This window comes from Mucilaginibacter polytrichastri (genome assembly GCF_001911425.1).
GTDB classification, from domain to species: domain Bacteria; phylum Bacteroidota; class Bacteroidia; order Sphingobacteriales; family Sphingobacteriaceae; genus Mucilaginibacter; species Mucilaginibacter polytrichastri.
Genome location: NZ_MPPL01000001.1, coordinates 3,917,716 through 4,033,058, shown reverse-complemented (window position 1 = coordinate 4,033,058; position 115,343 = coordinate 3,917,716). Strand labels below are relative to the sequence as shown.

Here is a 115,343-nt window from a genome sequence, read left to right as displayed (position 1 = left end):
ATTTTCCTCAAGTCATCCATAAAACAGTTCAAGAATTGCCCAGTAAGGGCTACCAAACAGGCGAAAGCGGAAAAATCCAGACTTAATTCTGGTATGCCGCTTTTTTTATTGTCTATAAGTTGCTGAAGATAAGTAAGATAAAAAAATAAAAAATTTATTCGAGGGATTCGAACTTTTTTTTCTTGCTAAAAGTAATACCATCAGGAAATACTAATGTTTGGATCTTTTGCTTACCTACATAGTCGCTTAAAACCCACTTTTTACCTATTTCTGAAGATATTTCCAGTGTATTGTCCAGTTTGATGGTGTTTGTTGCTGTCATCTTGATTTCGTGGGGAAGTGTAGGCCACAAGACAGTGGCAACTATTGCGGAGAATCATCTTAGCCATTCCGCTAAAAATTCAATAAAGGCACTACTTGGCGATCTTATACTAATTACTTTACCTCTCACTTTAACATTATAGACGGCGACGCATTGCTTGAACAATATTTGATAACTTATAATTGCTACATTTAATCTAAGTTAAATCACTTTATTAATAGCCGAAGCTTATTCAAATCCCTCAAAAATTAACTCTCTACACGCATTTACTTTTTCAACTAATTTCTTGGCATCTACAGCAGCCTGTATATCACTATGAAAGTTAGAACGTCGCCGCTGTCCTCTATAAAATTGCACTTACGATAAGCTTACAGAACTACGATAAACGCTTAATTGGGTGAGATCGAATGATTTTATATTTTAATTTTTTTGTGCAAGTTTTGTGCAAATAAAAAAAACAGCTTGACAGGGCTGGGTTAAGTTATTGCTCTTCAGACTACTGGGCTGGGCTCGAATTAGCGACCCTTTGATTACTAAGCCTAATTCGCTGTAATCGAGAGGTTCCATATTTTAGAATTAACTTACCAAGACCTTGAATTGATAACCCTGTCGGCATTAACCAGTCTCGGTGATTACCAATAATGACTGTAAGACTTTCTTAGTTAAGGTTGAACATCGTTTTAATCTCACTATTAAACAATAAAGACTGAACGATCTTATCTGCAACTTCATGCTTTTCATAATTTTGCGCTTTAAAAAAGCCCATGTAGTTGTCGTCCATCAATTGGTCCAGTTCATCATTTATCTGAGGTGAGACCGACCGGATGGTTTCTATAGCTTCGGGTATGAATTTTCTTTGCGTGGGTTCTACCTTGCCTTCCTTAATAAACCCCATTGTTTTTTTATGACAACGGCAAGGATTGGCGGGATTCACCAGGCCGCACTTATTTTCCATAAATTGAAAAAGGTCGGCCCGCGCCCTCGACAATTGTTTCCGGAAATTTTCCGGAGAAATTTGCAACAATGGCGCAGCAACAGTAGATTTCAGGTTAAAGATGGCCCCCAGTATAAAAATAATTCTTTGCTGTTTGTCCATACAAAGCAACATACCACTCATGCATTTATTTCGTGTATCATCAATCAGATCGCTATAAATAAACTGCTCTTCAACACTCATTTCTTCGGATGTATGCGCATTTTCGAGAAAATCACCAAGTTCTTCAAGGGAGGCTGTTTCCAGCCTCCTTTTATTACCTTGATTTTGGATAAAATGGTTGAAAACTATACGGTACAACCATGTTCTGAAACTGCTTTTGCCCTTGAACTGGCTCAACCTGGTCACCATCTTTATCAAGCCTTCCTGGGTTAGATCGGCCGCATCTTCAGCATTTCGGGCTAATCGCAGCGCAACATTATAAATAAATTGCTGATGCAGCTTTATCAATCTTTCCAAAGCAGACTTTGATCCTTCCTGCGCCTCTTTTATAAAACGCATCTCCTCACCGGTATCATAAGCAACTAAAAAAGGATTCATCATATTGCTATTGGATGCAGACATATTCAGATCATTTAAATTTAAGAATTAATTGCGTCCTGCCATAACACCGCCGTCAACATCCCAAATGGCACCGGTAACCCATGATGCTTTTTCCGAAAGCAGGTATACAATGGTATTGGCTACATCTTCCGGTTTTCCGTTCCGGCCGATCGGCTGAAATCCGTTAAAGCTCTTTAAAGCTTCAACAGCAGCTTCCTTCCCTCCAAAAACTCCGTCATACACCGGTGTTTCAACCACTGCCGGGGACACCGCATTAACCCGGATATTGTACTGAGCCAGTTCCATTGCCAAATGCTGGGTTAGAGAGTGCAGCCCCGCTTTCTGCATAGAATAAGCAGATGAAGGTGTGGCCCTTACAGATTGCTTTGCCCACATTGAACCAATATTAACGATGGAACCGGTTTTATTATCAGCCATTAGTTGGGCTACTGCCTGTGTTACAAAGAACAACCCCCTGTTTAGATCAAGATAAGAATCATAGTCGGTAGATGTATGATCCAAAAATGGCTTCGGGCTAAAAATACCCGAAGCATTTACCAGGTAGTCGACCCGGCTAACAACAGTGCCGAACTGATTTATAAAATCAGCAGTTTGCAGACGATCTGTCAAGTCAACTTTGTAACCTTTAATATTTCCACTGCCAGACAATTCGTTGATGGTTTGATCAATATTAACCTGGTTCTTACCAACAATAATTACTGCAGCTTCATTTTGTAGTAACAATGCCGTTGTAGCTTTACCAATTCCGCTTGATCCTCCAAGTACCAAGGCGATTTTACCTTTAAATTCGTTTTCCATGTTTTCGTTTTTATAATTAGACACCTTTTTTAAAAAGTGTGACAATCACTGGCTGTCCGAAGTGTTTTTCCTATAGACAATATGCCGGTAGCTGATAAAGAAACCCATTAGCTGGATGATGCGACACGGCCTGATAGGGCCAATGAAACGAACAATTTGTTCCAGCCTTGTTTAACATACATCTTACTTCATCAGATCGGACATTTGCTGCTGCATATAGGTCTGGCCGATGCGTTAGTAACAACTAAACATGGTTCACAGTCAAACCTTCGAAGATTCTTTAAATTGGCGATATTAAAAGATTCAATATTGGCTAAAAATAAATGCCTACTATTAGGGGCATCGCTACTGAATATTATTTACGCTTTAAAAGGCTATTGTATATTGAAAGTTGATAACACCGCTTCTCGTTAATCCGTCTGGGCGGACCTTTCTCACAATAAATGGCGTTCCCACTACAATCTCGAACCGGTTTGCATTTTTAAAGGTCTTTGTTGCCACTATGCTACCGTTTAAGGTCAAGCCTTGTGAACCGTCAATAAGAACCCGGTTGCCAAACCGGTTTTCATAGCTGTCATTGCCTACGTGGTATATTCCGGAAATGCTTGGCTTAAGCGTAATAGAAGATTGAGGTAGATAAAAATAATAACCAATTCTGGCTAGCAGGTCGCTTTTTCGTCTGAAATTATTTGTCGGTGCAAACTTGAGCGTTCGCGGATCAGTATATTCATCTGGGAAGTAGGTGCTTTTATTGATTTGTACTATAGGAACCTGAACAGCTCCGTCAAATTCCCATTTGCGGTTTACGATATAGTTAACGCCACCTATGGCGTCATAGGAACCAATGCTTGCCTGGTAATCTAATGGCAACGGTTTACCGTTTGCGTTTTTACCATTCCCGGAAGTAAGCGGAATCTTTACGCCACCAATAAAATTAAGGCTATTGTTTGAATTTGTTTTGAGGGCATAATTGATGGTTCCGTAAACATCACCGATATCGAACTGGTCGTTTTAAAGAAAGCAATGCTTTGCGAATTAAATACAGCATTAGGACTTTGAAGTATTGAATTAATAACTTACTATCAAATCCATTTTAGTTTTTATCAAGCTTTTCATCAATGCTACCCTGTAATTTCCTTTTAAAATCATCGTCTAATTTAAGCTCATTCAGTTTTGGCTCATGGAACAGATCGTGAACCATTTTATTAATTACTATACTTTGTTGCTCAAATGTCCGGCATACAGCGCAGCCAGCCAGGTGTATCTTCAACTCCAGTTTCTCGCGTACAGTTATGCTGCCGACCTGCTTTTTTTCAATCAGAAATGTCGCCTTCTTGCAGTTGTAAGCAATTTTTCTTAATGTATTGTCGTTCATTTTATTTATTTTAAATCCAATTCTTTTGCAGGCATGCCCGCAAATTTACTTTCGCCCTGTGAATGATTACCCAATAATTGGCAGGTGTAACTCTAAGTTCCGAACATATCGTTTCAGTCGTTTCCTCATCCATATGCTTCATCGTAAAAACTGACAACCACAGTACAGGCAGCTTTTGCATACATTGTTTCAGTATGTGGTCAAATTCCTTGCCAATAAGTGGATTGTATACCTCTAAACCAAAGGCTTGTGGCTGATGCTGTACCTTCCAATGGCCGTCATCCACCTCAAAAAAATCATCCGATTCTGAAACTTCTACAGGAACCTCCTGTCTTTTTAAAAGACCAGATGATTTTTTACGGTAGATATCTATAATCTTATTTTTCAGGATAGCGGTCAACCAGGTGCTTTCCGAACTTCTCCCCTCAAACTTAGCTGCCTTCTCCAAAGCAGCTAAGAATGTTTCCTGTACCAAGTCACGGGCTAATTCTCCATCGTTAATGCGGGTTACCGCATAACTGTATAAGTAATCGGCATATTTAGCCACCCATTGCTGGGGATCGCAGGTATGAACCTTTGTATCGACTTGTTGATTATTTTCTGTATGCATTCGTGATTCGAGCATAAATGGTTTATTACTAGTAATATTTAACTGGGTGAACTTTTAACTTATTCTTTTATGCTTTAGTCGTGGCACCCACTTATTCCTTACATTTTTTTTTATTTTTTGTAAGGATTTTATACATCTGGCGACAAATCAGGAAAACATTAAATAAATCATCAAATGGTACCTTCCATTAAAATTACCGTAATAGCCTGGGGGGCTGTTATGGCTATGTGTTCGTTTTCTTTTGTTTTAAAAGATAAAACACATGTAGCCCCCATCCATCATTCAAAAGCTGCCAAAGGCTTTGCCGTGGTAGAACTGTTTACATCAGAAGGCTGCTCCAGTTGCCCGCCTGCAGATGAGCTGATCGCGAAAGTACAGCGCGAAAACAACGACCAGCCAATTTACATTCTTGCTTACCATGTAGATTACTGGAACCGTTTGGGCTGGAAAGACCAATTCAGCAGCGCCGCTTACTCGCAAAGACAGAACCGCTATGCCAGTTGGTTAAGCGCTTCGGTTTATACGCCCCAGGCAGTAGTAAACGGAACCAGGGAATTTGTCGGTTCTGATGAAGGCACCTTACGTGATGCTATAGATAAAGGGCTTCAAAAAGCAACTTCGGCAGAATTAACGTTGACTACCGTAAAGCCTGAGCCGGGAGTAGTTAATATCCATTACCATACCACTGCAGTGCCGGCTCATACGGCATTACTAATCGCATTAGTGCAACGCAATGCGGTAAGTAAAGTACTCAGCGGTGAAAATAATGGCCGTACGCTGTCTCATGTACAAATTGTCCGCTCCCTGAAGAACATTAATTTAAACGGTAAAAACGAAGGTTCAGCCACAATTGCTAACACGAGTGGCCTAAACAAACAAGGCCTGGAAATTATCGCGTTTCTGCAAAATACAGATACCGGGGCAATTATTGCTGCCACAAAAGCCAGCCTGTTGAATGAAACTTCAATGGCAAAAGCCGGCATGCCCGGAACCAAATAAAAGGCCTTATCTCTCGAATTTAAATATAACAACATTGATGAAGAAACGTAGAATAATATTGACATTATTGTGCGGGTGGGTGATTTTTTGCCAGTCATGTATGATGATGCGCATAACAGATAAAAAGGCTGAAGCAGAATTTGATCAGCAAGGGCTGCAACCACGTTATGTCTACCTGAAACTAGGAAAACTGCGTTTACATTATGTGAAGATGGGTGGCGATACGTTGCCGACGCTGTTTTTTATTCATGGTTCCCCAGGCAGTTGGGATGGGTATAAACGATATTTAATGGATACAGCCCTGTTAAAACATTTCAGGTTAATTGCCATTGACCGGCCAGGCTTCGGATACAGTAATTTCGGTCATGCTTATCACTTGTCAGAGCAGTCGCAATTGATCTATGCTATTATAAAGAGAGAAGAAAATGGCCGCCCATTTCACTTGATCGGGCATAGCCTCGGCGGCCCGGTTGTGGTTAAACTGGCAGAGGACCACCCGGGTGCATATGCCTCCCTGACCTTACTTGCAGGGTCTATTTCCCCTTTTGATGAACCGACAGAGAAATGGCGATCCATTTTTGTTCATACGCCATTACAATATTTAATACCGGGAGCATTCCGTACCTGCAATACCGAAATTTGGTATTTTAAGAAAGAGCTTTTCGGATTGGATACCTGTTATCAGCGGCTAAACATGCCGGTGACCTTTATTCATGGGGATAAAGATCCGCTGGTTACCGTAAAAAATGTGGCTTACGGCCGGCAAAAATTGGCTTTTAACAAGCATGTTGAAGTGATCATTATACCTGGGGCAAATCACTTTATTCCCTGGGAACATTATGATATTATTAAAAAGCATCTGCTTTCGCTAGCGAAGTAAAATTGATCATCAGGAATATTATTTTGTAAATTAAAATAGCAGCGTGGCACTTGTCCTGAGCCCAAATTTGGTAACGTTAGGATGGTCAAGATAATTAAAGCGACGGACAAGGCTGACACCAATGAATTTAAAAATATTCTCAACGCCCACACTACCCTCCAGATACGGTATTTTACCCAGCGCATAAGTAATCGGTTTACCGTTTCCATCAATTAGGAACTGGTATAAGCCAGGGTGCAGTTTGGTTGCTAACGCCTCCGTACAGGGCTTTAAAGGAAGCCGTTTCTCTCCATTTAAGCCTTTTAAATAACGGGATTTTATTTAAAAAGAAGCCGTTAAAGTGCTGTGTATAATTAAAGCTTTCGTAGTGATCACTCACGAATTCTAGGAAGTTCATTAAATTATAAGCGTCTGGGTCAAAGGAGTAAGTTTGATTGGCGCGGTGTATGGTAAGCAAAGGATAAGGGAGTTTCCCGAATATATGCCCTCCTTCCAGGGACACGTCGGCATATCCCAATTGGGACAGGTACAAATGTTTGTCAAGACGTGCATGTAGAGTTTGGTAATTATATTCCCCGCCAAAGGCATCTTTTATCCCTTCAGTAAAATCAAGCGCGAGTACCGGGTATTTGTTTGGTATCGGGATCCGATAGATCCTATCCTGGTAAAATTCTTCGTGCGGTGCATACCGCAGTCCTACTGTTGCCTCTGTAGAAGTAAGGCTGCTATGGTTTACATTTACCCCACCAACGTGGTTGATAAAGCTCAATGATCCGGCGGGTGACTGCGTCAGGTTCCTGAAACCCAGGGTATATGAAAAATGGCTTTGAAATTCCTTGACGTAGTCCAGCTTATAAAAGTCATTATACAGGTATTTGTCGTTGTTCCCCCTTTTAAAAGAAAGCAGGAAATTATTTTCCACTACGAACTGCAAAGGATCTCCCGGAATCCGGGTATCACGTTCAAAACTGCCCCTGATGTAATTTTGTGGAAATTTGTAGATGGAATTGCTGTTAAAGGAATAAGTGCCACTTAGAAAATACTTCCATCGCTCGTCTTTGAAACCATAGGCTGCATAGGTCTCGAAATAATAGCGCTTACTTAGCTCCGGAGTCGTTCGCCCGCCAACCCGTAGTTTTAGTCCTTCAATCGGGTTGAAGCTGTAAAATGTATTGGCCGGCCCCAGCTCAAAAGGCCCGAATGACTTATATCCCGCTATGACAAAGGTTACTAATGCGATTGTCCGTTTATAAGAAGGAATAGTCTGGAGCGTATCAATATTATGATAAACTTTAGCTTCGGCAGTCGTAAGCGTGTCCAGCCGGTTTTGAGCCCAGTAATCATCGGTCCGCTTGTTCGCGTTGTCAGCTATTACGGCCTCCTGACCAGCATAGGTGGAATCGGGTAATGCTTTATCACCCAAATAATCTTTAATGGTGATCGTCCGGTTTCCAATTGCTCCGCCTTTGCCGTTCTGATTAAGTCCAAAATCAACCAGAATATTACTTTTACTTAAATGGTAACGGCCGTTGGTGTTCTGTTCAAAATCAAGGCTGACGTTCATTGACCGTACAAAGTTGATATTGATATTTTTATTAATGTAAATGATCGCTTTCTGCACGGCATAATTGCCATCCATAGTGATATATATTTTGCCTTCAAAAAGAAGGTCACTGGAATTACGGGGGGTAAAACTCAGCTCGATTACTTTGGAATTATTTACGGTAATGGTATCTGTAATAAAGAATTTGTAAAAAGTCGGAGCTGTTCCCGCGATTGGGCTAAGGAATAGTTTAGAAAGAAGGTAGACATCGTTTGAATAAATGTCAACATCGTATAGGAGGTGCTTGTAATATTTAGCAATACCTTCATTATCTATATAATTGGCGAGGTTAATATTCTTTTGGGCAAGGACAATATTTTTCTTTTTTTTCGGATTTTTCCGGTAATAAACCTGGGTTAATTTTTCATCCAGGTAAATAGGCAGCAGGGATTTGCCCGGCACCATTGTTGTGTCCCGGTTATCCAGGAAAAATTTGTATTTCCTAAAAAACTTCTTATCGGACAAAGCAGGTGAAAGATTGGCCAAAGAAAGCTGTAACTTATCATATTCCTTATATTGAACATAGGCATTGTTTTCCGGTCTGTTCTGCTCTTTATGGGCAATAACCTGCCTGATCAGTTCTACCGCAGGATTATCTTTATTCCGGTACTTTCCTCGTTTGGCAGACCTGATAATAACCTCGTTTAGCTTTCGTGTATTGGATATCAGTTCGACATTGATCGTTTGGGTTTTGCCGGGAATCACAGGGGCATAAAAAGTAGCATATCCGGAATAAGAGATCTTGACCTGTGTAAATGCGTTATCAGCTTTCAATGAAAAATTTCCCCTGCTGTCTGTTGAAGTACCTACTGTCGATTTAAAGAAAGTTACACTTACATAGGCAAGCGGGAGCTTGGTTTCGGCATCGATAACTTTTCCGTTTATTTTCGTTTGCTGTGCAAATAGCGTCACCGGAAAATACAGGGCAACTAATAAGATGTAAGTCCACTGGTAGGAATGCTTAACGCTCATAAGTAAATGGTAAGAAAAATTTATAAGGGAAGTAAGCTGACATGAAAATTGCACCTTGATTTCCTGATTTTCTCTTTGGTCGGAAAGGCGGCAGAATCCTTACAAAAAAATTAAAAAAATTAAAAGGCGTTACTAGCTGACCGGACCAGGCATTTATGTTCCAAAAAAAATAATTCAAATTTTTTTGTAAGGGTTATCTTTTTTCTGCGACAAAGCCAGAAAAAAGAATCAAACCATGAAAAAATTATTCACCATTCTGCTGTTTTCCGTCATTACTGTAGGGATAGCATCTGCACAGGACCAGACAGGGCTGCGTAAAAAACAATACAATATTGATAAATCAGGTTTGGCGATAAAAGGATATGACCCGGTAAGCTATTTCACGACTCAGAAAGCAATCGAAGGAAAATCAGAATTCTCGCTGACCGAACAGGGTGTAACCTATCATTTCGCCTCGGCCCAAAACAGGGATTTGTTTAAAGGAGAGCCAGCCAAATATGAACCCCAGTACGGCGGTTGGTGTGCTTATGCCATGGGTGCTACCGGTGAAAAGGTAGATGTTGACCCCGGAACCTTCAAATTGCTTGATGGTAAATTATACCTTTTTTATAACGCGTTTTTTAACAACACCAAAAAAACCTGGAATAAGGACGAAAAAAACCTCAAAACCAAGGCAGACGCAAACTGGACTAAAATCAACCGGTAAGCTGTCACCCTTCTACCTATTTTCCATTATTAACTTATTTAAATAACTCAAAATGAAACAGTTAATTATCATCGCCCTATTTGCTTTTTTTAGCATTGTAGAGGCTAAAGCACAACAATCAGAAATTTTCGTTACCGGCGGAAAGGCTATTAAAGGCTACGATGCGGTAGCATTCTTCAAACAATCCAAAGCGGTAAAAGGGGCGGATAGCCTTTCTTACCAATGGAAAGGCGCTACCTGGCTTTTCGCCAGTCAGGAAGATTTAAACGCCTTTAAAGCAACACCAGAAAAATATGCTCCTCAGTATGGTGGCTATTGTGCCTACGGAACCTCACAGGGTCATAAAGCGCCAACTCAGACAGAAACCTGGACGGTTGTTGACGACAAGCTATATTTCAATTACAATGCTAAAGTTAAAGAGATATGGACTAAGGATCAGGCAAATTTCATACAGACAGCCGACCAGAAATGGCCCGACCTGAAAAAATAACTAATTATCCATCATAACGGTGTATGGCCTCTAAAATGTGGCCATACACTTTGAGACAATCATTTCCAAAGTATATGAGCGCCATATTTCAAAAGCCAATCGTACTGATTACAGCCGGTCCAACCAGGGAAGCGATAGACCCGGTACGCTACATTACCAACCATTCTTCGGGTAAGATGGGTTATGCCATAGCAGAATCATTTCTTGAAAAGGGTTTTGCAGTAGTATTGGTTTCGGGCCCTGTAACGCTAAAACTCGCCCATCCGAACCTTACCAATATCGCTGTTACATCTGCGGATGAAATGTATAATGCATGTCGCCCTTACTTTCTTACAGCCCAAATCGCAGTTTTTGCCGCTGCCGTTGCCGATTACAAATCAGCAGAGGTATGTACACAGAAAATGAAAAAATCCGGAAACGAACTTAACCTTCGACTTGTCAAAAATGTGGATATCGCTTATGAGTTTGGACAGCTTAAACAAAAAGGTCAGTTGTCAGTCGGTTTTGCCCTGGAAACGAATGATGAGGAGCAGAACGCGCTCAAAAAGCTAAATACTAAGAATCTTGATATGGTGATCTTGAATTCCGTACAGGATGAAGGGGCCACCTTCGGTTATGATACCAACAAGATCACTATTATTAACCAAGATCTGGTGAGCCGCACTTTCCCTTTAAAATCTAAAAAGGAAGTCGGAAAAGATATTGCAGACGCTGCGATCAGCTATGCCAACAACCAAAGTTCATTTCAACAAACACTTAAAACCAATCATCATGAGTTACACACAGTTTAATGTAATGGTTTGGGCACTGCGCCTTGTTGCCGCAGGTATTATGCTGCAAACCTTGTTTTTCAAATTTACCGCTGCTCCGGAATCCGTTTACATTTTCACTAAACTGGGTTTAGAACCATGGGGGAGGATTGGCATAGGTTCACTGGAATTAATAGCGTCTATTCTGGTGCTTATCCCGCGCACCACCAGCTACGGCGCTTTACTGGCAGTCGGTGTTATGGCCGGCGCCCTGTTTTCTCATCTAACCCAATTGGGGATCGTAGTACAGGATGACGGAGGCCAGTTGTTCATTTTAGCGCTTATTGTTTTCGTAGCCTGCTCGCTGCTGCTGATCATCTTCCGGAAACAGAACTTTCTACACTACATTCTCCGCTAAACAAGCTTGTAATTAACCTAATAATCAAATGAAACTCAGAGAACCCATTTCCAATTTATTGGAGCAATTACAGTTTGTACTTGACGGACTGACCAATGAACAATACGCGCAGCCGGTAAGTGTATTGTCTGGATCAACAACCGGGCAGCATACCCGCCATATCCTGGAATTTTTTATAGAACTCAACCAGGGATATGTAAGTGGAATCGTCAACTATGACAAGCGCACACGTAACCGTATGATCGAAACCGATAAAAATTTTGCCATAAAGACACTGCTTGAGATTGTAGCGGGATTGGTTAAACCCGACCGGGAACTGTTGTTGCATGTCGAATATTTAGAAAGCGATCCTGAACCAATTCCGGTTTTTACCAACTACTCGCGGGAATTAGTTTATAACCTGGAACACATGGTTCACCATATGGCACTAATCCGCATTGGGGTAAATGCTGTTGCCGACCTGGAAATCCCGGAAGGTTTTGGTATAGCTGCATCTACGCTCAAATTCAGGAAGGCATGTGCACAGTAACTTATATCCCGTCAAAAGAAGGTTTTTACCTGACTTCTAATCGGGACGAAAGTATTAACCGGGGTCAGGCCATTGCGCCCAGGGAATATGATGGCGGCAAAAGCAAACTCATTTATCCAAAAGATGCGGATAAAAACGGCAGCTGGATCGCAGCAAAAAACAATGGCGATGCGGTCGTCCTGCTGAATGGCGCTTTCATTAAGCACGCTGTTCAACCGCATTATAAAACAAGCAGGGGACTGGTTTTAATGGATATTATCCAAGCCGACTACCCGGACTTATTTTACAAAGCCATGGATCTTGTTGGTGTCGAGCCATTTACTATCGTGCTTTATGTATCAGGAAAATTATATGAGTGCCGCTGGGATGGGGAAAGGAAACAAATCCTATTACTGGATAGATCAAAATCCTATATATGGTCATCTGCTACCCTATACGACAAAATGGCCATTGCTAAAAGAAAAAGTTGGTTTAATGAATTTCGAAAATCAAGACTATCACAGGTAAAGGAGGGGATACTACACTTTCACAGGTATGGCGGAGCGGGTGATGTAAAAGACGGTCTGGTGATTGACAGGGATGGCAAGATGAAGACGATGAGCATTACCAACATAACCATTAGTCCACTGGGAATAACCATGATCTACAATGATCTTAAGGATCAAAAGCAGTATACAAGCAAGCTCGCCTTAGAACCCGGTATTGAATCAACCAAGGGTAAAGCCGCGAAAATCCGGCTACTGATGTTAAGGATTTTTTTCATCAAATTATTCAATTGGGAATACTGGCCATTCCGGGCGGTCTATCTGCTAATCATGCCTTATTGGTTTTGGCTTGGCCTTAAAGCCCGTTCGCTTTTCTTTTTTAACACCTCCAATCCGTTGATCCAGAACGGTGGCTTTGCTATGGAAAGCAAAGACCTGATCTATGCACTAATGCCGGATGAGTATTATCCTCGGACGTTGTGTTTTAAGGCCGGAACTGATATAGCTTACATACAGGCAAAACTTCAATCGAAAAAGCTGACATACCCGGCTATAGCTAAGCCAGACATTGGCGGCAGAGGGGTTCTTGTTAAAAAGGTCCATAACGACGAGGAACTTGCTGGTTACATCAAAAACATGAAGGTTGATTTCCTGTTGCAGGAATTCGTAGAATTCAAGAAGGAAGTAGGCATATTTTATTACCGGATACCGGGAGAAGAGAAAGGCCATATATCAGGTATCGTAGGTAAAGAATTCTTAACGGTTACAGGGGATGGATCGTCAACTATTGAAGAGTTATTAATTAATGAGTCGCGCTTCCTGTTACAACTGAAGGTATTACAGCATTCACATCAGGAGGTTCTCCAACAGATATTAAATCGGGGACAAAATAAAACACTGGTGCCCTATGGCAACCATGCCCGCGGAGCTAAGTTTATTGACCTGAGCCACCTGATCAGTGAGAAGCTTACCAATACCATTGATGCCGTATGCCGCCAGATTCCTGAATTTTATTTTGGCCGGATGGATGTGATGTATAATAACTGGGAAGATCTTTGTGAAGGCCGAAACTTTTCTATTGTTGAATTGAATGGCGCAGGCAGCGAACCTACCCATATTTATGACTCGAGGCATTCTATTTTCTTTGCCTGGAAGGAAATAATCAGACACTGGAAACTGTTATACCGCATCAGCAAGCTGAACCATGAACAACAAGGGCTGCCCTATATGACTTACCGCCAGGGAACCGAGATGTTGAAAAATAATACAGCGTACGAAAAATTAGTTTCATGAGCCTTTCCAGATATACCAAACTTTTCTTTGTTGCCTTTAGCATCAGTTTTATTGGCTCTTTACCAATAGGAACCTTAAACGCAAGCGTTGCCAATTTTGCATTGAACAATAATTTCACGGGCGCATTCCAATTCGGCTCTGCCGCAATCCTGGTAGAAATTATCCTCGTCCGGATTGCCCTGATCGTGATCGATAAGCTTACTTATTTAAAAAGACTCTTTCTTTTACTGAGTATAGCTGTCTGTATCGTTATTTTATTATTGGCTTATCGCACACTGGAAGCTGCATTTCATATGAAAAACTTTGAGGATGTTTTACCGTTTGTGGGCATGAATGCTTTTTATTCCGGGTTGGCCCTTAGTTTGCTTAACCCGCTTCATTTACCTTTCTGGATGGGTTGGACTGCTGTATTGAAAGGACGAAATGTATTGATCAGTACACCCAGGGCCTACAATCTATATATTATAGCCATCGGCCTGGGTACCAGCACTTCCTTTATTATTTACGGCTTTGCGGGTAATTATTTAATGGACGCGCTAAAGGCACAGCATAACCTGATCAACTGGATATTGGGTGCCACCTTACTATTAACCGGCCTGGTGCTGGCTTATAAACTGATCAACAAACAGTTTTTAAAGCCTAAAACTACTTCAGTCGAATAAACTAAATTCCATCAATAAATCTGATCACGCTTTGCCTTTTCCTGTAAACCGAAAGCTGAACAATGTCAGGCCTCGAATAGTGCCCTGAGGGATCAATGTTCTGGCGCTCTTCCATAACGGGCGTATGTTCAATAGCCGTAACAATTAATTTTTCTTCGTTACCCTGCTAAGATAATAAACCGCAATTCGATAGAAGATTCACCTATAAATTATTGTCGATTTTTAGTGTAAGGAAACTTCATTTCTACCGACTAAATAGCAAAACCATTAGGTTTTTATTTATTAATGAACATATGAAAAAGACAGTTTCAATATTATCAATGTTGGTGATCGCTGTGGGCATCTGCCTTTACATGGCCTCCTGTAGGACCAGTTATAAGCCCCTGCTACATTCACAGGAAGGTATTAATTTTAAAGTTACAACACTGGCGGATGCCAGGCAAAGCGCTGAAGCTCAAAACAAGCCGCTATTTGTTTTTGCACACGCGTCTTGGTGCCCAACCTGTAAAAAGATGGAACAGGAAGTGCTTATTCAAAAAGAATTGGGGGCTGCATATAACCAGGATTTCGTAAATGTGGCTATTGATATCGACAGTCCTGATGGAAAAGAACTGCAAAAAATTTATCCCATAAGAGCAACGCCGACACTGTTTTTCTTTAATAAAGGAGGGAACATTGCCAAGAAAATCGAGGGCTACACGACCGCAGAAAAACTATTAGCGGAAGCAAAAACCATCAAATAAGCCGTAATCAGATAACAAAATTTTACTGTCTTCTGGAGTAGTTATTGAGAATTTTGGTGAGGATGTACCTGAAAATAATCTGATTGTGTAAATCAAAAATCCAAGCGCAAACCTGTTTACCGTCTGGTTTAGCCGAATGCTATTAGCTAGGTACACAATATTTCAATTATATGTGCCAGATAAAAACTGCTCATGAAAAATATTTTAATGTTCAACGATTTTTCTTCCGAGGCGGAGCATGCTATAGAATTCGCTCTGCTTTTGGCTGCTAAAACTAATTCCAAACTTTACATTTGGAACACCTTAGTGAAACGTAAAAATCTCATTGCAAAGGAACTTACTGTGGGACATTGCAGCGAAGAAATAGAAGTATCTGTTGATGGTAGCGGAGCGGTATCAAAGTTTGATTCCGGACTAACTTGGAATGGTGGGTTACCGTCCCAAGTTAGATTTATTGCAGGCATTGATTTTGCTGTTGGCAATGTGCTTTCCATTGTAGAAGAATTTGAAATAGGAATGCTGGTTATGGGATTAACGCCTAACAGTGAGGGTGTAAAGCTTATTGAAGCCGAAACAATTAAATGTGCTACAAAGTCAGGCTGTCCAATATTACTCATTCCGGAAAAGTTTGAATTTAAGTACTTTAAAAAAATTGTTTATCCCACTGATCTGCGTTATTCCCCGCATGAAATTTTATCATTTTTAAACCAACTTGCCGAGTCAGTCAATGCCAGCATCCTGATTGCCAATATAGCTTTGAGGGGATTACCTTTTATGGAAGATAGCTATGCTGTTACTATTTTTAAAGAGGCCATATCGAAGAGTGGCAAACGAGCGCAATTTTATTTTAATAATGTGAGAGAAAGGGATGTGCCCAGGGCTATAGATGTGCTGATAAACGGAATGAATAATGATCTGCTGGTGCTGATGAACAACAGGTTTCACTTTAATGAATTGTTAGGTTATAGCAAACCGTACGCCGTACCGTCTAATATCCGCGTGCCGTTATTAATTTTCCCCACATAAATAGTAATATTATCTATGAATTAAACGAACACAACTCTGTAAATCCGGCCTTAAGCTAATTAAAGGCTTTTGATTATTTAGTAAACTAATCTAAAGTTTGGGAACAGATAGTCTAAGAAATTCTTACTCCAATTAGTCTCCGCCGCCCGATTGGACTGTTCTTCTTTGAAGCAGGTCGCTAAACATGTGTTACGTGACAATTTTTGATTTTAATATGCTTATAGATCATTGAAACAAAGAATATACTTCCTTAGCCGGATCTGTATAAAAGACATACCAATTGTCATAGCGAAAAAGTGTTCCTGTTATTTTCACAGGCTCAGCAACAAACTTAATAACCTGTGCATTAATTTTCTCGCCATGCCTCCCAAGGAGAACGGCATACTGACTTTGACCGTGTATATCTTTAAATGCAAGCATGGGCATTATTCCACCGCTGATACATAAAATGGCACAGCTGCGATGAGGTTTTCCCTCGCCAGGATTCATTGCCCCCAAATAACATTTGGGATCTATGATTTCGCCAAATATAGCGGTGTCACACAATTTTCTTAATTGACCTGTCGGTAATCCATTATTTTTATTTAATATTTTAATTGATAAAGCTCCATAGGTAAGTTCCATAGCTGTCACTTTATTGCGTATGATAAATGCACCATTAATTTCGGCGGTGTAATTGTTAGTATTATACCTTTTCCTTATAGAATCTACCAATCCGTCCGCACCAAATTTAGCGTTATTAATAAGCGGATATGTTTTGATGGTCAAACGCCCAGATGCATCTTTTCCTGTAAGGGTTCTAATTGCTGGAAAAGGATATTCTATTAGCTGCCCGCGGACTATCTTCAAATTTTTGTAGTCAAAAGATGATAAAGCAATATGCTTTTGTTTAACAGTAAAACCCACTGCAATAATTAAACTTAGCGCAATAATTCCAATAATTGATCTGCTGACAAACTTTATAATTGACGCAGGGTTGTTGTCATTCCATCCAATAAAAAATCCTGATAATGGGCTTCTGATTTGCTCGGAGAGTATGATCGGTTCTACAGCGGTTCCTTCGGGCATCGCCTTCGTATTTATATAAATTGCATGCCCCTCTACTTTCAGATTATAGGTGGCCAGCTTTTCTGTAAACGGCGCGGGGGCGCAGCCGTCAACAGGCTGGTACTGGTAACCGTGCCAAGGGCAGATTATACACCCGTCAACAATTTTACCTTCGCCCAGCGGCCCGTTTTGATGCTTGCATACATTATAAACGGCACTTAATCTATTACCGTACTTGAAAATAGCAACTCTTTCATTATTTACAACAGCCATTTTCGCGTGGCTTTCCTGTATCTCACTGACAAGACATACATAAACCCAATTATTTTTATCTGGTAGATGCTTTCGGCTATCAAATTTCCATTCCTTATATCCTGAAATGATATGCACTGCTGCCACTGCTGCCAACCCGGTTATGAGCATACAAAATATTACCGGGCTATCTTCCAGTTGAATAACACCTAACAAAACATGCATAATAATGAGCCCATAAGCTAAATAGACCATCATGTGCAGGGCTTTCCAAATTCTGGGTGAAAGAAAATTGAGCCAGAAATCATGGCTGGTAAAAGCCATTACCATAAGGATAAGATAAGCTGCAAAGCCCAGTGTTTGAAACGGAAAAAATCTAAGTGAATCATAATGAGTATTCCCGGCAAATAAGGACACCAGCGGATGGACATTACCGCCTGAATGAAACCATATCAGGCTTAATATAGCATGTACGGATGTTATGAAAAACATAGTAACACCTAAATGCCTTCGGTTATACAGCATCGGTAAAAATTTTGGTTGCAGCCTGCAGAGGGGGCCAATCATCAGGATGATATGTAATAATATGATTGCCAGTAGGCCAAAACCACGTATTAAGACCGTGACAAGGATCAGTTGTGGAAATAATACACTGTTTAACAAAATGAAAACCGTGAAATATACCGCAATTGAAACCCACAAAAATAAGTCATACTTTTTTTTGAATTTATTCCATAAAACAGGGCTGTAGACTACACTCATAAGACGTAAAGATTTATTGTGGCAGGTAAGGAATTTTGATGTACGCGACTATACATAAGGTAAGGACAACTGCTGCAAGTATCAGCCAGATCAGGAAGTGAATCTTTCGGGACGCTATTATCATGATATGTAAATTTTAATAAGCATTACGGGCCACAAAACAATACTGCCGGGAATTATGATCAACCTGAACCACAATGATGTATGCCTGATACCAAATTCTCCTTTACCAGGATTAATAAAGGCAAACCAAATTGCGAATAGAAACCCCAGAAACAGGTAGGCATATAGAAAACAAATTATCAGCATATACTTTTTAAATCCAACATTTTATTACCGCGATGCTTAAGAAAATTACTTGCACAGTGTTGTACAAGTGATCTCCGTTTTTTTATAATTTGACGGCTAAGGTGTTGCATTTGCAATCGATTTTAGTTTTGAATTAGTTTAGCAATAAGACCTGTCCAACCGGTTTGATGTGAGGCACCTGCTCCGCGACCGGTATCTCCATGAAAGTATTCGTAAAACTGGATGTAATTATTAAAATAGGGATCGTTTTGCAACAAATCATTAGTTCCAAGAAACGGCCGCTTATTATACTCATCCTTTAAGAATAATTTCGTTAAACGCATCGAAAGTTCTTTTGAAACCTCGTCAAGATCCATGTAATTACCGCTGCCAACAGGATGCTCTACCTTAAATTCGGGCCCGTAATACTGATGAAATTTAGAAAGGCTCGTGATGATCATGTAGTTCACTGGCATCCATATCGGGCCGCGCCAGTTGCTGTTTCCACCAAATAAATCTGTAGTCGATTCACCGGGGGTATAATCCACCGTCAGGGTTTGACCATCTACGTAAAAATGATAGGGGTTCTTTTCGTGGAATTTGCTAAGCGCCCTGATGCCGTATTTACTCAAAAACTCGGTTTCATCCAGCATACGTAGCAGGATTTTTTTCATGCGATGCCCGCGCAGTAATGAAAGCAGGTGTTTATCTCCCATACCCTTCTCACCCCAATGGCTGACCAAGCCGGCCAAGTGCGGATTGTGATTAAGAAACCAGTTTAGCCGTTCAGAAAACTCAGGCAGTTCTTTTAGGATTTCATCGTCCAGTATCTCAACTGCGAAAAGAGGGATCAGGCCAACCATCGATCTCACTTTCAGCTTTATGCCTTCGTGGTGTGGTAATTTTAAATTATCATAAAAGAATTGATCCGCTTCGTCCCAAAGGCCCTTACCTCCCATGCCAGCCATTGCTGAAGCGATATAGAGGAAATGTTCGAAAAACTTAGTGCTCATATCAGCGTAGATCTTTCGGTGCCTTGCCAATTCCAATGAAATACGCATTAAGTTTAAAGCATACATGGCCATCCAGCTGGTACCATCCGATTGTTCAAGATGGCCGCCTGTGGGCAATGGGCTACTACGGTCAAAAACGCAAATATTATCTAAGCCTAAAAAGCCGCCTTCAAAGATGTTGTTACCCCTCGGAGTCTTTCCGGTTTACCCACCAGGTGAAGTTGATTATGAGTTTATGAAAGATCGATTCCAAAAAATCCAGATCAGGTTTGCCACCGTTATTGGACTTGTCGGTTTGATAAACCTCCCAGGCAGACCACGCATGTACGGGTGGATTTACATCGCCAAATGCCCATTCATAGGCTGGTAGCTGGCCATTAGGGTGCATATACCATTCCTTGGTGACCAATTGAAGTTGGCTTTTTGCAAATTCACTGTCCACCAATGCCAAAGGAATACAGTGAAAAGCCAGATCCCATGCCGCATACCAAGGGTATTCCCACTTATCGGGCATGGAGATAATGTCGGCATTATTAAGATGCTTCCATTCATTGTTGCGGCCATTGTTCCTGCTTGTCGAAGGTTGTGGCTGTGCGGGGTCGCCTTTTAACCATTGCGCTATATCAAAATAAAAAAATTGCTTGCTCCAAAGCATCCCGGCAAACGCTTGTCGCTGAACCAGCTTTTCGTCATCGGTCTTTATTCCCTGCTGCAGTTCTGTATAAAATTCTTTGCTATCAGCCAAGCATTCTTCAAACAGTTCATCGAAATCCTTAAAAGGAGATTTGTTTTTTTTGTTCTCCAACCTCAAATTAATTATATGTGATGAGTTTGCAGCAACAGTAACATCGTAATCTATGGTTACCTTAGTCCCGAAGTTTTCCTTATTAACCGCGTTGATTTTGTTATGAACCAGAAATTCGTTAATCCCATCCTTGCTAAAAGGCTTGTCATTGGCGTAGCTAAATAGTTTTTCGGTATTGGTTTCGTTATCGCAAAAAAGTAATGGTGCATTGTCCTTGACATGAAGCGTAAAACCGGGAAGTTGATCATGGTCAACAATAATGCTTCCATTGCCGTCAGCCTTTAACGATGGTTTATAATCGTCGTAACCCCAGGCCCAAGTATTCCTGAACCATAACGTCGGTAAAATATGCAGAGAGGCATTTTCATCACTACGGTTACAAACGTTTATTTTTATTAATATGTCTTCCGTGTCTGCCTTGGCATATTCAACAAACACATCAAAATATTTGCCCTTATTGAAAACCCCAGTATCGATCAACTCAAACTCGGGTTCCAGTTTCGAGCGTCCGCCATTAACATCGACCAACTCGGCATACGGGAATGCCGCCTGTGGATATTGTATAGCATTTTCATGTAGGAATGGCTGGGGGTTGAATCCAGATAATAGTATAATTCCTTTACGTCCTCTCCATGATTGCCTTCATGGTTGTTTAGGCCAAAGTAGCGTTCCTTGATAATAGGGTCTTTTTTGTTCCATAAGCTAATAGCAAAACACAGCAACTGGTCATTATCACATATACCGGCTATCCCATCTTCACCCCAGCGCCAGGCCTTGCTCCTTGCCATGTCATGCGTAGTATGATCCCATGGGGTGCCATCCTCACTATAATCCTCTCTTACCGTACCCCATTGCCGATCTGACAAGTACGGGCCCCATTTTTTGCTTTTAGGGTCGGCTAATCTTCTTTTCTCGCTCATTTATTTTTTTTTTTACCCTTTTGGACTACAGTCCGATAAAGCCTTACGCCGCCATCAAAAATGAAATTAGCTTATAAGACTCCGGCATTTGTTGACAGCCATTCGTTGTTCTTGCAATACCAACAGTATTTAAAGGCACTGATACTGGATTAATATCAGGGATTTCGATAAAACATTTGGCGTTTTGGGTTATCTGTTAATAGGATTGGGAATAGCGCCAAAATTGATGCTGTTGATCCTGCTATATTGTTTAATAAAAGTGTGTTGCATTTCATTTTGCTATTTGTCGGCGAAGTAGCAAATTCCTTACAGTCAAATGGAAAAAAATATGAAAATCTGGCGTAGCCTTTTTGAGCAGAAAAAAGAACCAAACATTTTTTTCGTTAAGTCTTTGGGAAATACCACTGCACAACAATCAACAAATTGATGACATCATTTAAAGGTTGTTTTTCATTTGTTACCTTCGAAAATATTTTATAGCATGAAAGATATCCTATTAGTTGAAGATGACCCGGAGATCGCCAAATTACTGCAACTACATTATAAAGAACCGAATTACAAACTGATTCACACCTACAGCGGTAAAGACGGGCTGGAGAAAGCATTAACGGGTAATTTCGATCTGATCATTCTTGACCTGACCTTGCCGGATATGGACGGCATGGAAGTTTGCAAGGGTATCAGGGATCATAAGGTGCCCAGCGCTATCCTTATGCTCACCTCCAAATCTGAGGAAATTGACAAAGTGCTTGCCCTTGAACTGGGCGCTGACGATTATGTAACCAAACCTTTTGGGATCAGGGAACTGATGGCGAGGTCAAAGGCGCTTATCAGGAGAGCAGAGCAGGTACCGCAACCATCTCCTGCGCTAGCTAAAGAAATAATCGTTAAAGAATTGGCCATTGACCTCAACCTCAGGAAGGTTACATTGAAAGGAATCCGGCTCGAACTTACTCACAAAGAATTCGACCTATTGGTGCTCCTTGCCTCCAACCCTGGAAAAGCATTTACCCGGCAGGAGTTGCTGGAGCAAGTCTGGGGTTATACCTTTTCGGGTTACGAGCATACGGTTACCGCGCATATAAACCGGCTAAGAATAAAAATCGAGTCAGACCTGGATCAACCAGAATATATATTAACCAGCTGGGGTATCGGCTACAGATTTATCGGATGAAAACAAAGCCGACAGGTATCTTTTCGCGCATCGGGATCTTTGTATTCCTGGTGATCGCTGCATTAGGTGTATTGTTTGTATATGTAACTTATACAGCAACCAGTGATTACTACCAGGGGAGCACGCAATTACTCAATAAAGATATCGCCGGGCATATTGCGAAACTTTCCGCCCCCTTTTCCAAAGAAGGCATTGATCACAAAAAGGCCGATTCTGTCTTTAACAGTACGATGATCATAAGCCCGAATACAGAAGTCTACTTTTTGGACACCATGGGGAACGTGAAATATTATTATGCTCCGGACTCTCTCGTCAAACAACGGAAAGTACCTATTGATAAGATTGAGACTTACTTAAGTGACCATTTACACCTGATCAAAAATACTGATCCTCGTGATCCCGGCACACCAAAAATATTTTCTGCGGCGCCAGTCATCTTCGCTGACCAAAAGATCGGCTATATTTATGTGATCCTGGCCGGCAAGGAATACCGGAACGTTGCTGAATTTGTATTTAAGTCGGAGGTAGGTGGCTGGGCCACTAAGGTCTTTTTCATTATTATACTGGCAACAGTCGTTTTTAGTTTACTGTATACTTCACGCCTGCAAAAAAGATTTAACCATGTTATTCATATTTTAGATCAGTTCAAAGAAGGTAACCTAAACGTCCGTTTTAATATCGGAGCGCAGGACGAGTTTTTCCCAATTGCCGATGCGTTTAATAAAATGGTGGCGATGCTCGACGATAATTTTACGCGATTAAAATTATTGGAAAACGAGCGTAAGAACTTCCTTGCGAATATCTCGCACGACCTGCGTACACCGCTGGCAGTGGCCAGAGGTTATACAGAAACGTTGTTAATAGAAACCACGGCTAGCCGGGATGAACAGGAAAATCACCTCGAAATAATTCTGAACAAGATCATGCAGGTTGAAAAATTAGTACTGCAGCTTTTTGAGCTTTCCAAAATGGAATCGGTCAATTTCACACCGCAAAAAGAGCCTTTTGTATTTTCAGAAATTCTACAGGAGGTCATTAAAGGGGCAGAATTCCAGGCCAGGAAAAAAGACATTGTCATTACCTGCGAAAACTGCGAGGATAGCAGCATGATTGAAGCCGACATCAGCATGATGGAACGGGTTGTACAAAACCTGTTGGAAAACGCTGTGAAATATACTGCCGAAAATGGATTTATCAGGATTGCCTTATCACGAGAGTCCGGTAAATTAATTGTCCTGCTGGAAAACAGCGGGATGCTGATAGCCGATGAATTGTTGGACTGGATTAATAACAGCAACGTAGAAGAGGTTATTAACAGGCCTAAAAAAGCAGGCTTGGGACTGGCGCTTGTTAAGCGCATCCTGCATTTACATCAGTTTGACTTTATTGCCGATATCTCTGACGGAAAACATAATCGATTTATTATCAGTATGGATAGTTATAAAAAGCCTACACAAAAAGTACTATAAACGGAGGATATGTTATACTTCTGTGATAACTTATAGGGGGTGAATGAGCGAGTTTTGGGGACATAAAGTTCTCGGAAAAACTCATGAAAAATCACATAAAGAATCACCTAAAAAAACTGCCCTATTTATTATTGGTATTGTTTTGCTTGCTGACTGTAAGGGTACAGGCTGCAAGCCCTGATCAAAAGGCTGACAGCGTTAGTACCGCTGATGTCCAGTTTAAACCACTGACAGCGGACACGGCAACAGTAGCTGCAACTCCTATAGTAAAGGCAACCTCACTAAGTCAACCGGCAGGAAAAACCGTCGGCGTGACTAACCCTGCAAAAGCACCGTTAAGCTTATGGACAATATTCATCGCCGGTTTTATCGGCGGTTTAGCAGCTTTATTGCTGCCCTGTATATTCCCGATGCTACCGCTTACCGTTGGTTTTTTTACCAAACGGCACAGCAACCCTAAAAAGGGTATATTGGATGCAGCCATTTATGGCCTGTCTATCATCCTGATCTATGTAGGATTGGGTATGCTGATTACAGTGATCTTCGGTGCCGATGCATTAAACGCCCTTTCTACAAATGGCATCTTTAATTTTGTTTTCTTCTTGTTGCTGGTAGTGTTCGCTGCTTCCTTCTTTGGCGCATTCGAAATTACCCTACCCAACAAATGGGCTAATAAAGCCGAAGAAAACACGGAAAGAAAGGGATTTGCCGGCATATTTTTCATGGCAGCCGCGCTTGCTTTGGTTTCTTTCAGCTGTACCGGGCCGATCATCGGCACACTATTGGTACAGGCAGCAACCTCAGGGGCTCGGTTGGGCCCGGCAGTCGGCATGCTGGGATTTTCGATTGCTTTGTCATTCCCCTTCGTACTATTTGCACTCTTCCCATCCTGGTTAAATAATCTCCCAAAATCGGGCGGCTGGTTAAACAGCGTCAAAGTGTTCCTTGGTTTCCTGGAACTGGCGCTATCCTTAAAGTTTCTAAGCAATGTGGATCTTACTTATCACTGGCATTTATTTGACAGGGAAGTGTTCCTGGTGCTGTGGATAATAATCGCAGCTTTAACAGGGTTCTACCTATTAGGTAAATTAAAACTCGGTCATGACTCGGACGTGGCTTACATCTCTGTGCCACGATTGTTCCTGGCGATCATCGTGCTTTCGTTTTCGGTTTATATGGTGCCGGGTTTATGGGGTGCACCTTTAAAATCTATCGCGGCATTTCTGCCACCGCAGGCCAGCCAGGATTTTGATCTATATACGCCTACATTATCAGGCGGGAACAGCAATACCGGTATTACGACATTGGCTAACGAAGCTCCGCACAAGTACGCCAACCTTTTTGATAAACCATTAAATCTGAATCCATTCTTTGATTACAGGGAAGGCGTTGCTTATGCGCAAAAAGTGCACAAACCGGTCATCATTGATTTTACAGGACATGCCTGTGTTAACTGCCGTAAAATGGAAGCAACCGTATGGCCTAATAAAAAGGTGCTGCCATTATTGAAAGACAGCTACGTGCTGATCCAGCTTTATGTCGATGATAAAACGGAACTGCCGGCAAACGAACAGTATGTCAGCAGCTTCAGCCGCAGGAAGATCACCAATATAGGTGCATTGAACAGCGACATCCAGGCAACACGTTTCAATACCAATTCCCAGCCCTATTATGTATTACTGAACCCGGTAACAGAAACAACACTGTTAACACCTGAAGGCGCAGATTATGACCCGGCAGCCTATTATACCTACCTGCAATCAGGCCTTAAGTTATTCAAATAATAAAACTAAAATGATGAAAAACATAATCATGCTATCCGGTATGTTGGCCTTAAGTGTGTCGCTGTTTTCCTGCAAGGATAACGCCGCATTTACCATCTCCGGGACCATTAAAAATCCGGCAAAACTCAAAACAGTTTACTTACTGGGCGCAGACAGTTCGGCGCAGTTTAAAGCAATTGACTCATCTGCTATAAATGCTGATGGCAGCTATAAGTTCAGGCATTCTTCACCTTACGTCAATTTATATAAACTAAAAGCTGATACCACCCAGTTTGACCTGGTGGCGCAAAACGGTGATGCGATTGAACTGAATACCGACCTGGCTGACAGCCAGCATCAATATATGATCGCCGGTTCTGAAACCTCTGAAAAAATAAAAGCATTCGATGATTTCAGCAAGACTTTTACGGACAAGAACAACAAGATAGTAGCCGAGTTTAATGCCAAATCTCAGCAGTTGGGGCAGCAACCGGATGCCTTATTGAAAATTTATATGCCCTTATTCCAAAAGAACCTCGCTGTTTACAGCGACGCGGTTTTAAAATTTATCGATGACAATAAGTATTCGCTGGCAGCATTCTATGCGTATACAGCACTGGATGCCGTGAAGTATGAGTCCAAACTGATTGCTTATGCGGATAATATCAGGAGCAACGGAAATTTAAATAAAAATCCTGCCGTCCGGAATTTTATATCGGCCATGGACAAAATCAAACCATTATCAATTGGCCATAAAGCGCCGGACTTTACGATCAGCAGCATTGATGGCAAGACAGTGAAACTATCTGATTATAGAGGCAAATACGTTATGGTCGATTTCTGGGCGTCCTGGTGCGTGCCCTGCCGGCAGGAAAATCCTAATGTATTAAAGCAGTACAATACCTTTCATTCAAAGGGCTTCAATGTACTTGGCGTATCACTGGATAAAGACAAGGCAGCGTGGCTAATAGCGGTGAATGACGATAAGCTCACCTGGACACAAACCTCTGATCTGGAAAGCTTCCAGGGTAGGGCTGAACAGCTTTATCATATCGAGGCCATTCCCTCCAACTTTATTATTGACCCGCAGGGGAACATCGCCGCCAAAAATATTCGTGGAGCCGACCTCGAAGTATTCCTGAATAAAACCATCCATTAAATCAACATCAAACCAAATTCAAAAAAGATGAAAAAGATCATTTGCTATATCCTGTTAACGGTGTCTGGTGCCTGTGCAGCATTTGCCCAATCGCCAAAAGAAAAAAGTCAATCCAGTATCAAAGCGGCACATTTAGACACGGCCACATTGGCTACCGGTTGCTTCTGGTGCACCGAAGCTAAATTCAAAGAACTTCGGGGCGTGGTAAAGGTAACCTCGGGTTTCGCGGGCGGCCATACCGTTAATCCCACCTATGAACAGGTATGTACCGGAACTACCGGTCACGCCGAGGCCTGTAACATCATATTCGATCCGAAACAGATCAGCTTTGATGAATTACTTGAAGTATTCTTTACTGATCATGACCCTACGCAATTAAACAGGCAGGGTAATGACGTAGGCACCCAATACCGCTCGGCTATCTTCTATCATAACAGCGCTCAAAAACAAAAGGCGCAGTACTACATCAAAAAAATCAATGACGAGAAGGCCTATCCAAACCCGGTTGTAACCCAGGTAGTTCCTTTCAAGGTTTTCTATAAAGCGGAAGGATATCACCAGAATTACTTCAGTAAAAATGGAAGCGTTCCCTACTGCAAGCTCGTTATTCAGCCGGAACTGGATAAGTTCAGAAAAGCTTTTGCCAACAAACTAAAAACCTCTAATAAATAATAATCATGAAATTAACCATCATTTTATCAGCTTTAATGCTGATCACAATAACCGGCGTTTTTGCGCAACACCTGAAGTCTGCTAACGGACACGTAAACAATCCCTATTATTCCAATACGGACACCAAAAAGTTAAACGTAACAGATGCTCAATGGAAAAAGATACTGCCTTCGGCTTTGTATGCCACAGCACGGGAGCAGGCAACCGAACCGCCATTCACCGGGCAGTACTGGAATAAGGATGCTAAAGGAACTTACTATTGTGCTGTTTGCGGTAATGAGCTTTTTAAGTCTGATGCTAAATTTTCCAGCACTTGCGGTTGGCCGAGTTTTTTCGCGCCTACAAGGAAGAACAGTGTGATTTACCGGGATGATCAATCTCATGGCATGGAGCGTACCGAAGTGATCTGCGCACGCTGCGGCTCACATCTAGGACATATCTTCAACGATGGACCTGCGCCCACATACAAGCGCTTTTGCATGAATTCGATATCACTGGACTTTCAGCCGGATCGTTTGGCAAGTAGGTAACAACAAAGAACAAGTAGATTTTAATTATAAAAAAATGAAAAAAATAGTGTTAATAATCTCTATAGCCCTAATAGGGACAAGCGCATTTAGTCAGATCGAAAAACCAGTAAAATGGTCTTTCGCCATCAAAAGAGAAAGTAAAGATGAGGCGGTTGTCTTTTTAAAGGCAGACATACAAAACAGCTGGCATATCTACTCCCTGGATCAAAAGGATGGAGGCCCAATTAAAACAGCCTTTACTTTTTTACCCTCTTCAGCTTATTCGCTAATAGGAAAAGCAACTCAGCCGAAGCCGTATACCAAGTTTGAAAGCGCATTCAATATGAATGTCTCTTATTTTGAAAATGCAGTAGTATTTCAGCAAAAGATCAAACTTAAATTGGGGAAAGGCACACTGCATGGAAAGTTGGAGTATATGACCTGCAACAATCAAAAATGTTTACCTCCGGAAGATCTGGACTTTGCAATTAACCTTTAATCCTGATAAAAATGTCAGCAGAAACTGAATACGTAAAATGCCTGATCATAGGTTCAGGCCCGGCGGGTTACACTGCCGCAATATACGCAGCACGCGCCGACCTAAAACCAGTATTATATACCGGTGTCATTGCCGGTGGCCAGCTTACTCAAACCACCGAGGTAGAAAATTATCCGGGCTACCCAGATGGAATCCAGGGGACTGAAATGATGGAAAACTTCCGTAAGCAGGCAGAACGCCTGGGAACAGATATCCGGTTTGGTTATATCACTTCAGTAGATTTTTCGACTCTCCCGCATAAAGTGGTAGTAGACGAAAATAAGATGCTCACAGCAGATGCTGTAATTATATTGACCGGAGCTTCTGCAAAATGGCTTGGGCTTGAATCAGAACAAAAATACAACGGCTTCGGCGTTTCGGCCTGTGCCGTTTGCGACGGCTTTTTCTTTAAAGGACAGGACGTGGCCATCGTCGGCGCGGTGGACTGAATGTTACCGGGGTTAGGGTGCTTAACACTAAAACTCGGAAAGAAAGTATTCTAGACATTACAGGATTTTTTGTTGCCATAGGCCATCATCCCAATACGGATATTTTTAAAGGCTGGATACATATGGACGAAGTCGGTTATATAAAAACCACACCAGGGGCATCCACAACCAATATCGAAGGTGTGTTTTGCTGCGGCGATGCACAGGATCATATCTACCGGCAAGCGGTTACTGCTGCAGGTAGTGGTTGCATGGCAGCCATTGACGCTGAACGATACCTGGCAGCTCAGGAACATATAGTGACCACCTGAGTATTTACATCCCTAAAAGATTAAATAAAAGGAAAAAGATGTTACCAAACCAAGCAAAGGCGAATCCCCACCAATGGGTGGAAATGTATGCAGATTATCTTTACGCCTACGCAATTACACGTATTGGCGATGAAGATCAGGTACGTGATTTAGTGCAGGAAACTTTCTTAGCGGGACTGGAACACGCAGATAATTTTGAGGGCAAAAGCTCTGAGCGTACTTGGCTAACAGCCATTTTGAAAAATAAGATCATTGATGTTTATCGCAAGAGGCCGAAACTGGCCACAACGAAAAGTATTGATGTGCATGAAGAGGAAACGCAGTTCTTTGATCAGGAAATGAACAACTGGAAAAAAGAGCACTGGCCAGAGACCTTTGGTATTGAGCAGGAAGACCCATTACAAAATAAGGAACTCCAAGTTATTTTGCGAAAATGCATGCAGAAGCTGCCGCCCTTATGGCTGGCTGTATTTTCGATGAAACATGTAGATGATGAATCCACCATGACTATTTGTTCGGAGCTAAAGGTTTCCGACGCCAACTTTTGGGTTATCATCCATCGCGCCAAAGTTAATTTGCGGGCATGCCTTCAAAAAAACTGGATTTGAGATGATGAATTAAGATCGAATTAACCAGCATTCTAAATAGAATAACGAGTAGATTAAAATTTGCCGAAAAGTATGGATCAAGGCAAATTCACTAAGGGATTAACAAGCAAATAACTATATCGCAGATAATTATCATAGTGCGATAATTAGATAATATAGCTAAATTTAGTTGGAGAACATTTATTTAAGTCGTTTAGTTGAATCCTAACTAAACGACTTAAGCTTTTGTGTTTAAAATGAATCTATTCCAGGAATTGTAATATCCCAAAACTTGCCGTTTACGTTGTTATTGATGATTCCAGTGTAAAGTCCATCTGCCGAATCTTTTGTCGTCAAAGGAGCCTGGTCACCACCCAGTTTGGTTTGAACCCACCCAGGATGAAAAGAAGTAACGGTTATCCCTTTTTCCGACAACCGTGTTGCGAGTATCGCAGCATACATGTTTATTGCTGCTTTTGACAATCTGTACCCAGGTCCATTAGGGGCCGCGTTTCTTGGTAAACCCATGTTACTTGATATAAAAGCCACTTTGCCTTCAGCGTTTATATGCGCTAACAATGGCTCAGTAAAGAAGACAACACCAGTAATGTTGGTGTTGATTGTCTGTGTAAAAGAATCATATTGCGGGTCAATGGAAAATATATCAGGTGCTGCCCCTGCATTATTTACAAGGAGGTCAATGTTGTCTGATATTTCCAATATTTGCTTAACGGCATTTTCACCACTTGACTTTTCAGTTGCTTCCAATTGAACAACTTCCAAATTGGGGTGTGAAAACCCACTGAGGTTTCCTGTTCTTGTAGTTCCTATTACATTGTAGTTTTCCTCTAACAATTTTTTTGTCAGCGCTAAACCTATACCACTGCTTACACCTGTAATTACTGCAGTTTTATTTGACTTGTCCATTTCTATTTTTTTGAATTAGTTGTTTGTTTTGAGTTTATCTGTGTTTAAGCAGCCATTAAAAACTTCCATGACTTGCTTATCATTTCCTAATATCCCTTTTAGCTTACGCCAATTGTAACACTAATTCTGCAATACGATTAGATATACCAAATTCATTATCATACCAAGCGACAATTTTAACCAGTTTGCCTATATTTTTTGTTAGGGTTCCATCAATGATAGAAGAATGAGGGTTACCAATAATGTCGGAAGAAACTAATAATTCTTCAGTATACTCCAAAATGCCTTTTAACGAACCATTGGCATATTCCTTTAGAATGCCGTTTATTTCCTCTGCTGCAACTTCTTTTCTAAGATTAATCGACATCTCAACTACCGAACCGTCGATAACAGGTACCCGGTAAGAATAACCATCTAATTTGCCTTTTAACTCTGGCAGTACATCACCGATTGCCTTTGCAGCGCCTGTAGAAGTTGGGATAATAGAGTATGTTGCGGCCCTGGCTCTTCGAAGATCCTTGTGCGGAGCGTCCTGCAAATTCTGATCTGCGGTAAAGGCATGAATAGTTGTTATAAATCCGTTTTCAATACCAAATTCCTTATCTAAAACGAAAAGTACAGGGGCAATTCCTCCGGTTGTACATGATGCTGTGGAATAAATATTATCGTCGCCAATAAGGCTATTGTTAACTCCATGAACAATAGTTTTAATGCCGCCTGTTGCCGGCGCAGTAATTAGTACCTTTTTCGAGCCTGCCATAATATGCGCTTGTGCCTTTTCTTTGTCAGTAAATCGCCCGGTAGACTCAATTACCAAGTCAATGTCTAACTTATCCCAAGGCAATTGAGCAGGATCTTTCTCGCTAAAAAGTAAGATCTTTTTTCCGTTCACAATGATGGAATCTTCTTCCGCCACTACTGTACCCGGAAAACGACCATGTGCCGTATCATATTTTAGTAAATGCGCTAAAGTTATGACGTCTGTCAGGTCATTAACGGCTACTACCTCAATATCGATTTTATCCTGTAGGGCCCGTAATACCATTCGGCCAATCCTTCCAAATCCGTTAATTGCTATTTTCATATGTATTAAAATTTAATGTTAATATCATCTTACAGCACATTCCTGAAATCATACATATTGTAAAATATTCATGTGCTTAGATATGTAGTAGGCAGTGCCCTACCATTACAAGATGTGCTATTTATTTAGGCAATCCAGCTAAAAATATTAATATATCATTGCTAATCTCCTTGCAATGGGTTTCCAGTGCAAAATGTCCGGTATCATAAAATTTGACAATCGCCGCCGGAATATCCCGTTTGTAAGCCTCTGCTCCTTCAGGAAGAAAGAATGGATCTTTGCTGCCCCAGACAGCCAGCATTTTCGGCTGATATTTTTTGAAATATGCATGGAATGCGGGGTACAGCTTTACATTCGTGCTGTAATCTTTGAGCAGGTCGAGTTGTATTTCTACATTGCCCGGACGGTCAAGAAAATGCTGATCTAACGTGTAAGATTCAGGTGCAATTAGGGATTTGTTGGTTACACCTTCCTCATATTGCCATTTGGTTAGTTTTATCGTGGTAAATTCTCTCAATGCATCCCGATTTTCTTGTGAAGGATTCTCCCAGTATTTTTGTATTGGGTTCCAGCCCTTACTTAGTCCTTCTTCATATGCGTTTCCATTCTGAGAAATAATTCCTGTAATCTTTTCAGGATTTGCAAGCGCCAGCCTAAAACCAACGGGGGCGCCATAATCAAATACATAAATAGCAAAGCGCTTTAAATCAAGTTTCTCTATAAACCCTTGCATTGTTTTGGCGAGGTTGTCAAAGGTATATTGATATTGGTCTCTATCTGGTGCATCTGAATAGCCAAACCCGGGGAGATCGGGAGCGATAACATGATACTGTTTGCTTAATAGCGGAATCAGGTTCCTGAACATATGTGAGGAAGTCGGATAGCCGTGTATTAAAAGCAGGATTGGCGCGTCCTTTGGTCCGGCTTCCCGATAAAATATATTTAACTCATTAATTTTGACGATACGATAATGAACAGAATTTGTTTCCATGATTTGGTTTTTTGATTTCGCAAGCTGTTTTGTTTGCGCCGTTGCTACTTTGGTAATTGCTAAACAGAAAATAATTCCGGCTATAATCGCGTGAAATGATCTTTTCATTTTATTTTTGTTTGTCCAAACATAACGCGCTTATTTGATTTTATAAAATGATAAATAGTGATTAAATCTATCACTATTTATGATTTTAAAATAACAAATGCTAGTGATTTAAATATTTTCAAATAGTAGCTACCTGCAAAAGTGCTTCTATGGTTATAGAAGTCATACTTTACTGTTCTACCTAACGTCACAGTACGGATTAGAATCTGGAAGAAGAATTTGGTACCGGACTCTTGCCAGGACTCCCCAATAAAGTTAATTTAACTTTGCCGGAAAACGCTGGTGCAATACTGTAGCGAATAGCTTACCTGGTAGATGAAGAAAAAGATATTCGAAATACGAATCATACAAGCAGTCGTCTCAAGGTGGGCATTTAGAAAACGATGGTGGTTCTGAAAACGCCCGCTCACTTATTATTTATTTCCAAGTTTGGAACGTGTAGGTTCTATGGATGAATTGTGTGGAGAATAAGCTTCTTTTTCGCAATGATCTGAAAACTAAAGCCATGAATTGTTTTACCTTCTTTACCTCGATTAAATTACACCGTGTTTAGCTGCGATGCTAGGTGAATACATCTCAATAAATACTTTTAAAGCCCGCGATTGTGGCACGTCCTCCCTGGAAATGAGAACAGTGTTCATGGTGCCCAGTTGCTTATTTAAACTATGACTCATTATTTTTCTCCCAGAATAATAATGAGAAATTACTTGCTCCGGTAACAAGCTAATGCCTAACCCTGCTTCAACAAAATTAATGATACCCTCGATAGAGTTTAATACGATGCTTTTGTACTGAATAATCCCTTTCGAACTCAGCCAAGATTCAAGCCTTGCCCTAAAAACACATCCTTCATCAAAGACAATGATTTTTAAAGGTTGCTTTTGCAATAATTCGTTTAATTTCGGACCATTTGATGAGGACAAAATTACCAATTGTTCTTCTTTAATATTTATTTGTGCCATCCCTTTTATATTCACTGGTGCGGTTACAAATGCAGCGTCAAGCTTATAATTCAATACATCGTTTATCAGGTTATTCCGCATATCCGATTTAAATTCCAGTTCCACATCAGGATACTCTTCTGCAAAACGATTAAGTATTTCGGGCACCTTAAATACCATAGTAGTTTCTATACAACCCACTTTTAAGTTGCCATTAATTTTGGTGCTACTTTGGATATTGCTTTTGGCCTCTGCAACTAAGTGCCCTATCTGCTTACAGTATTGCATCAATGTTTGGCCACCCTCTGTTAATTCTACTTTACGGGATGTGCGGGTAAATAATTCTGTACCAAACTCCTCCTCCAGACTCTTAATTCTTGCTGTAACATTTGATTGTACTGTAAACATAGCTGCCGCCGCTTTAGTAAAACTTCCGCTTGTTGCCACGGCTTCGAATATTTTCAGATCGTTGGTGTTCATTTAATTAATCATAAAAAGTGATTTATGAGATCACAACTTGTTGTTTTATACAATCAAATATGATGTTTAATTTTGATTAAATAATGATAATAAAAAAGGAAATAATTATTGTTGTTGATTTGCTTGCGCCCGATAGTTATTGATTTACAATGTTTTAAAGTAGTGCAGTAATTGAAATCTAATAATTAAGTTATGCAAAGCACCTGGTATTGCCGTACTATCGAAAAGCTGAAACTAATTATTTGCTATTTAGGCAGGCGTATCAATTTTTGTAGAAGAGCCCGGTCAATAATCGTGCAAATTCATAAATCTTAAAATTACTTGATCGGCGAATTATGCCTATTGATAAGGTCAAATGTATCATTGACCCGAAAAGGGAATTTCCATCCTGAAATATTGCTTGTTTTACCCAAATAAAAGTAATGATTTTGAAAAACTTATTAACGCATACCCCCTTGATTTAGTAACCGTTTTGAAGGGAATATGCCAACTATTTCCTGCAGGAATAAAGGGTTACAAAAGGATATACAGGATGCCATTCTGGGTGTAGATTTTCAGACATCATTAGTTGAGAACTAAAATTAATTAAAATTCAAAAGATGTTAATTACCCAACTTAAATTAAACCCTCATCAATGGGTTGAATTATATGCAGACTATTTTTATGCTTATACGATCACGCGTATTGGAGATAGCGAGCGGGCACGTGATTTAGTACAGGATACCTTTATGGCCGCCCTTGAACGTACAGACAAATTCGAAGGCAGATGTTCCGAACGCACCTGGTTAACTGCAATATTAAAAAATAAGATCATTGATGTTTATCGTAAAAGGTCGATACAATCCACAACAAAATGCGTCGAAGTGTTTGACGATGACACGCAATTTTTTGATCCTGAATTGAACAATTGGAAGAAAGAGCACTGGCCGGAGCCGTTTGGAATAGAACAGGGAGATCCATTACAAAATAAGGATCTAAAGATTATTTTACAAACCTGCATGCAGAAGCTCCCGCCTTTATGGCTGGCTGTATTTTCGATGAAACATGTTGATGATGAATCCACAACAACTATTTGTTCAGAACTAAAGATTTCGGATTCCAACTTTTGGGTAATCATTCATCGTGCTAAAGTCAATTTAAGGGCCTGCCTTCAAAAAACTGGCTTTAATTAACGTTACGCATTGGTTGGCAACAATGGATAAATTATACTATGATTAATTAAAAACCATGAATTATGCAAAATTAGCCTTTACGGATGCAGTAAAGGCCCTTCAGGAAAATAGCGGTAGTCGTGCAAGTTATGCCCGGTTAGAAAAGAACAGTTATACAAATGGCTTTTCAGATGCTGAAGAGGAGTTTATAAACGATCGGGATAGCTTTTATATGGCTTCCATTGGGGAAAATGGTTTTCCATATATGCAGCACAGAGGAGGACCCAAAGGCTTCATAAAGGTTTTGGATTCTCATACCTTGGGGGTTGTTGATTTTAGCGGTAACAAGCAATACATTACGGTTGGCAATGCGGTAACCAATCAAAAGATTTCCATTTTCCTGATGGATTATCCCCGTAAAGCAAGATTAAAACTCTATGCAGAAATCCGTATTGTCGAAATAACCGACGATCCACAGCTTTTTAAACTGCTCGACCCTGACACGTATAAACACAAAGCGGAGCGAATGATGATTTTTGACGTGAAGGCTTATGACTGGAACTGTCCACAACATATTACTCCCCGATACACGATGCAGGATATAGAAAAAGCCTTTGTAGAACGAAACGCCTATGTCAAAGAATTAGAGATGGAAGTTGAATATTTACGAAAGATGGTTTTAAAAAACGATCCAAAGCATCCATAACGAATAAAACAAACGGCCTGATTGTCCATGCAGTTACGCCCTTTATCCATGTTACCAAATATTAAAGCAATGCACCTTTGTATCGTCAATGAAGACAAACTAAAAACTTAAAAAATGTCACGTTTAACAGCACTAAATCCAGAAACAACAACCGGAAAATCTAAAGATCTTTTTAACGCCATCCAGGGCAAGCTAGGCATGGTTCCAAATATGATGAGGACCATGGGTAATTCACCTGCTGTTTTGAATGGATACCTTGCTTTCAGCAGCGCTTTAGGCGAAGGGACTTTAGGGGGCAAACTCGGAGAACTGATCGCACTAACCGTTGCTAACGCAAATAGCTGCGAATATTGTAATGCCGCACACAGCTTTATCGGCGAAAAATTGGTTCATATTGATGCCAAAAGTATTGCAGACGCCCGTGAAGGTAAATCAGTTGATGCAAAAATCCAGGCGGCGCTTGATTTTTCAAGGATAATCGTTGAAAAAAGAGGCCTGGTTAATGAAACTGATGTCAATGCATTGAAAGATGCCGGTTACGAAGAAGCAGGAATTGCAGAAATTATTGCGCATGTTAGCCTGAACATATTAACCAACTATTTTAACAATGCTGCCAAGGTAGTAGTAGATTTTCCTGCAGTTGAGTTGGTTGAAACAGCCGCTATTTAATCCTGTTTACCCACTAAGGACTGGATAAATTTGTCTTTATCCAGTCCTTAAATTTATAATTACGATGGAACAAAAACACCCCCTACCTCCGTTTACCATGGAGACTGCATTGGAAAAGGTGCAGCTTGCTGAAAATGCATGGAACAGCCGCGATCCCGAAAAGATTTGCCTGGCTTATACCATTGATACAGAATGGCGTAACCGCGCTGAATTCATTAATGGCAGAGAAGAGGTGAAAGCCTTTTTAACCAGGAAATGGGAGAAAGAGCTGGATTATAAACTTAAAAAGGAACTATGGGGATTTCGCGAGAACCGTATGGCAGTTCGCTTTGAATATGAATGGCACGATAAAGTAGGGCAGTGGTACCGCAGTTATGGAAATGAACTCTGGGAGTTTGACGAAAACGGATTGATGCGCAAACGTTACGCCAGCATCAATGATCTGGAAATTTCCGCTGAGGATCGAATATTACTTTAATTGGTAGCTAACTTAAATCATCGGACTTTGACAGCTCAAACCGCATTCACATTAATTAATCCGCAAACAAAAGCTTTAGCTTTCAAAATTTTTGCTTTTGAGGACGATTCCTATTTTAACCAGCAAAAAAATTACAATTACTATTCAATGATTCTGGTTATTAAGGGGAAAGGGAGGCTAAAAGCAGATTTTTCAGAATACGAATTTAAGGAAAACAGCCTGATGACCTTTTCTATTTACCAACCTTATATGATTAAGGCGGAAGGTGAATTTAATGGACTTTTGATCAATTTTCATCCTGATTTTTTTTGTATTCACAAGCACCATAATGAAGTTGCCTGTAATGGGGTACTCTTTAATAATATCTACGAATCGCCGCAGGTGCAGTTAAAGGAAACTGAAATGGAACTGCTAACTACTCTTGTTAATCAGTTAAAAGCTGAGATGCAAAATACAGCAGTTGCACAATATGAATTAATGATTGCATACCTGAAAATATTTTTGATTAATGCGTCCAGGATAAAGATTGGTACGCAATTACTTAAAGCATCCAGTACGGAGAAAGAACCATTCATATTGAAAACTTTAAAGGACGCTATTGAAGAACATTATAAAAGCAAACACAGCGCCAGTGATTATGCCGATTTACTCAATATCTCTGCCAAGGCACTAAACAGGATCAGTAAAACGCACTTCAATAAAACTTTAAGTAACCTGATCGCAGAACGGATTATTATTGAGGCAAAGCGAGAATTGTACCTTACCGAAAAGCCGGTTAAAACAATCGCATACGAACTCGGATTTAATGATGAGTTCTACTTCAGCCGGTTTTTTAAAAGCAATGCGGAAATCTCCCCCCAAATTTACAGAGATACGGTAGGGTTTGCAAGAGCTAACGCCTGATAGTACTGTTAACTTTTACAGCAAAGGGTAGTTGTTAATTCATTGCTAATCAGTGTTATATTTGGTATATGTAATGTTCAATGTAGGGTGGAGGAAGTGTGGGAAACCTGTGACGATAATAAACAACGAGATCAAGCCTGAAAACTAGTAGAAACTCATTTTTATAACGAATGATAAATTTCTTAAGATACCCTTTGGGTCAGCTTTGGGTTTTTATTCAGTGATCAAAAAAATAAAAGTATGTTAAACAGGGTGGTAGTAACTGGAATTGGGGCCTTAACACCCTTAGGAAACGACATAAAAACGTTCTGGGACGGAATAGTCCACGGTAAAAGCGGGGCGGCACCAATTAAAAAATTTGATGCAGGCCTTTTTAAAACAAAATTCGCTTGTGAATTAAAGGAATTTGATGCAGCTAATTACCTGGAAAGAGCAGACATAAAAAGGATGGATCCGTTTACCCAATATGCTATTATCGCTTCGGATGAAGCCATAAAAGATTCAGGGTTTGAATTAAATCGAATGGACCCATTTGACGTTGGGGTTATTTGGGGCTCCGGCCAGGGTGGTATGGAAACATTTGAAGACCAGGTCTTAGCATATGCAAGAGGTGATGGACAGCCCCGTTATAGCCCCTTTTTTGTTTCAAAAATAATTGCAAATATGGCGCCCGGCCTGATTTCTATCAGGAACGGATTTATGGGTATAAACTATACAACTGTTTCTGCCTGCGCCACTTCCAATACTGCTATCATGGATGCTTATAATTATATCCGTTTAGGGCAGGCGAAAATAATGGTTACAGGTGGGTCTGAGGCCCCAATTACAAGGGCGTCAATTGGTGGCTTCAGCTCAATGAAAGCCTTGTCTACCCGAAATGATGATCCGGCACATGCATCCCGGCCATTTGACGTAGAAAGAGATGGATTTGTCATGGGAGAAGGCGCAGGCGCGCTTATACTGGAGGATTACAAACATGCAAAAAAAAGAGGAGCGAATATTTATGCCGAAGTAACCGGCGCATCTATGACAGCAGATGCCTACCATATGACCGCAACCCATCCCGAAGGTTTGGGAGCTGCAAAAGCGATGGAAATTGCATTGCGGTCATCAGGTATAACTTTCAGGGAAGTGGACTATCTTAACATGCATGCAACTTCTACTTCGGTTGGTGATTTATCCGAGATAAAGGCGCTTCAGTCACTTATTGGTAATGAACAAAATAAGATACAAATCAGTGCAACTAAATCAATGACCGGGCATCTTTTAGGGGCTGCGGGTGCAATTGAAGCAATTATTTGTTTACTTGCGATTAAGGACCAGGTTATTCCACCTACTATCAATACCAGCCAGCTAGACCCTGCTATTCCGGATAATTTCAATATTATCCTCAATGAAGCCATTGACTATCCGGTTAAAGTTTCGATGAGTAATACGTTCGGATTTGGCGGTCATAATGGTATTGTGATTTTCAGTAAGCTTTAAATAACCAAGAAACGGTGCGGATAATGCACGCATGAGCTGTCTGACAACCGCAGCTTCGAGTTAATAATTTTTACTGACAATTTTATTTATTGGAAATTTAGAGATGATATTCTAGCTAAGGATGAGCTGGGAAAGTTGTTGGTTCCCATTTAAGGAGAACCACCGAATCAATCATAATAGCTAAAACAGCCACTAACGTTGTTTTAGAAAGCAATGAGTTACAATTACTACTCTCGATCCAGACATTTCATCATTACCAGCAATTTTACACGCGCAAAAGCGTCATCGTAAGCTACATAAAGCAAGATTGATAATCATATGATTTGCTTTGTGTGGCAGATTAGGTATTCTTAGGATAAAATTAGTTTAAAAACTGCTTTTTGAACTCGTTAGGGCTTATGCCTGTTTCCTTTTTGAATAATCGGGAAAAATAAGGAGGATTCTCAAACCCTAATGAATAAGCGATTTCGTTAATGGTCAGGTCTCCCTGGTTGAGTAGATTCTTAGCTTCGGAAACTAAAAATATATGTATCAGATCCATTGCAGTCTTACCAGTTTCCTGTTTCAGCAAATCACTTAGGTAGCGTGCAGACAAATTAAGTTCTTCTGCAAACATTGCTACAGTAGGCAAACCTTTTTTTTGGAGCAATCCTTGTTCAAAATACAAACTTAAAGCTTTATTAAATTTCGTGACAGTGGTTCCGGATAAGATAAAACGATTCATGAATTGCCGTTTGTAAAAACGGAGGGAATATTTGAGGATTGATTCTATATGGCCAAGGATGATATCTCTGGAAAATTCATCTTGGTTGTTACAATATTCATTAGCTATTTTCTCATATAGATCCCAAATAATTTGTTGTTCCTTTGGCGAAATATGCAGCGCTTCGTTAAGCTCGTAATTGAAATAGTTATACTTTTTTATTTCATTATGTAGCGGATGACCACTTAGATAATCTTCATGAAACCAGATTTCGAATCCAGTACTATCGAGCGCGATATCTTTCATTTGTATAACCTGTTGTGGCTTTAAAAAATACATTGACCCACTTTGGTGATCATACCGGGTTTTTCCATACCTAATTTCGCCTGCGGTTAATTTTTTAAAAGCAATTACATAGAAATCTGTAGTTAATTCATAACTAGTGACACTTCTTAACGGATTACACGTAAATAGTGTAAGCAACGGATGCTCCGGTTCCGGATAATTATTGAAGCGGTGAACATCGCTCAGGCTTTTAAAATGCATAGCATAAATATAAAGAATCAGCCCCCCCAAATTTAACGGGACTGATTGTTAAATAAAATTACGAATATCGATAAATTATAGGCCATGAGCCTTAATAGACACATCTTTCCATTCTTCCCAGCTTGCCAGACGATCAGCATAAGCAGCTTTAGCTAAAGGAAGTGCCTTTTTCCCAAGAAACAACCTCAGTGGGGGATTTGAAGTATCTACCAAATTCAATATGGCTTCTACTGTAGCATTGGGATCGCCGTAAGCATCGTTTGCCGATAGATTCGGATCAGCATATAGTTCAGCCTTCATTGTATCATAAGCTGAAATAGGTTTGCTCTGCACTGATGAGGAATTAAAATCGGTCGCAAATCCATTTGGTTCAACAAGAGTAATACTTATACCAAAGCCTTTTACTTCCAACGAGAGTGCCTCGCTGAAACCTTCTACAGCGAATTTGCTCGCGCTGTAAATGCCAACTGTGGGGAACGTATATATACCCATTGCGCTTGATAATTGAAGGATATGACCCTTTCCCTGTGCCCTCATTACAGGCAATACTGCTTGAGTTACCCATAGCGTACCAAACACATTGACATCTATAATGTCTCTGGCTTCCTGCTCGCCTAATTCTTCTATTGTACCAAAGACACCTGTACCTGCATTATTAATCACGACATCAATATGCCCAAAATGAGTATTTGCTTTCGCAATAGCGTCAAAGCAAGCTGTCCTGTCAGTAACCTGAAGTGTTAAAGGCAATACTGAACTGCCATATCTATCAACCAACTCGTTTAAACAATCAATATTTCTTGAAGTGGCAACTACCTTGTCACCCCTATCTAAAAAGGCTTCCGCCCATATTTTTCCCAACCCGCGGGATGCACCCGTAATAAAAATTATTTTTGACATTATATTGTTTTTTTAATAAAACAAACATAGAGACAATGCACGCTGGACAACGTATACAAAATACCGGAATAAGGATACATATTTACATTTATGATGTTCTTGCATAATGATTTATAAAATGTGAAATTGTAATTTCAGAACATGTATTTGACTGCGTACAGCGTTTTTTTTATTTTTAAAAATCAAACACCATCTATTTATTGGCCTGTTAGGTAGTTTTGTACCCAAGTAGCAATTAAGCTTCCGGCATAGACGGATTGTTGTTTTCGGCTCAGTAAATGATCAGCGCCGTTTAAAGAAATGAAGCTTTTAGGGTGTTTAGCCGATCTATATATCGCCGATGCATTTTCAATGCTGACAGTACTATCCTGCGGTGAGTGAAGTATCAAGAGCGCTTTATTCAATTTTGGTAGTAGACCTTCTAAATGCTGGAGCCCAATATCTTCTAGAAATTGTTTTTTAATGGTAAAAATCCTACCTCCTAAATCAACTTCAGCTTGTCCTAAATCATTAATTTCATTTAAGCTGTTTTTAAAAAGAAGTAATACATGAGCAGCATCAAAAGGTGCACCAATCGTAGCGACTGCTTTCACCGAAGGAAGAAACCCTGCCACCGATAATACTGCCGTACCGCCTAACGAATGGCCTACTAATAAGGACGGTGCCTCATAAGAGGTGGTCAAAAATGCTGAGGCTGAGATCAGGTCACGGATATTTGAAGAAAAATTTGATTCAGCAAATTCTCCGGCACTTTCTCCGAGGCCGGTAAAGTCAAAAAGTAAAACAGCGATATTTTGGTTGGTCAGAGCATTGCTGATGTTCCTTGCAGCATTCAAATTTTTATCACACGTAAAACAATGCGCAAAAATTGCATAAGCATCCGGTTTACCTTCAGGCAGTTCCAGTCTCGCGGAAAGTTCATGGCCCCGATCATTTTTAAACATTATTTTTAAAGAGTTCATAAGAGGGGCGTTTAAATCAGATTGTAAATTATCATTACCGTATTCGACTATTAGTCGGCAGATGGGTCATTAACTTACAATGTATTTATTGATAATTATCTGTAAGGTTTAAGTACTATAGCCGACTAATAGAAAAATGGGTTTTACGTGAAAGCCCCAATCATTAAAATAATTAATTGTAGAAGTATGCCAATTATCAATTTAAAATTGAGCGGTCAGGAAGATCCTGGTCTTGCAAAAAAGGTTGCTGAAGAAAGACGGTTCACAAGCCATGGAAGTCCATAGATTGGGAGCAAAAAATGTTAGGAGCAATTTTTCCGCAGGTACCTACAAAGATTTTTGTCGATTTCTGTATACGTGTAAATCAACCGAAGATAAATTTGATAACATTCGTATAATCCAGGACGGTGCGGTCGCGACCGTCAGTATGGATTACAGCTTTTGGGTGGATAACAAAATGACAAACTGGGGAGGCAAGTAAATGAGCTTAATAAAAATTGACGGTAAATGGAAGATTGCAAGCGTAATCTATTCGATAGAGTTTGTAGCATATTTCAAGCGGCCATTACTTAGCGACAGACAAAAACTCGGGCAGGAGTTTCGGGGAAAGTAACTTTTTAATTCCGTTCCACTCATCGGGGCCGCTAACTCTCCTGATAAACAAGGCCCGCGGAATACCCACCGGTTTATCCTTGGAAAAACGGATGGTGTGAAATGAACCAAAATTTTACGGTTAAAAATCAAATCTAGAATGAAATTAAGAAATATATTACTTTTTGTATTATTTCACCTGAGCATTCAAATTGTTCAGGGGCGCGAAGTTGCAGGAATACGCTGCATATCTTAAAACAAACTCCGCAGACAGTCTTAGAAATGAATTTTTAATCGGAGTGTAGATCAGCTAACAAAAACTTTCAGGATCTCATCACAAGTGGCCGAAAAGAACACCTGATTAATAACATTAACTAATTACCAATAACACGAGCCTCTGAATGACGGCTACTAACAGAACTTTATTATGACTTTTATTATCTTTCTTCAATTAATCACATTGTTTTTTGCTGCATTAGCCACAGGCGGATTAATGGTGAACTGGATCGGCCTTACAAGGGCCATGTCGCACATGTCCTCGGCCACCGCGTACACCGAGTTCCATCAGGCTACAAACTTAACCTTTGACCCATACATGCCAGCGGTTATACTGGGGGCTGTTCTGGGCAGCATAAGTTTGGTCATGACTTCGCCGCTGAGCTCTTCTTCTTTATCGGGATTTTTGTTAATAGGCGGTTCTGTATGCTACATCGCAGTTATCGCCATTACGATACCGACGAATTTGCGCATGAATAAGGTCATTGCTGCCTGGTCTGTTCAAACTCCCCCGGCAAACTGGACGGAGGTTCGGGCCCGATGGATTTACTTTCACATTTTTCGAACGCTTTTCTCTGTGCCGGCCCTGATCTGTTACATCTTATCCGTGTTACTCAGCTAATAATGTTTTAAGTGTGAGCCTTTGCTAAATCTTGTTTATGTCAAAAACGGTACAAGAAAGGAGCGGGTTGACCTGGCCTATGCTCTCAAATTGGACCAAACTATAAACCCCGATCTGGCGAGAATGTAAGCTAAACGAGCACACAATACCACGGTAAAAATTGAGCGGGACAAATTATGCTGTTTCGCTTTTTCACCCGAAGGATGTCGGTAAATTGATTTTCGACGCAGTTGAAAACGCTTCAACGCTACATAACCATATTCTTCCGATTGAATAGTTCTCGTAATTTTTATATAGTTACTACCTTGCTTAGATTTTAATAGCTTCTCAAAAGCGGAGGTTAGCATCCATATTAATGATAAAAAAATTGTCCTTAACCCCCAAATTAGGCTTACATCTGCTATTTTGGTTAGCTTTTATCGCTTATCAAATTATAAGCCTGGGTGTAATGAGCAATGATGTAGTATCATTTACTTTTGATGTACAGCAAATTACATTGGTATTAACAACAATAATTGTATGCTATACTAACCTCCTTATTTTTCTGCCCAAATTTTACGACAGCAAAAAATTTGCCACCTATATTTGTTTACTCTTACTCTTGGTATTCTTTGGAGCTTTATTAGATAGAGCCTGGGCACATTTCATCTGGCGAAGATGGGATAAATACCATTTTCCCGAAAGGTATTTGCTGGATAAAAATCAATTTTGGATCACGTTACGTATTCTGAGGAATGCGGTGCGGATTTTTTTAATGATAGCGTTAACAACATTTTTGCGACTTGCAAGAAGATCGTATCAAACTGAAAAAAATATCAAAGAATTAGAGATTGAAAAGATCTCTGCAGAACTCGGTTATTTAAAAGCACAGATCAATCCGCACTTTTTTTTCAATACGCTTAACAGCCTACATGCGCTAACCATCGATACTTCAGCAAAAGCCAATGCATTAGTGTTAAGGCTTTCGGATCTCATGCATTATATGCTCTATAAAACAGGCACTAGTAAAGTACTGCTTACAGAGGAAATTAAATACCTGGAGGATTACATCAGCATTGAAGATATACGTTTTGCTGACCGCCTGGAGGTATCGTTTCAATACTTTGGAGATTTAAACGGTAAAACGATAACCCCCTTGTTGCTGCTGCCTTTTATTGAAAATGCTTTTAAACATGGTATAACTAATGGCTCGGGATGGGTTACAATAAATCTGAAAGTTAGTGGCAATGAATTGGCCTTGAGGGTAAAAAACAGCTACCATCAAAGCATAGAAGTTCGGGAACATGGTCTGGGTGTTAAGAATTTGAAACGCAGGCTCGAGCTTACCTATCCTGATCGGCATGAATTGTTGCTGATCAAGCACGAAGAATATTTTGAAGCCTATTTAAAAATTGGATTATGAGTAAGATCAGATGTGTAATCGCCGACGATGAGCAGCTGGCTATTGACGTTATCGAAAGCCATTTAACCAAGTTGCCTGATTTTTCAATCACAGGAATTTGTCGTAACGGCACACAGGTTTACCAATTTTTAAAGAAGCAGCCTGTTGATCTGTTGTTTTTGGATATACAAATGCCGGAATTAACGGGCCTTGAATTATTACGTACGTTAAAAGATCCACCTCCGATAATATTGACTACTGCCTCCCGTGAATTCGCATTGGACGGCTTCGAATTTAATGTGGTAGATTATTTGCTCAAGCCTATTTCGTTTGAAAGATTTTTAAAAGCCATTTCAAAATTTGAGTCCATCGGGTCTGCAAAATTCATGAATTACCCTAGCGTCCTGCAGCCGTCAAATACCCTTGCCCAGCCCTTTATTTATGTGAAATCTGATAAAAAAATGGTTCGGGTTATGGTTCGGGATATTCAATATATTGAAGGACTGAAAGGTTTTATAAAAATACATACGGCAGATCGCGATATAATTACCTACCAAACCCTATATGAACTGGAGGAAAACCTATCGCCCGATCACTTTATAAGGATACACCGATCCTTTATTATCTCACTGAATTTTGTAACGGCATTCTCTGCTAGCCACGTTGAAATTGGTACGATAGAATTACCGATTGGCGGATCTTTTGCAGAAGCCTTGCAAATAAAACTTCGCAGCTAATTATTTTGCGATTTAGGCAGGCGCATCAATTTTTGAAAAGGCGCCTCGTCAATGATTTTTCAAAATCATCAATCTAAAATTTTTTCATCGGCGAATTATGCCTATTGGTAAGGTCGAATGTATCATTGACCCAAAAAGGGAATTTCCATCCAGAAATATTGCTTCTTTTGACCAAAATCAAAAAGCAATGATATTAAGAAACTTATTCCTGACCGTCCCTTTGATACTATTTTTTTGCTTTGACTGCCATGCACAAGTCAATAACAATCAGAAAATAATGATAATTCCTATCGAATCGTCCAGATGGGATACTACTGCCTCAAAAGCAGAGTTTGTAACTTATAAAGGAGTAAAGGCTGTAAGAATGAATCGAAACGGCGGGCAAATAAATATCAAAGGGATAGTTTTCACTAACGGCACAATTGAATTTGATACACAACCGATAGAAGCTGAAAAAAGTAATTTTAACCCAATAGGCGTTTACTTCCGTCAGCAGAATTCGAAAGAAAGCGAATATGTTTATCTGCGCACCAAAAGGGATGATAGCAAGCGTACCAACGATGATATCCAATATGCACCTGTTGTAAATGGCGTGCTGCTTTTTAATATGATGTCGCCCTATGATGGGCCGGCACCAGTACACAACAATGAATGGAACCATATAAAGCTGGTAGTTTCCGGTATGCAGATGCGTGTTTATGTAAACGATATGGATGAGCCTGTTTTAGAAATTCCGAGATTGGAAAGCAATAGCAAATCCGGAACAATTGGATTTGACGGACTTGCCTATTTTGCCAATTTGACAATTAAACCGAATGATGTTGGGAACTTATCGCCATTGGAAGGGATAGACCCTACTAAATACGATATAAATTACATAAGGGAATGGGAAGTAAGCACATCAAAGGTTATGAGCCGGGGAAAAGAATTAACAATCGGTGACCTGCCAAAAGATTCCACTCAATGGAGCAAGATTACAGCGGAAAGGCGTGGTGTGATCAACTTATCCCGAAAATTTGGAGTAAATGATACCGGCCGATACGTTTGGCTAAAAACTACCATTAATTCCACAAAGGATCAGGTAATGCAGATGCAGCTTGGATTTTGTGATGAAGTGTATGTTTTCGCAAATAATATTTTAATTGATGCAGATAAAAATCAATTCGGGTTACCGCTTGCAAAGTTTCCGAATGGATGCCTCAACATCGATAATTCTATGGTAAACATTCCGCTTAAAACCGGAAAGAATACTTTATTAATTGGTGTGGTTAATAACTTTTACAGTTGGGGTATTATTGCCAGGCTCAGGAATTTAAGCGGAATCACGGTACAAAATTAAAAAAGAAGGTGTTGAAAGAGGGGAATTAACAATCAAAGATGTTATTGAGTCACTAAATAAGCCTCTATTCCGGACAAAACTCGAGTCACTTCTTGAATCGGGTGAAGTTTTAATCGTTTTTTGAAAATTGATTTCCCCTTTTATGTTTCGAACGATATCTGGGTCTTTATTTATATTGGGACTTAAAGCATGTTGTTAAACAAGTATCTGAAATAATGGCTCTAACACGTCACGGTGAGTTTCTCCCCATTGCTCGGTTACTTCTATCAAAGGTATCAATGTCATACCCAGCGGTGTGAGTTCATAATCTACTTTTAAAGGCTGTTGATCAAAATTTGTTTTGTTGAGTATACCGAGCTTTGAAAGCTGCTTAAGCTGTATATCCAATAATCGACGGGATGCTTTAGGCATTTTAGAATGTAATTCACCCGGTCTTTTGACTCCGTTATAAATACACCAGATCAAGTTAATTTTTCATTTTCCATTCATCACCCCCGCCTGCTTTGCGAAAGTGCCTGTTTTTGCTGCGGGTTAAATAATTGAATTAGTCGTGTTACTTTATGTTAATCATTATAGATGATTAATGCAATCACTTATAATCATTTTGTGTCATTAAATTTGATGACTAATTTCGAGCCATCGAAAAAAGAGTTTAAAACACAACATTGATTTTACCTTCAGTTCTGCTGCCCAACTCAGCATAGGATCTGCAATTCATTCGAATAGCATACGCTATAAACGCTATCTGGAGTAAACATAAAATTATCGCTGCCGGTAATGGGTTTTAACAGGGTGCAACCCATTAAACTGGTTTAGAGATATTGCTTTAATGTGGAATTGTTCCTCTTTGCATAATAAATTGTTACAAAATGAAAAAAATATTTTCAATAATTCTTTTATGCGGTGCGCTTCACATTCAGGCGCAGGATACTGTTAAAAATGATGTAAATCATATGTCAACAGGTTCAAATTTGATAAAAACTGATACCAGAACGCGTTATAAAACTATCTTAATAAATGGAGTTCACGTCTTTTACCGGGAAGCCGGTTCTACGAGCGCCCCGGTTATTTTGCTATTGCATGGCTTTCCATCTTCGTCCCGTATGTTTAATACGCTATTGCCTTTGTTAGCGGATCGATACCATTTAATAGCTCCTGATTACCCTGGTTTTGGCAACAGTGAAATGCCGCCAGCCGCAGATTTTAAATATACGTTCGACCATCTGGGAGAATTTATTGGTGATTTTACCATTGCATTAGGTTTAACTAAATACAGTTTGTATGTGCAGGATTATGGTGGGCCTATTGGTTTCAGACTTGTTTTAGCCCACCCTGAAAAAATCACTTCCATTATTATTCAAAATGCGGTAAGCCATGAACAAGGTTTGTCCCCTCTTTGGACAACAAGACGTGCCTTTTGGAATGATAGCAAATCAAATGAATCATCAATTATAAAGAACTTCAGTTCGGCGGAAGCCACCAGGGGAAGGCATGTCGGAAATAACCCGGAACCTGATTTAATCAATCCCGACTACTGGACGGATGAATTGGCATGGTTAAACAAACCAGGGGTATTACAAATTCAACTTGATCTTTTTTATGATTATAAAAATAATTTGCCGTTTTATTTAAAGTTTCAAGATTGGATGCGAAAATTTCAACCGCGCCTGTTGGTGGTATGGGGGAAGTACGATCCTTCATTTACAGTAGCCGGTGCGGAGGCCTACAAAAAGGATGTACCAAATGCCGAGATACACTTGCTTAATGCTGGACATTTCGCATTAGACGAATCGGCGCAGGAAATAGCTGGATATATAAGGGCATTTTTAAAATAATCAACTCCAGGTCTTTCTAATATCAGGTTGTAATATAAATTATGTTTAACAATTAACAATAGGTGATTAACAGTTATGCTGAACCAGGATTTTGAACCGCTTGCAAGCCACATCCTACAAAGAGTGCCGTTAACGGTCGACGAATTAAATTTTATGCTTTCTCAATTTAAATTGACAAGGGTAAAAAAACGTCAGTTTATTGTACAGCCAGGTTTTACTGCAAATTATAGAAATTTTGTATGCGCTGGTGCTTTTAGGGCATATGTCGTTATTGATAACGGAGAAGATCATACCATCCAATTTGCAATTGAGGATTGGTGGATAACTGACTACAACAGTTATTATAATGCCGAGCAGGCTACCATGTTTGTAATTGCGCTGGAAGACAGCATCATTCTACAACTAAGCCGAGAAAATGAGGACATGCTTAAACAGGCAAATCACAAATATGAAACGTTTTTTCGTATTTCGGCAGAAAGGGCACAGGCATTCCATTTTCGGCAGCTAATCACAAATCTTACGCAAACAGCAGAATTCAGATATGAAAGCTTTCTGCATAAATACCCTAAAATTGTTAATCGTGTTCCTCAATATGCCCTTGCCTCATACTTGGGGATGACAACTGAATATCTTTCTAAATTGAGAAATAAAAGGGCAACTAAATAAAAGTTGTTGTTTAACGAACACTCAACTTAATAAGTTTATGCATCACAAAGAGCCGCCATTTGGTGGCTTTTTGTTTTTCGAAACGTGTTGCCCGATAAAAAGTTAATCTGGTTCAACTTTTTTGCCCTAACCAGTTCGCCCTTATTTCCTAATCTACTTCATTGGTACAGGCTCACCTTTGATAGCATCTTTGTATTGTCAATAACGACAGAAAGCAATTAAATAGTACAAAATGACACCTATAAGAAAAAGGACTTTCGATGTTCCCGCAAGAGCAGAAGTTTCTGCCACTAATCAACAATTGTTTGATAATCTGCAGAAAGGCTTAGGCTTTGTTCCTAACCTGTATGCCTACTTCGCCAAGAGCGAAACGGCTTTGGCTGATTATCTGACTTTTCAGAACCGAAAAAGCACGTTAAGAGCAAAAGAAAGAGAAGTAATTAATCTTGTGGTAAGCCAGGTAAATGGATGCCGCTATTGCCTAAGTGCACACACCGTACTTGGTAAAATGAATGGATTCACCGATGAGCAAGTTATTGATTTGAGAAACGGCAGCGCCGGTTTTGATAGTAAAATTGATGCACTTGTGAAATTAGCCAAAAGCATTACCGTAAGCCACGGGCGTGCTGATGACGCCCTTTTAGAAGCTTTTTTTGAGGCGGGTTACACAGAAGCCAATCTGGTCGACGTGATTATTGTAATCGGCGATAAAATTATCAGCAACTATATCCACAACCTTACCGCCTTTGAAATTGATTTCCCCCTTGCTGAGGAATTATAATTTGTCGCAAATCAATAATAAATATCTTTTAAACAAATCTAAAAAAAACATAAAATGAAAAATTACAAAGTAGCTTATAAAACAATAAATATTGATGGAGTCAACATTTTTTACCGTGAAGCCGGTGACAGCAACAAACCTACTATACTTTTATTAGGTGGTTTTCCTTCATCTTCCATTAGTTTCAGGAATTTAATTGAAGACCTGAAGAACGATTATCATTTGATAGCGCCCGATTACCCAGGATTCGGAAACAGCGAAGCCCCGTCAACTGCAGATTACAAATACAGCTTTGAAAATTTAACAATTACCGTAGAAAAGTTTATTGATCAAATTGGTATCAAAGCATTTACCTTATATGCTTTTGATTACGGCGGCCCAATTGGTTTTAGATTGGCATCTAAGAGACCTGAGTTAATTCAATCGTTAATTATTCAAAATGCTAATGCATACATGGAAGGTATCGGCGAAGGATTTGGCGCTGCAATGCCTTTTCTGGAAAACAGAAATGAAGAAACAGAGAAGCCGATACGATTTTTAATGACCCTGGACGGTATTAAAGTATTTTACTTTACAGGTATTGAGAACCCGGAATTGATAAGCCCGGATGCATTTTTATCCGACCTGCAAAACTTATCAAAACCGGGCTTGGATGAAATCCATCTTGATTTATTACACGATTATTCAAGCAATGTCGCAGAATATCCTAAATGGCAAGAATACTTTCGCACCCATCAACCTAAAACATTACTTGTTTGGGGTAAAAATGACCCTTTCTTTCCTGAAGCTGCGGCCAGAGCATTTTTAACCGACCTGCCAAATGCGGAATTACATTTATACAACACAAGCCATTTCGCTTTAGAAGAATATCATAAAGAAATTTCAGACAATATCACGTCCTTTTTAAGCAACCTAAACATAAAATAACTTAATCAAACCAGTAAAAACTGAAATTAAAATCAAGGCTTTTACTGGGTATTCTAAAAGCCTATGTCGCTTAAACCAATTTAAAAAAATGAAAAATTTATTAATAACAATCGCAATGAGTGTACTTGCTTACACCTCATTTGCATCAACAACTAAATCAAATAAAAAAATGGAAACAATTATTTTAGTCCATGGCGCATGGGCTGACGTATCTTCATGGGATGCCGTAGTACCACTATTAAAAGCACAAGGTCATGAGGTTATTGCTATTAACCTTACTGGCCACGGAAAAGACCAAACACCTTTTGCGAAAATAACTTTTCAAACCTATGTTGACCAGGTCAAAGCGGCAATCGGTTCCCGCAACAATGTGATTCTGGTTGGGCATAGTTTTGCGGGGTTAATAATTAGCCAAGTGGCTGAAGAAATACCTTCACAAATAAAAAAATTAGTTTACTTGGCGGCGGCGCTTCCAATTGATGGCGACAGCCTTTTAGGACTTGCAGGACAGGATTCGAATTCTCACATCAGCGGGAGCCTTACAGTAGATAAGGAACACGGTGCAGCAATAATTGCTAAAGAAGGTGTAGCAGACATTTTGGCGGCGGATGCGCCACAACAAGTTCAGGAATACCTTGCAGCTAATATTAAACCAGAGCCGTTAGCTCCTCTTGCTGAAAAGGTACACCTGACCGAAAAGAATTTTGGCAGTGTTAAGAAGGTATATATTTATACCATTAATGACCATACAATTAGCTACATTGCTCAGCAACGTATGGTAAAAGCCGGTAAAGTTGAAAAGGTTTACACACTGCAAAGCAGTCATACACCTTTCATTTCTATGCCGGATAAACTATCTGATATAATTATTGCTGAAAGTAAATAATCGATTTTTATCTAGTTTTATTCTGAAAACCAGGCCTTGAAATGACTTCAGGGCCTGGTTTTTTGTAATATAATAATTGAGCATTTCAATTCTTCTAAGTAATAATGACTGCCGAGAGGTGGTTTTTTTATAAAAAGACAAATTTTATTGGTCAAAAATTTCGTTATTGAAAAGAACACAACCACCAAGCAACGCCTTGTGGCTGTGTTACATGGGAACCAAAAACTTAATGACATTAACAATTTTTATTGATCATAAAAGACTGATTCATCATTCCGTCATAGGAAAAGTTGTGACGATTATAACTCCCTTGTAAATACTTAGATGCCTCGTGCTGATAAAACCCATCCAATACAAAATTCATATCCCACCAGGCGGCTGGGTGAAACGCTGCTGTTAATGTTGAACCAAGATTTGAACTTAGTCCCAGATTTTGATATGACGTATAAAACAGATTTTTAATGTTATCCTGTTGAGTTACATTCGTAAACAGGTCATGTGTGGTCGTGTAATATACAGTTAGGTTATAACCTCCAATAACAGATACGACGAAGCTAAAAAATCGCTCATCATAAGCAAACTCACGAGCTTCCTCATTGACAATCGGGTAGAAAATTCTTGAAGCGAAGAAAGTTTCTTCATTGCCAAATGATTGCTCACATTTGGCACAAAGCATTTTGTAAGCAGGGCCATCCTGAACTCGGATATTAAAATTGTCGCCACCTCTTAGATACCCTGAACCTGTTTCCTTAAGCCACTTGAATACAAATTTAGGAATCATATGACTATGTTTTAACTTTGCGATTTGTTCGCATAAAATGCATGATTCCATAATTGGAGTAAGATATGTAATAGTTATTTAGCCCGGTAAAATGAGTATTTTCTATGTGCGGATTATTTTTCCTGATGGTTTTATTAGTAAATTATAACTGAACATTATCATAACCATTTAGAAAACTTATCAAAATATTGATATTTCACTATTTGAGAAAATCAAGCTTTTATCTTAAAATGGCTGGTGATTTCAATAATTTTCTTCGCAGCTACAATTGCCTCTATATCACGATGAAAGTTAGAACTTTTGCCGCTCCCATTCTACTAAGACAGAAGGCTGTCCGTTTTTATCTGATGGCCTTTCTTGTTTACTTTAGATGCAATCTACAAGCATAGTGGTATGAAGTTTCAAAACTTCGGACAGCATGGTCACAGATCCGGAAAGTTTAAGCAGTAACGAAGTCGAAGTTCGCCGAGGAATATTTGATGATGATAAACCAACAACTTTCTCAAAGAAATAAGGTTAACATTTTCCATGCATGGGCATGCAAGCAGCGACCTTGATAGATTTGTGGAAATAAAAATTTTCTATTTCGGATTTAGCAGGCGTGAATACCTTTATGCTATTTGGTTTCCATTACTTTTCCCCATTCTGCCGGGGTTAGAATTTCTAAAAATTTATCACGAAAGTGCGATGCAGATACATAGCCAGCCAGCTGAGGCAATAAAACTGATTACCCAAGTAGTCTTTGCCTTTGGTATCTCACATGCTAAGTTTAAGACTTACAAAGTCTTGCAATATGTAGTACGTTTTACCTATCTTGTGGAGTGCCGAAACAAGTTCGGGATGACGGATTGGAAAGAAAAAAAGATGGGGTTGGAAAGAAAAAAGGCCGTTTGCTTACTAAGCGAACGGCCTTCACATACAATGTATTGTAAATACTATGCTTCTGCCAGTTTATCGGCAGTGATAGATGCTTTGATTTTTTCTTCCAGTTCTTCCGCTAATTCAGGGTTGTCAAGGATAAGCTGCTTAACCGCATCGCGGCCCTGGCCTAAGCGGGTATCGCCATAGCTAAACCATGAACCTGCTTTTTTAATGATGTTGAAATCAACACCCAGATCAATAATTTCACCTGCCTTGGAGATACCTTCGCCAAACATAATGTCGAACTCGGCAATACGAAATGGCGGTGCAATCTTATTTTTAACAACTTTTACTTTTACGCGGTTACCAGAAACTTCGTCGCTGTCTTTAATTTGAGAGATCCGGCGTACATCCAAACGTACCGAAGCATAAAATTTAAGGGCGTTACCACCGGTAGTAGTTTCGGGGTTACCAAACATTACACCAATTTTCTCGCGCAACTGGTTAATGAAGATACAGCAACAGCCTGTTTTGCTGATAGTACCGGTTAGCTTACGTAATGCTTGCGACATTAAGCGGGCATGTAAACCCATTTTAGAATCGCCCATTTCGCCTTCAATCTCGCTTTTAGGTACCAAGGCAGCCACAGAGTCAATTACGATAATATCGATAGCTCCAGAGCGGATTAGGTTATCGGCAATTTCCAAGGCTTGCTCTCCATTATCTGGTTGAGAGATTAGCAGGTTCTCTACATCTACACCTAATTTCTTAGCGTAAAAACGATCGAACGCATGCTCTGCATCAATAAATGCGGCAATACCGCCTTTTTTCTGGCACTCTGCAATGGCATGGATAGCCAGTGTAGTTTTACCGGAAGACTCCGGCCCGTATATTTCAATTACCCGGCCTTTAGGCAAACCGCCTATACCAAGTGCGATATCTAAACTTATTGAACCGGTTGAAATAAACTCCATAGGTTCTATGGTATTATCGCCCAATTTCATAACAGTTCCTTTGCCGTACGACTTTTCCAGCTTATCTAACGTAAGCTGCAATGCTTTCAATTTATCCGGGTTGCTCATCTTTATTGTTTCTTGAACAAATATAATATAAAATTATTAAATGCTAATAAAATTAGTAATTTATTTTTTAATTGTTTTTGTTTTGTCATTCTGAACGTAGTGAAGAATCTTCTTCGCTATTCTGGTTGAAACTTACTATTACAGAAGATTCTTCACTACGTTCAGAATGACAAGCGGTTTTATTTAATTAGTAAACTTACCTAAGATAGAAGGGAGAATCAAATATTCTTATCCACACTAATCTTCTTCAAAGCCTTGTGTGTAGTGGCATTCAGTTTTTTCTTCTTGGCGGCCTCTAGTTTCTTCTGTTGGGCGGTTGCTGCTTTTAATAAGGCAGATTCTGTATTAGCACGCTCGTAATAGCGGCAAAAATAGGTAAGTGGGCAAATTTCGCATTTAGGCCTGCGGGCCAGGCAAATATACCGCCCATGTAATATCAGCCAATGATGTGCCACACTTAGGGTTGATTTTGGCAGATGCTCTATCAGTTGCCGCTCTACCGCCAGTGGTGTGCGTGCATTTGTGGTTAAGCCAATACGGTTGGCCACCCGAAACACGTGGGTATCTACCGCGATGGCCGGGATGTCAAAGATAACCGATACAATAACGTTGGCCGTTTTTCGGCCTACGCCTGGGAGCTTTTGCAGGTCTTCCATATTACCGGGTACCTCGCTGTTAAATTTCTCTACCAACATCTGGCCCATGCCCGAAAGGTGTTTGGCTTTATTATTAGGATAGCTTACGCTGCGGATATAAGAAAATATTTCTTCAACAGTTGATTCGGCCAGCGACTCTGGCGTTGGGTAACGTTCAAAAAGGGCAGGGGTAACCTGGTTAATGCGCTTATCGGTGCATTGGGCAGAGAGTATTACAGCTACCAGTAACTCGAATGGGTTGGAATAGTGCAGTTCTGTAACAGCGTTAGGCTGGTTCTTTGAAAAATAATCTACAAAGTGGCGGTAGCGTTCTTGTTTAAGCATTGCACAAATATAATAAGAGCCCCGATGAAACCGGGGCTCTTATTATGAAGATCTTTAACGCAAGTGCTTAGAGTAATTCAATATATTATGAATGGTTTGCAGATTTGGTTTCAGTTGTAACTGATCCATATCTGTGCGGAGCGAGTGATAAAATAACATTTCATCGGCATCCATGTTCTCGATAACATTTGACTTATCCATAGCATCCTGGTTATTGATTACATTTAAAAACGTTGTTGTAAAAAGTTCACCCATAAGCTTGTAAAGTTTGTATATGATAACAAACGCAGCCTTAAATGGATTATTTTACTTAGCTTAAAAATTAATTAGTTTTTTAAACTCAACTCTTTAGTCTGCATCATTTTACGCAGGTTGTTTAGGGCATAGCGCATCCGGCCAAGGGCTGTATTGATGCTTACATCGGTTATATCGGCAATTTCTTTAAAACTTAGGTCGCCGTAGTGGCGCATAATTAATACTTCTTTCTGCTCGGACGGCAATAAGTGTATTAATGATTTTAAGTCTTTATGGGTTTGTTCGCGCACCATTTTGTCTTCCGTGCTCTCATCATAATTGCCCAGTACTTCAAAAATATCGAAGTCTTCGCCATTGCTAACTAAGGGTGTACGCTTTTCGCGACGGAAATGGTCTATCACCAGGTTATGGCCTATGCGGGTAACCCAGGGTAAAAATTTACCTTCTTCGTTATATTTCCCAGCCTTAAGGGTGTTAATTACCTTAATAAAGGTATCCTGAAAGATATCCTCGGCCAGATATTGATCTTTTACCAGTAAATAAATGGAAGTGTATATTTTGGATTGATAACGTCGGATTAACTCCACCAACCCACTTTCATCACCCGCAATATATAGATGGATTAATTCCTGATCACTTTTCAATTGAAAATCCATAGAACTACTACTTTAAACGTAATTAATTTAAAAAATACTTGTTTAAGTAAAGTTCTAATCTATAGGGGTTCCTCTTTCTTTTTTTAGAATTGTTATACCAAATAAAACAATTATTTCGTTAACAAACAAATTATTTTAAAAAACTGTTATGGGTGCTTTCTCTCTTATATGTAGTTTTTTAAGTGTCTATTTGGAATATGCTAAATCTTTTAGGATTTTTGCAACCTCTTAAAAGACAGGATATCCATACCGATGATTAAAGCAACAGAAGCAGATCCACAACATCATATTATTATAAAAGGAGCGCGGGTACACAACCTCAAAAACATTGATGTTGCTATACCAAAAAACAAGTTGGTTGTGATAACCGGCATGTCTGGTTCGGGCAAATCGTCTCTGGCTTTTGATACCCTTTATGCCGAGGGGCAGCGCCGGTATGTAGAGAGCTTATCCAGCTATGCACGCCAGTTTCTGGGCCGTATGAATAAGCCCGATGTTGATTATATCCGTGGTATTGCCCCCGCCATCGCTATTGAGCAAAAGGTGATCACCTCTAATCCGCGGTCAACCGTTGGTACCTCTACCGAGATCTATGATTACCTTAAATTATTGTTTTCGCGTATTGGGCATACTTTATCTCCGGTATCGGGCAAAAGGGTAAAAAAGGATAGTACTACAGATGTAATTAACTTTTTAACAGCCATGCCTGCCGAAACGCAGGTTACCATATTATGCCCCCTGCATCCGCATAACGATCGCTCTTTAAAAGAAGAGTTGGCCGTTTTGATGCAGAAAGGTTTTGTACGGATAGAATATAAGGGGGAAGTAAACCGGATAGAAAGTATCCTGGAAGATGAAACTGTTGTAAATGATTCGCTTGCCGAGAACCAGGTGCGGATTGTGGTCGACCGTATTTCTGTAAATGCCGATGATGAAACCATCAGCCGTATGGGCGACTCTATCCAGACTGCATTTTTTGAAGGCCGTGGCGATTGCTACGTACGTTACCCGCACCCGGATACCGAACACGAAACCGAAGCCTTTTTCTGCGACAGATTTGAGCTGGACGGCATCCGTTTCGAAGAACCTTCGCCCAACTTTTTTAGCTTTAATAATCCTTACGGCGCATGTAAACGTTGTGAAGGCTATGGCAAGATCATCGGCATTGATGAAGATCTTGTTGTGCCTGATAAAAGTAAAACCGTATACGAAGGTGCTATTGCCCCATGGCGCAGCGAAAAAATGCGCGAGTGGAATGATGCCCTTGTTAAGCATGCGCTTAAATTCGACTTTCCGATCCACCGGCAGTATAACCAGTTGACAGAAGCCGAGAAAGCTGTTTTGTGGAAGGGTAACAAATACTTTCGCGGGTTGGACGAGTTTTTTAAAGAACTGGAAGAGCAGACCTATAAGATCCAATACCGCGTAATTTTATCGCGTTACCGTGGTAAAACCGTTTGCCCCGAGTGTAAGGGCAGCCGCCTGCGCCAGGATGCATCGTATGTAAAAATAGCAGGCAAATCTATCACCGATATTGTATTGATGCCATTAGACAAGGCGCTGGAATTTTTCGGTAGCCTGGAGCTAAGCGCCCACGACGAAAAGATTGGCAAGCGTTTATTGCTGGAAATTAAAAATCGCTTAATATTTTTAAACGATGTAGGGTTAAGTTATTTAACGCTTAACCGTTTATCAAATACATTGTCGGGCGGGGAGTCGCAACGAATTAACCTGGCCACTTCATTAGGCAGTAGTTTGGTTGGTTCGATATATGTGCTGGACGAGCCAAGTATTGGCCTGCACCCACGCGATACACAACGACTGATCACGGTGTTGAAACTGTTGCGCGATGCCGGTAATACCGTATTAGTAGTAGAACACGAAGAAGAAATTATGCAGGCTGCAGATTACCTCATTGATATTGGCCCCGAAGCCGGTACGCATGGCGGTGAACTTATTTTTGCAGGCACGTACGATGAAATTATTACTGACTCGGATAGTTTAACCGGTAAGTATTTAAGCAGGCGTGAAGAGATCGTTATCCCCGCGCATCGCCGTAAATGGAGCGACTCTATTATTATAAAAGGAGCCAGGGAAAACAACCTGCAAAGTATTACAGCTAAGTTTCCGTTAGGGGTACTTACGGTGGTAACGGGTGTATCCGGCTCGGGCAAAACCAGTTTGGTGAAACGTATTTTAGCCCCTGCCCTGCAAAAGGTTTTGGGTAACTATAATGGCGAGCAAACAGGATCATATGATAGTATTGAAGGCGATTATGCGCAGATAGAACAGGTGGAAACGGTAGATCAAAACCCGATCGGCCGTTCGTCGCGCTCTAACCCGGTTACCTATGTTAAGGCTTGGGACGAGATTCGTAACTTATATGCTTCACAGCCTGCAGCTAAAGGTTCGGGCTTAAAGCCTTCGGCATTCTCTTTTAACGTAGAGGGGGGCCGTTGCGATGTTTGCCAGGGTGAGGGCGAAGTAAAAATTGAGATGCAGTTTATGGCTGATATATTTTTGCCTTGCGAAGCCTGTAACGGCAAACGCTTTAAGCAAAATGTGCTCGACGTAACTTACCAGGATAAAAACGTATCGGAAGTTTTGGAGATGACCATCGATAACGCGCTGGAATTCTTTAAAAAGGAAGTCAAGATCATTAACAAGCTGAAACCTTTGGTTGATGTTGGTTTGGGTTATGTGCAGTTGGGGCAATCATCTAATACACTATCGGGCGGCGAAGCGCAACGGATTAAGTTAGCCTCGTTTTTGATTAAGGGTAATAATACCAGCAAAACACTATTTATATTTGATGAGCCGACTACGGGCTTGCACTTCGCAGATATTAAGAAGTTGCTGAAATCGTTCGATGCGCTGTTAGATCAGGGTAATACTATTATTGTTATTGAACATAATATGGACGTGATTAAAAGTGCCGACTGGGTAATAGATATTGGCCCCGAAGGTGGCGATAAAGGCGGTAAGCTGGTGTTTGAAGGTTTGCCCGAAGACCTGGTGAATGATCTGGATTCTTATACCGGAAAATTCCTGAAAGAGCGTTTGGCTGAGTAATAGCCTTAGAGATATTCCTTGATGTACAACGTACATCTTTTTACAGCAGGACTTAAGTTTGATAATTGATAAGTCGATCTATAAAGACACTTATCAATTATCACTGCTGTTCGTTTCCATATTAGTTATTATTGATAGTTAATGCAATGCTTTTTACGATGAAGTAAAGTGGTGCTGCTGTTGTAATGGCTGTGATGATAATTGCGTTGCTCATGATATTGTTAAAGTTATTATTTGATAATAGATGTTGGTTGTCCCGGTGGATTAGTTGTTAACTCTTGCTGCTATGATCTTAACGATTAACACTAATGGAGCTGCTTGTGCTACGATGCCTGCGATTACGATTGCGTGGTTCATGATATTTGTTGTTTTATAATGTATAGATTATTTGATAATAGAAAGGTTTAATGCTTAGTTATTGAATTTTGCTGCGATAGTTTTAACTACAAAAAACAATGGAGCTGCTTGTGCTACGATACCTGCGATGATGATTGAGTTGTTCATGATTTTATGTTTTAAAAGTTTTAATTAACGTTTGATATATAGGTTAAGGCAAAACCTATACCGCAGCTGAGGGAATCTTGAAAAGTGCCTTTGAGTGTGTTTAATGCCACTTCTTAGTTCTTGGGAATATTTCTCCAAAAGAAATAGTGGGGAAAAAATTGTGGAAATGGGGAATTTGTTTCTTGCACAGCGTGGCATTACAAACGCTGGGAAGTATGCGCACACGATGTATTCGCGCGCGAGGAATAAGTAAGAAGGAAACTTGCGCGCGATTGCATCGCGTGCTTAAAACTTCTTCGCGTTTGTAACGCCTCTACGCCACGCCCAAATTTAAGATGGATATTTCCATTAAACCTGATAAACCCGCATAGTTACTTGCCGAACTATATAAATAATGCTCTTGCTCGGCTACAATTCCAGCCCTTACCGGGTTATCGTGGATATAGTCAAGCTTCTGCAGAAGTATTTCTATTCGATCACATGCAATACCATGATAACCATCTTGCCATACCTTGTAGTCCTGCACACGCTGGATGTATTTACCGTTATATGCAAACCTGAAAAGCAACCAGTTTCTGCGGCTCTCATTTTCCTGATCAATTAATTTGATGATTTGTTTACTAGTATGTTTTTTAAAATCACGGATAATATCGGCAAGCTTGGCTGGTAATTCTGCTGATACCAATAAGTGAATATGATTCGTCATTAAGCAATATGCATGTACTTCTAATTTTTTATGCTGCTGGCAGTAGATCAAAGATTCGATTATGAGTTGTTTATAGACAGGCCGTGTAAATATATCAACCCAATCAACTATTGTAAAAGTTACGAAGTAAATATCATCTGGGTTGCGGACTTTATATTGGTGAGACATATAGGCGGTTAGGTTAGCCTAAGATAATTATCCATACGTATAATTGCAAGTTTAAGCGTTGCAAACGCTATGAAGTTTTAAGCACGCGATGCAATCGCGCGCAAGAGAAATATCTTATGCGCTTTTCATTACGTGTTCTCACTCGCGCGCGATTGCATCGCGTGCGCAATACTTCCCAGCGTTTGCAACGCCACTATAAAACCAAAAAAGGGACGCTCATCGCGTCCCTTTTTATATTCACTAAACCGAAAGGTTAATTAGTTCATTTGTCTGCGGATGATGTTTAACGCACCCCCAGCTTTAAACCACTCAATTTGCTGAGCGTTATAAGTATGGTTAACAGGGAATGATTCTGTTGAACCATCTTTATGATGTAATACCACGGTTAACTGTACACCCGGTGTAAAGGTGGTTAAACCAACAATGTCAAATGTATCATCTTCCTGTATTTTATCATAGTCTGCAGTATCTGCGAAAGTGATACCCAGCATACCTTGTTTTTTAAGGTTGGTTTCGTGGATACGAGCAAATGATTTTACCAGGATAGCACGTACACCTAAGTGGCGTGGTTCCATAGCTGCGTGCTCGCGTGATGAACCTTCGCCATAGTTTTCGTCGCCCACTACGATTGAACCTATACCATGTGCTTTGTAATCGCGTTGAGTAGCCGGAACAGGACCGTATTCGCCGGTTAATTCGTTTTTAACAGAATCGGGGCTATTGTTAAAATAGTTGATCGCACCGATCAGCATGTTGTTAGAAATATTATCCAGGTGACCACGGAATTTCAACCATGGGCCAGCCATAGAGATATGATCTGTTGTACATTTACCTTTAGCTTTAATCAAAAGTTTTAAGCCGGTAATGTCTGTACCTTCCCAAGCTGCAAATGGCTCCAACAATTGTAAACGGGCTGATTTTGGATCAACCTTAACTTCAACGTGGCTGCCATCTTCGGCTGGTGCCTGGTAACCTGCATCTTCAACCGCATAACCTTTAATCGGCATTTCGATACCAACTGGTTCGTCAAATTTAACTTGCTCGCCAGCTTCGTTGGTTACAGTATCAGTTAACGGGTTAAAGCTTAAATCGCCCACAATAGCAAAAACGGTAACAATCTCCGGAGAGGCTACAAATGCGTGAGTATTAGGGTTACCATCCTGGCGTTTAGCGAAATTGCGGTTAAACGAAGTGATGATAGAGTTTTTGCGGGTTGGATCATCAGTATGGCGCGACCACTGACCGATACACGGACCGCAAGCATTTGCCAATACTACACCACCAATTTGCTCAAATGTATTTAAGTAACCATCGCGCTCTACCGTGTAACGTACAAGCTCAGAGCCTGGGGTTACAGTGTATTCTGCTTTGGCTTTTAGGTTTTTATCAATAGCCTGTTGTGCAATAGATGCTGCACGGGTAATATCTTCGTATGATGAGTTGGTACATGAACCTATCAAACCAACTTCTAATTTTACCGGCCAGTTGTTTTCCTTAACAGCGGCAGCAAATTTAGAGATAGGCCATGCCAAATCCGGAGTGAATGGGCCGTTTACGTGTGGTTCCAGTTCGCTCAAGTTAATTTCAATAACCTGGTCAAAATATTGTTCCGGGTTAGCGTAAACATCGGCATCACCGGTTAAGTACTCAGCGATAGCGTTAGCTGCATCAGCAATTTCGGCACGTTGTGTACCGCGCAGGTAAATTTCAGCTTTCTCGTCGTAACCGAAGATAGAAGTAGTAGCGCCGATTTCGGCACCCATGTTACAGATAGTACCTTTACCTGTTGCAGATAATGAACGGGCTCCTTCGCCAAAATATTCAACGATAGCGCCTGTACCACCTTTTACAGTAAGGATACCAGCCACTTTCAGGATAACGTCTTTAGCAGAAGTCCAGCCAGAAAGTTTACCTGTTAAGTGTACACCAATTAATTTAGGAAATTTTAGCTCCCAAGGTAAGCCTGCCATCACGTCGCAGGCATCAGCACCACCAACGCCAATAGCAACCATGCCCAAACCGCCTGCATTAGGTGTGTGCGAGTCGGTACCGATCATCATACCACCCGGGAAAGCGTAGTTCTCTAACACTACCTGGTGGATAATACCTGCACCAGGTTTCCAGAAGCCGATACCATATTTATCAGAAACAGACGATAGAAAATCGTATACTTCTTTATTAATGTCTTTTGCAGTAGAAAGATCCTGATCTGCGCCAATTTTAGCCTGGATCAGGTGATCGCAATGCACGGTAGAAGGTACAGCTACTTGCGGACGGCCAGCCTGCATAAATTGCAATAACGCCATTTGTGCAGTAGCATCTTGCATGGCTACACGGTCTGGTGCAAAGTCAACGTAGTCTACACCACGTGCAAATGCAGTTTTAGCATCGCCTTCAGAAAGGTGAGCATATAAAATTTTCTCTGTAAGCGTTAAAGATTTTCCGGTCGCTTTACGGGCAGCGTCAATACGCGTGCTGTAGCGGTCGTAAACCTTTTTAATCATGTCTAAATCAAAAGCCATTTGTATTTGATTTTATAAGTAAAAAGTAATTCCGATGTGTGAGCCTTTAACAGGCCTAACGCGGCGAATGTACAAAATTTAACACCCAAATGATAGTGTAGGTTTGGGCAAATGTTATTTGGATAAATTCTAAATAATAGATGCAAGAGCCAAGAGACAAGAATCAAGACAAAAGATAATCCTGATTGTGATTCTGGAATCAGGAATCGAGAACGAAAAATTGCGACTATTCTATCTTGTTTCTCGGCTCTTGTTTCTTGCATCTCTCTTAATATATTCCGTTCTCTTTGGTCAGTATCACTGGTACGCCATCTGTTACCATAATAGTATGCTCGTGCTGGGCAACGTAACCGCCTTTGTTGCCCGTTAAGGTCCATTCATCTGCGCCTTCATTGGCGTAGGTAGAGTGGGTGGCAATAAAAGTTTCGATAGCCACAATAGAATTTTTGCGGAAACGGGTTTTGTTATCGCGATCGTAACAGTTGAGTATTTCGTGCGGTTCTTCGTGCAGGCTGCGGCCTACACCATGGCCGGCCAGGTTTTTAATTACTTTGAAGCCACGTTTAGCAGCTTGTTTTTCGATCAGCATACCGATGTCGGCAATTTTAACACCGCCTTTAATCTGGCTAATTGCCGCTTGTAAGATTTGCTTTGATGCTTTTACTAGTGGCAGGTGATTATTGATATCCTCGCCCAAAACAAATGAACCGCCATTGTCGGCCCAAAAGCCATCCAGCTCGGCAGATACATCAATGTTGATGAGGTCGCCATTTTTCAGAATTTTATCGGCAGATGGGATACCATGCGCAACCTCATGATTAACAGATATACAGGTATGTCCGGGAAAATCATAAGTTAGTTTAGGAGCAGATTTTGCGCCCATCTCGGTTAGCATCACTCCGCCGAAATCGTCCAGTTCTTTGGCGCTCATGCCGGGTTGGCAATGCTCGCGCATGGCTTTCAATACCACGGCCACCGCTTCGCTTACTTTTTGCATCCCCGAAAGTTCTTCGTTTGAAGTAATTGACATTTGAGTTTATATAAAGGTATGTGCAAAGATACCAATTAATGATTAGGCATCATATTACATCGATTGCAGATGATATTGGGGTGGCAGTAAAAATTACTTTTAAGGGATGGAAACTATGGAATCTAAATAATCTGGAATGGATCTAATAAATGAAGTTCTTCAATCTTTTTTAAAATCCTTGTAGTTATGGCTTATTAAAGTGTAGCCATTCTTTAAAGCGGTAGCAGCTATTACAGCATCGGGAAGCTTTAAGTTGAATTGTTTTCTAATAGAAATAACTTCAGACTTTATATTTTGATCCAATTCAAAAACAGTTGCATCCGCGATGAATTTTTTAAGAATAGTAAGATCATTATCTGTAGCAGACCTCCAACATAATAATTCTATTTCAGTAATGACAGAAATGGCCGGTTTGTAATTATTGATAATATCATCCATCAATTGTTCCCGGGCAGGAGGGACGTGATTTTGTAAATAATAAATAACAGTATTAGTATCCCAAAGATATTTTAATTCCATTCGTTACTAAGATCATGTAACTGCTTTTCAATTTCTTCGCGAGATTGCTTAGACATCGCCCCTTTATATTTCTTCGACAAATTTTCTTTAGGGCGAATTTCCTCATCTTCGTTATGCAGGCGAATTACATTTAAAGCTTCAAGATCCTTTAATAGGTTAAGAGCTTCATCTTGTAAAATATCTACTGTTATCGTTTTCATTTTTTCGTCTCTAAGTAAAGTTGCAAAATTTCATTTAAAATTCTACCTCTCTTCCAGGGCTTCGAATTGATACCCTTTTTTACTCCAATATTCCATCGCCCTCGGCAACACATATTCCAACCGGTTAAATGCTTTCAAACTATCATGAAAAACCACGATTGATCCGTTCTCGGTATGCTTAATTACGTTGTTCAAGCACTTCTCCGGTTCTATACTCATATCAAAATCGCCGCTGAGTACATCCCACATGATAATCTTTAAATCGGGATACAGGCCTTTAAGCTTTTTTGCCTGCGACTTTTTAATGCGCCCATAAGGCGGGCGAAAGAGATTTGAATGTACAAGCTCATCACAGGCTTGCGTATCTTTTATATACGTATCATCATCTGTTATCCACCCTTTAAGGTGATGAAAGGTGTGATTCCCAATGGCGTGTCCGGCTGCTTTTATCTGCTCAAAAATATCAGGATTTTTGCGGATATTATCGCCAATACAAAAGAATGTGGCCTGGGCCTGGTACTGTTTTAAAATTTTTAATACAAACGGTGTAACAACAGGTATAGGGCCGTCGTCAAACGTTAAATAAATGATTCGCTTATCACGATCAGCATTCCACAATAAGTCGGAATAAAATTGCTTAAGCAGCCAGGGTGTTTTAACCAGGTACATTTACAAATTAATTAAATTAGTTCCACCTTCTAACAATAAATTTCGGGGATACAATATAAGCACTTGTGCAAAATTGTAAATACAACATTATGAAACACCTGTTTACTTTAAAAAAAATAAAACCGCTGGGTTTGCTGTTATTCCTGATCTCTGGCAGCACCGCCTTTGCCCAGGAAAAAATATCGTTGGAAAAAGCTGTTGACTATGCACTTACCCGTAACCTAACCATTAAACAGGCACAGTTTAGCGAGGCGCTATCCAACGAAGATTACAAACAATCGAAATATAATGAGTTACCCAGTTTAACCGGTAGTTCGCAAGGTTCGTACAACTTTGGTCGCAGCGCTAACTTAACTACGTATTCTTATACCAGCCAGTCGTTCTTATATATCAGCGGGCAGGCGCAGGCTGCTTTTACTTTGTTTCAGGGTGGCCAGTTAAGGAATTTGATACTGCAAAACAAGCTATCGCTCGATGCCAGCAAGGGCAGTACCGCCAAAGTAAAAAATGACCTCGTACTAAACGTAGTAACCATCTTTTTACAAGTATTGGCTAACCAGGATCTGGTAACTGCTGCAAAACAACAAATAGATATTGCTAATATAACGTTGGATAGGACGAACAAAACCTTTAAAGCAGGAAACTCTACCCTGGCAGACCTGTCGCAAGCTAAGGCTCAGTTATCAACCGCTGATTATAATTTAGTTAATGCGCAGAATCAGCTTGAACTTTCTACGCTTACCTTAAAGCAATATATGGAAATGGACCCTGCCGCTAATATCGCGATCGAAAGGCCGGATATCAGTAAGGTTACCGATGTTAAAACGCTTTATAATGCGCCGGATGTAATTAGTACAGCTTTAAAAATAAACCCCGATGTATTACTTGCAGAGACCCAGCAAAAGGTATATGAACAGGCCATTAAAGTAGCGAAAGGAGGCTATTACCCAACGCTTACTATGTTTGGTAATATTGGATCTAACTATTCGAGCATTGCGCAAAATGTTACAGGTGCGGTAACAACAACTCAGCAAATAGGTGTGATACAAGGCACAACCACACCCGTTGTAAGCCCGGTGCAGGTTCCTGTATTTTCGCCGTCATACGGTTTTACTAACCAGTTTGGCAATAATTTTAATCAGTCTTTCGGGCTTAATTTGCAAATTCCAATCTTTGGCCGTTTTCTGGCACGTACTACTGTACGCAAGGCTAAGATAAATTATCAAAATGCACAGGTAACCACCCAATTGGCTAAGAATACCCTGGCGAAAACAATAACCCAGGCTGTGTGGGATGTACAAGCGGCAGATAAAAAATACCAGTCGGCTATACAAACTTATCAAGCCAATAAGGATGCTTATAACGTTATCCAGCAACGCTACAATGTAGGTTTGGTAAATTCGCTTGATTATAATACCTCCCTTACTAATTTAAACAAATCACAAAATGATATGATCCAGGCCCGCTATGAATTAATTTTCAGAAGTAAGGTGATCGATTATTATCTTGGAAATCCGCTAACTCTTTAAACAATATCAAAATCCTTAATTAATAATGGGAAAGACTACAAAATACGTTTTAATTACTCTGGGAGTACTTATTGTATTAATCATCATAGGTAAAGCAACGGGTATTATCGGTAAGCCGGATAAAACACAGGTTGCTACCGAAAAGGCAGCAGCACGTGATATTAACGAAGTGGTATCTGCAAGCGGTAAAATTAAACCCGAGGTAGAGGTAAAGATCAGTTCGGAAGTTTCAGGCGAGGTTGTGGAACTGCCCATCAAAGAGGGTGATATTGTTAAAAAAGGTCAACTGCTTTGCCGCATTCGCCCGGATATCTTAAAATCTGGTTACGAGCGTGCGGTAGCATCTTACAACAGCCAAAAGGCAAGCGTTGGCAACGCCAGCGAGATGCTGCACCAGTCAGAAGCTAACTATGCTAACTCTGAGGCCAAGTACAAACGTACTAAAGAGCTTTACGAAAACAAAGTAGTTACCGCTGCCGAATTTGATGCCGCCAAGGCTGATTATGCCGGTGCTAAAGCCAACCTCGAGGCTTTAAAACAAAGTGTGGTAGGTTCGCGCTATGGTTTGGCACAATCTCAGGCATCTGTAAAAGAAGCCCAGGATAACCTGGCCAAAACCAGCATTTATTCGCCGGTTGATGGTGTGGTATCTAAATTATCTATTGAACAGGGCGAACGTGTAGTGGGTACGGCACAAATGACCGGTACCGAAATTATGACCATATCCGACCTGAGCAAAATGGATGTTAACGTTGATGTTAATGAAAATGATATTAACCGCGTACACACAGGCGATTCGTCTAAAATTGAGATAGACGCTTTTAGCGGTAAAACCTTTAACGGTGTTGTTTATGAAATTGGCAGTTCGGCCAACGTGGTAGGTACAAACGCCGACCAGGTAACCAACTTTACGGTTAAGGTACGGATCAACCCCGATTCATATAAGGATTTGATCAACAAAAGCGTTAATGGGCACTCGCCGTTCCGCCCGGGGTTAACGGCTACCGTTGATGTGCAAACCAACCACACGCATGCACTATCTGTACCTATCCAGTCTGTCACCACCCGCGAAGAGAAGAAAGATAATGGCATGAAGAAGGCCGACGATAACAGTACCGATAAGAAAAAGATAGGCAGCATTACCAAAGAATATGTTTTTGTATACAAAGCGGGTAAAGTAGCGCAGGTTGCGGTTACCACCGGTATACAGGATGATACCAACATACAAATACTCAGCGGCCTTAAAGATGGCGATGAGGTGGTTTCGGGGCCATACGCTGCTATCTCTAAAACATTGAAAGATAAGATGGATGTAGAGAAGGTTGATAAGTCGAAACTATTTAGTTCGGATAATAAAGGGAAAGATAACTAATAACTGGGTAATATTTTTTTATTTTGTCCTGCAAGAACAAATTGGTTCTTGCAGGACTTTTTATTTAATGGATACCCGAAACAAAATAGCAGTTATTGGTGGTGGCAGCTGGGCTACAGCAAACATCAAAATGCTTGCTGATAATACAGCAGAGAAAGAGATTTTTTGGTGGATGCGCAATGCTGATGCCGTAGGCCATATACGCGAATTTAATCACAACCCCAATTACCTGAGCTCGGTAGAGATCAGGTTGCCGAAGCATCATATATCCACAGATATAAAACACATTATCAGCGCGGCTGATTTTATTGTGCTTAATGTGCCTGCTGCTTTTTTAAAAGAGGCATTAACAGGTATTACACCTGCCGATCTGCAAGGGAAATTCATCGTATCGGCCATTAAGGGTATTGTGCCCGATGAAAACCAGATTATGGGTGAATTTTTAAATCAGCATTACCATATTCCGTTTGCGCATTTTCTGGTATTAAGCGGGCCCTGCCATGCCGAGGAGGTGGCACTGGAAAAACTATCCTATTTAACCATTGCATCCGGCGATTTGGAACTGGCTGCACGTTTTGCCGGGCTTATTAGTACACGTTACATCCGCACCATCGTGTCAGACGATATTTATGGTACCGAGTGGGCTGCAGTGCTTAAAAATATTTATGCTATTGCCAGTGGTATTTGCCACGGCATTGGTTATGGCGATAATTTTCAGGCGGTGCTTATCTCAAACGCCATCCGCGAGCTGGAGCGCTTTGTTGCTGTTGTGCACCCAATTAACCGCGATATTAAAGAATCGGCCTACCTGGGCGATTTACTGGTAACTGCCTATTCACAGTTTAGCCGTAACCGTACCTTTGGCAATATGATAGGGAAGGGTTATACCGTAAAATCTGCCCAGCTGGAAATGAATATGATTGCCGAGGGATATTATGCAGTAAATTGCCTACACCAGGTTAATAAACAGTACAAGGTTAACATGCCTATATGTGAGGCTGTTTATGCCATTTTATATAAAAAAAAGGCACCTGTGCCCCAAATGCAACATTTGGCAGGACAATTGAGTTAGTTTCTGAAATAAAAAGTCAGACACTATGAAAATCTTATTCAGACCCTTACTGTTAGCAGGTGCTATGTTTTGTGCAGCACAATCATATGCGCAAAGTGATGTAAAAAAAGCAGAACATAGCGTTGGCCATGCCGCTACAGCTGTAGGCCATAAAACCTCAGAAGTAGCCTCTAAAGGATCATCGGCAATTATAGACAAAAAATATAAAGGCAAATGCGGACCCAATGGCGAAACCATTTACATCAATAAAAAATCGCAATATTATTATGTAAATAAAAGAGGCCACCGTGTTTATCAAAAGAGGGCACAGTTGATGGATAAAAAAGATATGGAACATCATAAAATGTAATACTCAAGCCGGGCCTTTAACGGCCCGGCTTCTTTTAACTTTCCCATGAAAAACGTTGCCTTAATTATTATCCATTTTACTTTTGCTATTGTGCTGTTTGGCGTTGCCTGCGCAGGCAATACCCAAAGCAAGCTAAAAGGCAACTGGCGATCTAAAGACGGTAAAACAGGTTTAAAAATAACCGACAATGAATTTGTGGTTGACCATAACCCACCTGCGCCCGAAGATTATTTTTTAAAGGGCGATACCATTTACACTTCTTTTGAAGGCAACCAGCCTTATACCCGCTTTGCTATTGAGCACCTGGATGAGCATCAGCTTAAATTGCGTTATCCCGATTCTGCCACTGTAGAATTTACCAGGTGAGTAGTCCTGAAATAGGTTGACTATTTTTTGATTGCACAAACATTGATAAAAAAGCTCAAACATCCACTAAAGATGTTTGAGCTTTTTTGTTGTATGTCCTTAGTTTGATGGCTTGCTGGTTGTGCATTTGCTTTGGTGTAAGCATACTGCAGCTTAGGTGTGGTCTTTGATTATTATAAGTAACTATACTTTGGTCGGTTTGCAATGAGGCGTCTATAAGATCCTCCATTTGATCTGACAGGCCGAACTCATCTTTCAGAATACCATTTACTCGTTCGGCAATAGCATTTTCATAAGGGTCACCATTTTCTGTCATAGATATTCTTATTCCATTTCGAATAAGACAAGATGTATAAAGCTTACTGCAATACTGTAAACCGCGGTCTGAATGATGTATCAACACATTACTTTTATATTGCCGGTTCTCAATAGCCATTTGTAAGGCTTTAAGTGTTGAAGCTGCTTCCATGTTGTTGCAGAGTTCATATCCCATAATGCGTTTGGAATAGGCATCTGTAATTAAATGAAGATACAGATTGCCATCCTTTGCATCCAGGTAGGTAATATCGGCTACCCAAAGCTGTTCAGGACGAACAATGAGCATCTCTTTGATCAGATTAGGATATTTGCGCAACCAGTGTTTTGAGTTAGTCGTTAAAGTATACCTTTTCCGTTTTAAAACAAGCAACCCTTCGTCCCGAAGCAGGTCAAATAGATAATCCCTGCCTATCAAGACATTATTTTCTTTTAGCAAATAGTGAAGTTTGCGTGTGCCTAATCGCGGCATACTTCTGCGTAATTGCAAGACCGATGCTCTGGCCTGTTTGCGTAAAATAATCTTCTCTTGTCGTTGCTTAATCTGTTTATAGTAAGCCTGTTTACTCAGGCCAAACAATACGCAAAACATACTTACTTTTCTTGGATACATTTTGGCAAGCTCACTGATTGTTTGGCGCCGTCTTTTTTTAAGATGTTTATGCCATCTTCCTTTTCAGCAATCTCAATCAATTTCTCGTAAGCCACTAATTTAAGCTTGGCTTCTTCCAGTTGCTTCTCCAGGTCTTTGATACGTTGTTTTTGTGGATCTTTCATCGGCCGGCCTAATGCACCTTTTTCAGGATGGTGCAATTTACCATACTTACGGCACCATTGCAATATCACTGAATTGCCGCCTAAACCATATTTGGCTTGTAACTGATCTTTGTTCAAAAACCCTCGTTCATATTCCTGAACAACTTTCTTTTTGAACGATAAACTGTAGCGCCCGCCCGGGCTTACATGTTTTGATTTAATTCTTTGACTTTCCATTTGTTGACTATATTTTAGTCAACTTTTTTCAGGACGAGACAAGGTGATATAAAAGGCCTCCCGGATTGCTCCAAAAGGCCTTAACTAACTAAACTAAGACTAAAATTTTTATGATGTGTGTAAGCGTATTAATACGATTATACTATTTTGCTTAAAGAAATTTCTGAAACCCTCATTATCAGCATTTCTTTAGCTTCTTACCACTAAGACGCCTGCGCCGCAATTTTCGTTACAGCATCCCCAGATATTTTATAAAAAAAATCGAAACATTTACCCGTATAACACAAAAGCCCTCCGGATTACTCCGGAAGGCTTTAACTAACTAAACTAAAACTAAAATTTTATTGCGAACTTAAGCGTATTAGCTACGGTTACGGCGTTCTGAACGATCTTCGCGACGTTTGCCAGAGAAATCTCTGAAACCACCACCGCCACTAGCGCTTCTTTCGCCACCAGCACCGCCTTCGCGACGTTGGTAACCACCGCCACCGCCAGCACCACCTTCACGACGATTGCCTCTGAAGCCGCCGCCACCACCTCCTTCGCGACGTTGGTAACCACCACCAGAGCCACCTTCGCGACGATTGCCTCCTTCAGGACGGTCATCGCCAGATATTTCTATGCGAACCTCACGGCCTTTGTATTCGATCGATTTAAAAGCGTTCATTACAGTTTCCTTATCAGCATTAGCAACCTCAAAGAAAGAGTAAACACCCTTTACATCAATTTTACCAACTGTACGGCCAACTATACCGGTGTTGTTACAGATGTAACCAAGCATTTCGCCACGGCCAAACCCATCAACAGAACCTAAATTAATAAACAACCTGGTAAATTCACCATTGTTGCCACGCACAAAGCGTTCGCCTGTTGCACCATCTCTTTCTCTGAAACGAGCCTCTTCAGGAGCATTCAAATCAGGAGCGTTTTTGTAATATTCTAAAAAGCGGTTAAACTCTAAAGATGCAAAACGTTTAATCAGATCTTCTTTGGTCAGGTCGGCAAACTCATCCATAATACGTGGGATGTATTGCTCAATCTGGCTTTCATTCACAGTTACATTGTGTACTTTGTGAATAAGTGAGAATAATTGTTTTTCGCAAACATCAAAGCCATTAGGTATTTCGGCTTTAATAAAGCTTTTACCAATAACTCTTTCAATCTGGCGAATTTTGCCTAATTCTTTTGAGTTGATGATAGCGATAGATACACCTGTTTTACCTGCACGGGCTGTACGGCCGCTACGGTGGGTGTAGTTCTCAATTTCATCCGGTAACGAGTAGTTAATAACGTGTGTTACATCATTAACGTCAATACCACGTGCGGCAACGTCTGTAGCAATTAACAATTGCAGGCTGCGCTCGCGGTAACGTTTCATTACCTTATCGCGTTGTTGCTGTGATAAGTCACCATGTAAAGCATCGGCGTTGTAACCGTCTTTAATCAGTGATTCAGCAATTTCCTGAGTTTCTATTTTAGTACGGCAAAATACGATACCAAAAATATCAGGGTTAAAATCAACAATACGTTTAAAAGCAGCGTATTTGTCGCGGGCACGTACAACATAGTACTCGTGCTCAATGTTAACGTTTCCGGTGTTTTGCTTACCCATGGTAAGTTCATGCGGATCGGTCATGTATTTTTTAGCTATGCGCCTAACTTCTGGCGGCATAGTGGCAGAAAACAACCATGTTTTCTTTTCTGCAGGGGTTGTAGAAAGAATCTCATCGATATCTTCCTTAAATCCCATATTCAGCATTTCGTCTGCTTCGTCTAATACTACATAACGTATATCAGAAAAATCAATCGCTTTGCGGCCGATAATATCCAACATACGGCCCGGGGTAGCAACCACGATCTGAACACCACGCTTAATACTGCGCAGTTGGTCCATAATGCTTGTGCCACCATAAACAGCCACAACGTTAACGTTAGGCATATTTTTGGCGTAGTTTTTCAAATCACTTGCAATTTGCAGACACAGTTCGCGTGTAGGGCAAAGGATAAGTGCTTGTGGATGATTTTCTTCGAAATCAATTAATTCTAGTAGAGGCAGTCCGAATGCAGCCGTTTTTCCGGTTCCCGTTTGGGCTAATCCGACAAAATCGTTGCTGCCAGACAATAGTACAGGAATAGAAGCTTCCTGTATTGGAGTTGGGGCGGTAAAGCCTAACTCGCTAATGGCATTAACAATGTCATGACGGATTCCCAGTTCAATAAATGGGTTGTTCATGAATTTAAATAACGAACTTGGCAACATCGCCAAATCGGGTGCAAAGGTACGTTATTTAAATTTGATATGCAATGCTTGTTGCAAAATATCTATTCAACCGCGTAACTATTTGACGCTTTGAGGGATATTATCTTAGCCTATCTGCAGAACGCACCAATTTCTCATCTCTTTGTATGGCTTTGGCAGCTAGTATCAACATTAAAATGCTAACGCTCGATAAAAATAAGCCTATGCCCATGTTGTTGGTGCCAATGGTTATGCCGCCGGTAACTGCCTTTACGGTTTGTGCCATCCAGAAGCTATAACCTATAATAACCAATATAGCGCTGTAGCAAAAGGTAACTTGCTTTTTGCGGTTCTTGTATAAGAATATTACAATTAAAGGTATTAACCCAATAATACCTGTTACGGCAGTTAAAGCTACAAATACTTCGGTATGCACATCCTGGCCATTAACGTTTTGGTATAGCCCGGTAACCGAAATGGTGGTTGGGATACCATTTAACAAAACATTGTGCGCAAGCGGAAACAAGTAAAGCGCAAAAATTAAAAGGCCGGCAATTAGCAGGTATATAGATTGTATTCTTTGTATCATAGTTGTATTAAGAGCTGCAAAGATAATATTTGTTTCACTAAAACATAAGCGGGCATCGCTAAGGGTTTATTAACTTTGCGCCCGTGGCCCAACAACGTTATTTTATTGAACTTGCCTACAACGGTACCAATTATCACGGCTGGCAAATACAGCCTAATGCTATAGCGGTTCAGCAAGTGCTTAACCATGCTTTAACTACGTTGTTGAGGCATCCTGTTGAAACTTTGGGTTGCGGCCGTACCGATACCGGGGTGCATGCAACGGAGTTTTTTGCGCATTTAGATATCGATTCTGAAAGTGAGAATCCGAAATTCGAAATCAGATCTCTCAACGCTTTGCTGCCTTATGATATCGCTGTTAAGCGTATCATCCCGGTACATCCCGAAGCGCATGCCCGGTTTGATGCCACGCTGCGGTCGTACGAATATCATATCCATTTTCATAAAGATCCTTTTAAGCTCAACTATTCGTGGCTGCTGAGAGACAAGCCCGATATGGAATTGATGAACGAAGGGGCGATGATTATGATGGAGTACATCGATTTTAGCTGTTTTAGCAAATCAAATACGCAGGTATTTACCAACAACTGCAAAATAAGCCGTGCCGAATGGGGAGAGGCAGCCGACGGCAGTTTAATTTTTCATATCTCTGCCGACCGTTTTTTACGTAATATGGTAAGGGCTATTGTAGGAACCCTGCTCATGGTGGGCAAAAGGGAAATTGAACCCGAAGCCATCAGGCAAATTATAGAAAGCAAAAACCGCAGTAAAGCCGGAACATCTGTGCCTGCCTGCGGTTTATATTTAACAGAAGTAGTTTATCCATATTTGCCCCCTAGCTCCCTAAAGGGGAAATAGAAACAAGAGACGGGAATCAAGAATCAAGATAGAAAAATCCTGGCTCTTGGTTCTCGTTTCTTGTCTCTGTGTGAGGGAAACGAACACAAGAATGAGTACAGTAACCGGAAATGCCATCGACTGGCGATTAATGCGGCGGGTAATGCACTACGTAAAGCCATACAAGCTTACGTTTGCGCTGTCTGCTTTCCTAACCATATTTTTAGCAGTAATTGCATTGGTGCAGCCCATCCTTATTCAGCGTACGCTGGATAATTATATTGTGGTGGGCGATTATAACGGGCTGGTTTTAATGGTAGGGCTGATGGTTAGCCAACTGGTGATACAAACCATTGCACAGTATTACCAAACCTATTTAACCAACGCACTGGGGCAATCTGTAATTAAAGATTTGCGGATGGATGTATTTAACCACATTATTAGCCTGCGTTTAAAATATTTTGATAAAACGCCTATCGGGATGCTGATTACCCGTACGGTATCAGACCTGGAAACCATTGCCGATATCTTTTCCGAAGGCCTGATCTCTATAGCCGGCGATTTACTACTGGTGATTGCCATTGTAATATACATGCTTATAGAGGACTGGAAGCTCACGCTGATTACGCTAATCCCGATGCCATTCCTCTTTCTGGCTACTTATATATTTAAAGAGGCGATAAAAACCTCGTTTCAGGAAGTGCGTACGCAGGTATCACAACTCAATACCTTTTTGCAGGAGCATATCTCGGGCGTAAGTATAATCCAGTATTTTGCCCGCGAAGACCAGGAGATGCGCAAATTTATGGATGTAAACCGTAAATACCGCGATGCCAACATTCGCTCCAATTGGTATTACTCTATCTTTTTCCCGGTGGTTGAAATTTTGTTTGCCGTATGTATGGGCCTGCTGGTTTGGTATGGCTGTAAGCGGATCTTATCAGATGGCGAACTGGCTTCGATGTCGGCATCTAAACATGGCGTTACGCCGGGGCTGATTGTTGCTTTTATATCGTTGCTTAACTTATTGTTTCGCCCTATACGCCAGCTGGCAGATAAATTTAATACCCTGCAAATGGGTATGGTAGGTGCCGACAGGATTTTTAAAGTGCTGGATACCGACGAGGTGGCCATAAATACCGGCCATATAAAAGCCGGACCTATTGAAGGCGACATCGAATTTAATAAAGTATGGTTTGCTTACAACGAGGAGAACTGGGTACTGAAAGATATCAGCTTCCACATAAAACCGGGCGAAACGCTAGCCCTTGTTGGTGCTACAGGTGCAGGTAAATCATCAACCATTAATATCCTGAACCGTTTTTATGAGATAGGGAAGGGCGAGGTAAAGGTAGATGGCGTAAACCTGCAGGAGTATGAAACCGGCTTTTTACGGTCGAAGATTGCCACGGTGATACAGGATGTGTTCTTATTTTCAGATACCATTGCCAATAATATCAGCCTCAATAACCCAGATATAACCTTAGAAGAGATTATTAAAGCTGCCAAAGATGTGGGCGCGCACGAATTTATTGAACGTTTACCCGGCGGTTACCATTATAACGTAATGGAGCGTGGTGCAACCCTCTCGGCAGGGCAGGCCCAATTAATCTCTTTTATCCGGGCGTTGGTGTATAATCCGGCTATATTGGTTTTGGACGAGGCCACATCATCGGTAGATACCGAAACAGAAATCCTGATCCAGAATGCCATTAACAAGCTAATGGAGGGTCGTACAGCAATTGTAATTGCCCATCGCTTGTCGACCATCCAAAAGGCCGATAAGATCATCGTTTTAGATCATGGCGAGATCAAGGAAATGGGTACCCACCAGGAGTTACTAAGAATCCCTAACGGTTTCTACCGCAAACTGTACGATCTGCAATTTAACTCGGCAGGAATTTCGCGTTAGTTGTCGGTTATTGGTTGTCAGTAAGATAAGCCCGACAACCGACAACAGATAATTACTTAGTTGGCGGCGTTGTAATCGGGGTTACCGGTTCTTCGTCATTGCGGCGTTGTTTATCAACGTTGCCAAAGTCGGCATTGTCTTCATGGTATTCTTTATCTTCTTTTTTTACAACGCTTTTATGTCCATTATCATCCGGCCTGTCGGTTGGCGTATCTGATGGCGATGGTTTTTGCGGGTCGTTTGCTGGCTTTGTCATGGGTAGTGTTTTGTGTAATAACCCATAAGCATGTGCATTTGTTTATATAAGCGATTGCGTGCCGAAAATATCAATTGGATAATTAACATTAAACTTACATTATCATCATATCTTATTGATAAATAGCAGTATAAAATATTTACCCCATGAAAAAAATATTGATATTACTATTATTAGTAGCCCCAATCTATTGCTTCGCCCAAACTGATTCTTTAAAGTACAAGCAGAAAGAAGAATTCTGCGATGTGCAGTTTAGATATGCATTTGGTGGCAAGTATGTCATAATGATAGATGATGGACATGGAAAATCTATTCAGCCACCAGTATTAAAAGACGCTAATGGCGATAATATGAAATTTCCAACCATGGTGAATATATTAAATTACATGGCTAAACTTGGCTGGGTACTGGTTACCTCTTATTCGGAAGTATGGCAGGGATCAAGTAGTACGCATTTGATCTATAAGCGCGAATTTTAAGTGGTAATTGCCACAAATATATTACAATAAAGATTTTTTACTTTTTGTGCCGGGGTCTGTCTTACAGCAAATCACAGTTTAATACCCCTATGAAAAAGATGTTCAACCTCTTGCTGTTAGCTTCGCCATTTTATGCCCTGGCACAAACAGATTTAACCCAAAGCCTGCAAAGAGAAAAGTTTTGTTTGGTGTATGTATACCCGGTTGGCGCAAAGTACGAAGTAGCTATAGATGATGTTGCCACCAGGCAGGGTAAAAATAAAGAGGCTATGCAATTTGATGCTGTAGATGATATTCTTAATTATATGGCCCGGCACGGTTGGGTATTGAGTACTTCGGCATCAAACATCATAAAGCGTGGCACCACTTCAAATTTTGTACTTATTTATAAGCAGCTTCTGCATAACTAGTGATGCAGAAGTTATAAAAAGGTATAGTGGGTGTAAAATTAGCACGTTAATTTTTGTTAAATCGTGTTAAAACGGTTTACTTACTTGGCTGCAAAAGCAATAAATAGGGATAAAATTTTACCTTTATACCCGGAATTGTATTTTTGCAAATCAAAGCGCATTTATGGAAGAATTTGAAGCAAGCTCGTCGGCCAAAAAAACAAAAGCCATTTACATATCAACTGTATTTGGTATTGCCATGGTATTATTAATGGTTGGCTTACTGGGTTTGATACTGGTTCATGCTAATAACCTTTCGCGCTACGTGAAAGAAAACATCGTGGTAAACGTATATGTGGACGAAACCACCCGCGAAACCGATGTACTGCAATTGCAGAAACAACTGGACAGCCACCCTTTTGTAAAGCAAACCCAATATGTAAGTAAAGAACTTGCTGCCCGCAAAATGCAGAAAGACCTGGGCGAAGATTTTATCAAGTTTCTGGGGGTTAACCCGCTGTCAGAATCTATAGACGTTTACCTGAAGGCAGAACACGCCAACAATGCAGATATCGCTGCTTTTAAAGCAGAACTGCTAAAAAATCCGCTGGTAAAGGAAGTGAATTACCAGGCGCCTCTGGTTGATAAAATGAACCAGAACCTGGCGTCTATCACCCTCATCATCCTTGTTTTTGCAGGCATATTTGTGGTAGTATCAGTGGCGCTAATAAATAATACCATTCGGTTGGCTATTTACTCGCAGCGTTTTCTGATTAAATCAATGCAACTGGTGGGCGCCACCAAATCCTTTATCCGCAAGCCATTTTTGCTTTATGGTATATGGCATGGTTTGCTGGGGGCATTAATTGCTATCATCATATTGGTAGGTACTTTATACCTGGCCATCAGGCAAATTCCAGATTTGGTTATCCTGCAAAACTATACCGAATTTGGTATTGTATTTTTAGGAGTAATTGGCTTGGGTGTTTTAATAGCCGGTTTAAGCACCTTCCTGGCAGTAAACAGATTTTTACGTTTAAAAATATACGACCTATACAGATAAGTAATTATGGCACAAAAGTATACAGGTACAGCTAGAACAGCAGGTACATCAACAACCAAAACCACGGAGAACATTCAGCCGGTACAATTTATTTTCGAAAAAAGCAATTACATTTTACTGGCCGCAAGTGCTTTGGTAGTGGCATTGGGTTTTGTACTGATGAGTGGTACTACCGATATTTACAACACCACCAAAATTGTGATTGCACCATTGGTTGTATTAGCCGGTTTTGGCTTAGGTTTTTATGCTATCCTTAAAAAGCCCTCAGTTAAATAAGGCATGAATTTAATCCACGTTATTATCCTGGCAATTATTGAAGGGTTAACAGAGTTTCTACCCGTTTCATCAACTGGCCATATGATCATTGCATCATCTGTAATGGGTATTGCATCTAATGATTTTGTTAAACTATTTACCGTGGCCATTCAGTTAGGGGCTATATTATCGGTTGTGGTTTTATACTACAAAAGGTTTTTGCGGTCGATAGATTTTTATGTAAAGCTGTTGGTGGCATTTATTCCGGCTGCAATTTTTGGTTTGCTATTCGCCAAAAAAATTGATGCTTTATTAGAAAGTGCGCTTACCGTAGGTATCACCCTGTTTGTAGGTGGTATTGTATTGCTATTTGTAGATAAATGGTTTAACAAACCTACCGTAACAGAAGAAAGCCAGATTGATAAGCCAACTGCTTTAAAAATAGGTGTATTCCAATGTTTGGCTATGATCCCGGGTGTATCCCGTTCTGCTGCCAGTATTGTGGGTGGCATGTCGCAAAAGCTAACGCGTACCGCTGCTGCCGAATTTTCTTTCTTTTTAGCCGTACCAACCATGTTTGCTGCCACCGCTAAAAAGCTTTGGGATTTCCACAAAGAAGGCCACATTTTTACCGGCGAAGAAATTAAATTACTGGCTATAGGTAACGTTATTGCGTTTATTGTAGCCTTGCTGGCTATCAAAACCTTTATTACTTTTTTAGAGAAAAGAGGGTTCAAGCTATTCGGTTTCTACCGCATTATTGTAGGTGGCTTTATTATTGCCGTTTATCTTTCGGGCCATAGCTTGCAGGTGATTTAAGCTACCAGAGCCAAGAGGCCAGAAACAAGAGACAAGACAAAAAATATTACGTAGAGGCACAAAACTTTGTGCCTCTTTTTAGTGCCTCACCCCAACCTCTCTCCATTAGGAGAAGGGCTTTAAAACTGCTTTAAGGAACCCTCAATAAACTAAAATTGTGGCATCTTAATTTTCGGGCACAACACAGGCCTCAGCACACCCTTCAATAGAAAATTGAGCAGTCACGACTTTTTCTTTGCGTTACTTTATTTTTGAGAGAAAAAGAAAGTAACATCCACCGACCATCATTACAGCAATGCCTTTCCTAATGAAAAACGGATTGTGCAGTATTATGGGTAGTGCTAGTCGGTCTGAGATGGCTTCGTACCTCAATGACGAGTGAGGGGAAGGGCAGAATTATCGTCTTATCTCTTGATTCTAATAACTACCTTTGCATTTTACAGAAAATTACGATTGGAGAATTTCAACATAACCCTCGAAGAGTTTGCCCAGGGAAAACTGCTGCTTATTAACAAACCTTACAGCTGGACAAGCTTTGATGTGGTAGGCAAGATCCGTAACTCATTTAAACCTTTGAAGTTAAAGGTTGGTCACGCGGGTACACTAGATCCGCTGGCGACCGGCTTACTTATTGTGTGCACCGGTAAAATGACCAAGCAGATAGATACCTTTCAGGCTGAGGAAAAAGAATATACAGGTACATTGGTGCTGGGCGCTACTACGCCATCATACGATATGGAGACGGAGGTTGACGGAACTTTCGACACCGCCACAATTACCGAAGAGGCCATTTACAATGCTACCAAACAGTTTACCGGCGATATACAACAATACCCACCAGCACATTCGGCCATTAAAATAGATGGAGAACGTTTGTACGAAAAAGCCCGCAGGGGCGAAGAGGTAGAACGCCGGTTGCGGTTTGTTACCATCAGTGCGTTCGAGATTACGGCTATTAACCTACCAGAGGTAGAATTTAGGGTAGTTTGCAGTAAGGGAACCTATATCCGCTCATTGGTTTATGATTTTGGCAGGGCCTTGAATAATGGTGCTTATCTGTCTAAATTGCGCCGTACCCGTAGTGGTAATTTTCGTATCGAAGATGCGTTTGAGGTAATGGAATTGGTTAATAATATCCGCAGCCTTAAAGTGCAGCCCGAAGCTGTTAAATAATATCTTTGTTGCTATCTATGAAACTATATCATCACATTGATGAATTTGAGCCGGTAAAAAATGCAGTAGTAACCATCGGTACTTTTGATGGGGTACACCTGGGGCACCGCAAAATAATTAAACGGCTTAAAGAACTGGCCGATGAGATCGGGGGAGAATCGGTTATCCTGACTTTTTTTCCGCATCCGCGCATGATCCTGCACCCGGAAGATCAGAATTTAAAACTGATTACCACCATTGCCGAAAAGGCAGCTCTAATGGAAGAGCTAGGGGTAGACCACCTTATTATTACCCCGTTTTCCCGCGATTTCTCTAATCAGACAGCCGAAGAATACATTCGCGAAGTGCTGGTGAAAAAGATAGGGACCAAAAAAATTGTGATCGGTTATGACCACCGCTTTGGTAAAGACCGCCAGGGCGGCCTGGCTGATTTGCAACGCTTGGCCCCCGATTATGATTTCGAGGTAATGGAGATTCCCGAACAGGATATTAACGATGTGGCTGTGAGCTCAACCCGCATCCGCGAAGCATTGCTGCACGATAAAATTGAGTTAGCCAACGAGTTTTTAGGCTATCCGTTTTACATTACCGGTAAAGTAATTAAAGGCGACCAATTGGGCAGGCAACTGGGCTATCCCACGGCAAACCTTTTGGTAGAAGAAAAATACAAACTGATACCCGGCGACGGTATTTTCGCTGTTAAGGTGCACATAGACGGAGTTATTTATAAAGGCATGGCCTATATTGGTCAGCGGCCCACTATTAACGGGATGACGCGCAATATCGAGGTTAACATCTTTAATTTCAACGAAGAAATTTACAACCAAACCATCCGTATGGATTTCTACTATTTTGTACGTGGCGATGTGAAATTTGATTCGCTGGACGAACTGGTGGTGCAGTTGGGTAAGGATAAAGTTAATGTGATGAAGTTATTGAGTTAATAAGTTATTAGGTTATAAAACGAAACCTTGAGCAATATGTTAATATAATATGAAGAGTGTTATATTTGATAAGCACCAATAACTCAATAACCTAATAACCGAAAACGATCCATGCCCAAACTTAACCTCGATAAACAGGAAAGTGAATTTCTGAACCGGGCTATTGAAGTTTGGGAAAAAGATAACCTGGTTGATGGCGCAACTGCCGAAAAGCTCCGCCACTCTTACGAAGTAAAAGGGTTCGACTGGATGCGGCTGGCTAAATATTCATTTTGGATAGCGCTGGTTTGCGGCGGGGCATCTTTTTGCTACCTCATTGTTAACGATGCGGTAATTAACATGCTCAAAAACCTGTATTATACCCCAGATATCGTAATTAGTATATTATCGGGCGCGGCTGCAGCTTTTCTGTTCTTTTGGGGGCACAGGCTCGAGCGATTGACTCCGGAGCGTATTTTCAGTAACGAGGCCGTAGTTTTTACCGGCATATTATTTACCGCCTGTTGTATTGCTTATCTGGGCAAAACATTCGACAATGGTTCCGGCCATTATTCTCTTTTATTCCTGGTATCTATTTTTGTATATGGCTTTTTAGGCTGGCGCATGGATTCGCGGCTCATCTGGCTTTTTTCACTTATCTCGCTGGGCAGCTGGTTTGGTACAGAAACCGGCTATCAAACCCGTTGGAGCGATTATTTTCTGGGCATGAACTATCCGCTGCGTTTTGTGGTGTTCGGGGCTTTACTGGTACTGGCATGCGGTGTTTTAAGGCGCCAAAAGTGGTTTAACCGGTTTAATGAGCTTACTTATGTGGCTGGGTTACTTTACTTATTTTTATCGCTTTGGATGCTCAGCATCTTTGGTAACTATGGCAATATAGATAGCTGGTGGCATGTAAAACAGATCAGTTTATTTTACTGGGGCATCATCTCGGCTGCTGTTGCAGCTGGTTTCTTGCTTTACGGCTTAAAAGTAAAAGATGTAATAGCCCGCGAGTTTGGCATTACTTTTTTACTGATATTTATCTACACCAAATACTTCGAGTACTTTTGGGATCATACCAATAAAACCTTGTTCTTCGCTATACTGGCTGCCTCGTTCTGGCTTATAGGCCGCAAGGCAGAGAGGATCTGGAATATAAAAAGCAAAGAGGTATCGCTCGATTAATGGTGCTTAAACACTAATAAATATACCTGTTTTATAATGTGGTATGCTGCAAAAGCAAAGAATAGCAAAGCGATACTTACATTAATAACCTTAGTACTTAAAGCAAATTTTTCCTGAATATATTTCGCGAATTTGGCATATATAAACAAGCAGAGAAATGCACCCGCTGCAGAGCCTACACTAAAAACAAAAAGCCCCAGTTTGCCATCTACAATCCACTCGTGCGTAATTACATACGTACCTGCTATTAGCCAGAAAGGGATTTGCATAGGGTTTAAAAAGCCAAGCAAAATGCCGTATTTAATACTTTCTTTATCAGAATAATTGGTTTTAGCAGGTTGGTTACGGTGTATCCAGGTTATAATACCCATTGTGCCAAACAGCACGATCATCACAAAATCAATAATCGTATCCAGGTGCATCTGCTGGTGCAGCCAGTCGGCAGCGTGCATTATAAAGTAGGTAAAGAAAAATTCGACGCATGAAAATGCCGTTATAAACTGCAATGCCTGCTTAATACCGCGGTTAATGGTAAGCTGTACCAGGGTAAGGTTAATGTTGCCAGGGGGGATGTAACCAATAAAATTTGCTATCAGCCCGATAAAGAAGGTTAAAAAAATCATTCGGTCAAAGTTATAACAGGTTTTTAAACTTTATGTAAACAATATTTTATATGAATTGATTTTGCACTTTCTTTGCAATCTTGTTTATCAATACCATGGCCGATCAAAAAATTATATCCCTGCTACCCGCCGCAACAGAAATTGTTTGCGCCCTGGGCCTGCAGCAAAACCTGGTTGGGCGCTCGCACGAGTGCGATTTCCCCGAAGGCGTAGCACAGTTACCCATCTGTTCGGATGCCAATATGGATCATAATTTAAGTAGCTTGGAGATTGATAAACGGGTGAAAGAGATTTTAAGCGATGCCTTATCTGTATATACAGTTAACCGCGAAAAGATAAAGGAGTTGCAACCCGATGTGGTTATTACCCAGGCACAGTGCGAGGTTTGTGCCGTATCGCTAACAGAAGTTGAGCAGGCTTTAGTAAATTACCTCGATAAACCCGCCCAGATCATCTCGCTCGAACCGCAAAAGCTAAATGACATCTTTGCCGATATAGAAAACGTAGCAGCGGCATTAAATGTGGCCGAAAGAGGAGCTATTTTGGTAGAGGAACTACAAGAGCGGGTTGACATTATTAAACACAAGCTAAAATTTGCCGAAAATAAACCTACCGTAGCTTGCATTGAGTGGCTGGAACCCATGATGGTATCCGGCAATTGGATCCCCGAACTGATTGATATTGCCGGAGGGACTTCTATATTGGCTGAGGCGGGCAAGCATTCGCCCTATATAGAGTGGGTTGACATTAGGTTGACCGATCCGGAGATCATCGTGCTGATGCCTTGCGGGTTTTCTATCGAGCGTACTATGAAAGAAGTAGGCATCTTGTTAGAGCAACCAGGCTTTGCCGAACTGAAAGCCGTAAAAAATAACCGCGTTTACATAGCCGACGGTAACCAATACTTTAACCGCCCCGGCCCAAGGATTGTGGATTCGATAGAGATCCTCGCCGAGATCATCAACCCGAAACAGTTTATTTTTGGGTACGAAGGTAACGGGTGGATTAAGTTTGATATGTAAACGTTAGACATAATATGAACACTCTCTGGCGCAACCGCTTGTGACATGTATAAAGTTACAAGCGGACGTATGCGCCAGAGGCTTGCGTTTCTCCTTGCAATGTACTAGTCAACGTATAACCTCTTAAAGCAGCAAATTCACTCCCCCATAATAATTCCGCAAAGGCGCGGCATTATAGTAACGATTGCCCACGGCGTTTAAATCATTACCCAAACTATATTTCTGGTTTAACAGATTATCTGCTCCTGCGTATATTTCCAGTTTCGTTTTAGCGGCTATTAGCCACGTCCATGAGGCTTTGGCTTGCATCAGGTTGTAATGGCCTGCATATACCGTGTTACCATCATTAAGTGGCAGTTGCGAAGTATAATTATGCTGAACAAATACGTTGAAACGTTGCGGAAGTAAAACTTGCAGGCTGGTTACACTTACCTGTGCCGGTACGCCGGTTAGCTTGTTGCCGCTGTAATTGGCCCCCGCTACGTGGTAATCGCTAAAAGTAAATTTGCTTAACGTAAGCGCCTCCTTTAGTTGTAAGCCCCTGATAAAGCTACCTGTATTTTGTTTAATGATCCACGCAGTACCGTTAAGTTCTAAGCCCGGTTGTTTGGTGCCTCCGGCATTAATGTAATACTCGGTTTCATCGGGGTGCAGCTGGCGTACAATGGCGTTGCGCAAGTGATAGTAAAATACAGAGGCATCCAGCGAAAAGCGATCATAACTATCGCGGATGCGGAACCCGGTTTCGTAGTTGATGCCATCCTGGGCATTCAAGGCAGTATTAATTACATTGTCAGTCGGCCTTACTTCGGCTGTGGTAGGGGTAGAATATCCGCGACTTACTGATGCCCGCCAGATAAAGTTATTGGTGATCTGGTACGATAGCGCTAACCTTGGCATCCACTCCGGCGTAAAATCGCGATTGGTAAAACCGGTTTGGTGCAACGGATAGTTATTTTTGAAACTGTATTTGTAATAATTGATACTCACGGCAGCTTCGGCATGGAGGCGTTTAAACAAATTGGCCGCATAACGTGCAAAAAAGAAATGCTGATTGGTATTGATTCGGTCGGAAGTTTGCGTAGTGTCTTTGATGCCTTTTCTGTTGCCGTAATTGTTAATGTCCGAGTTGGTTTGCTGCCATTCCAGGCCCAGGTTCAGCTTCCAATCGTAATTGGGTTTGGGGGTGCCGCTTAGTTCAAAATAACTGCGCAGGCCAAAAGTGTTCTCGTTTCGCTGTTCGTAATTAGTAATAAAGGGGTTACTAAAATCAACATGGTTGCCAAATACCGAAGTTACGTTACGCAGGTGATCGGTAATATGCGCCTCATTAACCAGCCCGCCTAGTATCATTTTGGTGCTAATGCCAATATTTTGCGTAATGGCGCTCGGCAAGGTAGCCGTAGCATACCGCGATGCTTGCGGGTTGGCATTAAATTGTGCCAGCGTTAACCCGCCCGGTGTTTGGTAGTTCAAATCGCTGTAAAAAGCAATAGCCCTTAGTGTGTTATGGGGCAAATATTTCCACTGGTCTGTAGCCTGTATGTAATGCCTTTGCATATAGCTGTGGTCGCGGTAACCGTCATAGGTTTGGTACGCCTGGCTCAAGGTAAAACGGTTGGTGGCATTGCCTTCATCAACGGCCATGTGCTCGTGAAATAAGCCGTAAGAGCCCCCATTAAGGCCAACGGCTACTTGATTACTATCGGTATAGCGGTTTATAGGGTTAATAATAACAACCCCGCCAGAGTTTGCACCAAACAAGCTGCCATCAGGCCCTTTTAAAACTTCTATACTTTTAATGCTGTTAAAATCGAGTGCATTTAGGTAAGTATTTCCACCTGCATCTGTCAATGGGATCTCGTCAAAATAAACCTTTACATCCCGCACGCCAAATGGCGACCGCAACAAACTGCCGCGGATAGATAACCGGTAACTCCCCGGCGTACGTTCTTCCATCCGCACCCCTGGTATGGTGTTCATGGTGCTTACCAGCGAATTGTCGGCCTGTAATTTTAATTGGGCCGGAGTAATCACCGCCACCGAAGCTGGTATACTCAACACAGCCTGTTGTGATAAATAGCCACGTACAACAACGGGTTGCAGGATATGTATACTATCGGGTTTGGGGGCTGGCTTTTTATTTTGGGCGCTAAGGCTTAGTGCACAAATATTTAATAGGGATAGGGCGAAGTAAAGTTTGTTCATGCGTGGTATGAGCAAAAATAGCCCTTTTTTAATAGTATCGGGATATTTTGGGAGGCAACAATTGTTTTACAGTGAGCGGGGCTGTACCGTCACACTGTCCCGACTATCGTTGCGACGCACTCACTTTCCAAATTTTATTATCCGGATCGTCAGCAATCAATAACTGCCATCTTTTATTACCGCTATACTTGCTTGGGTCGGGTTTCTATGCAAGCAGGCAGTAAGCAGACTTATTGTAATAAATTAGTTTAATGATCGTAACGTATCTTAAATGGTTAAAATTTACTTTGATTAAAATAAATTAACCCGATTGTTTTTTTATTCTGAAAATGCCTGAAATAACAAAGTTTCTGAGTTGATGCAGAAACTTTGTTATTGGAATTACATAATATTAATTTTTACCGAAATAATAATTTACCCCAATAAATATTGAGTTAAGGTCTATTTTGCCATTTCTAGCCCTGGTTAAAGTAGTTGGTAACTGGTAGCTTCCCGAAATATCAAATCGCTTATTTATTTTTGCGCCAGCCTTAAGCGCAACTGTTGCTGCAACGGTATTAAACACTAGCAGTGGATCTATTGGTGTAATTGTACCCCCATTTATCTGGTTATAATGTGCATCTTTTTCGCTTAAAAATGCTATCTGTACGCCCGGACTTAAGTATAGCTTAAAGTTTTCGGTGTTATAAGCATTGTAAACAAATTGAGGTATTATGCTAACACCAATTAATGAAAACGAATAATCGAGCGGATAGTATGGTGAGGTAGCATTCGGGAATGCTTCTTTAAACTTATCTTGGGTTATTGCCGCCTCTACCCTAAAAAAGAATCTGCTTGTGGCCGGGTTAGCAATAATATCAATACCGGCGGTAATCATCGGCATTACGGAGGTGTTATTTAGTTTGCTGCTTGCCTGTACAGAGCTTAACTGAAAAGTCGCTAAGCTGGCACCAGTCCCGGCAAAAAACAATACTCTTGTTTTGTCTTCATACTTGAGTTTATACTCTGCCGGTGAAATATTATTAATGGCAGAAGCCGCTTTTAAAATATCTTCTTTTTTGTACTCAGCATGCTCGATGCTTGTTGCAGCTACTTCGTTATCGTTTTTAAATTCGGCAGCTAAGTCAAAAAGTTGTTTAACATATGTATTGTCATTAAATGTCTTAAAATCGCGTTTGTATATTTTGTAAATTAGTTCATAAGGCGGTTTCTCAGATGCGGTTTCTTTAACAAAAAAGCGGGTTTTTAAATGGTCGGTAAAAGAATAAAGCACTATGTTTTTTCCTTTTTGCAAGATTTTTAGAAATACAGTATCAGTCCTGAAACTCGTATCTCTAAACGTTTCGAGGTGCTGGATGTCTGTAATATCAGTGCTGATATTGATCTGGTATTTTTGATAAGCATCAAGCTGGCTTATCTCAACATAACTGGTGTTGATAGCTGTAAATCGTTGCGCATTTGCAGTGGAATTGGCTTTGAACCTGAATAATTTAGGGCTGCCTTCCCAATCCTGGTAATCAATTAACCCACGCAGCGTGTCGCCTTTGGCGGTAACAATGTAGCCTGGTTTGTAATTGCTTTGAGCGTTAGATAATAGGGGCAGGGCAATAAATAGAATTGCTAAATGATATAAATATTTCATGATAAGTTTAAGTGCAGCCGAAGATAACAATTGGATATAATGTATTCCAATAATTATTTAATGCACTTAAATTTTACCACTACGCTTAAAATGCTACAAACTTATCTATCTGCTCGTTAGTAAATTTCAAAGTATCTTCCATGTGCAGGTTGCCATCGGCGTTAATTTCCTGGCGTATGGCAGGGATATGGATGCGGAGCGGGTAAACGTGCAGGTGCATATAGTTACATACCCCCACAAAATGATCTACCCCGCGTATGTTGCCATACTTGCCCGACGAGATGCCTACTAATGCCGCTTTTTTCTCATAAAAGCTATTCGGAAAATCGCATGCATCCATAAAAACTTTAAGCACACCCGGGAAACTGCCGTTATACTCGGGGATGATAAATAAAAATTTATCGGTTTGATCGATGAGCTGTTGTATGGGTTCAAATTGCGTGCTGCGCTTACCATACAGGTCGCTCACAATAATATTATCGGGCAGGTCCATCAATGATAAAATGCCGGCATCAATGCCCTTTTCAGCCAGTAAACGCTTATAATAGTTAGCCAGTTTAAGTGTTGAACTGCCGGGCCTGTTGGTTGCTGCAACAATAGTTATCATTTGTGGATTGTTTGTAAGTTAAGAGAACGGGATTGCCTGCCTAATTGTTTAAATTTGTATCTTTAACCCCGGTTAAAACAGTGCGAAATTATAAAATATTTGATTTTATCTGTTGATAACCCGGATGGTTTTAATTATAAACTTTGAGTATTGATAATGAGTAAGATTATTGCGTTAGCCAATCAAAAAGGTGGGGTAGGTAAAACCACTTCATCTATCAATCTGGCAGCAAGTTTGGCTGTGCTGGAATATAAAACATTATTGGTTGATGCAGACCCGCAGGCCAACTCAACATCAGGCATAGGTTTTGACCCCCGTACTATTAAAAATAGTATCTACGAGTGCATTATCAATGATATTGATCCGCACGAGGCGATACAAAAAACAGATACTCCTAACCTTGATCTGCTGCCTGCCCATATTGACCTGGTAGGTGCCGAGATAGAGATGATTAACCTGGATGGCCGCGAGTACAAAATGAAAGAAGTACTGGCCAAGCTAAATGATGAGTACGACTTTATCATTATTGATTGTTCACCTTCTCTGGGTTTAATTACTATTAATGCGCTAACAGCCGCCAATTCGGTAATTATACCGGTGCAATGCGAGTACTTTGCATTAGAGGGTTTGGGTAAATTGTTAAACACCATTAAAATTGTACAAAACCGCTTAAACACCAAGCTGGATATCGAAGGTATATTGCTAACCATGTACGATGTGCGTTTGCGCCTATCTAACCAGGTGGTTGAAGAAGTGCGTACGCACTTTGAGAACCTGGTATTTGATACCATTATACAGCGTAATACCCGTTTAAGCGAGGCCCCGAGTTTTGGTGTATCTGTAATTATGCACGATGCCACCTGTAAGGGTGCTATTAACTATTTAAACCTGGCGCGCGAGATCATTAAAAAAAATGGTATTGTTAAAAAGACAGGCACGGTAACATCAGAAACTGTATAATAAAAAATGAGCGCAGATAAAAAAAGAGCATTAGGAAGAGGATTAAGCGCCCTGCTGGATGATACAACTGATACCGCCCAGACCATTAACAGGCATCAGCCGCAGCAGCACAATGTGGTTTCTGACAGCGACCTGGCCGGTGCCGGTTCTGTAAACGAGATCAATATCAACGAGATTGAGGTAAACCCGTTTCAGCCCCGTACAGATTTTGAGGCCGAAGCATTGCAGGAGCTATCAGATTCGATAAAATTACAGGGATTAATACAGCCTATTACTGTACGCCGCGTTAGCGCGCACCATTATCAACTGATATCGGGCGAGCGCCGTTTACGTGCCTCTAAACTGGCAGGTTTAAAACATATCCCAGCCTATGTACGGTCGGCCAATGACCAGCAAATGCTGGAAATGGCTTTGATAGAAAATATACAACGCGAAAACCTGAATGCCATTGAGGTGGCGTTAAGTTTTCAGCGGATGCTGGATGAGTGTAATTTAAAGCAGGAGGAGCTGGGCGAGCGTGTAAGCAAAAACCGATCGACTGTAACCAATTACCTGCGCTTGTTAAGATTACCGCCTGCTATACAGGCTGCCATCCGCGACGGGCAGGTAACCATGGGCCATGCCAAAGCACTCATTACAATAAATGACCCTACAAGGCAGTTATATATCAACCAGCAAATTATTGAGCAGGGTTTGTCTGTACGTAAGGTAGAGGAGTTGGTGCGTGCCATGCAAAAAGCACCCGAGAAAAAGGAGAGCAAAGCTGCAACGGCCGGACTATCATTTCAGATGAAAAAAATACAGGACGATTTGGCCTCGAAATTTAGCACGCGCGTACAGCTTAAAGTTGACCCGAAAGGTAAAGGTGCCATTGAGATCCCCTTTCTATCGGCCGACGACCTGCATCGTATACTCGAAATGCTGGATTGGTAAATATGCGTATTTGTTTCATCCTTTTCGCTTTAGTGGCTCTTAGCTTTAACGCAATGGCGCAAAAGCCAGATTTTGGCACCACAAGAAACTCGAAAGATAGCCTTAACCGGTCTAAAGATTCTGTTTCTTCAAAACCATTTGTGCCTAATGCATTTAATGCCAAGGTTTATCATCCAGATAGCTTGCATAGCCCGCATAAGGCATTTATAAGGTCGGCCATTTTGCCGGGATGGGGGCAGGTTTATAACCGTAAATACTGGAAGTTACCGATCATATATGGAGGCTTTACTCTATTGGGTATAGCCATTGTTTGGAACCATCAGCAATATAATATTTTTATAAAAGAAGCTAAAATACGAAGGGATGGTGGCGTCAGTACCGGGCCATATAAAAATTCTACAGCCAGTTACCAAGACTTTTTTGATGCAGCAGCAGCAGATCAGCGAAATCTTCAGCTAAGTATTTTAGGTGTTGTTGGCGTTTGGGGCATTAATTGTATCGATGCCTATATCGATGCCAAGTTTATTCATTCTTACTCGGTAGATAATAACCTTACCATTAAGGTTGCGCCCACCATGTTAAACCAACCGGTTTATGCTATAAATAATAATGGATATATTCCGGGCATAAAACTTACTTTAGGCTTTTAAAAGCATTTCAATAATAAACACAATGAAAATTGCATTATCAGGTTATGGGAAAATGGGTAAAATTATCGAAAAGATAGCCCTTGACCGTAAACATGAAGTGGTATTAACCATAGATCACAATAACCTGCACGATTTTACTGCCGAAAACCTGCAAAATGTAGCGGCTGATGTGGTGATAGAATTTAGCAACCCGCATGCTGTTTTAGATAATATACAGGTTTGTTTTGAGGCTGGCGTGCCGGTAATAGTGGGGACAACAGGCTGGTACGACCACCTGGCCGAGTTGAAAGAAATATGCGAAGAAACTGATAACACGATGCTTTACGCATCAAATTTCAGCGTAGGTGTTAATATATTTTTCCACGTAAACAAAGTACTGGCCAGGCTGATGAATAATTATCCGTACTACGAAGTACAGGTAGAAGAGATTCACCATACCCAAAAGCTGGATGCTCCGAGCGGTACCGCTATTACCATTGCCGAAGGTATTATTAACAGCCTTGACGGTAAAAGCGAGTGGAAAAATGTACTGACCGATGGCCACGATGTAGCAGGAGAAGTGGTAAAGAATAACCAGTTACTTATCGAATCTTTACGGGTAGAGAACGTACCGGGCACCCATACTGTAATGTACGATTCTGAAGTAGATAGTATCGAAATTAAACACACCGCACACAATCGCAATGGCTTTGCTTTGGGCGCCGTATTGGCAGCCGAATGGGTGCAAGACAAAAAGGGTTTTTATTCGGCACAAGATATGTTCCGTTTTGATTTATAAATAATTAACTTGTTGGCCAATATTTAAACATGAACTGGAAATTCTGGAATAAGAAAGATAAAGCAGCAGCAAAGAAAAAGAGCGCAGCCCGCGAATGGACCGACGCTATTATTTTCGCTGTAATTGCTGCTACATTAATTCGTACGCTTTTTATCGAAGCCTACACTATACCTACACCATCAATGGAAAGCTCGCTTTTAGTGGGCGACTTTTTGTTTGTAAGTAAGGTTAACTACGGCGCCCGTACGCCGATGACGCCAATTGCGTTTCCTTTTGCACACCATACCATGCCTATTATTGGTACTAAAGCATATTGGGATGGTATTAAATTACCTTACTATCGCTTGCCTGGTTTAAGCGAGGTTAAAAAAGGCGACGTGGTTGTATTTAACTACCCGATGGAGGCCGATTCGCCTTATAATCGCCCGGTTGATAAACGCGAAAACTATATTAAACGCTGCCAGGGTACCCCGGGTGATACCCTGAGCCTGGTTGATGCCCAGGTGTATGTAAACGGCAAAGCCGAAATTACACCAGTACACGGCGAAACCTCATACATGGTGCAAACTGATGGCATGGAGCTTAACCCGCAAATTATTGAAGACCTGCACTTGTCGGATATTCAGCAGATGACCAATACCGATTATATGATGAATATGACGGCACAGTCGGCTGCTACGTTACGCACGTATTCAAACATTAAAGCGGTTAAAGCTAATAACTCTTTACGTGGTGTTTATGATCCGGAGGTTTACCCGCACAACCCCCACTTTAAATGGAGCGTAGATAACTTTGGGCCGATCATCATCCCTAAAAGAGGCTGGACAATAACTTTGGATAGCCTTACATTGCCTATTTATAAACGTGCTATCACAGTTTATGAAGGTAATACCTTAGTAGTAAACGGTAACGACATAACCATTAACGGACAAAAAACTAACAAGTATACCTTCAAAATGAACTATTACTGGATGATGGGTGATAACCGCCATAATTCGCTCGACTCGCGTTTCTGGGGTTTTGTGCCAGAAGATCACATCGTTGGTAAAGCCCTGTTTGTTTGGATGAGCTGGGATGATAATGCCTCATTTGCCCACAAAATTCGTTGGAGCAGATTGTTTAGAGGGATTCATTAAGAGAATCAAGATACCAGGGTCAAGACATTAAAAAAGTTTGTCATTGCGAGGTACGAAGCAATCGCGTCGCCAATACATATCCGATCTGTATAGCTACGAGATTGCCACGCTATCGCTCGCAATGACAAAAAACATTATAAGGTTTTCTGCCAAACTTGCGAAGTAATAAAGCTACCGTAGAAAGTCTGCTGACTTAGTATACGGTAGCTTTTTTGTTTAAATAGCATGAGGATCTCAGGCATTGAAGTAGTTTCTACAGCGCCAAATACTTTAAAGAATGTATACATGGTTTGCAGTAATACTTTATGCCACCATTTGCCTGCCACCTGGAAATCGGTATTTAGCCACAACCCTCCCGGCTTTAATTGCTGATGGATGTGGGCATGTATGCGTTCTAAATTTTCCTGATTAAAGTTATCGAACAAAAAAGGAGTAATCACCACATCAACAGGCTGGGCTAATTTTACTTCTTCTATAGGTTTATTAATAAAAGTGACCTGGTTATTGCCATAGTCTCTTTTGCGGGATAAGGCCGTCATTTGGGTCGAGATCTCTACATAGATGATCTGTAGGCCATCGGCATATAGTTTAGCAATCTCTTCCAATATCCAGCCAGTGCCACCACCCACAATAAGTATGGTTGATGTTGTGGGTATACGTTTTAACAAAGCAATCTGCGCGTTTACAATGCTTTTGCCGAAAACCAATCTCGAAACCGGGTCGTAAAACCACGCTGTATGATCGTAGTTGGAGGCCATGGTTAAAGGTATTGAGATAGGTAACCGAATGCAGCTAATACTAAATATTGCAAAATCAGCACGCCATCCATGTAAAAGAAATAATAATACTCATTCTTTTCCCACTTGGATTTAAAAATAAGCCATCCTGTTAAAACTACGGTAATCGTTAAGGCCCAGAAATCGGTATTGAAGCCATTGTTTCTAAACACAAAAAGCAAAGCAACGTAGCCCGCCAGTAATACCTGGCAAAACAGGTAAGCATTTTTTTCGCCCCAGGCTACCGGGATGGTTTTAAGGTTGGTGATCTTATCCTGAAACAGGTCGCGTATATCAAATGGTATGGTTAACGCGCCGATGAATAAAAAGCGCTTGGCAATAAGGATGGTGGTGTCGCGCATAGAGATGCTGGTCATGTGCAGGTCTAGCGCCTCCAATACCGGTAGCAATACGCAGCTTAGTGTCCATACCAGGGTAATTAAGAAAGGCTTTAAGCCTGGTATATGCCGCAGGCCGTACTTTCTGTCACCAACGGTAAATAATGGCAAGCCATAGCCTACAGAGAGGATAGCCATAAAGATGAGCAGGATCTTTGATTCGAACGAAACGAAGAAGAACAACGGAATAAGCATTAGCACAGAAATGATGGTAAAACTTACCATTAACCTGTAATGCCCAAAAAACCAGCGGACACGTAAATAAGGTGATTTTTGAGGATGTGCTGGTTTAGATATAAGAATGCTGAAATTATAAAGCCCCAGCGTAGATGCAAAGAGTAGTACCAGCACCGGGTAAACCGGCTTAGCGCCAATTAAATGGAAGGTAACTAAAGCCTGCGCTACCGCACAAAGCGACATGAAAATATTGCTGAATAACAGGCAATCAAAGGCAGACTTTAAAAGTTTCTTCATTTAATGAAGTAATAGTTTTGCCCGCCTTTTACGCTGTAATTGGTTGCGGTGCGGCTTTTAATGTAAATATCGTAATCTCCGGCAATATTCCAACGCGGCCAGGATATCCTAAGAAACCATAACCAACATTTACATATAATTGTTGTGCGCCTTCGTGATATAAACCAGCCCATTCTTTGTAAACATATTCAATCGGGCTCCATTGAAACTCTTTGGTACGTACGCCAAACTGCATTCCATGCGTATGGCCCGAGAACATCACATCTATTTGCTTGTAATGCGGTACTACCTGCGCCTGCCAATGTGAGGGATCGTGCGAGAGCAGTAACTTTACTGGTAAGTCATCTGTGTTTTTTGTGGCCAGATCCATGCGGCCATATTTAGGGAAACGGCTCAGCAGGCCCCAGTTTTCTACACCTAGGATGCCTATTTCTTCACCATCAACTTTCAGGCGGCGGTTCTCGTTCATTAACAAGTCCCAGCCCATGCGCTTGTGAGTATCTTTTAAATCTTGCAGGTTTTTTTGTTTGGCGGCTTCATCAGGCCACCAGGCATAGTCGCCATAATCATGGTTACCCAGTGATGAATACACGCCTAGTGGGGCTTTTACTTTAGAGAAAATGTCCTGGTAGTCCCTCATCTCGGTGGTGAGGTCATTAACCAGATCACCGGTAAAAAAAATAAAGTCGGCTTTTTCTTTCATCAATATCTCAACACCGCCTAGCACCGCTTTTTTATTATAAAAGCTGCCCGAGTGAATATCTGAAATTTGCCCTAAGCGAATACCGTCAAACTTTTTAGGCAGGTTGGGTAAGTATAAAGTTTGCCGCCTTACCTGGTAATCATACACACCTGTAGCAATGCCATAACCTAAGCCGGCCAATGGTAATGCCGAAGCTAATAAGCCCGCTTTGACCAAAAATTCCGAACGGGGGATGGCATCTGTGTTAGTGGGTGTAGTGGGAGGATCCGTTTTTTCTAAAACGTCCGCCTCTTTATTGTTGCGGGTTAGGCGGATAACAAACCGCCGGATCTCGTCCAAAAACAAAAACGGAAGCAGACAAATACGGCCGACTAATAGCAGAAAGAACACCATGAGTATAGCAGCCCTAATGCCTACGCCTATTTTAAAAAATACGCTTAAAAACAAGCCGGCTATCAGCAATAGCGCAAATGCCCAGTAAGCCCTGGCAAACCATTTATTATGTAAAAAGCGCCATGTTAAAGCGCTTTTTAAACTTTTTATAATATACATATCGGCCAGTAGCAGGCCGATGGCAATTAAAATAACAATACTAGTTTGCCCCGTCATTTTTAATATTAGTAACGATCGTCTTCCAGATCTTCGTCGTCGGCCTGCAAATTAAACAAGCTGTCGAACATATCTGCAAAGGTAAAACCTTTGTCGAGGAATCCTTTATTGAGTTGCGAAAACTCTGCCAGGCCATGCAGTACAAACTCCATCAGCAACAACTGCTGGTTCTCTGCCAAACTCGGGTGAAACTGTTTTACAATCTCCTTTAAGCCGGTTACCGAATTTAAGGCCTTTTTGTAGGCGGGTAAGGATAGGTCATCGATCAGATCTAACGTATTGCCATCGCTAAACCAGTTTACAACTTCGGTGTAAGGATTGCCTTTTTTAGATTTTTTAGCTTTCTCCGGGTCAGGGAAAAATTGTAGCATCAAAGTTTTAATAGCCTTGCCTACTAATATATTAGCCACTTTGGCCGGGCCTTCCAGCTCGCCTTCGTAAACCAGCTCTATTTTACCGGTAATAGCCGGGATAACACCCAGAAAATCTGAGATGCGCACAAAAGTATTTTTCTCGCCGTTGATCAGCATGCGACGTTCTGCGTTACTGATTAGATTTTCATAAGCTGAGATAGTTAAACGTGCCGACACGCCCGATTTTTTGTCGATGTATTCAGAGTCGCGGGCCTCGAAAGCAATCTGTTCAACCAGATCTTTAACCAAGCCGTCAGATTCTACGGTGGCAATCTGCTCTGGGGTGAGGTTGGCTTCCTGCTGGGTAATGCGGCGGGAAATATCTAAAGAGCGTGGGTAGTGGGTGAGGATCTGGCTTTCTATCCTGTCTTTCAACGGTGTAACGATAGAACCACGGTTGGTATAATCTTCCGGATTGGCTGTAAATACAAACTGGATATCCAACGGTAAACGCAGTTTAAAACCACGAATCTGGATGTCTTTCTCTTGCAGGATGTTGAATAAAGATACCTGGATACGAGCCTGCAGATCGGGCAATTCGTTAATCACAAAAATACCACGGTGTGCGCGAGGGATCAAGCCGAAGTGGATTACGCGTTCATCAGCATAGGTTAATTTCAGGGTAGCTGCCTTAATCGGGTCAACATCGCCAATTAAATCGGCAACGGTAACATCGGGGGTAGCTAGTTTCTCGGTATAACGATCACTGCGGTGTACCCAGGCGATAGGGGTTTCATCGCCTTTAGTAGCTATCTCATTACGGCCAAACCAAGAGATAGGTGCCAGGGGATCGTCATACAGTTCAGATCCTTCTATAAAGGGCACATACTCATCCAGCAGGTTTACCAGCAGGCGTGCAATACGGGTTTTAGCTTGGCCGCGTAAGCCTAACAGCAAGGTATTGTGTCTTGATAAAATGGCAGTCTGCAGATCTGGTATAACGGTATCCTCATAACCGATAATACCTTCAAATCCCGCATCTTTATTCTGAAGTTGGGTAATCAGGTTCTGCCTTAATTCTTCTTTAACCGACCGGCTTTTGTAGCTGGTTTTTTTTAACTGACCGAGGGTCTTTATATTTAATAGTTCGCTCATTCTGTTTTAAGTCGGAAAGTCCGCAAGACCGGAAGTCCGTTTTTTAAAGTTTTACAATCACCCGCATACGGGTTTAATTTATTTTTTAAGCTGTTTCGTCTTCCGGACTTTCCGACTTTTCGGACTTCCGGACACACTCAACGTACAGTTTTTCTCCGGTTACGGATATAATCTTCAAAAATGTATTCGCCGAGTCCGTTTAGCGAGCTGTAAAATGCTTTACCGCCGTTGGTTTCTGTAAATTTACGTACAAACTGTTGCAGGTAAGGGTCTTTGGCAATCATAAACGTGGTAATCGGTATTTTTAACCGTTTACATTGTGCTGCCATATTCAGGGTTTTGTTAACTACCTTCCTGTCCAGCCCTATACTGTTTTTATAATACTTGGTGCCTTCCTTTAAGCAGGTTGGTTTACCATCTGTAATCATAAAAATTTGTTTATTACTGGTTTTGCGCCTGCGCAATAAATCTGTAGCCAGTTCTAAACCTGCATAGGTATTGGTATGGTAGGGGCCAACCTGTAAATAGGGAAGGTCCTTTAGTGTTATCGGCCAGGCATCATTACCAAACACCACAATATCCAGGGTATCCTTGGGATATTTAGTGCGGATGAGTTCGGCCAGTGCCATCGCTACTTTTTTGGCAGGGGTAATTCTGTCTTCACCATAAAGGATCATCGAGTGCGAAATGTCGATCATCAGCACGGTAGAGGTGAGGGTTTTATAGTCCATTTCCTCTACTTCCAGATCGCGCTCGGTCATTATAAAATCGCCGATGCCATGGTTTACCTGAGCGTTGTGGATAGATTGTGTAATATCAATCTGATCCAGGCTGTCTCCAAACTCAAATTCGCGGCGTTCGGCATTTTTTTCATCACCCTGACCCGATTGCGGCGAACGGTGATTGCCCTTGCCTGATTTTTTCAGCTTGCCGAAAATATCTTCCAGGGCCGATTGCCTAATGCTTTGTTCTGTTTTGGCGGTGATGTTAAATTCACCTTTTTCGTTGTCTTCGGTGAGGAAGCCTTTTTGCTTCAGCTCATCGAGGAAATCGCCCATACCATACTCATCATTGGTGATGTTGTATTGCTTATCCAGCTCGTTAAGCCATTGCAGGGCTTCGCCAGCATCACCAGACGTATAGTTCAGTAATTCCAGGAATAATTTTAGTAACTCGTCAAATCCGCCTTTGGGGATCTCACTGGGTATATATTTGGAGAATCCAAATCCTCGCATGTTTTTGCCTTTCTTCTAAAGTAAATTAACGGATAATTTCCCGGAAAAGTTTGGCCCGTCAACACCGTAAATTTCAGTTGCCACAATAATGACTGTTGAATGATGATACATCAATACAATTAATACCGTTTTAAACCTCAATTATAAAGCTGCAGAGTATACCGGGGTAGCGCCTTGCTGGCTGGCCACAAAAGCACCTATCTTGCAGGCGTTTTCTATAATTTGCTGCGGGGTTTTATTGTTAAGTAAACCGCATACCAGGGTTGCCAGAAAAGCATCACCTGCACCAACGGTATCAACCACCTCTACTTTAAAGCCCGGATGCTCATAAAATTCATCATCGTGCCATAGTATGGCGCCTTTGTCGCCCCGGGTAACGCAAATAGTTTGCGGGTGGTAAGTGCGCTGAAATTCGATGATCTTATCTTTTAATGAGCCGCTTCCACCGCCAATCAGCAAGTTGGCTTCTTCTTCGTTCATCTTAATTACTTTGGCTTTGGCCGCCAGGGTTTGTATGGTGTCCAGCTGGTAATGCGGCGCGCGCAGGTTAACGTCGAAAACGGTAAGGGCCGATGTTTCGTCGAGTAACTCGAACAAGGTATTGCGCGAAACCTTTTCGCGGCAAACCAAAGTGCCGAACACAATGGCTGCTGATGAACGGGCGGCTGCCAGCAACTCGTCGGTTACTGCAATGTTGTCCCATGATACCGGTTCTGGGATGATATAAGTAGCCTGCTGTTCGGCATCCAATTGCACGGTAACCTGGCAGGTGGGTAAATCTTCATCCTGCTGTACCAATGGCGAGTACAAGCCGTGTTTTTGTAAAAAGTTAATCAGCTCGTCGCCCAGCGGGTCGCTGCCTACGCTGCTGGCAAACAAAACATCGTTGCCTTGTTGCTTTAGGTTCCAGGCTACATTCATGGGTGCGCCGCCCGCTTTTTTAGTGGTACCAAAGGTGTCCCATAAAACTTCGCCGTAGCATAATACCTGGTTACTCATATCAGTAATGTTTTTTTAAGCAGAAAGCGTAAAGCTAAAAGATTTTAACATTCAAAATGTTTACTTTTAGTCATGAAGAAACTTATTCTGTCTTGTGCCATTATTCTTTTGTCCTGCATCTGCTTTGCGCAGGACAAGCAAGCTATCCTTAAAGTGTTGGCAACCCAACAGCAGGACTGGAACCGCGGCAATATCGATGCCTTTATGCAAAGCTACTGGAAATCAGATTCGCTATTGTTCTTAGGAACAAAAGGCCCCAACTATGGCTGGCAAACCACCTTGGATCATTATAAAAAAACTTACCCCGATAAAGCAACCATGGGGCAACTTACCTTTAAAATACTTAAGGTTGATGTGCTTGATAAAACCAATGCATTTGTATTAGGCGCCTGGAACTTAAAACGTGCCAAAGATGCACCCGGAGGATATTTTACACTTTGGTTTAAGAAATTTAACGGAGTTTGGAAGATAGTGGCAGATCATACCTCTTGATTTAGGGAATCAAGAGTCAAGAATCGGCAGCGAAAAAGTGCGGAAGTGACAACTACTTATAGAGGATCAGACTAATTTAGACATAATAATTTGTCATTCTGAGTGTAACGAAGAATCTTTTGAAGCAGTACAACTACTGTGCAGATCGAAGAAGATTCTTCACTATCGTTCAGAATGACAAATTTGGTTATTACTTATCTCGGTTTCCCCGCTGCTAAAGCTCTATCTGCCCATTTAATGGCCGTTTTTTCTCGAAATTTTGCGTAATCAGCTTTGAAAGCCATTTTTAGCAGGCTATCCACACCGCCTTTCATGGCTAGGTTGTATATGCTGGCCGCTTTGCGGGTAAGCGATGCATCCCAGGCGCGCAGGCTTAACGAGTATGATCCTTCGAGATATTTCATCCAGTGCCAGTAGCCGGTAGGCATAAACAGGGTATCGCCATGTTCCAGGATCACTTCCTGACCTTCCACACCTTCCAGTGCAGGGAACGCTTTGGTATCGGGGTTTAATACATCATAATCTTCCAGTGCATAAGTGGCATTTGGCAGGCAATATAAACGGCGTTTCCATTTGTTTTCGAACAAAATAACGTGTTTGGTGCCCCCAAAATGGGTGTGGAATATATGCGGAAGATCGATATCGTAATGTAAAAAGGTAACCGAGTTTGAGCCGCCAAAAAACATAGCAGGCATGCTTTCTATAAAGCCGCCCATTAAATCTTTAGGTAAAACAATATCATTCAAAAGCTCGGGAGCCTGTTTAAAGATATTGAAAAAAAACATGCGGAGTTCGGTTGGCTGCGAACGGATCAGATCCATATAATCGCCAAAAGGCATTTGAGCAGCTGAGGAATTGATAGGTTTAGATGGGTCGGCTTTTGAATTATCATACAAAGGCACCACTTGGTTATTCATGGCTGCCTTTAAGTATTCGGGCGTCCACTTTTCGCGCGCAGGCCAGCTTTTGGTTAAGCCTTTAATAACTAAAGGGCGACGAGGTTTTAAATACTTCGCGGTAAACTCGGCCTGATCGATGCTCTCTACCGTATCAACGGGACTAAGGATAAAACTCATATAACTAATTAGTGTCCGTAAATGAGCATAATTATGCCCCGGATTATGACCCTAAAGGTAACGCTTTATGTTAAAAAATAGTGCAGTTAATGATTATTTGACATTAGCTACACGGGTTATTATTGGGCAAAGCTTTATTTCGACTAAACAACCCCATCTACTTAATAATTTAACGTGTAAATATGCATTCAATGGTTTATTGTCAATATTGTTTATTTCCTGTCGGTATGTTCACAAAAAAGCCCGGCGCTTAAAGCTACCGGGCTAATCATTAAATTAAAATAGGAACTGCTAAAATTAATTTGGCATTAAAACGGTGTTTACCACATGTATCACACCATTTTTCTGGAAAACGTCTGCAATAGTAATCCATGATTTACCACCTTTTTCGTCAACCAGGTAAAGTTTTTTGCCATCCTGCATTACCCATAATTTGCCACCACTTACGGTAGTTAATTCGGTTTTGCCCATACCTGCTTTTACTTTAGCCATCAGTTCTGCAGCGCTTAAACGGCCTGCAACCACGTGGTAAGTTAATACTTTACTTAACAGCGCTTTGTTTTCTGGTTTCAGTAAAGTTGGTACTGTACCTTCGGGTAGCTTATTAAAAGCTTCGTTGGTAGGTGCGAACACAGTAAAGGGGCCATCGCCTTCTAAGGTTTCAACCAAACCGGCAGCTTTAACAGCGGCAACCAGTGTGGTATGGTCTTTAGAATTTATAGCGTTTTCGATAATATTTTTGGTAGGATACATGGCTGCACCGCCTACCATTTTGGTTTGTGCAAAAGTGTTGGGCGCAAATGCAATAGCTGCTAAAGCAAAGGCCGTAAAAATTAATTTTTTCATTGGTTGTGTTTAATAAATTATAACCACAATTACGGCGGTAGTTGGCTTACGGATTGTGCAGCGGTGGTATTTCGCAGTCGGTATAGTTGTGTGAATTATAAAACCGGATGGTGGTTTTTGGAGTAGATACGCGAGAGATGGGGGACGATTGTTGTTTGGATTATTTTATTCATAATCAGGATTTTATTATGAATTTTTATAATTCTTAAAGTAGTGAAGATTTTTCTGCTGTATATAAAATTATAGCAAGGCGAAGAAGATTATCTGTTATTACTAAACAAGGCAAATTTGTTATTGACTTTCACTGAAAGTCTTGATTCTTATTTCTTGCTTCTACTTTGGGCGTTGCCTTCGGCCGGGCTATCCGTTACAAGTCCTCGCTACGCTCCGGGCTTTCCACTGCTATCCCTAACGCGCAGTATCGAATATGATCCACCCTGTCCTTTCGAACTTGGTTCGGTATCCCAATCGCTAAATCTATGAGCGGCAAGCGTAAAAATTATGGCGTAGACCTGTCCTGCAGGATGCCGAAACAAGTTCGGCAGGATAGGTCAAGATAAACAGACCTTAAAAAAACAATTCTGCTGCGATGGTATCGGCATACAATTGCCCTTCGCGGGTAAGAATTAATTTATTGTCAACCTGCTTTATCCATTCGCGCTCTAAAAATTCTGCGGCAGGTTTTAGTAATTGGGTTTTGGCGCCAACGGCAATAGTTTCCAGTTTGTCTAGATCCAGGCCCCACATGGTGCGGAGGGAGGTCATTACATATTCGTTCAGGCGGTTACTTTCAGTAAGTATCTCGGTTTCAGCCGGGATTTCCTTTTTCTCAATCGCTGCTATGTATTTGGCGTTATTGGCTAAATTCCATTGGCGGGCTTCGCCGTTATACGAATGTGCGGATGGACCCAGGCCCAGGTAATTTACACCGCGCCAGTAATTAGTGTTGTGCTTAGAGTAATGGCCCGGTTTGGCATAGTTAGAGATCTCGTAATGTTCAAAACCTTTGGCCTGCATGGCATCTGCCAGTACCAAAAACTGCTCTGCACTTTGCTGTTCGTTAAGCGGGGCGTAAACCTTTTTCTTTATAAATGTGGCAAGAGCGGTCTGCGGCTCAACCGTCATGGAGTAAGCAGATACGTGGGGCACGTTGAGGGCAAATACCTTGTCAATATTCTGCTTCCACTTGGCATCTGTAAGTAAGGGATAACCAAATATCAGGTCGACGGTAATGTTTTCAAACCCGGCATCCTGGGCACGTTTTACAGATGCTTCGGCCTCTGTGCTGCGGTGGGCGCGGTTCATCCAAAACAGATCTTCATCAAAAAACGACTGGATGCCAATGCTAAACCGGTTAATAGGCGTATTGCGTAAGGTCTGTACCTTGGGCTGGTCCAAATCGTCGGGATTGGCTTCGAGGGTGATTTCGGCATCAGAACTAATGCTGTAATATTGGCTAATTTGATCTATAATGCGGTTTACATCGCCCGAATCTAACAAGGAAGGTGTGCCGCCGCCAAAATAAATAGTGTTGATGCTTTCGCCGGCAAGGTATGTTTTTTGAAGGTTAATTTCGTGGATAATGGCATCCAGCATTTCGGCCTTATACTTTAACGAGGTGCTGAAATGGAAATCACAATAATAGCAAGCCTGCTTGCAAAAAGGGATGTGGATATATATGCCGGCCATAAAAATACAAAGGTGGCAATAATTAATTGTGTTTATAGATATGTATCATCATTGCAAGGTTAATAAACGGATTATTAAATTAAATTTGTGCCGCTTAACTACATGGTATTTTATGCGCATAGCATTGTTTTGTATCTTATTTATCGGTTTATGGCAGGTTGGCTTTGCACAGCAGGATAGTGCTGCCACTTATACCCGGCCCGATACTTTTTACCGCAAGCGTGTACCCAGTGCTGCCCAGCAGCTGCTTGATTCTGTAGCAGCAGCACAACGCACACGCGATGCCTTTATGATAGATTCTGTAGCCATGCAGTACATTAAGCAACCCGATATTGCCCGTCATAATCAATTTGTTGACCTGATGCTGAAAACAGAAGCCTACCAGGGCTACGGTTTTATGGCAATGCCATCATCTAAACAAAGTATTGTACGCGAAGGCCACTACCGCCGCACACGCGACAGGGGTATTATATTAATTATTGTTGCGCTGATTACTTATGCCGCTTTGCTTAACCGGGCAGTGAGTAAAGACATTATTAATGTGGTACAATCCTTTTACAGTAAACGGGTATTATCGCAGGTAAGTAAAGAAGATGGCTTGCTGAGTTCGTGGGCATTTATAGGTTTGTTTTTGCTCTTTGGTTTAACTTTTGGCTTGTTTTTATACCAAATATCCAGCTATTACGAAATATTTTACCGCATTAGCGGCATCCAGCTATTCATCTCCTTATCCATCCTTATTATTGCCCTGTTTGCCGTTAAATTATTGATATTAAGATTTATTGGTTTTATATTTAATATCAGTAAAGTAGTGGCCGAATACATCACCACGCTGTATTTAACCTATTTTAATATCACATTTGTGTTTTTACCGGTATCATTATGCTTTAGTTTACTTGCTGCAAAATACATCCCGTATATGCTGGTAGTTGTATTGGTTATTGTGGTAATTATCTTCATTTGGCAGTATTTACGCAGCAGTGTTAATATTATTTCTACGTTTCAATTTCCTAAGTTTTATTTATTTATCTATCTTTGTGCCCTCGAAATTTGCCCGATTTTAATATTGATAAAGGCACTGAATATTAGGACTTAGGTAGCTAGAATAACGACAATTGGAAGACAGAAAAAAAAAGGTTAAAAGTATATTGGTTACTTTGCCAAAACCTGAAAACGACAAAAACCCCTACGCCGAGCTTGCCAAAAAGCATTCTTTGAAGATCGATTTCAGATCGTTCATTCATGTGGAAGGTGTACCTGCCAAAGATTTTCGTAAGGAGAAAATTAACCTTGCTGATTTTACAGCGGTTATTTTTACCAGTCGTAACTCAGCCGACCACTTTTTCCGTATTTGCGAAGAGATGCGTTTTGATGTACCAGTAGATATGAAATACTTCTGCCTGTCTGAAACCATTGCGCTTTACCTGCAAAAATATATTCAGTACCGTAAGCGTAAAATATTTTTCGGCAAACAAACCGCAGCCGACCTGGCTGAGGTATTGAAGAAACACTCGGGCGAGAAGTTCCTGTACCCATGTTCTGATGTTGCTGCAGAAGAAACCCAAAAGTTTTTGCTGGATAACGGCTATAACTTTACTCCTGCAGTATTATTTCGCACGGTATGCAGCGACCTGTCTGACCTGGCCGAGGTGTTTTATGATGTTATTGCCTTCTTTAGTCCGTCGAGCATACAGTCGCTCTACAAAAACTTCCCCGATTTTAAGCAAAATAATACCCGCATTGCAGCGTTTGGAGCTACAACGCATAAAGCTTTGCTGGAGACAGGGCTGATACTTGACATCCCTGCCCCAACGCCTAGCGCGCCTTCTATGACGATGGCTATAGAGCAGTATGTGAAGCAGGTAAACAAATAATTTAATTTTATAGAACCCTTTAAAGGGTAAAACCGTATAAGCGGGTAGTTTGGGATTTTGGTGTGTGCTAAATACACTCAAAATATGTTGTTATGCGAAAATTGCAAACATATTTTGCTAAAATTTTACTAAAAATAGCCTTTTGATATTCATATCAAAAAGTTTTTGTATTTTAGTTACCGAAATCACTTGCTTTGGGAATAAAATGTTACCCCTAAGTTAAGTACAAGCTAATTTTGTTACCGTTACATTGACTAATGATGAAAAAACTATACTATCTATTTGTCTTACTGATCGTTGGAATATTAAGCAGTTGTGGCCGTGGAAATGACAGAGGCGAGGTAAAGGGCGTTCCGCAACGTTCTTTCAGAGCCGAAATTCCTTATGGCATGGTTTATATCCCTGGCGGCTCCTTCTTAATGGGGCAAACAGATCAGGATGTAACATTTGCGCAGATTGCGCAAAACAAGCAAGTTACTATCCCTCCATTCTTTATGGATCAGACTGAGCTGAGCAACAGCCAGTACAAACAGTTTGTAAACTGGGTGCGCGATTCGATAGCTATAACTAGCTATGCAGGTGACGAAAAATATTACTTGAAACCAGCTAAAGGCGCTGCCGCCAGCAGCAATGGTAAAAAAATCATCAATTGGGATTATGTACGCCAACATCCGGTATTTGCATCTGGTAAGGGCACAAAAACTAACAACGCCTCTAAATTACAAGGTATGTACTACCAGGGCGATGACCGGGTATTTGACCGAAACGAACTTGATGTGCGTTTATTAAAATACAACTACTCTTTAATGGTAATGCGCGATGCCGCTAACAACCATAACGATAAGAGCAAAAAGCGTTCTGACTTTATTTTCCGCGATACTGTACCTGTCTATCCGGATACATTGGTGTGGTTAACAGATTTCTCTTACGCGGCTAACGAACCGATGGTTGAGGGTTACTTCTCTCACCCGGCTTACAAAAACTACCCGGTAGTTGGTGTAAACTGGCGCCAGGCACGTGCATTTACCGTATGGCGCACCCGTTATAACGATTCATACAAAGACTCTCATAAATTACCACATCGTTTACCTTACAGCTTGCCAAGTGAATCTGAATTTGAGTATGCTGCACGTGGCGGCAGGTTAGGTACAGACTATCCATGGGGCGGCCCTTACATTAAAAATGCTAAAGGCTGTTTACTGGCTAACTTTAAACCGGGCCGTGGTAACTATACAGATGATGGCGGTGCTTATACCGTAAACGTACGTTCTTATTTCCCTAATGATTATGGTTTATATAACATGGCAGGTAACGTAGCCGAATGGACTTCATCAGCTTACGATGAAGCAGCTGCTACGTTTGTACATGATATGGCGCCAACTTATACTTATGAGGCCAAAGCTAGTGACCCCGAATCGATGAAGCGTAAGGTAGTGAAAGGCGGCTCATGGAAGGATATCGGTTATTTCCTTCAAAACTCAACCCGTACTTATGAATACCAGGATACGGCCAAATCATACATCGGTTTCAGATGTGTGAGCCATTACATGGGCCGCGACATCCGCGACAAGCGTTAAACTACCAAAAACTCAATAATTAATTTAAACAACAATCATCTTCACTCACTACAAACTAACTTATGGCTGGGAAAAAAAAACCTTATGGAATTGGTAATATCGTGTCTTGGGGGGCAACGGTTGTAATCATTGGACTAATGTTCAAGATATTGCACTTACCTGGAAGTACTTATTTTATTGCAATCGGGCTATCAATGGAAGCATTCTTATTCTTCCTGTTAGGTTTCCAACGTGAAGACGTTGATGTAGACTGGACTAAAGCTTATCCCGAAATTGCCCCGGACTACACAGGCCAGCCTGTTGTGCGCGCACAAGCACAGCCATTACCAACCGGTAATACTGCCGCACTAGATAAAATGCTTTCTGATGCTAAAATTGGCCCTGAATTAATTACCAGCCTTGGTAATGGTTTAAGAACTTTTGGTGATAAAGTAGCTAACATATCAAACGTTGCAGATGCAGGTGCAGCAACTTCTGAATTTGCTGCTAAAGTAAAATCAGCAGGTGCAAGCTATGACAATCTGAGCAACGCATTTGCAAAAGCATCTGCCAACTTAACCGAGATGGCTAATACAGATGTTTCATCAAAAGCATACCACGAGCAGGTTACTAACCTTGCTAAAAATTTATCATCACTAAATGCCGTTTACGAATTAGAGTTACAGGATTCGAGCGCGCACTTAAAAGCTATGAACAAATTCTACGGAAGCCTTGCATCAACCATGCAAAACTTCAATGAGTCATTAGATGATAGCAGACAGTTTAAAGAAGAAGTGGGCCGTTTATCGAAAAACTTGGCATCATTAAATGCAATTTATGGTAACATGCTTTCGGCAATGAACCAGCCACGCGCTAACTAATTTATTTTAAACTTTCTACTCACTCATACTCACAATAGAAAAAAATGGCTGGAGGTAAAGAAACCCCAAGGCAGCGAATGATGGGTATCCTGTACCTGGTACTGTTAGGCTTAGTGGCCTTACAAATACCAGATAGCTTACTGGATGCCTTTAAAAACATCACGGACAGTCTTTCGCAATCGCAAACAAACGTACAAACAGGTATTAATAATACGTTTGATGCATTTGAAAAAACAAAATTAAAGGAACAACCCGAAAGGGCCAAGCCTATATATGATAAGGCAAAAGAAGTAAGTAAAGTAGCTTCGGATTTTACTACCTATGTTGAAACGCTTAAAAAAGAGCTGATAGAAATAGGTGGTGGTTATGATGAAAGTATCCACGATTATAAAGGCCGTGCAGATATGGACATCTCTGATCACTTTATGCTTACGCAAAAACATGGTTTAGAGCTGCGCCAGAAAGTTGATGAAACCCGCGAGAAATTATTATCTCTTTTAGATCCTAAAGACCGCGCAGGTATGAACATTAGCTTAAACGTTGTTGATCCGCCTAAAAATGGTGAGTTAACCCGTAAAACCTGGCAGGAAGCAACCTTCGGCGAAGGTATCCCGATGGGGGCATCTATTACAGCAATGACCAAGTTACAGGTTGATGCTAAAAATGCCGAGTCGGAAATTATAAAAAAGATTTTAGGTAAGGTAGATCAGGCTGTTGTTAACTTAGATAAATTTGTGGCCGTAGCGGTTGCACCAAGCAGCTATGTAATAGCAGGACAACCATATACTGCACAAGTATTTTTAACAGCATCTGACTCGAAATCTAACCCGAGTATTTCAGTAAATGGTTCGCCACTATCGGTAAAAGATGGCCAAGGTACCTATACAGTGGGTACCAGTAAAGAGGGTACTTATACATGGATCGGTAAAATTTCGGTTAAACAAAACGATGGCCAAATTAAAACATATCCAACTGCACCTCAAACTTATCAGGTAGCTAAGCCGTCGGCTGTTGTATCACCTGATAAAATGAACGTGCTTTATATAGGTGTACCAAACCCATTATCGGTTTCGGCCCCGGGTTTACCTAAAGACAAGTTGAGATTAAGTATTACTGAAGGTTCTATCAGCGGCTCGAACGGTTCGTTTACTGCCAATGTTAAAACCCCGGGTACTGTACATATCACTGTAACCGGCGAAGCCGGACCAGGCAAAACACAAATGTTAGGCAGCAGCGAGTTCCGTGTTAAACGTATCCCTGACCCTAAAGCTGTATTTGCAGGTAAAAGCAGTGGCTCTGTTGCAGCCGGAAACTTAAAAGCACAAGACAAGGTTTTTGCTAAATTAGAGAACTTTGAGTTTGACGCTAAGTTTAGCGTTACACGTTTTACCTTGTGGATAGTTAAACCACGCCAGGACCCTATTCAGATCACTGCTCAAGGTGCAGACCTTAGCGGTGCCATGAAATCGGCAATGGCTACTGTTACCCCGGGTACACGTGTTATTTTTGCCAACATTATTGCTGTTGGCCCTGATGGTTCTCAACGTGGACTTGACGATATTATATTAAGTGCAAATTAAAAGGATATGAAGAAGATTATAGTTGTTGTATTGTGCCTTTTATCAGTAGGTGTTATGGCGCAAAAGCGTACCACTAAGAAAAAAACTACTGCTAGAAAGAGACCGGCTACTGCCAAAAGCAGAACTATGGCACCGTCGTCTGTACAACCAAGTACAACCATGGCTACGCAGCCGGCTGTTGATACCTCTAAAAAGGTAGCAATAAAACCTTTTGACCGCCCGTTGGATGGCTATTTCAAAAAAAATAACATCAACAATGCCAAGGTAACACCGCTGCCAAACTTACGCGAGGCTGATGTTATGTTTGCTAAAAGGGTATGGCGCGAGGTTGATACAAGGGACAAGATGAACAAGTATATGTCTTCTCCAAAATCGGCCTTAATTACAATTTTGGTAGATGCCATTGCTAATGGCGAGCTTACTGCATATGACCCAACACCAACTAAAGAAGATCCTAACGGCGATACCTTCTCCAGGCCGTTAACTCCTGGCCAGGCTAAAAACCGGTTGGCTGATAGTGTTGTGGTAGATCAGTTTGATAAAAACACCGGTGATAAAATTGGTTCGGCTTTACAAGCGGGCGAATTTAACCCGGATAGTATTATCAGGTTCCGTATTAAGGAAGACTGGATCTTTGACAAACAACGTTCGGTTTTTGAGCCACGCATTATTGGTATCGCACCTTTAATGAAACCAAAAATTGCAGGCGGTGGCGTTGATTATGTACCTATTTTCTGGGTTTATTTCCCGGAAGCACGCCAGGTATTAGCCACTAAAGAAGTTGTAAGCCGTAATAACGATGCCACTGGCTTAAGCTACGACGACATTTTTATGAAAAGGCTTTTTAATAGCTACATTGTAAAAGTATCCAACGAGAAAGACGAACGTATTAAGGATTATGCACAAGGCATAGATCGTTTGTACGAGTCGGAGAAAGTTAAGAAGTCCTTAATGGATTGGGAACTTAATCTGTGGTCTTACTAAAAAAGACAATTACAAAATAAAATAACCCCGGAAGCATTAGCTTACCGGGGTATTTTTTTGGCCAAAATACAAGGCTATTGCATTGGCCTGTTTCAGGTTCACTACTTCCTGCAGTTCGGTAACGGTGGCTTCGCGAATTTTTTTAACCGACTTAAAGTATTTCAACAGTTTTTCGGAAGTTGTTTTACCAACGCCGTCAATTAGTTCCAGTTCGGTGGCCAGTGTGCTTTTATCCCGTTTTTTACGGTGGGCTGTAATCCCAAAACGGTGGGCCTCATCGCGCAGTTGCTGAATAATCTTTAACGTTTCCGATTTCTTGTCCAGGTACAATGGGTACTGGTCGCCGGGATAGTATAATTCTTCGAGGCGCTTGGCTATTCCAATTACGGTCATTTGTTTCTCGATGCCCAATAATCGTAAACTCTTTAATGCTGACGAGAGCTGCCCTTTACCACCATCAATGATAATGAGTTGAGGTAGTTCGGTGCCTTCATCCAGCATGCGCCTGTAGCGGCGGTGTACGGCCTCTTCCATGGTGGCAAAGTCATCTGGCCCAACAACGGTTTTAACGTTAAAAAAACGGTAATCTTTTTTAGATGGTTTACCGTCTCTGAAAACCACAATAGCTGATACCGGGTGCGTACCCTGAAAGTTGGAGTTATCAAAACACTCAATATGCTTGGGCAGCTGGTTCATGCGCAGGTCCTTCATCATTTGGGTTAGCAAACGTTCGGTACGCACATCGGGGTTCAGTCTTTCGTACTGATCTATTTTTTCAGTTTTAAAGAACATTACATTCTTGGCCGATAGGTCGAGCAGTTTCTTTTTTTCACCAAGCTTAGGTACGGTAAATTTTAGTTTATCATCATTCAGATCAATATCAAAAGGTACAATAATCTCTTTAGAGGTACTGTTGTAGCGTGTACGAAACTCTGATATGGCCAGGGTAAGCAACTCTTCATCACTTTCGTCCAGGCGCTTTTTAAGTTCGATGGTTTGCGTTTGTATAATGGTGCCGTGCATTACCTTCAGATAGTTTACAAAGGCATATTTCTCTTCTGATGCGATACTGAAAACATCAACCTCGGTAATAGATGAGTTAACCACGGTTGATTTGTGCTGGTATTTCTCCAGCAGATCGAACTTACGTTTCAGCTTATGGGCCAGTTCAAAATCTAGGTTCATGGCAGCATTGTCCATATCAGCTTTTAGTGTGCGGATCACCGTGTTGGTTTTGCCATTTAAAATGTCAGTTATTTCGCCAATGTTATGCTCATAATCATCAAAGGTCTGGTAGTTTTGACAGGGGCCTTTGCAGTTACCCAGCTGGTACTCTAAGCATACTTTAAACTTACCTGCATCAATATTCTCTTTTGTGAGGTTAAGGTTACAGGTACGCAGGGGATAGGTCTCCTTAATTAAACCAAGGATGGTATGCATCATGCTTACCGAAGCATATGGGCCCAGGTATTTTGAGCCATCTTTAACAATGCGCCTGGTCCAGTAAATGCGCGGGAAGCGTTCATTTTTGATGATGATCCAGGGATAGGTTTTATCATCCTTCAGCATCACATTATAGCGCGGCTGATGCTTCTTGATCATGCTGTTCTCCAGCAGCCAGGCATCAATCTCGGTATCAACAATTGTAAAGGTTATTTTACGGATCTTAGATACCAGTACCCGCGTTTTGGCATTTACATTATAATCTTTCACAAAGTAAGATGACACACGGTTGCGCAGGTCTTTTGCTTTGCCGATATAAATCAGCTCGTTCTCGCTGTCCCAGTATTGGTATACACCGGGCTTGTGTGGTATCTTCTTTAACTCTTCCTTATAATCAAACATATAATGTTACCCGGTCCCCTATAGGGAAGTAAAATACAATTCCTCTTCGCTTATTAAGTGAAGAGGAATTAAATTAATTTTTTAATAAATATGCCACGGCTTTACTAAGCAAAAGCTCCCCCTTTA

At 41.0% G+C, this 115,343-nt stretch carries 112 protein-coding genes and 1 pseudogene; 65 read left to right on the top strand and 48 right to left on the bottom strand.

Annotation, left to right across the window (positions count from 1 at the left end; genetic code table 11):
- Positions 1-154: 154 nt before the first annotated feature.
- From RG47T_RS26135 to RG47T_RS17115, 6 genes are all read right to left on the bottom strand, one after another.
- Positions 155-322, bottom strand: a complete 168-nt coding sequence (locus RG47T_RS26135; RefSeq protein ID WP_171972552.1) for a hypothetical protein — start codon at positions 320-322, stop codon at positions 155-157.
- 658 nt (positions 323-980) lie between these two features.
- Positions 981-1,880 carry an RNA polymerase sigma factor gene (locus RG47T_RS17135; RefSeq protein ID WP_083627446.1) on the bottom strand — a complete coding sequence of 300 codons (900 nt, stop codon included), beginning with the start codon at positions 1,878-1,880 and terminating at the stop codon, positions 981-983.
- Positions 1,881-1,904: 24 nt separating this feature from the next.
- Positions 1,905-2,678, bottom strand: coding sequence for an SDR family NAD(P)-dependent oxidoreductase (locus RG47T_RS17130; protein WP_074490630.1), 774 nt, complete (start codon positions 2,676-2,678; stop codon positions 1,905-1,907).
- Between the two features lie 366 nt (positions 2,679-3,044).
- On the bottom strand, positions 3,045-3,548 hold the full coding sequence (locus RG47T_RS17125) for a hypothetical protein (RefSeq protein ID WP_074490628.1): 504 nt from the start codon (positions 3,546-3,548) through the stop codon (positions 3,045-3,047).
- Positions 3,549-3,771: 223 nt separating this feature from the next.
- Positions 3,772-4,053: a hypothetical protein gene (locus tag RG47T_RS17120; protein WP_074490627.1), complete on the bottom strand. Its 282-nt coding sequence runs from the start codon at positions 4,051-4,053 to the stop codon at positions 3,772-3,774.
- 10 nt (positions 4,054-4,063) lie between these two features.
- Positions 4,064-4,678, bottom strand: a complete 615-nt coding sequence (locus RG47T_RS17115; RefSeq protein WP_253187535.1) for a sigma-70 family RNA polymerase sigma factor — start codon at positions 4,676-4,678, stop codon at positions 4,064-4,066.
- Between the two features lie 159 nt (positions 4,679-4,837).
- Here RG47T_RS17115 and RG47T_RS17110 point away from each other — a divergent pair, with 159 nt between their 5' ends.
- Positions 4,838-5,662, top strand: a complete 825-nt coding sequence (locus RG47T_RS17110) for a DUF1223 domain-containing protein (protein ID WP_074490623.1) — start codon at positions 4,838-4,840, stop codon at positions 5,660-5,662.
- Positions 5,663-5,762: 100 nt separating this feature from the next.
- The gene (locus RG47T_RS17105; protein WP_074490622.1) at positions 5,763-6,542 is read left to right on the top strand and encodes an alpha/beta fold hydrolase; all 780 of its coding nucleotides are present in this window, start codon (positions 5,763-5,765) and stop codon (positions 6,540-6,542) included.
- Between the two features lie 208 nt (positions 6,543-6,750).
- Here RG47T_RS17105 and RG47T_RS17100 read toward each other — a convergent pair whose 3' ends face one another.
- Complete coding sequence (locus tag RG47T_RS17100; RefSeq protein ID WP_317041630.1) at positions 6,751-9,117, bottom strand: DUF5686 and carboxypeptidase-like regulatory domain-containing protein; 2,367 nt, start codon at positions 9,115-9,117, stop codon at positions 6,751-6,753.
- 235 nt (positions 9,118-9,352) lie between these two features.
- Between RG47T_RS17100 and RG47T_RS17095 the strand changes: the two genes are divergently transcribed.
- The 9 genes from RG47T_RS17095 to RG47T_RS17050 all read left to right on the top strand — a co-directional run bounded on the left by RG47T_RS17095 (position 9,353) and on the right by RG47T_RS17050 (position 16,218).
- Entirely contained in the window at positions 9,353-9,823 is a 471-nt protein-coding gene (locus RG47T_RS17095) for a YHS domain-containing (seleno)protein (protein WP_074490620.1), read from the top strand.
- Between the two features lie 52 nt (positions 9,824-9,875).
- Positions 9,876-10,313: a YHS domain-containing (seleno)protein gene (locus RG47T_RS17090; RefSeq protein ID WP_074490619.1), complete on the top strand. Its 438-nt coding sequence runs from the start codon at positions 9,876-9,878 to the stop codon at positions 10,311-10,313.
- A 74-nt stretch (positions 10,314-10,387) separates the two neighbouring features.
- Complete coding sequence (locus tag RG47T_RS17085) at positions 10,388-11,104, top strand: phosphopantothenoylcysteine decarboxylase domain-containing protein (RefSeq protein WP_074490618.1); 717 nt, start codon at positions 10,388-10,390, stop codon at positions 11,102-11,104.
- Positions 11,085-11,480, top strand: a complete 396-nt coding sequence (locus RG47T_RS17080; RefSeq protein WP_074490616.1) for a DoxX family protein — start codon at positions 11,085-11,087, stop codon at positions 11,478-11,480. Before RG47T_RS17085 ends, RG47T_RS17080 begins: the two co-directional genes overlap by 20 nt.
- Positions 11,481-11,508: 28 nt before the next feature.
- Positions 11,509-12,009: a hypothetical protein gene (locus tag RG47T_RS17075; RefSeq protein WP_074490614.1), complete on the top strand. Its 501-nt coding sequence runs from the start codon at positions 11,509-11,511 to the stop codon at positions 12,007-12,009.
- Positions 11,997-13,787 (top strand): NRDE family protein, encoded by a 1,791-nt coding sequence (locus tag RG47T_RS25575; protein WP_083627443.1) that lies wholly within the window; start codon positions 11,997-11,999, stop codon positions 13,785-13,787. Before RG47T_RS17075 ends, RG47T_RS25575 begins: the two co-directional genes overlap by 13 nt.
- Positions 13,784-14,449: a LysE family transporter gene (locus RG47T_RS17060; RefSeq protein ID WP_074490613.1), complete on the top strand. Its 666-nt coding sequence runs from the start codon at positions 13,784-13,786 to the stop codon at positions 14,447-14,449. Before RG47T_RS25575 ends, RG47T_RS17060 begins: the two co-directional genes overlap by 4 nt.
- 293 nt (positions 14,450-14,742) lie before the next feature.
- Complete coding sequence (locus tag RG47T_RS17055) at positions 14,743-15,192, top strand: thioredoxin family protein (protein ID WP_074490611.1); 450 nt, start codon at positions 14,743-14,745, stop codon at positions 15,190-15,192.
- Between the two features lie 192 nt (positions 15,193-15,384).
- On the top strand, positions 15,385-16,218 hold the full coding sequence (locus RG47T_RS17050) for an adenine nucleotide alpha hydrolase family protein (protein ID WP_074490610.1): 834 nt from the start codon (positions 15,385-15,387) through the stop codon (positions 16,216-16,218).
- A 225-nt stretch (positions 16,219-16,443) separates the two neighbouring features.
- Here RG47T_RS17050 and RG47T_RS17045 read toward each other — a convergent pair whose 3' ends face one another.
- The 4 genes from RG47T_RS17045 to RG47T_RS26805 all read right to left on the bottom strand — a co-directional run bounded on the left by RG47T_RS17045 (position 16,444) and on the right by RG47T_RS26805 (position 21,305).
- Positions 16,444-18,279 (bottom strand): Rieske 2Fe-2S domain-containing protein, encoded by a 1,836-nt coding sequence (locus RG47T_RS17045; RefSeq protein WP_074490609.1) that lies wholly within the window; start codon positions 18,277-18,279, stop codon positions 16,444-16,446.
- A gap of 431 nt (positions 18,280-18,710) precedes the next feature.
- A complete protein-coding gene (locus RG47T_RS26815; RefSeq protein ID WP_253187534.1) occupies positions 18,711-19,628 on the bottom strand; it encodes an MGH1-like glycoside hydrolase domain-containing protein in 918 nt (305 codons plus the stop codon).
- Positions 19,629-19,761: 133 nt separating this feature from the next.
- Positions 19,762-20,865 carry an MGH1-like glycoside hydrolase domain-containing protein gene (locus RG47T_RS26810; RefSeq protein ID WP_245770852.1) on the bottom strand — a complete coding sequence of 368 codons (1,104 nt, stop codon included), beginning with the start codon at positions 20,863-20,865 and terminating at the stop codon, positions 19,762-19,764.
- On the bottom strand, positions 20,862-21,305 hold the full coding sequence (locus RG47T_RS26805) for a hypothetical protein (protein ID WP_245770853.1): 444 nt from the start codon (positions 21,303-21,305) through the stop codon (positions 20,862-20,864). The genes RG47T_RS26810 and RG47T_RS26805 overlap by 4 nt, the downstream gene beginning before the upstream one ends.
- Positions 21,306-21,786: 481 nt before the next feature.
- Between RG47T_RS26805 and RG47T_RS17030 the strand changes: the two genes are divergently transcribed.
- The 9 genes and pseudogenes from RG47T_RS17030 (at position 21,787) to RG47T_RS16990 (ending at position 29,957) form a co-directional block, all read left to right on the top strand.
- Positions 21,787-22,479, top strand: coding sequence for a response regulator transcription factor (locus RG47T_RS17030; protein ID WP_074490606.1), 693 nt, complete (start codon positions 21,787-21,789; stop codon positions 22,477-22,479).
- Entirely contained in the window at positions 22,476-23,948 is a 1,473-nt protein-coding gene (locus RG47T_RS25770; RefSeq protein WP_074490604.1) for a HAMP domain-containing sensor histidine kinase, read from the top strand. The genes RG47T_RS17030 and RG47T_RS25770 overlap by 4 nt, the downstream gene beginning before the upstream one ends.
- 83 nt (positions 23,949-24,031) lie before the next feature.
- Positions 24,032-25,732 carry a protein-disulfide reductase DsbD family protein gene (locus tag RG47T_RS17020; protein WP_074490603.1) on the top strand — a complete coding sequence of 567 codons (1,701 nt, stop codon included), beginning with the start codon at positions 24,032-24,034 and terminating at the stop codon, positions 25,730-25,732.
- A gap of 10 nt (positions 25,733-25,742) precedes the next feature.
- Positions 25,743-26,870, top strand: coding sequence for a TlpA disulfide reductase family protein (locus RG47T_RS17015; RefSeq protein WP_074493542.1), 1,128 nt, complete (start codon positions 25,743-25,745; stop codon positions 26,868-26,870).
- Positions 26,871-26,897: 27 nt separating this feature from the next.
- Positions 26,898-27,542, top strand: a complete 645-nt coding sequence (gene msrA, locus RG47T_RS17010; RefSeq protein WP_074490601.1) for a peptide-methionine (S)-S-oxide reductase MsrA — start codon at positions 26,898-26,900, stop codon at positions 27,540-27,542.
- A 5-nt stretch (positions 27,543-27,547) separates the two neighbouring features.
- Positions 27,548-28,072: a peptide-methionine (R)-S-oxide reductase MsrB gene (msrB, locus tag RG47T_RS17005; protein WP_074490600.1), complete on the top strand. Its 525-nt coding sequence runs from the start codon at positions 27,548-27,550 to the stop codon at positions 28,070-28,072.
- Between the two features lie 34 nt (positions 28,073-28,106).
- A complete protein-coding gene (locus RG47T_RS17000) occupies positions 28,107-28,550 on the top strand; it encodes a protein-disulfide reductase DsbD domain-containing protein (protein ID WP_074490599.1) in 444 nt (147 codons plus the stop codon).
- An 11-nt stretch (positions 28,551-28,561) separates the two neighbouring features.
- Positions 28,562-29,349 (top strand): annotated as a pseudogene (locus RG47T_RS16995) (NAD(P)/FAD-dependent oxidoreductase).
- A gap of 38 nt (positions 29,350-29,387) precedes the next feature.
- Positions 29,388-29,957, top strand: coding sequence for a sigma-70 family RNA polymerase sigma factor (locus tag RG47T_RS16990; RefSeq protein WP_074490598.1), 570 nt, complete (start codon positions 29,388-29,390; stop codon positions 29,955-29,957).
- Positions 29,958-30,188: 231 nt separating this feature from the next.
- Here RG47T_RS16990 and RG47T_RS16985 read toward each other — a convergent pair whose 3' ends face one another.
- The 4 genes from RG47T_RS16985 to RG47T_RS16970 all read right to left on the bottom strand — a co-directional run bounded on the left by RG47T_RS16985 (position 30,189) and on the right by RG47T_RS16970 (position 34,467).
- Positions 30,189-30,863: an SDR family NAD(P)-dependent oxidoreductase gene (locus RG47T_RS16985; RefSeq protein ID WP_074490597.1), complete on the bottom strand. Its 675-nt coding sequence runs from the start codon at positions 30,861-30,863 to the stop codon at positions 30,189-30,191.
- Between the two features lie 103 nt (positions 30,864-30,966).
- The gene (gene gap / locus RG47T_RS16980; RefSeq protein ID WP_074490595.1) at positions 30,967-31,947 is read right to left on the bottom strand and encodes a type I glyceraldehyde-3-phosphate dehydrogenase; all 981 of its coding nucleotides are present in this window, start codon (positions 31,945-31,947) and stop codon (positions 30,967-30,969) included.
- A 121-nt stretch (positions 31,948-32,068) separates the two neighbouring features.
- Positions 32,069-33,046, bottom strand: a complete 978-nt coding sequence (locus tag RG47T_RS16975; protein ID WP_083627441.1) for an alpha/beta fold hydrolase — start codon at positions 33,044-33,046, stop codon at positions 32,069-32,071.
- A gap of 533 nt (positions 33,047-33,579) precedes the next feature.
- A complete protein-coding gene (locus RG47T_RS16970) occupies positions 33,580-34,467 on the bottom strand; it encodes a LysR family transcriptional regulator (protein WP_074490587.1) in 888 nt (295 codons plus the stop codon).
- Between the two features lie 599 nt (positions 34,468-35,066).
- Between RG47T_RS16970 and RG47T_RS16965 the strand changes: the two genes are divergently transcribed.
- The 6 genes from RG47T_RS16965 (at position 35,067) to fabF (ending at position 39,859) form a co-directional block, all read left to right on the top strand.
- On the top strand, positions 35,067-35,639 hold the full coding sequence (locus RG47T_RS16965; protein WP_074490585.1) for a sigma-70 family RNA polymerase sigma factor: 573 nt from the start codon (positions 35,067-35,069) through the stop codon (positions 35,637-35,639).
- A 55-nt stretch (positions 35,640-35,694) separates the two neighbouring features.
- Entirely contained in the window at positions 35,695-36,324 is a 630-nt protein-coding gene (locus RG47T_RS16960) for a pyridoxamine 5'-phosphate oxidase family protein (RefSeq protein WP_074490583.1), read from the top strand.
- Between the two features lie 114 nt (positions 36,325-36,438).
- Positions 36,439-36,993 (top strand): carboxymuconolactone decarboxylase family protein, encoded by a 555-nt coding sequence (locus RG47T_RS16955; RefSeq protein WP_074490581.1) that lies wholly within the window; start codon positions 36,439-36,441, stop codon positions 36,991-36,993.
- Between the two features lie 64 nt (positions 36,994-37,057).
- Positions 37,058-37,471 carry a nuclear transport factor 2 family protein gene (locus tag RG47T_RS16950; protein WP_074490579.1) on the top strand — a complete coding sequence of 138 codons (414 nt, stop codon included), beginning with the start codon at positions 37,058-37,060 and terminating at the stop codon, positions 37,469-37,471.
- 27 nt (positions 37,472-37,498) lie between these two features.
- Positions 37,499-38,374, top strand: coding sequence for a helix-turn-helix domain-containing protein (locus RG47T_RS16945; protein WP_074490577.1), 876 nt, complete (start codon positions 37,499-37,501; stop codon positions 38,372-38,374).
- Between the two features lie 240 nt (positions 38,375-38,614).
- Positions 38,615-39,859 (top strand): beta-ketoacyl-ACP synthase II, encoded by a 1,245-nt coding sequence (fabF, locus tag RG47T_RS16940; RefSeq protein WP_074490575.1) that lies wholly within the window; start codon positions 38,615-38,617, stop codon positions 39,857-39,859.
- A gap of 361 nt (positions 39,860-40,220) precedes the next feature.
- On the opposite strand, the gene RG47T_RS16935 is transcribed toward fabF, so the two are convergent.
- The 3 genes from RG47T_RS16935 to RG47T_RS16925 form a co-directional block, all read right to left on the bottom strand.
- On the bottom strand, positions 40,221-41,108 hold the full coding sequence (locus RG47T_RS16935; RefSeq protein ID WP_074490573.1) for a helix-turn-helix domain-containing protein: 888 nt from the start codon (positions 41,106-41,108) through the stop codon (positions 40,221-40,223).
- Positions 41,109-41,183: 75 nt separating this feature from the next.
- Entirely contained in the window at positions 41,184-42,008 is an 825-nt protein-coding gene (locus tag RG47T_RS16930; protein WP_074490571.1) for an SDR family NAD(P)-dependent oxidoreductase, read from the bottom strand.
- A gap of 197 nt (positions 42,009-42,205) precedes the next feature.
- Positions 42,206-42,970, bottom strand: a complete 765-nt coding sequence (locus tag RG47T_RS16925) for an alpha/beta hydrolase family protein (RefSeq protein ID WP_074490568.1) — start codon at positions 42,968-42,970, stop codon at positions 42,206-42,208.
- A gap of 481 nt (positions 42,971-43,451) precedes the next feature.
- Here RG47T_RS16925 and RG47T_RS26445 point away from each other — a divergent pair, with 481 nt between their 5' ends.
- From RG47T_RS26445 to RG47T_RS16900, 5 genes are all read left to right on the top strand, one after another.
- Positions 43,452-43,583 carry a nuclear transport factor 2 family protein gene (locus tag RG47T_RS26445; RefSeq protein WP_139235728.1) on the top strand — a complete coding sequence of 44 codons (132 nt, stop codon included), beginning with the start codon at positions 43,452-43,454 and terminating at the stop codon, positions 43,581-43,583.
- Between the two features lie 405 nt (positions 43,584-43,988).
- A complete protein-coding gene (locus RG47T_RS16915) occupies positions 43,989-44,459 on the top strand; it encodes an anthrone oxygenase family protein (RefSeq protein ID WP_074490565.1) in 471 nt (156 codons plus the stop codon).
- Between the two features lie 355 nt (positions 44,460-44,814).
- Entirely contained in the window at positions 44,815-45,861 is a 1,047-nt protein-coding gene (locus tag RG47T_RS16910; protein WP_074490564.1) for a sensor histidine kinase, read from the top strand.
- Positions 45,858-46,577: a LytR/AlgR family response regulator transcription factor gene (locus RG47T_RS16905; RefSeq protein ID WP_074490563.1), complete on the top strand. Its 720-nt coding sequence runs from the start codon at positions 45,858-45,860 to the stop codon at positions 46,575-46,577. Before RG47T_RS16910 ends, RG47T_RS16905 begins: the two co-directional genes overlap by 4 nt.
- Positions 46,578-46,854: 277 nt before the next feature.
- Positions 46,855-47,916, top strand: coding sequence for a LamG domain-containing protein (locus RG47T_RS16900; RefSeq protein WP_074490562.1), 1,062 nt, complete (start codon positions 46,855-46,857; stop codon positions 47,914-47,916).
- 195 nt (positions 47,917-48,111) lie between these two features.
- Here RG47T_RS16900 and RG47T_RS16895 read toward each other — a convergent pair whose 3' ends face one another.
- Positions 48,112-48,381 carry a winged helix-turn-helix transcriptional regulator gene (locus tag RG47T_RS16895; RefSeq protein ID WP_216351068.1) on the bottom strand — a complete coding sequence of 90 codons (270 nt, stop codon included), beginning with the start codon at positions 48,379-48,381 and terminating at the stop codon, positions 48,112-48,114.
- A gap of 404 nt (positions 48,382-48,785) precedes the next feature.
- On the opposite strand from RG47T_RS16895, the gene RG47T_RS16890 reads away from it, so the two are divergent.
- The 5 genes from RG47T_RS16890 (at position 48,786) to RG47T_RS16870 (ending at position 53,011) form a co-directional block, all read left to right on the top strand.
- A complete protein-coding gene (locus RG47T_RS16890) occupies positions 48,786-49,751 on the top strand; it encodes an alpha/beta fold hydrolase (RefSeq protein ID WP_216351067.1) in 966 nt (321 codons plus the stop codon).
- 75 nt (positions 49,752-49,826) lie between these two features.
- Positions 49,827-50,417, top strand: a complete 591-nt coding sequence (locus tag RG47T_RS16885; RefSeq protein WP_074490561.1) for a Crp/Fnr family transcriptional regulator — start codon at positions 49,827-49,829, stop codon at positions 50,415-50,417.
- 232 nt (positions 50,418-50,649) lie between these two features.
- On the top strand, positions 50,650-51,198 hold the full coding sequence (locus tag RG47T_RS16880) for a carboxymuconolactone decarboxylase family protein (protein ID WP_074490560.1): 549 nt from the start codon (positions 50,650-50,652) through the stop codon (positions 51,196-51,198).
- A 54-nt stretch (positions 51,199-51,252) separates the two neighbouring features.
- Positions 51,253-52,125: an alpha/beta fold hydrolase gene (locus RG47T_RS16875; protein ID WP_074490559.1), complete on the top strand. Its 873-nt coding sequence runs from the start codon at positions 51,253-51,255 to the stop codon at positions 52,123-52,125.
- Positions 52,126-52,213: 88 nt separating this feature from the next.
- Positions 52,214-53,011, top strand: coding sequence for an alpha/beta fold hydrolase (locus RG47T_RS16870; protein WP_074490558.1), 798 nt, complete (start codon positions 52,214-52,216; stop codon positions 53,009-53,011).
- Positions 53,012-53,246: 235 nt separating this feature from the next.
- On the opposite strand, the gene RG47T_RS16865 is transcribed toward RG47T_RS16870, so the two are convergent.
- From RG47T_RS16865 to RG47T_RS16845, 5 genes are all read right to left on the bottom strand, one after another.
- Positions 53,247-53,792: an outer membrane beta-barrel protein gene (locus RG47T_RS16865; protein WP_171972550.1), complete on the bottom strand. Its 546-nt coding sequence runs from the start codon at positions 53,790-53,792 to the stop codon at positions 53,247-53,249.
- Between the two features lie 935 nt (positions 53,793-54,727).
- Complete coding sequence (gene recA, locus RG47T_RS16860) at positions 54,728-55,735, bottom strand: recombinase RecA (RefSeq protein WP_074490556.1); 1,008 nt, start codon at positions 55,733-55,735, stop codon at positions 54,728-54,730.
- 218 nt (positions 55,736-55,953) lie between these two features.
- On the bottom strand, positions 55,954-56,715 hold the full coding sequence (gene nth / locus RG47T_RS16855) for an endonuclease III (protein WP_074490555.1): 762 nt from the start codon (positions 56,713-56,715) through the stop codon (positions 55,954-55,956).
- A gap of 54 nt (positions 56,716-56,769) precedes the next feature.
- Positions 56,770-56,970: a hypothetical protein gene (locus RG47T_RS16850; protein ID WP_074490554.1), complete on the bottom strand. Its 201-nt coding sequence runs from the start codon at positions 56,968-56,970 to the stop codon at positions 56,770-56,772.
- Between the two features lie 71 nt (positions 56,971-57,041).
- On the bottom strand, positions 57,042-57,626 hold the full coding sequence (locus tag RG47T_RS16845) for an RNA polymerase sigma factor (RefSeq protein ID WP_074490553.1): 585 nt from the start codon (positions 57,624-57,626) through the stop codon (positions 57,042-57,044).
- 252 nt (positions 57,627-57,878) lie between these two features.
- Between RG47T_RS16845 and uvrA the strand changes: the two genes are divergently transcribed.
- The gene (uvrA, locus tag RG47T_RS16840) at positions 57,879-60,698 is read left to right on the top strand and encodes an excinuclease ABC subunit UvrA (protein ID WP_074490552.1); all 2,820 of its coding nucleotides are present in this window, start codon (positions 57,879-57,881) and stop codon (positions 60,696-60,698) included.
- An 817-nt stretch (positions 60,699-61,515) separates the two neighbouring features.
- Here the strand turns inward: uvrA and RG47T_RS16835 are convergent.
- The 6 genes from RG47T_RS16835 to RG47T_RS16810 form a co-directional block, all read right to left on the bottom strand.
- Complete coding sequence (locus RG47T_RS16835) at positions 61,516-62,076, bottom strand: REP-associated tyrosine transposase (protein WP_074490551.1); 561 nt, start codon at positions 62,074-62,076, stop codon at positions 61,516-61,518.
- A gap of 257 nt (positions 62,077-62,333) precedes the next feature.
- Entirely contained in the window at positions 62,334-64,598 is a 2,265-nt protein-coding gene (locus RG47T_RS16830) for an aconitate hydratase (protein ID WP_074490550.1), read from the bottom strand.
- A 268-nt stretch (positions 64,599-64,866) separates the two neighbouring features.
- Complete coding sequence (map, locus tag RG47T_RS16825) at positions 64,867-65,628, bottom strand: type I methionyl aminopeptidase (protein WP_074490549.1); 762 nt, start codon at positions 65,626-65,628, stop codon at positions 64,867-64,869.
- Positions 65,629-65,787: 159 nt separating this feature from the next.
- Positions 65,788-66,147, bottom strand: a complete 360-nt coding sequence (locus tag RG47T_RS16820; protein WP_083627440.1) for a type II toxin-antitoxin system VapC family toxin — start codon at positions 66,145-66,147, stop codon at positions 65,788-65,790.
- Positions 66,138-66,347, bottom strand: a complete 210-nt coding sequence (locus tag RG47T_RS16815; protein ID WP_074490548.1) for a hypothetical protein — start codon at positions 66,345-66,347, stop codon at positions 66,138-66,140. Before RG47T_RS16815 ends, RG47T_RS16820 begins: the two co-directional genes overlap by 10 nt.
- A gap of 42 nt (positions 66,348-66,389) precedes the next feature.
- Positions 66,390-67,016: a polysaccharide deacetylase family protein gene (locus RG47T_RS16810; RefSeq protein WP_074490547.1), complete on the bottom strand. Its 627-nt coding sequence runs from the start codon at positions 67,014-67,016 to the stop codon at positions 66,390-66,392.
- A gap of 89 nt (positions 67,017-67,105) precedes the next feature.
- Here RG47T_RS16810 and RG47T_RS16805 point away from each other — a divergent pair, with 89 nt between their 5' ends.
- From RG47T_RS16805 to RG47T_RS16785, 5 genes are all read left to right on the top strand, one after another.
- Positions 67,106-68,545: a TolC family protein gene (locus RG47T_RS16805; protein ID WP_074490546.1), complete on the top strand. Its 1,440-nt coding sequence runs from the start codon at positions 67,106-67,108 to the stop codon at positions 68,543-68,545.
- Between the two features lie 25 nt (positions 68,546-68,570).
- Positions 68,571-69,917, top strand: a complete 1,347-nt coding sequence (locus tag RG47T_RS16800) for an efflux RND transporter periplasmic adaptor subunit (protein ID WP_074490545.1) — start codon at positions 68,571-68,573, stop codon at positions 69,915-69,917.
- Between the two features lie 67 nt (positions 69,918-69,984).
- Positions 69,985-70,989, top strand: coding sequence for an NAD(P)H-dependent glycerol-3-phosphate dehydrogenase (locus RG47T_RS16795; RefSeq protein WP_074490544.1), 1,005 nt, complete (start codon positions 69,985-69,987; stop codon positions 70,987-70,989).
- A 25-nt stretch (positions 70,990-71,014) separates the two neighbouring features.
- A complete protein-coding gene (locus RG47T_RS16790) occupies positions 71,015-71,338 on the top strand; it encodes a hypothetical protein (RefSeq protein ID WP_074490543.1) in 324 nt (107 codons plus the stop codon).
- A gap of 45 nt (positions 71,339-71,383) precedes the next feature.
- On the top strand, positions 71,384-71,704 hold the full coding sequence (locus RG47T_RS16785; RefSeq protein ID WP_074490542.1) for a hypothetical protein: 321 nt from the start codon (positions 71,384-71,386) through the stop codon (positions 71,702-71,704).
- 55 nt (positions 71,705-71,759) lie between these two features.
- Here RG47T_RS16785 and RG47T_RS16780 read toward each other — a convergent pair.
- The 3 genes from RG47T_RS16780 to RG47T_RS16765 form a co-directional block, all read right to left on the bottom strand.
- Positions 71,760-73,012 (bottom strand): IS3 family transposase gene (locus tag RG47T_RS16780; RefSeq protein ID WP_139302423.1). Its coding sequence is split into 2 segments (ribosomal slippage): positions 71,760-72,658 and positions 72,658-73,012, totalling 1,254 coding nucleotides; the frame shifts between segments, so codons are not numbered across the junction.
- 361 nt (positions 73,013-73,373) lie between these two features.
- Positions 73,374-75,245, bottom strand: coding sequence for a DEAD/DEAH box helicase (locus RG47T_RS16770; protein ID WP_074493536.1), 1,872 nt, complete (start codon positions 75,243-75,245; stop codon positions 73,374-73,376).
- 127 nt (positions 75,246-75,372) lie between these two features.
- Positions 75,373-75,840, bottom strand: coding sequence for a DUF4293 domain-containing protein (locus RG47T_RS16765; protein WP_074490541.1), 468 nt, complete (start codon positions 75,838-75,840; stop codon positions 75,373-75,375).
- Positions 75,841-75,923: 83 nt separating this feature from the next.
- Here RG47T_RS16765 and truA point away from each other — a divergent pair, with 83 nt between their 5' ends.
- Positions 75,924-76,697, top strand: coding sequence for a tRNA pseudouridine(38-40) synthase TruA (truA, locus tag RG47T_RS16760; RefSeq protein ID WP_074490540.1), 774 nt, complete (start codon positions 75,924-75,926; stop codon positions 76,695-76,697).
- A 91-nt stretch (positions 76,698-76,788) separates the two neighbouring features.
- Entirely contained in the window at positions 76,789-78,588 is a 1,800-nt protein-coding gene (locus tag RG47T_RS16755) for an ABC transporter ATP-binding protein (protein ID WP_074490539.1), read from the top strand.
- 52 nt (positions 78,589-78,640) lie between these two features.
- On the opposite strand, the gene RG47T_RS16750 is transcribed toward RG47T_RS16755, so the two are convergent.
- A complete protein-coding gene (locus RG47T_RS16750) occupies positions 78,641-78,844 on the bottom strand; it encodes a hypothetical protein (RefSeq protein ID WP_074490538.1) in 204 nt (67 codons plus the stop codon).
- Between the two features lie 146 nt (positions 78,845-78,990).
- On the opposite strand from RG47T_RS16750, the gene RG47T_RS16745 reads away from it, so the two are divergent.
- The 8 genes from RG47T_RS16745 to RG47T_RS16710 all read left to right on the top strand — a co-directional run bounded on the left by RG47T_RS16745 (position 78,991) and on the right by RG47T_RS16710 (position 85,133).
- Positions 78,991-79,323 carry a hypothetical protein gene (locus tag RG47T_RS16745; RefSeq protein WP_074490537.1) on the top strand — a complete coding sequence of 111 codons (333 nt, stop codon included), beginning with the start codon at positions 78,991-78,993 and terminating at the stop codon, positions 79,321-79,323.
- Between the two features lie 89 nt (positions 79,324-79,412).
- Positions 79,413-79,733 carry a hypothetical protein gene (locus RG47T_RS16740; RefSeq protein WP_074490536.1) on the top strand — a complete coding sequence of 107 codons (321 nt, stop codon included), beginning with the start codon at positions 79,413-79,415 and terminating at the stop codon, positions 79,731-79,733.
- Positions 79,734-79,896: 163 nt separating this feature from the next.
- On the top strand, positions 79,897-80,775 hold the full coding sequence (locus RG47T_RS16735) for a cell division protein FtsX (protein WP_074490535.1): 879 nt from the start codon (positions 79,897-79,899) through the stop codon (positions 80,773-80,775).
- 6 nt (positions 80,776-80,781) lie between these two features.
- The gene (locus RG47T_RS16730) at positions 80,782-81,051 is read left to right on the top strand and encodes a DUF3098 domain-containing protein (protein ID WP_074490534.1); all 270 of its coding nucleotides are present in this window, start codon (positions 80,782-80,784) and stop codon (positions 81,049-81,051) included.
- A 3-nt stretch (positions 81,052-81,054) separates the two neighbouring features.
- On the top strand, positions 81,055-81,849 hold the full coding sequence (locus RG47T_RS16725; RefSeq protein ID WP_074490533.1) for an undecaprenyl-diphosphate phosphatase: 795 nt from the start codon (positions 81,055-81,057) through the stop codon (positions 81,847-81,849).
- A 453-nt stretch (positions 81,850-82,302) separates the two neighbouring features.
- The gene (gene truB / locus RG47T_RS16720) at positions 82,303-83,022 is read left to right on the top strand and encodes a tRNA pseudouridine(55) synthase TruB (RefSeq protein ID WP_074490532.1); all 720 of its coding nucleotides are present in this window, start codon (positions 82,303-82,305) and stop codon (positions 83,020-83,022) included.
- A gap of 17 nt (positions 83,023-83,039) precedes the next feature.
- Positions 83,040-83,966 carry a bifunctional riboflavin kinase/FAD synthetase gene (locus RG47T_RS16715; RefSeq protein ID WP_074490531.1) on the top strand — a complete coding sequence of 309 codons (927 nt, stop codon included), beginning with the start codon at positions 83,040-83,042 and terminating at the stop codon, positions 83,964-83,966.
- Positions 83,967-84,077: 111 nt separating this feature from the next.
- Positions 84,078-85,133: a DUF2157 domain-containing protein gene (locus RG47T_RS16710; protein ID WP_074490530.1), complete on the top strand. Its 1,056-nt coding sequence runs from the start codon at positions 84,078-84,080 to the stop codon at positions 85,131-85,133.
- Here the strand turns inward: RG47T_RS16710 and RG47T_RS16705 are convergent.
- On the bottom strand, positions 85,130-85,756 hold the full coding sequence (locus tag RG47T_RS16705) for a LysE family transporter (protein ID WP_074490529.1): 627 nt from the start codon (positions 85,754-85,756) through the stop codon (positions 85,130-85,132). The genes RG47T_RS16710 and RG47T_RS16705 overlap by 4 nt on opposite strands.
- Positions 85,757-85,851: 95 nt before the next feature.
- On the opposite strand from RG47T_RS16705, the gene RG47T_RS16700 reads away from it, so the two are divergent.
- Positions 85,852-86,778: a cobalamin-binding protein gene (locus tag RG47T_RS16700; protein WP_074490528.1), complete on the top strand. Its 927-nt coding sequence runs from the start codon at positions 85,852-85,854 to the stop codon at positions 86,776-86,778.
- A 123-nt stretch (positions 86,779-86,901) separates the two neighbouring features.
- Here RG47T_RS16700 and RG47T_RS16695 read toward each other — a convergent pair whose 3' ends face one another.
- The 3 genes from RG47T_RS16695 to RG47T_RS16685 all read right to left on the bottom strand — a co-directional run bounded on the left by RG47T_RS16695 (position 86,902) and on the right by RG47T_RS16685 (position 91,235).
- A complete protein-coding gene (locus RG47T_RS16695; RefSeq protein ID WP_074490527.1) occupies positions 86,902-88,986 on the bottom strand; it encodes a TonB-dependent receptor in 2,085 nt (694 codons plus the stop codon).
- A gap of 391 nt (positions 88,987-89,377) precedes the next feature.
- Complete coding sequence (locus RG47T_RS16690) at positions 89,378-90,628, bottom strand: hypothetical protein (protein WP_074490526.1); 1,251 nt, start codon at positions 90,626-90,628, stop codon at positions 89,378-89,380.
- Positions 90,629-90,713: 85 nt separating this feature from the next.
- Complete coding sequence (locus RG47T_RS16685; RefSeq protein WP_074490525.1) at positions 90,714-91,235, bottom strand: NADPH-dependent FMN reductase; 522 nt, start codon at positions 91,233-91,235, stop codon at positions 90,714-90,716.
- 156 nt (positions 91,236-91,391) lie between these two features.
- On the opposite strand from RG47T_RS16685, the gene RG47T_RS16680 reads away from it, so the two are divergent.
- The 5 genes from RG47T_RS16680 to lepB are packed head-to-tail and all read left to right on the top strand — an operon-like array spanning position 91,392 to position 95,692.
- Positions 91,392-92,195, top strand: a complete 804-nt coding sequence (locus RG47T_RS16680) for a ParA family protein (protein WP_074490524.1) — start codon at positions 91,392-91,394, stop codon at positions 92,193-92,195.
- A gap of 6 nt (positions 92,196-92,201) precedes the next feature.
- Positions 92,202-93,128, top strand: coding sequence for a ParB/RepB/Spo0J family partition protein (locus RG47T_RS16675; RefSeq protein ID WP_074490523.1), 927 nt, complete (start codon positions 92,202-92,204; stop codon positions 93,126-93,128).
- 53 nt (positions 93,129-93,181) lie between these two features.
- Positions 93,182-93,778 carry a DUF5683 domain-containing protein gene (locus tag RG47T_RS16670; protein WP_074490522.1) on the top strand — a complete coding sequence of 199 codons (597 nt, stop codon included), beginning with the start codon at positions 93,182-93,184 and terminating at the stop codon, positions 93,776-93,778.
- 22 nt (positions 93,779-93,800) lie between these two features.
- Positions 93,801-94,556 (top strand): 4-hydroxy-tetrahydrodipicolinate reductase, encoded by a 756-nt coding sequence (gene dapB / locus RG47T_RS16665; RefSeq protein WP_074490521.1) that lies wholly within the window; start codon positions 93,801-93,803, stop codon positions 94,554-94,556.
- Between the two features lie 29 nt (positions 94,557-94,585).
- A complete protein-coding gene (lepB, locus tag RG47T_RS16660) occupies positions 94,586-95,692 on the top strand; it encodes a signal peptidase I (protein WP_074490520.1) in 1,107 nt (368 codons plus the stop codon).
- Positions 95,693-95,826: 134 nt separating this feature from the next.
- Here the strand turns inward: lepB and RG47T_RS16655 are convergent, their stop codons facing one another.
- The 6 genes from RG47T_RS16655 to RG47T_RS16630 all read right to left on the bottom strand — a co-directional run bounded on the left by RG47T_RS16655 (position 95,827) and on the right by RG47T_RS16630 (position 102,394).
- Complete coding sequence (locus tag RG47T_RS16655; RefSeq protein WP_074490519.1) at positions 95,827-96,450, bottom strand: class I SAM-dependent methyltransferase; 624 nt, start codon at positions 96,448-96,450, stop codon at positions 95,827-95,829.
- A 2-nt stretch (positions 96,451-96,452) separates the two neighbouring features.
- Positions 96,453-97,340: a UbiA prenyltransferase family protein gene (locus tag RG47T_RS16650; RefSeq protein WP_074490518.1), complete on the bottom strand. Its 888-nt coding sequence runs from the start codon at positions 97,338-97,340 to the stop codon at positions 96,453-96,455.
- 28 nt (positions 97,341-97,368) lie between these two features.
- Positions 97,369-98,652 carry a metallophosphoesterase gene (locus tag RG47T_RS16645; protein WP_171972549.1) on the bottom strand — a complete coding sequence of 428 codons (1,284 nt, stop codon included), beginning with the start codon at positions 98,650-98,652 and terminating at the stop codon, positions 97,369-97,371.
- A gap of 8 nt (positions 98,653-98,660) precedes the next feature.
- Positions 98,661-100,160 (bottom strand): sigma 54-interacting transcriptional regulator, encoded by a 1,500-nt coding sequence (locus RG47T_RS16640; RefSeq protein ID WP_074490517.1) that lies wholly within the window; start codon positions 100,158-100,160, stop codon positions 98,661-98,663.
- Between the two features lie 137 nt (positions 100,161-100,297).
- Complete coding sequence (locus tag RG47T_RS16635; protein WP_074490516.1) at positions 100,298-101,395, bottom strand: vWA domain-containing protein; 1,098 nt, start codon at positions 101,393-101,395, stop codon at positions 100,298-100,300.
- Between the two features lie 141 nt (positions 101,396-101,536).
- Positions 101,537-102,394 (bottom strand): carbohydrate kinase family protein, encoded by an 858-nt coding sequence (locus RG47T_RS16630; RefSeq protein WP_074490515.1) that lies wholly within the window; start codon positions 102,392-102,394, stop codon positions 101,537-101,539.
- Positions 102,395-102,466: 72 nt separating this feature from the next.
- Between RG47T_RS16630 and RG47T_RS16625 the strand changes: the two genes are divergently transcribed.
- Entirely contained in the window at positions 102,467-102,886 is a 420-nt protein-coding gene (locus RG47T_RS16625) for a YybH family protein (RefSeq protein ID WP_074490514.1), read from the top strand.
- 194 nt (positions 102,887-103,080) lie between these two features.
- Here RG47T_RS16625 and RG47T_RS16620 read toward each other — a convergent pair whose 3' ends face one another.
- The 3 genes from RG47T_RS16620 to hemW form a co-directional block, all read right to left on the bottom strand.
- Positions 103,081-103,962 (bottom strand): cupin-like domain-containing protein, encoded by an 882-nt coding sequence (locus RG47T_RS16620; protein ID WP_074490513.1) that lies wholly within the window; start codon positions 103,960-103,962, stop codon positions 103,081-103,083.
- A 297-nt stretch (positions 103,963-104,259) separates the two neighbouring features.
- Entirely contained in the window at positions 104,260-104,808 is a 549-nt protein-coding gene (locus RG47T_RS16615; RefSeq protein WP_074490512.1) for a fasciclin domain-containing protein, read from the bottom strand.
- A gap of 567 nt (positions 104,809-105,375) precedes the next feature.
- Entirely contained in the window at positions 105,376-106,497 is a 1,122-nt protein-coding gene (gene hemW, locus RG47T_RS16610) for a radical SAM family heme chaperone HemW (protein WP_074490511.1), read from the bottom strand.
- 112 nt (positions 106,498-106,609) lie between these two features.
- On the opposite strand from hemW, the gene RG47T_RS16605 reads away from it, so the two are divergent.
- From RG47T_RS16605 to porN, 6 genes are all read left to right on the top strand, one after another.
- A complete protein-coding gene (locus RG47T_RS16605) occupies positions 106,610-107,593 on the top strand; it encodes a DUF4271 domain-containing protein (RefSeq protein ID WP_171972548.1) in 984 nt (327 codons plus the stop codon).
- A 19-nt stretch (positions 107,594-107,612) separates the two neighbouring features.
- On the top strand, positions 107,613-108,371 hold the full coding sequence (locus RG47T_RS16600) for a uroporphyrinogen-III synthase (protein WP_074490509.1): 759 nt from the start codon (positions 107,613-107,615) through the stop codon (positions 108,369-108,371).
- 260 nt (positions 108,372-108,631) lie between these two features.
- Complete coding sequence (porK, locus tag RG47T_RS16595; protein WP_171972609.1) at positions 108,632-109,948, top strand: T9SS ring complex lipoprotein PorK/GldK; 1,317 nt, start codon at positions 108,632-108,634, stop codon at positions 109,946-109,948.
- A 62-nt stretch (positions 109,949-110,010) separates the two neighbouring features.
- Complete coding sequence (gene porL / locus RG47T_RS16590; RefSeq protein ID WP_074490507.1) at positions 110,011-110,808, top strand: type IX secretion system motor protein PorL/GldL; 798 nt, start codon at positions 110,011-110,013, stop codon at positions 110,806-110,808.
- 44 nt (positions 110,809-110,852) lie between these two features.
- Positions 110,853-112,388: a type IX secretion system motor protein PorM/GldM gene (gene porM / locus RG47T_RS16585; RefSeq protein WP_074490506.1), complete on the top strand. Its 1,536-nt coding sequence runs from the start codon at positions 110,853-110,855 to the stop codon at positions 112,386-112,388.
- Positions 112,389-112,394: 6 nt separating this feature from the next.
- On the top strand, positions 112,395-113,372 hold the full coding sequence (gene porN, locus RG47T_RS16580; RefSeq protein ID WP_074490505.1) for a type IX secretion system ring subunit PorN/GldN: 978 nt from the start codon (positions 112,395-112,397) through the stop codon (positions 113,370-113,372).
- A gap of 36 nt (positions 113,373-113,408) precedes the next feature.
- Here porN and uvrC read toward each other — a convergent pair whose 3' ends face one another.
- Complete coding sequence (gene uvrC, locus RG47T_RS16575; protein WP_074490504.1) at positions 113,409-115,217, bottom strand: excinuclease ABC subunit UvrC; 1,809 nt, start codon at positions 115,215-115,217, stop codon at positions 113,409-113,411.
- Between the last annotated feature and the right edge of the window lie 126 nt (positions 115,218-115,343).

Excerpts from the sequence above, each read along its gene's own strand:
- RG47T_RS26135 (WP_171972552.1), bottom strand. The coding sequence starts at position 322 with ATGACAGCAACAAACACCATCAAACTGGACAATACACTGGAAATATCT.
- RG47T_RS17135 (WP_083627446.1), bottom strand. The coding sequence starts at position 1,880 with ATGTCTGCATCCAATAGCAATATGATGAATCCTTTTTTAGTTGCTTAT.
- RG47T_RS17130 (WP_074490630.1), bottom strand. The coding sequence starts at position 2,678 with ATGGAAAACGAATTTAAAGGTAAAATCGCCTTGGTACTTGGAGGATCA.
- RG47T_RS17120 (WP_074490627.1), bottom strand. The coding sequence starts at position 4,053 with ATGAACGACAATACATTAAGAAAAATTGCTTACAACTGCAAGAAGGCG.
- RG47T_RS17115 (WP_253187535.1), bottom strand. The coding sequence starts at position 4,678 with ATGCTCGAATCACGAATGCATACAGAAAATAATCAACAAGTCGATACA.
- RG47T_RS17110 (WP_074490623.1), top strand. The coding sequence starts at position 4,838 with ATGGTACCTTCCATTAAAATTACCGTAATAGCCTGGGGGGCTGTTATG.
- RG47T_RS17105 (WP_074490622.1), top strand. The coding sequence starts at position 5,763 with ATGATGATGCGCATAACAGATAAAAAGGCTGAAGCAGAATTTGATCAG.
- RG47T_RS17100 (WP_317041630.1), bottom strand. The coding sequence starts at position 9,117 with ATGAGCGTTAAGCATTCCTACCAGTGGACTTACATCTTATTAGTTGCC.
- RG47T_RS17095 (WP_074490620.1), top strand. The coding sequence starts at position 9,353 with ATGAAAAAATTATTCACCATTCTGCTGTTTTCCGTCATTACTGTAGGG.
- RG47T_RS17090 (WP_074490619.1), top strand. The coding sequence starts at position 9,876 with ATGAAACAGTTAATTATCATCGCCCTATTTGCTTTTTTTAGCATTGTA.
- RG47T_RS17085 (WP_074490618.1), top strand. The coding sequence starts at position 10,388 with ATGAGCGCCATATTTCAAAAGCCAATCGTACTGATTACAGCCGGTCCA.
- RG47T_RS17080 (WP_074490616.1), top strand. The coding sequence starts at position 11,085 with ATGAGTTACACACAGTTTAATGTAATGGTTTGGGCACTGCGCCTTGTT.
- RG47T_RS17075 (WP_074490614.1), top strand. The coding sequence starts at position 11,509 with ATGAAACTCAGAGAACCCATTTCCAATTTATTGGAGCAATTACAGTTT.
- RG47T_RS25575 (WP_083627443.1), top strand. The coding sequence starts at position 11,997 with ATGTGCACAGTAACTTATATCCCGTCAAAAGAAGGTTTTTACCTGACT.
- RG47T_RS17060 (WP_074490613.1), top strand. The coding sequence starts at position 13,784 with ATGAGCCTTTCCAGATATACCAAACTTTTCTTTGTTGCCTTTAGCATC.
- RG47T_RS17055 (WP_074490611.1), top strand. The coding sequence starts at position 14,743 with ATGAAAAAGACAGTTTCAATATTATCAATGTTGGTGATCGCTGTGGGC.
- RG47T_RS17050 (WP_074490610.1), top strand. The coding sequence starts at position 15,385 with ATGAAAAATATTTTAATGTTCAACGATTTTTCTTCCGAGGCGGAGCAT.
- RG47T_RS17045 (WP_074490609.1), bottom strand. The coding sequence starts at position 18,279 with ATGAGTGTAGTCTACAGCCCTGTTTTATGGAATAAATTCAAAAAAAAG.
- RG47T_RS26815 (WP_253187534.1), bottom strand. The coding sequence starts at position 19,628 with ATGCGTATTTCATTGGAATTGGCAAGGCACCGAAAGATCTACGCTGAT.
- RG47T_RS26805 (WP_245770853.1), bottom strand. The coding sequence starts at position 21,305 with ATGAGCGAGAAAAGAAGATTAGCCGACCCTAAAAGCAAAAAATGGGGC.
- RG47T_RS17030 (WP_074490606.1), top strand. The coding sequence starts at position 21,787 with ATGAAAGATATCCTATTAGTTGAAGATGACCCGGAGATCGCCAAATTA.
- RG47T_RS25770 (WP_074490604.1), top strand. The coding sequence starts at position 22,476 with ATGAAAACAAAGCCGACAGGTATCTTTTCGCGCATCGGGATCTTTGTA.
- RG47T_RS17020 (WP_074490603.1), top strand. The coding sequence starts at position 24,032 with ATGAAAAATCACATAAAGAATCACCTAAAAAAACTGCCCTATTTATTA.
- RG47T_RS17015 (WP_074493542.1), top strand. The coding sequence starts at position 25,743 with ATGATGAAAAACATAATCATGCTATCCGGTATGTTGGCCTTAAGTGTG.
- msrA (WP_074490601.1), top strand. The coding sequence starts at position 26,898 with ATGAAAAAGATCATTTGCTATATCCTGTTAACGGTGTCTGGTGCCTGT.
- msrB (WP_074490600.1), top strand. The coding sequence starts at position 27,548 with ATGAAATTAACCATCATTTTATCAGCTTTAATGCTGATCACAATAACC.
- RG47T_RS17000 (WP_074490599.1), top strand. The coding sequence starts at position 28,107 with ATGAAAAAAATAGTGTTAATAATCTCTATAGCCCTAATAGGGACAAGC.
- RG47T_RS16990 (WP_074490598.1), top strand. The coding sequence starts at position 29,388 with ATGTTACCAAACCAAGCAAAGGCGAATCCCCACCAATGGGTGGAAATG.
- RG47T_RS16985 (WP_074490597.1), bottom strand. The coding sequence starts at position 30,863 with ATGGACAAGTCAAATAAAACTGCAGTAATTACAGGTGTAAGCAGTGGT.
- gap (WP_074490595.1), bottom strand. The coding sequence starts at position 31,947 with ATGAAAATAGCAATTAACGGATTTGGAAGGATTGGCCGAATGGTATTA.
- RG47T_RS16975 (WP_083627441.1), bottom strand. The coding sequence starts at position 33,046 with ATGAAAAGATCATTTCACGCGATTATAGCCGGAATTATTTTCTGTTTA.
- RG47T_RS16970 (WP_074490587.1), bottom strand. The coding sequence starts at position 34,467 with ATGAACACCAACGATCTGAAAATATTCGAAGCCGTGGCAACAAGCGGA.
- RG47T_RS16965 (WP_074490585.1), top strand. The coding sequence starts at position 35,067 with ATGTTAATTACCCAACTTAAATTAAACCCTCATCAATGGGTTGAATTA.
- RG47T_RS16960 (WP_074490583.1), top strand. The coding sequence starts at position 35,695 with ATGAATTATGCAAAATTAGCCTTTACGGATGCAGTAAAGGCCCTTCAG.
- RG47T_RS16955 (WP_074490581.1), top strand. The coding sequence starts at position 36,439 with ATGTCACGTTTAACAGCACTAAATCCAGAAACAACAACCGGAAAATCT.
- RG47T_RS16950 (WP_074490579.1), top strand. The coding sequence starts at position 37,058 with ATGGAACAAAAACACCCCCTACCTCCGTTTACCATGGAGACTGCATTG.
- fabF (WP_074490575.1), top strand. The coding sequence starts at position 38,615 with ATGTTAAACAGGGTGGTAGTAACTGGAATTGGGGCCTTAACACCCTTA.
- RG47T_RS16935 (WP_074490573.1), bottom strand. The coding sequence starts at position 41,108 with ATGCATTTTAAAAGCCTGAGCGATGTTCACCGCTTCAATAATTATCCG.
- RG47T_RS16930 (WP_074490571.1), bottom strand. The coding sequence starts at position 42,008 with ATGTCAAAAATAATTTTTATTACGGGTGCATCCCGCGGGTTGGGAAAA.
- RG47T_RS16925 (WP_074490568.1), bottom strand. The coding sequence starts at position 42,970 with ATGAACTCTTTAAAAATAATGTTTAAAAATGATCGGGGCCATGAACTT.
- RG47T_RS26445 (WP_139235728.1), top strand. The coding sequence starts at position 43,452 with ATGAGCTTAATAAAAATTGACGGTAAATGGAAGATTGCAAGCGTAATC.
- RG47T_RS16915 (WP_074490565.1), top strand. The coding sequence starts at position 43,989 with ATGACTTTTATTATCTTTCTTCAATTAATCACATTGTTTTTTGCTGCA.
- RG47T_RS16910 (WP_074490564.1), top strand. The coding sequence starts at position 44,815 with ATGATAAAAAAATTGTCCTTAACCCCCAAATTAGGCTTACATCTGCTA.
- RG47T_RS16905 (WP_074490563.1), top strand. The coding sequence starts at position 45,858 with ATGAGTAAGATCAGATGTGTAATCGCCGACGATGAGCAGCTGGCTATT.
- RG47T_RS16900 (WP_074490562.1), top strand. The coding sequence starts at position 46,855 with ATGATAATTCCTATCGAATCGTCCAGATGGGATACTACTGCCTCAAAA.
- RG47T_RS16890 (WP_216351067.1), top strand. The coding sequence starts at position 48,786 with ATGAAAAAAATATTTTCAATAATTCTTTTATGCGGTGCGCTTCACATT.
- RG47T_RS16885 (WP_074490561.1), top strand. The coding sequence starts at position 49,827 with ATGCTGAACCAGGATTTTGAACCGCTTGCAAGCCACATCCTACAAAGA.
- RG47T_RS16880 (WP_074490560.1), top strand. The coding sequence starts at position 50,650 with ATGACACCTATAAGAAAAAGGACTTTCGATGTTCCCGCAAGAGCAGAA.
- RG47T_RS16875 (WP_074490559.1), top strand. The coding sequence starts at position 51,253 with ATGAAAAATTACAAAGTAGCTTATAAAACAATAAATATTGATGGAGTC.
- RG47T_RS16870 (WP_074490558.1), top strand. The coding sequence starts at position 52,214 with ATGAAAAATTTATTAATAACAATCGCAATGAGTGTACTTGCTTACACC.
- RG47T_RS16865 (WP_171972550.1), bottom strand. The coding sequence starts at position 53,792 with ATGATTCCTAAATTTGTATTCAAGTGGCTTAAGGAAACAGGTTCAGGG.
- recA (WP_074490556.1), bottom strand. The coding sequence starts at position 55,735 with ATGAGCAACCCGGATAAATTGAAAGCATTGCAGCTTACGTTAGATAAG.
- nth (WP_074490555.1), bottom strand. The coding sequence starts at position 56,715 with ATGCTTAAACAAGAACGCTACCGCCACTTTGTAGATTATTTTTCAAAG.
- RG47T_RS16850 (WP_074490554.1), bottom strand. The coding sequence starts at position 56,970 with ATGGGTGAACTTTTTACAACAACGTTTTTAAATGTAATCAATAACCAG.
- RG47T_RS16845 (WP_074490553.1), bottom strand. The coding sequence starts at position 57,626 with ATGGATTTTCAATTGAAAAGTGATCAGGAATTAATCCATCTATATATT.
- uvrA (WP_074490552.1), top strand. The coding sequence starts at position 57,879 with ATGATTAAAGCAACAGAAGCAGATCCACAACATCATATTATTATAAAA.
- RG47T_RS16835 (WP_074490551.1), bottom strand. The coding sequence starts at position 62,076 with ATGTCTCACCAATATAAAGTCCGCAACCCAGATGATATTTACTTCGTA.
- RG47T_RS16830 (WP_074490550.1), bottom strand. The coding sequence starts at position 64,598 with ATGGCTTTTGATTTAGACATGATTAAAAAGGTTTACGACCGCTACAGC.
- map (WP_074490549.1), bottom strand. The coding sequence starts at position 65,628 with ATGTCAATTACTTCAAACGAAGAACTTTCGGGGATGCAAAAAGTAAGC.
- RG47T_RS16820 (WP_083627440.1), bottom strand. The coding sequence starts at position 66,147 with ATGGAATTAAAATATCTTTGGGATACTAATACTGTTATTTATTATTTA.
- RG47T_RS16815 (WP_074490548.1), bottom strand. The coding sequence starts at position 66,347 with ATGAAAACGATAACAGTAGATATTTTACAAGATGAAGCTCTTAACCTA.
- RG47T_RS16810 (WP_074490547.1), bottom strand. The coding sequence starts at position 67,016 with ATGTACCTGGTTAAAACACCCTGGCTGCTTAAGCAATTTTATTCCGAC.
- RG47T_RS16805 (WP_074490546.1), top strand. The coding sequence starts at position 67,106 with ATGAAACACCTGTTTACTTTAAAAAAAATAAAACCGCTGGGTTTGCTG.
- RG47T_RS16800 (WP_074490545.1), top strand. The coding sequence starts at position 68,571 with ATGGGAAAGACTACAAAATACGTTTTAATTACTCTGGGAGTACTTATT.
- RG47T_RS16795 (WP_074490544.1), top strand. The coding sequence starts at position 69,985 with ATGGATACCCGAAACAAAATAGCAGTTATTGGTGGTGGCAGCTGGGCT.
- RG47T_RS16790 (WP_074490543.1), top strand. The coding sequence starts at position 71,015 with ATGAAAATCTTATTCAGACCCTTACTGTTAGCAGGTGCTATGTTTTGT.
- RG47T_RS16785 (WP_074490542.1), top strand. The coding sequence starts at position 71,384 with ATGAAAAACGTTGCCTTAATTATTATCCATTTTACTTTTGCTATTGTG.
- RG47T_RS16770 (WP_074493536.1), bottom strand. The coding sequence starts at position 75,245 with ATGAACAACCCATTTATTGAACTGGGAATCCGTCATGACATTGTTAAT.
- RG47T_RS16765 (WP_074490541.1), bottom strand. The coding sequence starts at position 75,840 with ATGATACAAAGAATACAATCTATATACCTGCTAATTGCCGGCCTTTTA.
- RG47T_RS16755 (WP_074490539.1), top strand. The coding sequence starts at position 76,789 with ATGAGTACAGTAACCGGAAATGCCATCGACTGGCGATTAATGCGGCGG.
- RG47T_RS16750 (WP_074490538.1), bottom strand. The coding sequence starts at position 78,844 with ATGACAAAGCCAGCAAACGACCCGCAAAAACCATCGCCATCAGATACG.
- RG47T_RS16745 (WP_074490537.1), top strand. The coding sequence starts at position 78,991 with ATGAAAAAAATATTGATATTACTATTATTAGTAGCCCCAATCTATTGC.
- RG47T_RS16740 (WP_074490536.1), top strand. The coding sequence starts at position 79,413 with ATGAAAAAGATGTTCAACCTCTTGCTGTTAGCTTCGCCATTTTATGCC.
- RG47T_RS16735 (WP_074490535.1), top strand. The coding sequence starts at position 79,897 with ATGGAAGAATTTGAAGCAAGCTCGTCGGCCAAAAAAACAAAAGCCATT.
- RG47T_RS16730 (WP_074490534.1), top strand. The coding sequence starts at position 80,782 with ATGGCACAAAAGTATACAGGTACAGCTAGAACAGCAGGTACATCAACA.
- RG47T_RS16725 (WP_074490533.1), top strand. The coding sequence starts at position 81,055 with ATGAATTTAATCCACGTTATTATCCTGGCAATTATTGAAGGGTTAACA.
- RG47T_RS16715 (WP_074490531.1), top strand. The coding sequence starts at position 83,040 with ATGAAACTATATCATCACATTGATGAATTTGAGCCGGTAAAAAATGCA.
- RG47T_RS16710 (WP_074490530.1), top strand. The coding sequence starts at position 84,078 with ATGCCCAAACTTAACCTCGATAAACAGGAAAGTGAATTTCTGAACCGG.
- RG47T_RS16705 (WP_074490529.1), bottom strand. The coding sequence starts at position 85,756 with ATGATTTTTTTAACCTTCTTTATCGGGCTGATAGCAAATTTTATTGGT.
- RG47T_RS16700 (WP_074490528.1), top strand. The coding sequence starts at position 85,852 with ATGGCCGATCAAAAAATTATATCCCTGCTACCCGCCGCAACAGAAATT.
- RG47T_RS16695 (WP_074490527.1), bottom strand. The coding sequence starts at position 88,986 with ATGAACAAACTTTACTTCGCCCTATCCCTATTAAATATTTGTGCACTA.
- RG47T_RS16690 (WP_074490526.1), bottom strand. The coding sequence starts at position 90,628 with ATGAAATATTTATATCATTTAGCAATTCTATTTATTGCCCTGCCCCTA.
- RG47T_RS16685 (WP_074490525.1), bottom strand. The coding sequence starts at position 91,235 with ATGATAACTATTGTTGCAGCAACCAACAGGCCCGGCAGTTCAACACTT.
- RG47T_RS16680 (WP_074490524.1), top strand. The coding sequence starts at position 91,392 with ATGAGTAAGATTATTGCGTTAGCCAATCAAAAAGGTGGGGTAGGTAAA.
- RG47T_RS16675 (WP_074490523.1), top strand. The coding sequence starts at position 92,202 with ATGAGCGCAGATAAAAAAAGAGCATTAGGAAGAGGATTAAGCGCCCTG.
- RG47T_RS16670 (WP_074490522.1), top strand. The coding sequence starts at position 93,182 with ATGGCGCAAAAGCCAGATTTTGGCACCACAAGAAACTCGAAAGATAGC.
- dapB (WP_074490521.1), top strand. The coding sequence starts at position 93,801 with ATGAAAATTGCATTATCAGGTTATGGGAAAATGGGTAAAATTATCGAA.
- lepB (WP_074490520.1), top strand. The coding sequence starts at position 94,586 with ATGAACTGGAAATTCTGGAATAAGAAAGATAAAGCAGCAGCAAAGAAA.
- RG47T_RS16655 (WP_074490519.1), bottom strand. The coding sequence starts at position 96,450 with ATGGCCTCCAACTACGATCATACAGCGTGGTTTTACGACCCGGTTTCG.
- RG47T_RS16650 (WP_074490518.1), bottom strand. The coding sequence starts at position 97,340 with ATGAAGAAACTTTTAAAGTCTGCCTTTGATTGCCTGTTATTCAGCAAT.
- RG47T_RS16645 (WP_171972549.1), bottom strand. The coding sequence starts at position 98,652 with ATGACGGGGCAAACTAGTATTGTTATTTTAATTGCCATCGGCCTGCTA.
- RG47T_RS16640 (WP_074490517.1), bottom strand. The coding sequence starts at position 100,160 with ATGAGCGAACTATTAAATATAAAGACCCTCGGTCAGTTAAAAAAAACC.
- RG47T_RS16635 (WP_074490516.1), bottom strand. The coding sequence starts at position 101,395 with ATGCGAGGATTTGGATTCTCCAAATATATACCCAGTGAGATCCCCAAA.
- RG47T_RS16630 (WP_074490515.1), bottom strand. The coding sequence starts at position 102,394 with ATGAGTAACCAGGTATTATGCTACGGCGAAGTTTTATGGGACACCTTT.
- RG47T_RS16625 (WP_074490514.1), top strand. The coding sequence starts at position 102,467 with ATGAAGAAACTTATTCTGTCTTGTGCCATTATTCTTTTGTCCTGCATC.
- RG47T_RS16620 (WP_074490513.1), bottom strand. The coding sequence starts at position 103,962 with ATGAGTTTTATCCTTAGTCCCGTTGATACGGTAGAGAGCATCGATCAG.
- RG47T_RS16615 (WP_074490512.1), bottom strand. The coding sequence starts at position 104,808 with ATGAAAAAATTAATTTTTACGGCCTTTGCTTTAGCAGCTATTGCATTT.
- hemW (WP_074490511.1), bottom strand. The coding sequence starts at position 106,497 with ATGGCCGGCATATATATCCACATCCCTTTTTGCAAGCAGGCTTGCTAT.
- RG47T_RS16605 (WP_171972548.1), top strand. The coding sequence starts at position 106,610 with ATGCGCATAGCATTGTTTTGTATCTTATTTATCGGTTTATGGCAGGTT.
- porK (WP_171972609.1), top strand. The coding sequence starts at position 108,632 with ATGAAAAAACTATACTATCTATTTGTCTTACTGATCGTTGGAATATTA.
- porL (WP_074490507.1), top strand. The coding sequence starts at position 110,011 with ATGGCTGGGAAAAAAAAACCTTATGGAATTGGTAATATCGTGTCTTGG.
- porM (WP_074490506.1), top strand. The coding sequence starts at position 110,853 with ATGGCTGGAGGTAAAGAAACCCCAAGGCAGCGAATGATGGGTATCCTG.
- porN (WP_074490505.1), top strand. The coding sequence starts at position 112,395 with ATGAAGAAGATTATAGTTGTTGTATTGTGCCTTTTATCAGTAGGTGTT.
- uvrC (WP_074490504.1), bottom strand. The coding sequence starts at position 115,217 with ATGTTTGATTATAAGGAAGAGTTAAAGAAGATACCACACAAGCCCGGT.